The organism is Salimicrobium halophilum (assembly GCF_900100295.1).
Lineage (GTDB): Bacteria > Bacillota > Bacilli > Bacillales > Halobacillaceae > Salimicrobium > Salimicrobium halophilum.
Window position 1 is genome coordinate 1 of sequence record NZ_FNEV01000003.1, and the last position, 82,628, is coordinate 82,628.

78 protein-coding genes and 1 pseudogene are annotated in these 82,628 nt (G+C 45.2%); 21 read left to right on the forward strand and 58 right to left on the reverse strand.

Translation table 11 applies throughout. From position 1 onward, the window contains the following. The 16 genes from BLQ44_RS05740 to BLQ44_RS05815 all read right to left on the reverse strand — a co-directional run. A partial coding sequence (locus BLQ44_RS05740) for a flagellin N-terminal helical domain-containing protein (RefSeq protein WP_456113474.1) occupies positions 1 to 362 on the reverse strand: 362 nt, incomplete at its 3' end. A gap of 120 nt (positions 363 to 482) precedes the next feature. Beyond that, positions 483 to 710 (reverse strand): carbon storage regulator CsrA, encoded by a 228-nt coding sequence (gene csrA / locus BLQ44_RS05745; protein ID WP_093192933.1) that lies wholly within the window; start codon positions 708 to 710, stop codon positions 483 to 485. Next, a complete protein-coding gene (gene fliW / locus BLQ44_RS05750; protein ID WP_093192934.1) occupies positions 694 to 1,146 on the reverse strand; it encodes a flagellar assembly protein FliW in 453 nt (150 codons plus the stop codon). Before fliW ends, csrA begins: the two co-directional genes overlap by 17 nt. Before the next feature lie 2 nt (positions 1,147 to 1,148). Continuing rightward, positions 1,149 to 1,700, reverse strand: a complete 552-nt coding sequence (locus BLQ44_RS05755; RefSeq protein WP_093192935.1) for a DUF6470 family protein — start codon at positions 1,698 to 1,700, stop codon at positions 1,149 to 1,151. A 58-nt stretch (positions 1,701 to 1,758) separates the two neighbouring features. Further along, positions 1,759 to 2,634: a flagellar hook-associated protein FlgL gene (gene flgL / locus BLQ44_RS05760; RefSeq protein WP_093192936.1), complete on the reverse strand. Its 876-nt coding sequence runs from the start codon at positions 2,632 to 2,634 to the stop codon at positions 1,759 to 1,761. 9 nt (positions 2,635 to 2,643) lie between these two features. Continuing rightward, positions 2,644 to 4,632, reverse strand: coding sequence for a flagellar hook-associated protein FlgK (gene flgK, locus BLQ44_RS05765; protein ID WP_093192937.1), 1,989 nt, complete (start codon positions 4,630 to 4,632; stop codon positions 2,644 to 2,646). Between the two features lie 17 nt (positions 4,633 to 4,649). Beyond that, positions 4,650 to 5,132 carry a flagellar protein FlgN gene (locus tag BLQ44_RS05770; RefSeq protein ID WP_093192938.1) on the reverse strand — a complete coding sequence of 161 codons (483 nt, stop codon included), beginning with the start codon at positions 5,130 to 5,132 and terminating at the stop codon, positions 4,650 to 4,652. A 6-nt stretch (positions 5,133 to 5,138) separates the two neighbouring features. After that, positions 5,139 to 5,411: a flagellar biosynthesis anti-sigma factor FlgM gene (gene flgM, locus BLQ44_RS05775; protein WP_093192939.1), complete on the reverse strand. Its 273-nt coding sequence runs from the start codon at positions 5,409 to 5,411 to the stop codon at positions 5,139 to 5,141. A 78-nt stretch (positions 5,412 to 5,489) separates the two neighbouring features. After that, a complete protein-coding gene (locus tag BLQ44_RS05780) occupies positions 5,490 to 5,924 on the reverse strand; it encodes a TIGR03826 family flagellar region protein (RefSeq protein WP_093192940.1) in 435 nt (144 codons plus the stop codon). A gap of 42 nt (positions 5,925 to 5,966) precedes the next feature. Continuing rightward, the gene (locus tag BLQ44_RS05785; protein ID WP_093192941.1) at positions 5,967 to 6,599 is read right to left on the reverse strand and encodes a ComF family protein; all 633 of its coding nucleotides are present in this window, start codon (positions 6,597 to 6,599) and stop codon (positions 5,967 to 5,969) included. Continuing rightward, positions 6,596 to 7,633 (reverse strand): DEAD/DEAH box helicase, encoded by a 1,038-nt coding sequence (locus BLQ44_RS05790; protein WP_245688109.1) that lies wholly within the window; start codon positions 7,631 to 7,633, stop codon positions 6,596 to 6,598. Before BLQ44_RS05790 ends, BLQ44_RS05785 begins: the two co-directional genes overlap by 4 nt. Before the next feature lie 330 nt (positions 7,634 to 7,963). Further along, the gene (locus BLQ44_RS05795) at positions 7,964 to 8,482 is read right to left on the reverse strand and encodes a hypothetical protein (RefSeq protein WP_143004698.1); all 519 of its coding nucleotides are present in this window, start codon (positions 8,480 to 8,482) and stop codon (positions 7,964 to 7,966) included. A gap of 72 nt (positions 8,483 to 8,554) precedes the next feature. Further along, the gene (locus BLQ44_RS05800; RefSeq protein WP_176757435.1) at positions 8,555 to 8,863 is read right to left on the reverse strand and encodes a nuclease-related domain-containing protein; all 309 of its coding nucleotides are present in this window, start codon (positions 8,861 to 8,863) and stop codon (positions 8,555 to 8,557) included. After that, positions 8,860 to 9,702, reverse strand: coding sequence for a DegV family protein (locus BLQ44_RS05805; RefSeq protein ID WP_093192945.1), 843 nt, complete (start codon positions 9,700 to 9,702; stop codon positions 8,860 to 8,862). Before BLQ44_RS05805 ends, BLQ44_RS05800 begins: the two co-directional genes overlap by 4 nt. 248 nt (positions 9,703 to 9,950) lie before the next feature. Beyond that, positions 9,951 to 10,628, reverse strand: coding sequence for a response regulator (locus tag BLQ44_RS05810; RefSeq protein WP_093192946.1), 678 nt, complete (start codon positions 10,626 to 10,628; stop codon positions 9,951 to 9,953). Positions 10,629 to 10,693: 65 nt separating this feature from the next. Beyond that, positions 10,694 to 11,839, reverse strand: a complete 1,146-nt coding sequence (locus BLQ44_RS05815; RefSeq protein WP_093192947.1) for a sensor histidine kinase — start codon at positions 11,837 to 11,839, stop codon at positions 10,694 to 10,696. 150 nt (positions 11,840 to 11,989) lie between these two features. Between BLQ44_RS05815 and BLQ44_RS05820 the strand changes: the two genes are divergently transcribed. The 3 genes from BLQ44_RS05820 (at position 11,990) to BLQ44_RS05830 (ending at position 16,185) form a co-directional block, all read left to right on the forward strand. Then, positions 11,990 to 12,643, forward strand: a complete 654-nt coding sequence (locus BLQ44_RS05820) for a YigZ family protein (protein ID WP_093192948.1) — start codon at positions 11,990 to 11,992, stop codon at positions 12,641 to 12,643. Positions 12,644 to 12,650: 7 nt separating this feature from the next. Further along, positions 12,651 to 13,703 (forward strand): LCP family protein, encoded by a 1,053-nt coding sequence (locus BLQ44_RS05825; RefSeq protein WP_093192949.1) that lies wholly within the window; start codon positions 12,651 to 12,653, stop codon positions 13,701 to 13,703. 85 nt (positions 13,704 to 13,788) lie between these two features. Beyond that, a complete protein-coding gene (locus BLQ44_RS05830) occupies positions 13,789 to 16,185 on the forward strand; it encodes a DEAD/DEAH box helicase (protein WP_176757436.1) in 2,397 nt (798 codons plus the stop codon). A gap of 42 nt (positions 16,186 to 16,227) precedes the next feature. Here BLQ44_RS05830 and BLQ44_RS05835 read toward each other — a convergent pair whose 3' ends face one another. The 3 genes from BLQ44_RS05835 to BLQ44_RS05845 all read right to left on the reverse strand — a co-directional run bounded on the left by BLQ44_RS05835 (position 16,228) and on the right by BLQ44_RS05845 (position 20,386). Then, positions 16,228 to 17,685 (reverse strand): N-acetylglucosaminidase, encoded by a 1,458-nt coding sequence (locus tag BLQ44_RS05835; protein WP_245688119.1) that lies wholly within the window; start codon positions 17,683 to 17,685, stop codon positions 16,228 to 16,230. 158 nt (positions 17,686 to 17,843) lie between these two features. Then, on the reverse strand, positions 17,844 to 18,899 hold the full coding sequence (locus BLQ44_RS05840; protein ID WP_093192952.1) for a glycosyltransferase family 4 protein: 1,056 nt from the start codon (positions 18,897 to 18,899) through the stop codon (positions 17,844 to 17,846). A gap of 293 nt (positions 18,900 to 19,192) precedes the next feature. Continuing rightward, positions 19,193 to 20,386: an N-acetylmuramoyl-L-alanine amidase gene (locus tag BLQ44_RS05845; protein ID WP_093192953.1), complete on the reverse strand. Its 1,194-nt coding sequence runs from the start codon at positions 20,384 to 20,386 to the stop codon at positions 19,193 to 19,195. Between the two features lie 244 nt (positions 20,387 to 20,630). On the opposite strand from BLQ44_RS05845, the gene secA2 reads away from it, so the two are divergent. Continuing rightward, the gene (gene secA2 / locus BLQ44_RS05850) at positions 20,631 to 23,018 is read left to right on the forward strand and encodes an accessory Sec system translocase SecA2 (RefSeq protein WP_093192954.1); all 2,388 of its coding nucleotides are present in this window, start codon (positions 20,631 to 20,633) and stop codon (positions 23,016 to 23,018) included. Next, positions 23,018 to 23,929, forward strand: a complete 912-nt coding sequence (locus BLQ44_RS05855) for an accessory Sec system S-layer assembly protein (RefSeq protein WP_093192955.1) — start codon at positions 23,018 to 23,020, stop codon at positions 23,927 to 23,929. The genes secA2 and BLQ44_RS05855 overlap by 1 nt, the downstream gene beginning before the upstream one ends. Before the next feature lie 23 nt (positions 23,930 to 23,952). Here the strand turns inward: BLQ44_RS05855 and BLQ44_RS05860 are convergent, their stop codons facing one another. Further along, entirely contained in the window at positions 23,953 to 24,168 is a 216-nt protein-coding gene (locus tag BLQ44_RS05860) for a ribbon-helix-helix domain-containing protein (protein WP_093192956.1), read from the reverse strand. Positions 24,169 to 24,245: 77 nt separating this feature from the next. Here BLQ44_RS05860 and BLQ44_RS05865 point away from each other — a divergent pair, with 77 nt between their 5' ends. The 3 genes from BLQ44_RS05865 (at position 24,246) to BLQ44_RS05875 (ending at position 30,500) form a co-directional block, all read left to right on the forward strand. Continuing rightward, positions 24,246 to 25,583, forward strand: coding sequence for a S41 family peptidase (locus BLQ44_RS05865; RefSeq protein ID WP_176757437.1), 1,338 nt, complete (start codon positions 24,246 to 24,248; stop codon positions 25,581 to 25,583). Positions 25,584 to 25,663: 80 nt separating this feature from the next. Further along, a complete protein-coding gene (locus BLQ44_RS05870; RefSeq protein WP_176757438.1) occupies positions 25,664 to 28,000 on the forward strand; it encodes a leucine-rich repeat domain-containing protein in 2,337 nt (778 codons plus the stop codon). Then, on the forward strand, positions 27,993 to 30,500 hold the full coding sequence (locus BLQ44_RS05875; RefSeq protein ID WP_093192959.1) for an RCC1 domain-containing protein: 2,508 nt from the start codon (positions 27,993 to 27,995) through the stop codon (positions 30,498 to 30,500). Before BLQ44_RS05870 ends, BLQ44_RS05875 begins: the two co-directional genes overlap by 8 nt. A gap of 85 nt (positions 30,501 to 30,585) precedes the next feature. On the opposite strand, the gene BLQ44_RS05880 is transcribed toward BLQ44_RS05875, so the two are convergent. The 3 genes from BLQ44_RS05880 to BLQ44_RS05890 are packed head-to-tail and all read right to left on the reverse strand — an operon-like array spanning position 30,586 to position 34,984. After that, positions 30,586 to 32,736 (reverse strand): hypothetical protein, encoded by a 2,151-nt coding sequence (locus tag BLQ44_RS05880; protein ID WP_093192960.1) that lies wholly within the window; start codon positions 32,734 to 32,736, stop codon positions 30,586 to 30,588. 12 nt (positions 32,737 to 32,748) lie between these two features. Then, the gene (locus tag BLQ44_RS05885; RefSeq protein WP_093192961.1) at positions 32,749 to 34,200 is read right to left on the reverse strand and encodes an Ig-like domain-containing protein; all 1,452 of its coding nucleotides are present in this window, start codon (positions 34,198 to 34,200) and stop codon (positions 32,749 to 32,751) included. Positions 34,201 to 34,225: 25 nt separating this feature from the next. Then, positions 34,226 to 34,984, reverse strand: coding sequence for a hypothetical protein (locus BLQ44_RS05890; RefSeq protein WP_143004699.1), 759 nt, complete (start codon positions 34,982 to 34,984; stop codon positions 34,226 to 34,228). A gap of 257 nt (positions 34,985 to 35,241) precedes the next feature. Here BLQ44_RS05890 and BLQ44_RS05895 point away from each other — a divergent pair, with 257 nt between their 5' ends. Next, positions 35,242 to 36,702: an APC family permease gene (locus tag BLQ44_RS05895; protein ID WP_093192963.1), complete on the forward strand. Its 1,461-nt coding sequence runs from the start codon at positions 35,242 to 35,244 to the stop codon at positions 36,700 to 36,702. Between the two features lie 124 nt (positions 36,703 to 36,826). On the opposite strand, the gene BLQ44_RS05900 is transcribed toward BLQ44_RS05895, so the two are convergent. The 10 genes from BLQ44_RS05900 to BLQ44_RS05945 form a co-directional block, all read right to left on the reverse strand. Next, positions 36,827 to 37,078 carry a hypothetical protein gene (locus tag BLQ44_RS05900; RefSeq protein WP_093192964.1) on the reverse strand — a complete coding sequence of 84 codons (252 nt, stop codon included), beginning with the start codon at positions 37,076 to 37,078 and terminating at the stop codon, positions 36,827 to 36,829. 12 nt (positions 37,079 to 37,090) lie between these two features. Beyond that, on the reverse strand, positions 37,091 to 37,813 hold the full coding sequence (locus BLQ44_RS05905; RefSeq protein WP_093192965.1) for a hypothetical protein: 723 nt from the start codon (positions 37,811 to 37,813) through the stop codon (positions 37,091 to 37,093). 169 nt (positions 37,814 to 37,982) lie between these two features. Beyond that, positions 37,983 to 38,573: a hypothetical protein gene (locus BLQ44_RS05910; RefSeq protein ID WP_093192966.1), complete on the reverse strand. Its 591-nt coding sequence runs from the start codon at positions 38,571 to 38,573 to the stop codon at positions 37,983 to 37,985. Between the two features lie 12 nt (positions 38,574 to 38,585). Continuing rightward, positions 38,586 to 38,687: an anti-repressor SinI family protein gene (locus tag BLQ44_RS05915; protein ID WP_407690367.1), complete on the reverse strand. Its 102-nt coding sequence runs from the start codon at positions 38,685 to 38,687 to the stop codon at positions 38,586 to 38,588. 17 nt (positions 38,688 to 38,704) lie between these two features. Then, positions 38,705 to 38,929: a helix-turn-helix domain-containing protein gene (locus tag BLQ44_RS05920; protein ID WP_245688120.1), complete on the reverse strand. Its 225-nt coding sequence runs from the start codon at positions 38,927 to 38,929 to the stop codon at positions 38,705 to 38,707. 252 nt (positions 38,930 to 39,181) lie between these two features. After that, positions 39,182 to 40,669: a M14 family zinc carboxypeptidase gene (locus BLQ44_RS05925; RefSeq protein ID WP_093192969.1), complete on the reverse strand. Its 1,488-nt coding sequence runs from the start codon at positions 40,667 to 40,669 to the stop codon at positions 39,182 to 39,184. Then, positions 40,666 to 41,127, reverse strand: coding sequence for an IDEAL domain-containing protein (locus BLQ44_RS05930; RefSeq protein ID WP_176757439.1), 462 nt, complete (start codon positions 41,125 to 41,127; stop codon positions 40,666 to 40,668). The genes BLQ44_RS05925 and BLQ44_RS05930 overlap by 4 nt, the downstream gene beginning before the upstream one ends. A gap of 77 nt (positions 41,128 to 41,204) precedes the next feature. Then, on the reverse strand, positions 41,205 to 42,905 hold the full coding sequence (locus tag BLQ44_RS05935; RefSeq protein ID WP_093192971.1) for a phospho-sugar mutase: 1,701 nt from the start codon (positions 42,903 to 42,905) through the stop codon (positions 41,205 to 41,207). A 15-nt stretch (positions 42,906 to 42,920) separates the two neighbouring features. Next, a complete protein-coding gene (gene manA, locus BLQ44_RS05940; RefSeq protein WP_093192972.1) occupies positions 42,921 to 43,880 on the reverse strand; it encodes a mannose-6-phosphate isomerase, class I in 960 nt (319 codons plus the stop codon). A 65-nt stretch (positions 43,881 to 43,945) separates the two neighbouring features. Continuing rightward, a complete protein-coding gene (locus BLQ44_RS05945) occupies positions 43,946 to 44,161 on the reverse strand; it encodes a hypothetical protein (protein ID WP_143004700.1) in 216 nt (71 codons plus the stop codon). A 271-nt stretch (positions 44,162 to 44,432) separates the two neighbouring features. Between BLQ44_RS05945 and BLQ44_RS05950 the strand changes: the two genes are divergently transcribed. The 4 genes from BLQ44_RS05950 to BLQ44_RS05965 all read left to right on the forward strand — a co-directional run bounded on the left by BLQ44_RS05950 (position 44,433) and on the right by BLQ44_RS05965 (position 48,196). Beyond that, entirely contained in the window at positions 44,433 to 45,731 is a 1,299-nt protein-coding gene (locus tag BLQ44_RS05950; RefSeq protein WP_093192974.1) for a homoserine dehydrogenase, read from the forward strand. Continuing rightward, positions 45,731 to 46,789: a threonine synthase gene (gene thrC / locus BLQ44_RS05955; RefSeq protein WP_176757440.1), complete on the forward strand. Its 1,059-nt coding sequence runs from the start codon at positions 45,731 to 45,733 to the stop codon at positions 46,787 to 46,789. Before BLQ44_RS05950 ends, thrC begins: the two co-directional genes overlap by 1 nt. Next, positions 46,782 to 47,705, forward strand: a complete 924-nt coding sequence (gene thrB, locus BLQ44_RS05960) for a homoserine kinase (RefSeq protein ID WP_093192976.1) — start codon at positions 46,782 to 46,784, stop codon at positions 47,703 to 47,705. Before thrC ends, thrB begins: the two co-directional genes overlap by 8 nt. A gap of 143 nt (positions 47,706 to 47,848) precedes the next feature. After that, positions 47,849 to 48,196: a hypothetical protein gene (locus BLQ44_RS05965; protein ID WP_093192977.1), complete on the forward strand. Its 348-nt coding sequence runs from the start codon at positions 47,849 to 47,851 to the stop codon at positions 48,194 to 48,196. Position 48,197: 1 nt separating this feature from the next. Here BLQ44_RS05965 and BLQ44_RS05970 read toward each other — a convergent pair whose 3' ends face one another. Next, entirely contained in the window at positions 48,198 to 48,698 is a 501-nt protein-coding gene (locus BLQ44_RS05970; protein ID WP_093192978.1) for a sigma-70 family RNA polymerase sigma factor, read from the reverse strand. Between the two features lie 162 nt (positions 48,699 to 48,860). Here BLQ44_RS05970 and BLQ44_RS05975 point away from each other — a divergent pair, with 162 nt between their 5' ends. The 3 genes from BLQ44_RS05975 to BLQ44_RS16505 are packed head-to-tail and all read left to right on the forward strand — an operon-like array spanning position 48,861 to position 49,810. Continuing rightward, positions 48,861 to 49,310 carry an RNA polymerase sigma factor gene (locus BLQ44_RS05975; protein WP_176757441.1) on the forward strand — a complete coding sequence of 150 codons (450 nt, stop codon included), beginning with the start codon at positions 48,861 to 48,863 and terminating at the stop codon, positions 49,308 to 49,310. A gap of 38 nt (positions 49,311 to 49,348) precedes the next feature. After that, entirely contained in the window at positions 49,349 to 49,627 is a 279-nt protein-coding gene (locus BLQ44_RS05985; RefSeq protein WP_093192979.1) for a hypothetical protein, read from the forward strand. A 15-nt stretch (positions 49,628 to 49,642) separates the two neighbouring features. Beyond that, entirely contained in the window at positions 49,643 to 49,810 is a 168-nt protein-coding gene (locus tag BLQ44_RS16505) for a hypothetical protein (protein WP_176757442.1), read from the forward strand. A 26-nt stretch (positions 49,811 to 49,836) separates the two neighbouring features. Here BLQ44_RS16505 and BLQ44_RS05990 read toward each other — a convergent pair whose 3' ends face one another. From BLQ44_RS05990 to BLQ44_RS06015, 6 genes are all read right to left on the reverse strand, one after another. Further along, a complete protein-coding gene (locus tag BLQ44_RS05990) occupies positions 49,837 to 51,498 on the reverse strand; it encodes a sodium:solute symporter family protein (RefSeq protein ID WP_093192980.1) in 1,662 nt (553 codons plus the stop codon). A 12-nt stretch (positions 51,499 to 51,510) separates the two neighbouring features. Then, positions 51,511 to 51,810: a DUF4212 domain-containing protein gene (locus tag BLQ44_RS05995; protein ID WP_093192981.1), complete on the reverse strand. Its 300-nt coding sequence runs from the start codon at positions 51,808 to 51,810 to the stop codon at positions 51,511 to 51,513. Positions 51,811 to 51,827: 17 nt separating this feature from the next. Next, the gene (locus tag BLQ44_RS06000) at positions 51,828 to 52,013 is read right to left on the reverse strand and encodes a hypothetical protein (RefSeq protein ID WP_093192982.1); all 186 of its coding nucleotides are present in this window, start codon (positions 52,011 to 52,013) and stop codon (positions 51,828 to 51,830) included. Between the two features lie 218 nt (positions 52,014 to 52,231). Next, positions 52,232 to 54,370 carry a 5'-nucleotidase C-terminal domain-containing protein gene (locus BLQ44_RS06005; RefSeq protein ID WP_093192983.1) on the reverse strand — a complete coding sequence of 713 codons (2,139 nt, stop codon included), beginning with the start codon at positions 54,368 to 54,370 and terminating at the stop codon, positions 52,232 to 52,234. Between the two features lie 205 nt (positions 54,371 to 54,575). Further along, positions 54,576 to 57,788, reverse strand: coding sequence for a chitobiase/beta-hexosaminidase C-terminal domain-containing protein (locus BLQ44_RS06010; RefSeq protein WP_245688121.1), 3,213 nt, complete (start codon positions 57,786 to 57,788; stop codon positions 54,576 to 54,578). Positions 57,789 to 57,923: 135 nt separating this feature from the next. Then, positions 57,924 to 58,595 (reverse strand): M15 family metallopeptidase, encoded by a 672-nt coding sequence (locus BLQ44_RS06015; RefSeq protein ID WP_176757443.1) that lies wholly within the window; start codon positions 58,593 to 58,595, stop codon positions 57,924 to 57,926. 125 nt (positions 58,596 to 58,720) lie between these two features. Here BLQ44_RS06015 and BLQ44_RS06020 point away from each other — a divergent pair, with 125 nt between their 5' ends. Further along, the gene (locus BLQ44_RS06020) at positions 58,721 to 59,428 is read left to right on the forward strand and encodes a DsbA family oxidoreductase (protein ID WP_093192985.1); all 708 of its coding nucleotides are present in this window, start codon (positions 58,721 to 58,723) and stop codon (positions 59,426 to 59,428) included. Between the two features lie 97 nt (positions 59,429 to 59,525). Here BLQ44_RS06020 and BLQ44_RS16380 read toward each other — a convergent pair whose 3' ends face one another. From BLQ44_RS16380 to BLQ44_RS06065, 10 genes are all read right to left on the reverse strand, one after another. Then, positions 59,526 to 59,705, reverse strand: a complete 180-nt coding sequence (locus BLQ44_RS16380; RefSeq protein WP_143004702.1) for a hypothetical protein — start codon at positions 59,703 to 59,705, stop codon at positions 59,526 to 59,528. Between the two features lie 379 nt (positions 59,706 to 60,084). Beyond that, positions 60,085 to 61,539 carry a sodium/pantothenate symporter gene (gene panF, locus BLQ44_RS06025; RefSeq protein ID WP_093192986.1) on the reverse strand — a complete coding sequence of 485 codons (1,455 nt, stop codon included), beginning with the start codon at positions 61,537 to 61,539 and terminating at the stop codon, positions 60,085 to 60,087. Further along, positions 61,536 to 61,808, reverse strand: a complete 273-nt coding sequence (locus tag BLQ44_RS06030) for a YhdT family protein (RefSeq protein WP_093192987.1) — start codon at positions 61,806 to 61,808, stop codon at positions 61,536 to 61,538. Before BLQ44_RS06030 ends, panF begins: the two co-directional genes overlap by 4 nt. Before the next feature lie 126 nt (positions 61,809 to 61,934). Continuing rightward, positions 61,935 to 62,801, reverse strand: a complete 867-nt coding sequence (locus BLQ44_RS06035) for an ROK family protein (protein ID WP_093192988.1) — start codon at positions 62,799 to 62,801, stop codon at positions 61,935 to 61,937. 1 nt (position 62,802) lies between these two features. After that, positions 62,803 to 64,191: a glycoside hydrolase family 32 protein gene (locus tag BLQ44_RS06040; RefSeq protein WP_407690368.1), complete on the reverse strand. Its 1,389-nt coding sequence runs from the start codon at positions 64,189 to 64,191 to the stop codon at positions 62,803 to 62,805. A 99-nt stretch (positions 64,192 to 64,290) separates the two neighbouring features. Further along, positions 64,291 to 65,691 (reverse strand): sucrose-specific PTS transporter subunit IIBC, encoded by a 1,401-nt coding sequence (locus BLQ44_RS06045; protein ID WP_093192990.1) that lies wholly within the window; start codon positions 65,689 to 65,691, stop codon positions 64,291 to 64,293. A gap of 115 nt (positions 65,692 to 65,806) precedes the next feature. Beyond that, complete coding sequence (locus BLQ44_RS06050; RefSeq protein ID WP_093192991.1) at positions 65,807 to 66,796, reverse strand: LacI family DNA-binding transcriptional regulator; 990 nt, start codon at positions 66,794 to 66,796, stop codon at positions 65,807 to 65,809. Positions 66,797 to 66,873: 77 nt separating this feature from the next. Continuing rightward, positions 66,874 to 67,878, reverse strand: a complete 1,005-nt coding sequence (locus BLQ44_RS06055; RefSeq protein ID WP_093192992.1) for a Gfo/Idh/MocA family protein — start codon at positions 67,876 to 67,878, stop codon at positions 66,874 to 66,876. Positions 67,879 to 67,916: 38 nt separating this feature from the next. Then, positions 67,917 to 68,756, reverse strand: coding sequence for a Cof-type HAD-IIB family hydrolase (locus BLQ44_RS06060; protein WP_093192993.1), 840 nt, complete (start codon positions 68,754 to 68,756; stop codon positions 67,917 to 67,919). Between the two features lie 120 nt (positions 68,757 to 68,876). Then, a complete protein-coding gene (locus BLQ44_RS06065; RefSeq protein WP_093192994.1) occupies positions 68,877 to 69,161 on the reverse strand; it encodes a hypothetical protein in 285 nt (94 codons plus the stop codon). Positions 69,162 to 69,319: 158 nt separating this feature from the next. Between BLQ44_RS06065 and BLQ44_RS06070 the strand changes: the two genes are divergently transcribed. Further along, the gene (locus BLQ44_RS06070; protein WP_093192995.1) at positions 69,320 to 70,888 is read left to right on the forward strand and encodes a long-chain-fatty-acid--CoA ligase; all 1,569 of its coding nucleotides are present in this window, start codon (positions 69,320 to 69,322) and stop codon (positions 70,886 to 70,888) included. After that, positions 70,885 to 72,096: an iron-containing alcohol dehydrogenase gene (locus tag BLQ44_RS06075; RefSeq protein WP_093192996.1), complete on the forward strand. Its 1,212-nt coding sequence runs from the start codon at positions 70,885 to 70,887 to the stop codon at positions 72,094 to 72,096. Before BLQ44_RS06070 ends, BLQ44_RS06075 begins: the two co-directional genes overlap by 4 nt. 31 nt (positions 72,097 to 72,127) lie before the next feature. Here the strand turns inward: BLQ44_RS06075 and BLQ44_RS06080 are convergent, their stop codons facing one another. The 6 genes from BLQ44_RS06080 to BLQ44_RS06105 all read right to left on the reverse strand — a co-directional run bounded on the left by BLQ44_RS06080 (position 72,128) and on the right by BLQ44_RS06105 (position 79,092). Next, positions 72,128 to 73,243 carry a mannitol-1-phosphate 5-dehydrogenase gene (locus BLQ44_RS06080; RefSeq protein ID WP_093192997.1) on the reverse strand — a complete coding sequence of 372 codons (1,116 nt, stop codon included), beginning with the start codon at positions 73,241 to 73,243 and terminating at the stop codon, positions 72,128 to 72,130. Next, on the reverse strand, positions 73,244 to 73,678 hold the full coding sequence (locus BLQ44_RS06085) for a PTS sugar transporter subunit IIA (RefSeq protein ID WP_093192998.1): 435 nt from the start codon (positions 73,676 to 73,678) through the stop codon (positions 73,244 to 73,246). After that, entirely contained in the window at positions 73,671 to 75,779 is a 2,109-nt protein-coding gene (locus BLQ44_RS06090; protein ID WP_093192999.1) for a BglG family transcription antiterminator, read from the reverse strand. Before BLQ44_RS06090 ends, BLQ44_RS06085 begins: the two co-directional genes overlap by 8 nt. 28 nt (positions 75,780 to 75,807) lie before the next feature. After that, positions 75,808 to 77,298 carry a PTS mannitol transporter subunit IICB gene (locus BLQ44_RS06095; protein WP_093193000.1) on the reverse strand — a complete coding sequence of 497 codons (1,491 nt, stop codon included), beginning with the start codon at positions 77,296 to 77,298 and terminating at the stop codon, positions 75,808 to 75,810. A 122-nt stretch (positions 77,299 to 77,420) separates the two neighbouring features. Beyond that, positions 77,421 to 78,593 (reverse strand): MFS transporter, encoded by a 1,173-nt coding sequence (locus tag BLQ44_RS06100; RefSeq protein ID WP_093193001.1) that lies wholly within the window; start codon positions 78,591 to 78,593, stop codon positions 77,421 to 77,423. Positions 78,594 to 78,657: 64 nt separating this feature from the next. Beyond that, positions 78,658 to 79,092 carry a YkvA family protein gene (locus BLQ44_RS06105; RefSeq protein ID WP_176757444.1) on the reverse strand — a complete coding sequence of 145 codons (435 nt, stop codon included), beginning with the start codon at positions 79,090 to 79,092 and terminating at the stop codon, positions 78,658 to 78,660. Positions 79,093 to 79,240: 148 nt separating this feature from the next. Here BLQ44_RS06105 and BLQ44_RS06110 point away from each other — a divergent pair, with 148 nt between their 5' ends. Beyond that, positions 79,241 to 80,164 (forward strand): prenyltransferase, encoded by a 924-nt coding sequence (locus BLQ44_RS06110; RefSeq protein ID WP_245688111.1) that lies wholly within the window; start codon positions 79,241 to 79,243, stop codon positions 80,162 to 80,164. 32 nt (positions 80,165 to 80,196) lie between these two features. Here BLQ44_RS06110 and BLQ44_RS06115 read toward each other — a convergent pair whose 3' ends face one another. Together BLQ44_RS06115 and BLQ44_RS06120 are read right to left on the reverse strand one after the other, a co-directional pair. Continuing rightward, entirely contained in the window at positions 80,197 to 80,655 is a 459-nt protein-coding gene (locus BLQ44_RS06115) for a hypothetical protein (RefSeq protein WP_093193003.1), read from the reverse strand. A gap of 12 nt (positions 80,656 to 80,667) precedes the next feature. Next, a complete protein-coding gene (locus BLQ44_RS06120) occupies positions 80,668 to 82,164 on the reverse strand; it encodes an Ig-like domain-containing protein (protein ID WP_093193004.1) in 1,497 nt (498 codons plus the stop codon). 129 nt (positions 82,165 to 82,293) lie between these two features. On the opposite strand from BLQ44_RS06120, the pseudogene BLQ44_RS16510 reads away from it, so the two are divergent. Further along, positions 82,294 to 82,628 (forward strand): annotated as a pseudogene (locus BLQ44_RS16510) (hypothetical protein); the annotation flags it as partial.

The following is an 82,628-nucleotide window of genomic DNA, read 5'->3' on the forward strand; positions in this document are numbered from 1 at the left end:
ATTTCTTCAACGAGTTCATCGACTTCTTTTTGGAGTTCTCCGCGATCTGTATCAGTATTGGTATCGTTTGCTGACTGCACAGAAAGTTCACGCATACGTTGAAGAATCGAGTGTGTTTCATTAAGAGCCCCTTCAGCTGTCTGAATCATAGAAATGCCATCTTGAGCATTCTTTTGTGCCATATCCAACCCACGAATTTGTCCGCGCATTTTCTCTGATATGGCAAGACCTGCTGCGTCATCTCCAGCCTTATTAATGCGTAGTCCCGAAGAAAGTTTCTCCATGGAGTCTTGTTGCGCCTGGTTAGCCTGTCCCATTTGACGATGCGTGTTTAGCGCCGCTATGTTGTGATTAATTCTCATTTCAGTAATTCCTCCTTGAATTTTCGTTCCACGTCCTTGTGGAATGCTTTAGAGTAAATAAAAAGTCGGCCGACTTTTTTGTTGGTTACACTTATCATATCGGACGACTTCTCCAAACTTTTATTCATTTTTAGGGTTTTTTATTAAATCAATCATGCTTTTATTAAGAATACTAGCCTCCGCATTCTCCCTTTGAATTGCTTCATACACTTCCTGACGATGAATATCCACGTCTCTCGGCGCTTCAATCCCAAGCTTAATCTGCCCGCCTTCAATTGCCACTACTTTTACTTCAATATCATTTGCGATTTTCACGGATTCACCGACCTTTCTATTCAGAACGAGCATCGGCTTCACTGCCTTTCTGGAATAATGGATGGCGAATACTGTATTTCTCATCATTCAGGATAACCTGTCTTGCCTTCCTTTTATCTTTATGTATAACTATCGGTGCCTGAAGATTAACTGTTGAATTCACAAAAGGTTCTCGTAACGTCAGAATATTGTAAACAACCACGTCTTCCGGCTTTTCTATCTCTACTTCTTTCTGGACACCTTCACTTATATAAAAATCATAATTTTCATGAATCACATAAGGGCTTGTAACTACAAGAGCTATCTCTTTATCTGTGACGGACTGGAGCGCAAAATACATTCCCTCTTCGTCCACGGGAAAAAGGGCAAATTTTTTATGACTCTCCAGTCCAGGAAGACCGTCTTTGAACGTGATCATTTTATCTTCATCAATTGTCACTTCACCAAAATAGGCGGTTTCTATTTGCATTGTTACACCTTCCAATCAATCGTGATGCTCGGTTCCTGCAGGAGCGAGATATTCACTCCCCCAGGCTGATACGAGTATTGCGGGTATCGCGGAGTGATGTTTATTTGCGGATCGTTCTTCTGTATATTAATTTCTGCTTCACGTGCGGTGTAGTCGATGTTTACGAGTTCATGGACGGGTGTGTTCCCCATCTGATAATCGATCTCATAGCCGTAGTTACGCTTCGCTTGACTTGCAATGAGGTTCCCACCATTTTCAATTCGCATCAACTCATCACCTTCACGAGCTCGACGCGCTGATCCCTCCATCGCTTTTTGTTCTCCAAACTGTTCCGTTTGACGGGAGCGTTCTGCAGAGGATTTCAGATGCAGGTTGCTGCGGGCTTTGCTTTGATCAATACGAAGCTCTCCATCAGGCTGCCTAATGGATACATCCGCTTTCGGCTGGCGAATAGAAACTTCAGCCTTAGGTTGCTGATACGTCAGCTCAGCGTTTCTCGTCTGTATGCCAACACGAGCATCTGTCGTTGATATTTGAAGCCGCGGCATTTGCATAACCCTTGCACCTCCTCATCTTTATATAGAAAAAGCTACCTGTCTAAAGGCAGATAGCTTATCGTAAAAAGTCCATGAGCGTTGGCTGGATGATACGCGCTCCGGCACTAAGTGCAGCACGATGAATGCTTTCCTGTGTTTTCAGGTTGGTGATGACTTCTTCCATCTCTGCATCTTCGTTATCAGAGAGCATTTTTGTAGTGATTTCTTTTTGAACAGCCAGGCGGTCCTCTACCATGTCACGACGATTCATCCGGGCACCGAGGTCGGCTCGTTCATCAATAACACCTTCAATATGACCATCAAGAACACTTAGATTCCCATCAAGGTCATCACCACTCGCACCGCTTTCAAGTTGTGTTTTCAGAGTATCTAAATCATCGAAAAACTCATCTGAGAAAATATTTTCCCCATCGACATTCGCTTTCACCGTAATTCCCTTTGAGATTTCAATATTAACATCGTCCCCGAAATTATTGTTCAACGTTCCATCCTCTGCGACTAGAGGTTCTGTCGTATTCGTACCGTTGAACAAATATTTGCCATTCACTTCTGTGTTCGCGAGATCTTTTAAGTGATCTCTGATTTGACCAACTTCTTTCGCAATACTTTGACGCTCCTGTTCTCCCATAGAATCGGAAGAAGCCTGGACAGTAAGTTCACGAATACGCTGAAGGGCCTTCGTCGATTCATCCAAAGCTACATCAGAAGTATCCATCCAGTTGTACACTTCGCCGATGTTTCGCTCGAACTGCTCGACTTTCGTAAGCTCCGACCGATAATCGATCCCCTTCATCGCAACCACTGGATCGTCGGACGGGCGGCTGATTTTTTTACCAGTAGAGAATTGCTCCTGGTACTTATTCATATTCTGATAGCTTTTGCTCATGTTCTGAAGCATGTTGTTGTTAAGCATTCCCTGTGTTACTCGCATTCATCTCACCTACCTTCCGACGCGGCCCATCTGATTGATGACGCGGTCAAGAATTTCATCGATTGCCGTTATATTCCTGGAGGATGCGTTGTACGCGTGCTGGAATTTGATCATGTTCGTCATTTCTTCGTCGAGAGAAACCTGACTGACGGAGTTACGCTGGTTTTCCACGGAGTTACGAAGCGTTTCCGAGTTCTCACTCATGCGTCTCGCTTCCTGCGTCTCTACAGCCATGCCACCGATCATTCCTTCGTAGAAACTGTTGATGTTCGCACCTTCGCCTAATGCATCATCCACTTGCGTCTGGATATCAGCGAGCTCTCTCGCGTTCTCTCCGTCACCAGCGTTATCAGATAGAGAGGCTGCAATGTTCGCCACATCTTCTGTAATCGAGTCAATGACTCCCATATCAGATGCCATACCACGATAGATTCTAGTTTCCGGGTCTCCTTCTTCAGGTGGAGCGCCGACTGGAAAAGAAGAGCCATAGTCGAAGAAACCAAGGCTACCATTCGCATCTTCACCCATATCTTCGAGGCTCGTACCATCTTTGTGAGCCGAGTTGAACTGGTTGGCAAACGAAGAAGCAAGTGTATCCAAGTCATTCAACATTGATACGTAACTCCCTTCCTGCTCGTTCGTCCCCTGATGTTCCCCAGCAATACCGAGCAGTTCTGCACCATTTCCTGCTACTGTAAATGTTGAACCTTCACCTTGTGAAGTTGTGCTTATAGCAAGTCGTCTTTCTCCATCCTGGTCGAGTACTTCGGCCTGGATTCCTTCGTTTCCATTGATTTGAGCTGCGATTTCCGAAAGCGTCGAATCTCCATTTAATCCATCAAGAGGAACATCTATATCCTGTGGATTACCTTCTCCATCTATATAGGTACCGGTGATAGTCATTCCCAATTCTTCTTCCCCATTACTGATTGATGACAGCGTCGCAGCTTGCGTATCGTTATCGACAGGGACAGCTCCAGTCACTGTATAAGCCGGATCTCTCGGTGTTTCCGTTACCATACCGGCAAGATCTGCGAGTCCTTTCAGTTTCCCTGGTGCAGGAAAGTCGTTCATGGAAAGAGCGTATGCCTCTTCTCCTTCTCCGTCTTCCCCTTCAGGAGCCTGACCTAGTTGCAGAGAATCGAAAACAACCCGATCGTCTGACTCTTGATAATTGATGGATAGCTGATTAACCGTTTCTTCAGGTCCATTCACAAGTGCCGGTGCATCTTCCAGTGCTCGTCCCTGCTCATCTGCTAATCGTACAGTCGCGATCCCATCTGCCATCTCTTTCGAAGAAGATGCACTCTTATCGTAAGACACGTCTATGCTTACGATTTTCGAAAGGTCATCCAGAAGACGGTCACGTTTATCGTATAAATCATTCGGCAATTGGCCGTGTGGCTCAATGTTTCCGATTTGCTGATTGAGCTGGTTGATTTGGTTAAGCATGGAGTTGGCATTCTGAACCGTAACTTCAGCTTCCTGTTTCGCATCCTGTTGAAGCGTCTGCACAGATTCCGATAAATAATTGAACGTTTCTGCTACAGCTTTCCCTCGCTCCATCACGACAGAACGCGCTCCGGCATCTTCCGGGTTCACGGCAAGGTCCTGAAGTGACTGCCAGAAACGGTCCATCGTTTTCGCGAGTCCCTGGTCCGTTGGTTCATTCATGATCTCTTCCATTTTCCCGAGACCATTTTCAAGCGCATCGTAATAGCCGGTTTTTTTCGCCTCGGCGCGGAACTGATCATCAAGAAAAGCATCTCGTACGCGTTCGACACTTCCAGCCTGAACACCGCTACCGATTTGGCCTGCCATCTCCGGGCGGTTCCGAGATGCCGGAGGAAATGGAGAAGTTTGTTCCATGTTGACGCGCTGACGGGTGTAGCCTTCCGTATTGGCGTTCGAGATATTGTGACCGGTTGTATAAAGCGCGGATTGCTGGGTGAACAATCCGCGTTTCGCTACTTCTAATCCATGAAATGTGGAAACCATAATTATTCCTCTTTTCCTTACGCTTTCGAATCGAAGACGGAGCGTTTGGGTTTATCCGAAGACTCTTCGCCTCCGTAGTTCATATTGGACAAACTCGGCTGCAGGAGGTCGAGCGAAAGATTGATGAACTGCAGCGACTGCTGCGTGAGTTCCGCATTCAGTCGCTCCTGGTTCTTCAGATCAGCAAGAACAAGTATCATCGCTTCATATTCAGCGTTAAGCTTTTGATGTTCTTCCCCTTCGAGACGTTCCAGTACATCACTGATTGTCGGTTCCGGATTGCGTATACCTTCCTGTTCATACCAGGCGGCAACATTATTCTGTCGAGACTTCTCTACCTTTTCAATAGCCTGGATATGCTTCCGTTCCTCTTGTCCGAGCTGCTGGATTTTCGTGGTGTCATTACTTTTCAGTGCTTCCGTCTTCTCCTTAGATACATTAAGGAGACTCTTATGCAGCTTTACAAGACGCTTCATATCGCTGATGATCGGTTCAATCATGACCTTCTACTCCTTTGTTTCTACCTGCTGGAAGAAATTCACCATTTTTTTGGCGGTTGCAGACGGGTCCGGTTTGTATGTCCCGTTATCCACTTGCGCTTTCAATTCTTCGATACGTTTTTCCCGTGCCGGACTTACCTTTTCCGCTTCCTGCATAGACTTTGCCTGCTGGGAAATTTCAAGTTTATCCTGGTTCGGGTTCTGTTTTATTTGTTTCTGTTGATTAATCTGTTTCTGATACGGATTCCAATTCGTCTGATTTGGTCCATTGATCTTCATCCGTCTCACCTCTTTTCTATACATTCCGTGTTCCTATACTTATTATATCGAACTTGTACAGGTTAGGTTAAATAGTAACTATTTCTTATATTTATCAACAGAATAATACGTCATGCTTTTCTTATTCATATCTTTCTCATGTTGTTGTTTGCGGCTATCCAATGCCTTGTCACGGTCGTGTTGCTGGATGCCTTGGTTCAGTTCAGCGTTGCAGCTCTCACACATCCGTCCTTCCTGAATAAGAGCTCCGCATCGTTCGCACTCATACGAAAGGCTCGGGAAGTTGGCGGGGTGCAAACGCTTCTCTTTTACGAATCTGCGTATCTGCCACTCTTCCACTTCCGTCGCTACTGATATTTCTTCAACCGTCGCCGTTCTGTTCTCTCTTTGGCGAATGAACTTATATACGGTCTGGAAGTCATCTTCTTCCTTTCTTCGGCAGGCTTCACATACAGTCTGCGGTCCTTTCATGAATAGCTTGCCACAGCGCGGGCAATTAGCCGGTTCTGCCATCGTCGTCACTCCTCGGGAAGTATCTCTTTTGTTCTACTATCGTCAGGAACGGAACAGCGTTAAGCCTTTCACGGAAGTCGCTCCGTTTTCTTTCAGAATTTGCGCCGCTTTCTTCATCGTCGTCCCTGTCGTATAGATATCGTCGATCAGCAGAACATTGCCTTTCACCGGTCTTTTTACGTAAAAAGGATTCGGCTCCTGTTCCCGTTCGCGCTTCGTTTTCTTTGACTGTTTCTCTGCATGGGTCCGTCCAAGCAGATTGTGTGGTTTCTTCCCGAGTATGTGAAGGATCGCTTCCGCCTGATTAAAGCCGCGTTCTTCAAGGCGCTCCTCACTTAGAGGAACCGGCACAGCTTTTCCTTTGATAAAAAAAGGAAGATAAGCATGCATGGATTTGATCAGTTCATAATCCCCGCGATATTTCCACCGGGCTACCCAGTCTTTGGCGAAATCATTGTAGTGAAGAAAAGAAATGTTCGATTCTAATGAAGAATCTTTTCGGCAGTCGGGACAGGTGGTTGTGTATCGTGGATTGCAGCACTTCGGGCACCCTTGCTCGATTTTCCGGAATCCTTGCTGGCAGTCTACGCATAAGTGGCTGTCTCTCTCGGCCATCAGTACGTTCGTCCAGTCGGTTTTCGGCTGGATGATGTCAAAACAATACAGACATCTCATAGCTTGTATCCCCGTTTGTTCATCCTTTTAATCGCATCACGTGCTTCCACCATTGCATCCGTCTTCCCTTCCATGTAAAAACGCACGTCTCCCATAGAATCATCCGCGCTTCTTCCTGCCCGCCCCGCGATCTGCACAAGCGCCGCTTCATCGAACACCTCATGCCCGGCATCAATGACATACACGTCCACAGATGGAAACGTGACACCTCGTTCGAGGATGGTAGTCGTAACGAGCATCTGGATTTCTTTTTTCCGAAATTTATCGATGATTTCTTCTCTGTTGGGGGATTCCGAATGAACGACAGGGATGTTCATTTCTTCCGCTATGTCTTTTGCCCGTGTGATGGTCGGTGCGAATATAAGGAGTTGCCTTTCTGGTTGAGTGAACTTTGGAAGTTTGGTTTTGATTCTGAGTGACAGGTGGAAGGTTGGCACAGGCAGGGGATGTCCATGGTAGCGTACGGGTACGAATATTTTCGGAAGGTGCTTCTGTTGTTTTCTCGGGGTGGCTGTTAAGTAGATAATGGAGGCGGCTGTTCGCGCAGCTTGCTTTGTCGCCCACTGTAGAGATTCGTCATTGTGGTAAGGAAAGGCATCCACCTCGTCTACGATCAGGACGTCGAATGCATTTTTGTATCTGTATAGCTGGTGAGTAGTGCTTATAACTATAGGCGAGTAGGATGTTTGCTTGGAATGTCCTCCATAGAGTGAGGCTAATGGAATTCTCGGAAAAGCTTTTTGCAGACGTGGGTGAAGCTCTCTTACTACGTCTGCACGTGGTGTGGCAATGCAAACTCTTTTTCCCTCGCTCAGCGCCTGTTCGATGCCGGGGAAGATCATTTCTGTTTTCCCTGCACCGCATACTGCATGGACGAGCAAGGTTTGGTTTTGTGTAATCGTCTCTTTGATTTTGTCCGCGGCGTGCTCTTGGTGTGGGGTAAGGGTGCCGCTCCAGGTGAGAGTTTCCTGTTGTGGAAGTTGATAAGAGGTCGGCATTTCATATAGAGACTCGCATTCAGTGACGCGCCCCATTTGGATGCAGTTCCTGCAGTAGAGACATTTCTTTTTACATTTAGCGTGAGGAAAACGAGCAAGTTTGTACCATTTTTTGTTTCCGCACCGCTGGCATTGTCTTTTGATGATACCGGGGTGTTGAGTTAAGGATGATTTATCTATAAATTTTGGAAGTTCTTCTTTCGTAAGCCATTGACCACTGTACATGGACGTCCTCCTCGTGGGTTTATCTCAACTTTTTATGCATTTATCTCAAATAATTTTGATTTATCTCAAATTTTTTCATTTTATCTCAAATTTTTTCATTTTATCTCAAGTTTTTTCATTTTATCTCAAAAAATGAGCAGTTTATCTCAAAAAGTAGATTTTCTTCTTGTTCGGCCCTTCTGACTTCAAGCTATTCGTCTTCAAAATGTGGTGCACAGCTCGGTAATCATCCATCTGAAGAAACCAGCGCGCCTGCCGATTGGTGATCTGCTCGCCGAACAACAACTTATAATCACGCAACGTAGCCAAATGAGCTTTTTTATCAAAAGCACCGCAGCTGCAGTGCCACACCGTGCGTCTCCGTTTCATCTTCAAACTGCCGCACTCCAGACAGCGCACGCCAGGAATAATGTCTCTTGGCTGAAGCTTCATTCGTTTCATCACATCAACTTCACGCGGCTGATGTGATTCCAATAGTCGCTTACGTAATGCAATTTTATCAATACAAACATCTCCCTCCTTTTTCCTTACATGAAACGGCAAAGAATTAGGACGCAGCACATTAGTAGGCACGTCACCATCGATGCGAGCCTTGCGATTCGACACGACAACAAACGTGTCGCACGGTACAGAACTCCCGAACCACTCCAAAAATTGCATGCGATGCCTACGCACCTGCAAAAGAGGATCATCGAAGACATCCAACTCACCCTCCCATTCACGCAAGAGCTGTTAGTGCTCGGTATCAAACGTCAACACACCTCTGTGATTTTTCACCTCAAGAATTAGAAAACAATACTCAGAAACTAAAAGACAATCGATTTGGAAAAAGGAATCTCCATGGGGGAGGCGGAGATCGTAGTAAATATCGTAATCAGGGGATATCAATGAAAGGGGGTATTCAAGGGATTGCTCTCCATGAAAGCCGGAGGCGGTGCGGGCAATAGTGTAATCCACCTCATCCGAAAGCGGAGGCGCTACGCGGGGTAATAGCGCGCGCCAGGCTTCCAAGTCAGGAGCAATAGATGGCTTCACAATCACTCTTTGTACCACCCCAGACCAAGTGCTCCTTCACCGAGGTGTGCGCCAATGACTGGGCCGAAATAGCTGACGGTCACCGTCACGTTTTCATAGCGGTTTTCGATTTCCTGTTTCCACGCTTCCGCCTCTTCCGGACGATTCGCATGGATGACAGCCGCCTGGATTTTTTCTCCACCAGAAGCATCTTTATCAAATAATTCAAGCGTCCGTTTGCGAGCCTTTTTATAAGTACGGATCTTTTCAAATGGAACAATTTTCGTGTCGACGAAATGAAGAATCGGCTTCACCTGCAAAAGACTTCCGATAAACGCCTGGGAGCCGTGCAACCGACCACCTCGTGCCAGGTGCCTCAAATCATCCACGATGAAATAGGCGCTCATCGTTTCTTTCATTTCTTCCAAGCGCTCCATAATTTCACCAGCGTCTCTTCCTTCTCCAGCAAGTCGAGCAGCTTCAAGTGCGTAAAATCCTTGCATCATGCAACTGATTTCTGAATCAAATAAATGAAGCCCCGCTCCTTCCACCATATCGCCGGCGGAGCGCATCGCCTGGTAGGTCCCGCTGATGCCACTGGAGAGCGTAATCGCGATTACTGCATCATAATCCTTTTTCAATTCCTCGAGTTTCTCCATGACCGAGCCTACAGAGGGCTGGGACGTTTTCGGTAAGTTCTCTGCCTGTTTTACTTTTGTATAAAATTCATCTGTAGTTAAATCGATTTCTTCCTGATACGTTTCTTCGCCGAAGATGACATTCAGCGGTACCATATGTATATCGAATTCTTTTCGTTTTTCTTCCGTTATATAAGCCGTACTGTCGGTCAACACCGCTGTTTTCATTGAATCTTCCTTTCCTCAGGCCTTTCTTCTATTTTATCTTACTTGCTATGTTTTTTCAGCAAAATCCCGGAAACTGCACATATAAAAAACTCAGGAGACGGGCTGACCGTTCCTGAGTTACTCATCGCCCTAATGCGGACCTTCTTGGCGCATTTGCGGACCTGCACGCCGATTTTGCGGACATTCGACAATATTCGACATCGGTTTGCGGACCTTCCCCAAGTTTCTGAGGACCTCGCCCACTTTTCTTACAGTACCTCGACCCATCCATTCTTAATAGCCGTAACAACAGCCTGGGTGCGGTCGTTGACGTTCATCTTCGTCAAAATGTTACTTACGTGGTTCTTGACGGTCTTCTCACTGATGTAAAGAGACTCCGCCACACCTTTGTTCGAGTTCCCGTCGGCAAGTAGCTGCAACACTTCACACTCACGGCGCGTGAGCAGGTGCAACGGCTTACGGTACTCCACCGCTTTATAGGCATAGCCGTCCGTGCCATCAGATAGGCGGCGGTATTCTTTTACCAGATTATGCGTCACTTTCGGGTGAAGGTACGATCCTCCTTCAGAAACGACGCGGATCGCTTCGATCAGGGATTCGGAATCCATTTCTTTCAAGAGGTACCCTTGAGCTCCTGTCTTGAGTGCGTGCGTTACATAGTTCTCATCATCGTGGATCGAAAGGATGATCACTTTCAGGTCCGGAAAACGCTGGGTGACTTCGGCGGTCGCTTCCACCCCGTTCTTTCCAGGCATGTTGATATCCATCAGCACAACGTCCGGGTTATACTGGTCGATCAGTTCGACAGCCACTTCCCCGTCGTCGCCTTCTGCCACTACTTCGAAGCTCTCCTCAAATTCGAGGATTCTACGTACACCTTCGCGAAATAATTTATGGTCATCGATTAATACAATTTTCGTCGTCATCGTATTCTCCTCCTGTGCTCGTAGTCTTTTTGAAAGACATTTTCCCTGTTTTCACAATTGTTAAGCTACTTTTCTTCTGTTATCGGTAATTTTATCGTGACGCCTGTCCCTTTTCCGACAGCTGACTCGATTTCGAGCTCGCCGCTCAACATATCGACCCGTTCGTGCATACCGATCAGACCGAAAGACCCTTTCTTTTTATCTTCTACGTCAAAACCTTTCCCATCATCCTTGATGACAATCACGATGGATTTCCAGGTCAGTTCCACTTTGACGTCGATCCGATCTGCTTCCGCATGTTTGACGGCATTCTGCACGGCTTCCTGCACGAGGCGGAAAACAGCCACTTCGTATTGGGAGTCCAGCCGGCGTTCTTGTCCAAACGACTGGAACCGGATATCAAGCTCGTGATAGTCGGAAACAGTAGCTAAATACTTCCTTAGTGTCGGAACAATTCCAAGATCATCAAGTGCCATCGGACGAAGATCATAAATGATCCGGCGTACTTCATATAACGACGAGCGCACCATCTTACGTACGCTTTTCATTTCCGTGACAGCTTCCTTCACGCTCCGTTCTTTGAACGTGCGTTCCACCAGATCGGATCTCAATAAGACATTCGCAAGCATCTGCGCCGGCCCGTCATGGATTTCTCTCGATAGGCGGCGGCGTTCTTCTTCCTGGGCTTCAATGATCTGCAGACCGAATTCCTGCTTCTGCCTTGCATCCTGAAGCGCTTCACTTACGGCAAGGAAGTCCTCGTTCAGATAGTTCAGCACAACGGATATCTTTCCACCCAGGTTCTCCGCCTTTTCGATCGTTTCATCAAGATCCCGCAGACGCCGGTCGATATCATCTCTTCGTTCTCTGAGCTGCTTTTCTTTTTCTCTGGCCATGGAGAGGTTCATCTGCAACTGATGCGTCTCTTCGTACATATCACGGATTTCCTTCTCTGAATACTCGTTGAACTGTTTACTCATATGAGAAAGGCGTTGCCTGGAGCGTTTGGCTTTCTTCTCCAGTTCATCCCCTTCTTCGATATACGCATTGATCTGCGTTTTGAGATTCTCCAGTTCTTCCGTAAGGTTTTCGTATTCTTTCCGTGATTTCTCACTGATGGTGAAGACCTCATCTTTACTATTCGATACGTGGTCCACCATCTCCTGTATAATTGCGTCGAGAGACTTTTCGATCAGTGAATTATCCGCCATGGAAACCTCTCCATCCTTTCCTTATAGTATCATTCGTTCTACCTAAGCCCATCTATGGGGGTGAAAAGTCATTTATTTTAAAAATGATGAAAGTCGTTTGCCGTCAAGCGCCTCACCGTATATAATAAAAGCTTGGGAGGCAAAACGTTTATGCTGAATTCTTATTATACGGTAAAACCCGAGGGAGCAAAAGAAATAGTTATACAGAAGTCCCGTTTCATCGGCTACATACGCCGCTGCGAAACGGAAGAAGAAGCTCAAGCCTTCGTCAATGAAATCAAGAAGAAACACAAAGATGCCACACATAACTGCTCTGCTTATATGATCGGCGAGCATGACCTGATCCAAAAGGCGAATGATGACGGAGAACCGAGCGGAACAGCCGGTGTACCGATGCTTGAGGTATTGAAAAAACGCGGCCTCAAAGATACGGCAGTCGTAGTCACCCGTTATTTCGGAGGAATCAAACTCGGAGCCGGTGGACTCATCCGTGCTTACGGTGGTGCCGTTTCTGAAGCTATTGAAGAGACAGGGATCGTCGAGCGCAAACTTATGAAACAGATGAGTGTTTCCATCGATTATTCCCTGCTCGGCAAAGTCGAAAATGAAGCGAGACAGTCTAAATATATCCTCGACACGATTAATTACCTTGAAAAGGTGGAACTACTACTATATACAGAGAATGAAGACCAAGACGAATTCCGCGACTGGATAACGAATATCACGAGCGGACAGGCCGAGATTCGTGAAGGAGATCTCTCCTACATGGAAATCGATGTCCCGAGTGATAAACAAAAGGAGTAACCACAACATGAATAAATGGGTAAAACGCACACTGTGGATGGCCGGCCTATTAGTGCTTTTGTTTGTCGGAACAGCTGCGGGATATGGAGCGTACCTTACGGATAAAGTCAGGGATTCGGCTAATGAATCCCATGAAGCGCTCGACCGTGGAGGGAAATCGGACAAGCGTCAAACAGAGATCACACCAGGAGAAGACCATCTTTCCGTTCTTTTTGTAGGAATCGACGCCAGCGAATCCAGGACCGAAGACAATGAAGATCGTAATAACCTTTCCGACGCTCTCGTACTGGCTACTTTTAACGACGATGATAAATCCGTACAGCTTCTGAGCATTCCGAGAGATACGTATACGTACATTCCGGAAGTAGATCGTAAAGAGAAAATCACGCACGCACATGCCTACGGAGGCATCGATTCCACTGTAGAAACGGTCGAAGGACTGCTTGATGTGCCTGTAGACTACTATGTAAGACTCAACTTCAACTCGTTCATTGAAGTCGTAAATGCGGTCGGAGGTGTCAAGTATGACGTCCCTTTCGACTTGAAAGAAAAGAACTCGAATGACAAATTCCAAGCGATACAGCTCGAAGAAGGCAGACAACTTTTGAATGGGGAAGAAGCCCTCGCCCTTGCGCGTACCCGGACAGATAGTGATATCGAGCGTGGCCAACGTCAAATGGAGCTTATCAAGGCAATCGCCAGAGAAGTCTCCTCGTTCAGTTCTTTCCGCAACTATGATGACATCATAGATGCTGTCGGCGACGATATGACCACGAATATGGATTTCGATCAGATGATCACATTCAAAGATTATTTCCTTCAGGAAGGCGGATTTTCTTTTGATACGATGCAGCTAGAAGGAGAAGGCGGATTCTTCAGAGAAGGAGAAGATCGGGTCTGGCGTTACATGGTCAACGAAGAAAATTTGTATGAGATACAAACCGATCTTCGCGCCCACCTCGACCTTCCGGAAACAGAGAAAGATTCAGAAAACTCGTGGAACGAAGATGAAAATGATTTTGCTCAGGAAGATGAAGAAAATGAAGAATCCTCCTGGTAACCGGAACCCTGCTTAGGCAGGGTTCTTTTTTTGCGAGGAATAGCGTGGAGTAAGAAAGGGTAAAGGGATAGGAGGAGGAATGCACATGGATTTCACGAATTACTTCCGAAACAGTCTGATCGACGCAGAACGATTCGCCACCAGATACAGCGATATAAAAGACCGCGCAGTACCTCTTTCCCTAGATGAACTCAGGGAAGGAAAAGTAACGGAACAAACTGCAAAACAACTTTTCAACGAAGAGCATTCTTCTCTTGAAATACTTATCAATCCGCTTCTATTATATAAAGAATCCACCGGAACGATCGCCCCTTTATGGATTCCGGCAAAACTTCTATCTTCAGGGCGGCTGGCTCCGCATCCAAGAGACATTCCCTGGATGTCCATGTACTACTTATCACCGTCCCGTACCGGAGAACGATCCATCGGACATATGGAGGATTACGAACGTTTCTTCCAGAATCACGGGTTCACTTTCCATAACTGGCCGGAGGTGTTCACCTTCGCCTCCGAATTGTTCTCTTATGTCACCGGTTATAAGCTTGATACCTTCACTCATGAATCATACAAGCTCCTGGGAAAAGCTTCCGTTTCTATAAAGAGTGATTCTCTCGGAGACAAGGCTCCACTCATACACATCCTCGACGATCTGAAAAAGAAAGATCAGCACAACCTTCCTTCTCTTTACCGTTCCTTCATTTCCCTGGAGGAACAGGAGAAAGAAAAAATCGACATCATGGACACCTATACATCATCTAATTCGCGGCATCTCGGTCATATTCCCGGTAACGATGCTTTATCGGATTCTCAGCGACAGGGGCTGGATCTTTTCTTATCTGAAAACGAAAGGAATTTCTTCGCTATGAATGGACCACCCGGAACCGGAAAATCCATGCTGTTGACGTGCGTTTTCGCTTCGCGTCTAGTGGAGAGTACTATTGAAGAAAAGCAGGCTCCTCCTCTGCTCGTGGCTACAGCCCATGACCAATTCACAGCCATGGACCTTGCCGGCGATTATCTCTCCATTGACGAGCAGCTGCACAAGCGATGGCTTCCAAATGTGAACAGCTATTCTTTGTATGCAAGCCGGGAACCGATATCCTCTGAATGGGAAGTCTCCCGTTATCATTTAGACGGCCCCTCGTCCTTCCGAGAGCATATGGAAGATACCGAATATGTGAATCAAGCGACACAAGCCTACTTGAAGGAAGCCGGAAGTTATTTCAAGAATCAATGGGAGGACATCCGGGAAGTGACCGATTTGCTTCATGGAGAATTGATGAACACCGTTTCTGATTTGAAAGGCGCGTTTCGGATCCTGGAAGATGGCAGCGAAAGAGAAGTGGAAAAGTGGCTCAAAAATCATGGCTATGAAGGAAGCACAAAAGAGGATATGGCTTCTTGCCTGGATCTCGACTATCGAACGAAAGCTTTTTCGTTAGCCGCCCGCTACTGGGAAGGTCGTTTTCTTCTGGAACATGAGCCGGATCCGCAGGCTCCTTTTCTCCTCCGGTTCCAATCATTCAGGAAAATTGCACCGCTTCTTGTCATACCGATCGCTGATTTGCCTCTTTTCCTGACAGAAGAGGAAACCGAAGCACCCGCCTATGAAGCGATCGATCTACTCATGATCGAAGAGTCCGGTCAACTTCTGCCGGAAATGGCTGCCGCGGCTGTTTCTTTGACAAAAAACATCCTCGCTATCGGTGATGTCCATCAGGTGAAACCACTCTTCAACATCACGAAAACGTTCGACTTCGCCAACATCCTGAATAACGGCTGGACAGATAAAGAACATTTAGAACCAGAGCTGATCAACAGTGGACTTGCGGCTAGCAGCGGGTCGATGCTCAGGGTATGCCAACGACTCAGCCGCTTCCACATGCACCCGGAGGTTAGCGGTGTCTTTCTGACTGAACATCGAAGAAGTGTTCCGGAAGTCATCAATTACTGCAATGAATTGATGTATCATAACTGGCTGAAACCGATACGTCCTCCTATCGAGCAGTATCCTTTTCCTCATCTCGGAATCGAACACGTAAACGGGGAAGTTACCAGACATAAAACCGGCCTTTCTAATAAAGTGGAAGTAAAGCGTATGATTGAATGGATTGAAGCACAAAAAGACACGCTTCAGTCTTTCTATGAATCAGATGACCTGTCTACTCTAATAGCTATTGTCACCCCTTTCGCCGAACAGAAAGAGGAAATAGAGAACCAACTAGAAGCTAGCGGACTCTACGGCTTCACTGTCGGTACCATCCATATGATGCAAGGGGCGTCCAGTCCGGTCGTTCTTTTTTCAAGCGTTTATCAGAAAGATACATCAAGTCATATGAACTTCGATGAAGACTCTACCCTTTTGAACGTTGCTGTGTCCCGTGCCAAAGATGCGTTTCTCGTATTCGGAAACGAAGAGATTTTCTCCAAAGGTGGCGACACCCCTTCTTCTCTTCTTAGTAAGCATCTACAGACTATATAAAAAATCCCTCGACCATTATAAAAAGGTCGGGGGATTCATTATTTACTCAGCCTTGCCTTCGTCTGCCGGCTGGTCTCCGTTGTTTTCATCATCTGATTCTTCTTCGAATTTTTCAGCTACATAATCTTCATCTTCCAGCAGCTTCTGGTCATAACCGCCGAGATGCTGATCAGCCATATACATATGACCGGCAATTTTCTGTCCCCAATAAGGATCCGAGGCATATTTCACATTCATTCCCGTCGACTTATTACCAAGCGTGTAGCCGTTAAAGTACGACCCGTCTTCAACGAGATACTGCTTAGTAAGCTTCTCTTCTACGAGATAACGGATCGAAGCTTCGAACGATTCATACTCCATTGCCGCTTCATATGCATTACCGTCATGGGCATCGATACCGAAGAGGTTATTTTTATCCTGAGCAATCCGGCTCTTCCCCCATGCACTTTCATGAATGGCATGGGCCATCAGATATAGAGCGTTGATACCGTACTCTTCGCCCACTTTGACGAATGCATCACCGTGGCCGATCAATGGGCTGTCGGGTACACGTGAAGAAATATACTCATCGAGCATTTCACCCGTATAGTGGCTTTGTCTGCGAAGGTCCATATGGTTGAAGAATTTTGCTTCTTCCCCGTTGAACGTACGACCATCCCAGCTCGTTACCGTTTCTCCTTCGTCCATCGAAGCAGGAGCTTTCCCGTAGCTGTACGTAGCGTAACTCTCACTTAGCGGACGATAGATGGTGTGCTGCAGGGTTCCACCCGCGTTTTTATAATAAGACTCACCCTTTTGATAAGCTTCAGGAATAAACGTGACGTCTTCAGGTTTCACAAAAACGGTTCTTCCTGCTATTTCAGCTTCAATCGCTTCATTATGAGAGCGTACATAGTCAAGCTCTGTCTGACCACTCACATACGTTGATTGACTTGTGAGAGAAGCGTCGTTATAGAAAACCGTAAACGCATCCGTTGCCAGTTGTGAACCTTCCGGCGCCCATAAAACACTGCCATTTTTGATAATGACCTGTCCGTTTTGCGCGTTCTGAACACCTTCCCTAAGCGTATCGTAAGAGGTGCCGAGTTCCCAATCATCCAGTCCGTTCAACGTCACCGTCTGAAATTCTTTGGAGACATGAAAAGTCAATTCCACTTTTTCCTTCAAAGCCTTGTTACCAAAGCGGGACTCGATATTGTCGAGAATATGTAAGGTGTACTTGGTATCCACCGGATAGTCGACCTTAGAATCGACTTTCACCGTTTTCCCGTCTTCCATGAGAGAGATGTCAAGATCGGGTACCCGCTCTCCGTTTTCATTCTTAATAATAACCGTGGATGGATTCACTGAACTTGCTTTCAGTTCCGTATTGAATTCGATATGCCATACTTTATCTGCCGGCACGTTGATCTCTTCTCCCCACTCTTTCGTTTCTGCCTGCGCACAAGTGGCAAAAGCGAAAATAGCCAAAAGCACCAAAACCGGAGTAAGCCATTTCATCTTCACGTAAAAAACTCCCCTTTTCTATCAATCTAGCACCATTATAACGGCTTTACCACAATATGCCTACAGCTAAATGGGACTATCTTTGATAAGAAAAGCTCATCATAACAAAGAAGAACTGCTCTTCTCCTAAGAGAAAAGCAGTTCTTCTGCATCTACCGCTTCGTACGCTGGCTTCGAATCAGGTTCAGAATCGGACGATATTCCTTCCCGATCAGTCCGGTGAATTCCACTAACAGCTCTAACATCAGTACTAGGAATCCGAGTACGAGAAATGCTCCATACAACGTCGCCTGAGAAAAGATCACAGCAGCCAGACTGAAGAGTGCGCTGATCGTATAAATGACCAGAACCGTTTCCGGGTGGCTGTAACCAAGATTCAGCAGGCAGTGGTGCAAGTGTGATTTATCCGGCGCGGACATAGGTTTCTTCTGAAGTTTCCGGCGGATAATGGCAAAAATGGTATCAGAAATTGGTACACCGAGAATAATAACTGGTATGACGAATGAAAATAACGTCACGTTCTTGAATCCAAGCAAGGAGAGAACACTGATCATGAACCCTAGGAACAAGGCCCCGGTATCTCCCATAAAGATCTTGGCCGGATAAAAGTTGTAGATTAAAAATCCGAGTGTACTACCGAGCATCATCAGTCCGGCAAACACAACGAAGACGTTCCCCATGGTGATAGCCATCCCCGAAATCGTTAAAAGCGCAATGGCAGAAACACCAGCCGCAAGCCCATCGAGTCCATCGATAAGGTTGATGGCATTCGTAATGGCGATGATCCAGATCATTGTTATGATTTCACTGAACATCCCGAATTCTAAAGTGGTTTCTGTAAAGGGTACGTTTATGAAAGATACAACAATCCCTTCTCCACCATATACGACAATTCCTGCAGCCAACACTTGACCGAACAGTTTCCATTTAGGTGAAAGCTCTCGCAGATCATCCCACACCCCTGTAGCGATGATCAATGTCGCACCGATCAATACCGGCCAAAAAATTGGAGTCGCCGGCATGAATAAGAAGTATCCGATAATAAAACTGACGAATATTGCTAACCCGCCTAGACGCGGCATCAAAATTTTGTGGACTTTTCTTGCATCTGGTTTGTCAGTCGCTCCTATATATACAGCCAGTTTTTTCACCAGCGGTGTTATAAAAATAGCTGCAATGAAGCAAAATAGTAAGGCCTTATATTCCATCAAGACCCTCCTCCGTTTATTAGTGTCCCCTCACCCTTGTCGAATACGCTGATGAATATTTTCCAATTTCAATTACACAAACTATTAAGATTATACCACATGTATCCCGGGGGTAGAAAAGATTTCTTTAGTAATAGATAACCTAATCTCAAGACGTTAAACTAGTTCAATCGACACATAATGCAAATAATGACAACATATTCCTTGACCATTCGACATTTATTGCTTCAGTTAATAGAAATAAAAAACTGCCCCTTATGGCCATCCACGATGACCATAGGGACAGTTAACCTTTAATTCACTTCCAGTTTATAATACTCTTCGATTCCTCGTGTAACTGCTTCTGCGAAAAGTTCACGATAACGATCGGACATCAGTTTCGGATAATCCTCGGAGTTCGTGATGAACCCAAGTTCAACAAGTACCGCTGGCAGGAATGTTTCACGGATAACATGGAAGTTTCCGTGTTTTCCTCCTCCGCGATCACTCATATTCGCCATCGCGACCAGTTGTTTCTGAATTTCTTTCGCCAATAGGCAGCTCTGTGAAGCCGTAGATGTCCCGTCCTGATAACAGAACGTTTCAGATCCGTTTGCAGAACGGTAAGCTGCATTTGTGTGAATACTTACGAAAAGGTCGGCAAACCTCTCTTCTGAGAATTCCACACGTTCTGATAGCTCAAGGAATGTATCAGTGCTTCTCGTCATAATCGGGTCGGCACCACGAGCTTTCAGTTTGTCATAGATTCGCTTAGAAACGTCGAGGTTGATTTCTTTCTCCATACCCTGACGATCATTCGCTCCGCCATCATGGGCACCATGTCCAGGGTCAAGAACGATCACCTGATCCTGCAGAACACCGCCGCTTACGGCACGAAGCTTCATGTAGTTCTTGTGCAACCAAGCTTCCTGTCCATTATAATCTACTTTTGCCCAATAACCATCGTATCCGTAGATTTCTACGCGGTCCCCTTTCTTATAGGCACCAAGTCTTTCGGATGAGGAAGTTGCATCTTTACGGACATTCAAAGTATCCGATGTGACAGTTCCGAAAGCGACTACGTCGTCCCCCGGTTCAGGAATCGGGTTTAAGATTTCACGTTCTGTGGTAAACACTCTTTTGTAACGATCTTTCATGTCTTTGCCATTTTTGAATTCGATTGTCTGACCTACGAAAAGTGTATAAGTCGATCCTCCGCGGTAGCCATCTTCAGGAGCTGGCACCACTACGGTACTCCCATTTTCGACGTAAGGTTCAATACCGTCGACTTTTCCTACACCTTTCTCTTTCACTTCTATATTCCACTCATTCAGACTGTCCTCTTCAACTTCCATGTTGAAGTCGATCCTCCAGTCCTTATGTACACTCACATTTTCTGCTTTCTCTCCGACACTGATGAACTTGATTTCTTCCGCATTCACCGTCAGGGGCAGGATCATGAAAACCAGGAAACTAAGCAGCAATCCGACATTTGTTCTCGATGACATCCAGGTTCCTCCTATTAAACATATTTTCTCTATTTTTCACTTTCTAAATAATACCATGAAGCCACTTTTATTTTCTACATTTTTCCCACAATATTATTCTAAATTAGGCAAAAAGATATACTTAGTTTTACAATTCGATTACAAACCGCACGTTTTGAAAGTTTTTCCGAGATAACTAGTCACTCTTTTCCCTTCATGCTAAAATGATGGATAGTGACTTTACTAATCTGGGGAGCGTTTACTTATGATTGAAACGATTAAAAAGAGTCTTTTCGACAAGCACGAACGACAACTTAATAGATACAGGAAGATGGTCCAGGCTATCAATGCTAAAGAGCCGGAGGTGGAGAATCTCTCCGACGAAGAATTACAGCAAAAAACGGAAGAGTTTCGTTCTTCCATTGAAAACGGCGCGTCCATTTATGATATTCAGACAGAAGCATTCGCCGTTGTACGGGAATCAGCACGAAGAGTGCTCGGTCTTCGACATTTCGATGTACAACTGATCGGTGGGCTTTCTATGACAGAAGGAAACATTGCTGAAATGGCGACTGGTGAAGGAAAAACATTAGTAGCTACCTTGCCAAGTTATCTAAGAGCCCTGGAAGGAAAAGGTGTACACGTTATTACAGTCAACGAATATCTGGCAGAACGTGACTTCGAAACGATGAAACCATTATATGAGTTTCTTGGCCTGACCGTAGGGTTGAACATTCCACAAATATCACCGCAGCAGAAACAGGCAGCTTATAAGTCGGATATTACATATGGAATCGGAAATGAGTTCGGTTTCGATTTTCTTCGTGACAATATGGCACAACAGAAACAGCAGCAGGTTCAGCGTCCTTACCATTTTGCCATCGTTGATGAAGCAGATAGTGTATTGATTGATGAAGCGAAAACGCCACTCATTATTGCGGGGAAAACCATGGCCAGTGCGAACCTCCACAAGGTATGTGCCAGTTTGGCCAAATCTTTCAAGGAGGATGAAGATTATACGTTCGATCGTGAAACAAAAGCTGTGAGCCTGACAGAAGATGGCATTACTAAAGTCGAGCGTGCTTTTGGTATCGACAACCTCTTCGACCTGGAACATCAGACGCTCTATCACTACACCATTCAAGCCGTAAGAGCTCATGTCATGTTTGAACGGGATGTGGATTACATTGTACACGAAGGCGAAGTGAAACTTGTAGACATGTTTACAGGTCGTACAATGGAAGGACGAACGCTATCCGATGGTCTTCATCAAGCTATTGAAGCAAAAGAAGGTCTTGAGATTACAGAAGAGAATAAAACACAAGCATCAGTGACTGTGCAAAACTATTTCCGTATGTATCCGGTCCTTTCTGGAATGACCGGCACCGCAAAAACGGAAGAGAAAGAGTTCCAGACCGTCTACGGCATGGATGTCATCCCTATCCCAAGAAATAAACCGTTGCAGAGAATCGATTACGATGATCTCGTGTTCGAAACGAAAGAACAGAAATACCATGCAATGGTCGAAGAAGTAAAGAATCGCCATTACAAAGGTCAGCCGATCCTTATTGGTACTACTTCCATCCTTCAGTCGGAAAAAGTGGCTGAATACCTTGATGAGGAAGAGCTTCCTTATGAACTTCTGAACGCGAAAAGTGTGGAACAGGAAATTCGTCTAATCTCCATGGCGGGACAGAAAAACACGGTCACTATTGCGACAAATATGGCCGGTCGTGGTACAGATATTATGCTTGGAGAAGGAGTAGCCGAAGTCGGTGGTCTCCACGTCTTAGGAACGGAACGGCACGAAGCTCGCCGGATCGACAATCAGTTGAAGGGCCGTTCTGGACGCCAGGGTGACCCTGGTTCCACCCAGTTCATCATTTCCATCGATGACGATATGATGCACCGTTATGCTTCTGATGAAGTGGAACGTAAGAAGAAGTCACTGAAAACGGACGAAGAAGGACTCGTGAAGAACAAAGATATCCATAAGTTCATTGATACTGTGCAGAAAATCAGTGAAGGAAGCAATTATAATATCCGGGAATTCACATTGAAACTTGATGATGTGATCAACGACCAGCGTGAAGTCATTTATGAACTTCGTAACCGCTTGCTTCGCGACGAAGATACTATTTCTCATCTCATCCCGATGCTTGATTCTTATACGGATGAATTAATAGAAAAGCATTGCCCGGATACTATAGCTCCTGATGATTGGCCAATAGCCGATATCGAGAACGAGTTGAATCGAATGATGCCAAGCATTCGTCTTCACATGACAGAGAAGAATTTTGAAGACATCGAAGAGGTGAAAGAGTTTGCCGCCCGTGCTGTAGAGAGCTATAAAGAGCAACTGGAACAGATAAAGAACAACACTATTCTTCAGTCGCGGCTGAGACTTGGAGCCGTTACGATCATGGACCAACTCTGGACACGACACTTGGAGATGATGAACCGTCTGAAAGAGGGTGTTGGTATCAGACAATACCAGCAGGAAGACCCGATTCGTCTATATCAAAATGATGGACTCGACATCTTCCAGCATACGTATTTTGAAATGAAAAAAGGCATGTTAATGCACTTGGCTCAGCTGTTGGAAGGCCTATATAAAAAACAGGCAGCCAAAAAGAAAAAGGAGAATCAGTGATGCTCAACTTTTTTAAAAAAAACAAACAACAGGAGCAAAATCTGAGCAGTAAAAATGGAAACTCTACTATTGATGCTTCTGAACTATTCGATGATACACAGGAAGATCATTCTGAAAGATTAGTAGAAACCCCTCTTTCTTTGCCACCTGAATGGAAAATTAGCGAAGAGGAGATCTACGTATTCAGATTCAAAAACAACGAAAATGAACCGCTAAAACCGAATCAGGTTTCGTTGGCAGGCTATGAGATGGATAAATCAGGTGCCGATGTGAATGTCGGTGGATTCATTCGTCATTCCCTGCCGAAATCGATTTCTTTCAATGAGACGACAGTCGTACTTATGAATGAAGAAGGTCAGCGCCTTGCTCGAGCATCTTTTGATCTCAGCAAAGCTGGTGAACTTCCACCTGAATCTAGCCGTCCTCACCCATTCATTTTCCAGAAGAAAGACCTTCTTGTAGAGAAAGAAGAAATCCCTACCGAGGGATGGAAATTAGCCTTTGAGCTCAAGAAGAAACCGAAACATTCTCTGGATCTTCATGAAAGCTGGGAACAATCTATGGCTGATGAAGATGTTTCGCAGCTCGAGGAGTTCGTAAGTCGCTTGAAAGCACCGAAGCAAGGGGAAGTCAATTTCATGGGAGTCAAAGCCAAGCAGGCAGAAAACAATGACTTACACGTGACGATTCTTATAAGGAACGGAAGCGAAAAAAATATCGAACTGCAACAAGTCCCACTTCAGATTGAAGATAATTCCGGAGAAGTGATTGCTAAAGGAGGTTTCACATTAGAAGACTTTGAAGTGAAATCCAACACTAGCAAACCTTGGACATTCATCTTTCCTGCTTCTCTCTTGCAAAAAGAACATCCAGATTTAAGCTCTTTCAAAGCTTATCCTATACAAAAATGAGAGGCGGGGTGATTCCCCGCCTCTCATTTAGAATTTTGCTGTTCCAGATGAGTTTTTATAAGTTCATACATATTTACACTATAATTTCCTGAAGACTTCTCTGCTACGTCTACCTGATGAGTTAAGAAACTGGCTGCAAAAGATAAGTAAGCACTCTTACTGATCCCCAATTTTTTGGACCTCTCATCTATGGTATTATACAACTCTTCTTCCATACGTACGCTGACCTGTTTTTTCATGAATGGCTCAACCTCCCTTTTGTATCATAAAACTTTTACTTTTGATTGTAAAGATTCCCCGGAGAAAGGAAAATATCATGCTTAAATCCCGAATTCCCCTTATATTGCTGTGCATCTTATTTCTCATTCCGTCCACGTTATCAGCTCAAACTGAGCAAGATGCGAAACAATTCATTTCCGAAAACTATGTCGAAGAAATCTCCCCGGAACTTTTGGATCGACCGTTAGAAGAAATTCTTCAAAACCTGGATCGCTATTCAAGATACCTCACGAAGAAAGAGCTTGAACAAGTCTATAACTCTATCGATCAGGAACTTCAAGGGATTGGAATTACTTTGAAAAACAGAATTATCCAGGAGGTCCTCCCGGAATCTCCGGCATCTGAAAAAGGATTAAAGCCTGGAGACGAAATTATAGAAGTGAATGACATAGAGTTGACAACTGAAACGCCGGAAGAACTAATCACCATGCTTAAAGGGGAAAAAGGTACAACTGTCTCGTTGACCTTGAAGAGAAATGGAGACACCTATTCGACTACCTTAATAAGAAAAACCCTCACTTTGCCTTCTGTCACCTTCCATCGTCTTGCAGGCAACATCGGTCACTTGCGTATTCATACGTTCAGCCGGACCCTTGCCCAAGAAATCTCTTCCATTGTTACTGAAGAAGAGGTCGAACACTGGCTGATCGATATCCGGAACAATGCGGGAGGATATGTCAGAACTGCTCGCCAAATTGCAGGTTTCTTTCCCCAGGTAGAGAATGCTGTTCAAATAAGAAACCATTCAACCACTGAGCTACTATCTTCCCTCCCTCAGAAAGAAACCTTTGAGGAATCGAGTTCACTATTGATAAATGGGGGAAGTGCCAGCGCCTCCGAAATCATGGCAGGTTTCTATAAAGATTATGAAGTCGGACCACTATATGGCTCCACAACTTACGGGAAAGGTCTTATGCAAAGACCTTATTATCTTGATAATGAAGATGGATTTTTACTATCCACTCATTATATAGAAAGCCCTTATGGTAAAAGATTTAATAATACAGGGATTGAACCCGACCATGTTACTTACCTTCCTTTGATCGACTCTCATTATGAAGCACTAGAAACTGTCACTGATTATAGACCTTTTCCTGAGATGAACCAGGTCAGCCCTGATAAGACATTCGAAATTCTACTGAATAAACAGGCGGACGTAATCTCTCTCACTAACCATACAACCCTATTCCAACTGGGAGGGGAAGAAGTTGAGTTCGACCTATCAGCATCCAGTGAAAATGAACACGCCTACGAATTGACTCCCTCCCTGCTCGTTCCAGGGTCAGAATACACTCTAGTCATCGAGGAAGGCTGGACATCTTCTGATGGAGACCAGGCACAACAAGGAGTAATCAAGCGATTCAACGTGAAATGAAACATGGAATTCCCATCGTTTCATTTCATTTTTTTTATGCCGATAATAAAAGAAGGAATTATTGTAGGAGGCGACGATCATTGAGGAAATTTATCACCCTGTTTTTGGCATGTATCATTTCAACATTTCTGTATCATAACTCACACGCAGCAACCGGAATAAATCCGAAACTTGAAGATGAAATCAAAAATGAACTTCAAATAGACCAACTCACACCATCCGAGATAGAGAGCGTAAAAGAACTTGATCTTAGTGAAAAAGAGTTGAGTAACCTTGAAGGACTCGAGAAATTCACCAACCTTGAAGAACTCGACCTTTCTCATAACAACCTTACAGACATCGCAGAATTGGATGAACTTCGTAATTTAGAGAAACTGTTTCTACAGAACAATCAAATTTCAGAAGTATCTCCACTTTCTTCTAAGCCGACTCTACAAGTACTGAGCCTTTCTTCCAATACAATCACTGACATCACTGGGCTGGACAGCCTGCCGGCATTGAAAGAACTGCGCTTAAATAATAATGGAATAGACGACGTGCGTCCCCTTACCTCCTTTGAAGGCTTGCACAGGTTGTTCTTGAACAATAATAATCTTTCTACCTTAGAAGGTGTTGGGGGCCTAACGGAACTAACATACCTGTGGGTAGATCATAATACTCTTACTAACCTTGAACAGGTAACCGAACTTCGTCAGTTGGAGAGCCTTCATTTCCAATGGAATGACATACAGGACACGACTCCCATGGAAGATTTGTCTGAATTGGAGTCCGTATGGGGACAATATAACAAAATCACTGACATCTCTCCTTTGTATGATAAAAAGCAGCTATCTGAAATAAAAATAAACCACAATTTCATCAATGTTTCTGCGGGGTCGGAAGCTCTACAATGGTTAAAATCCATTCCGTCTTCCGCTTATCTCCCCCAGGAACAGGAATCTGGAAAGCGTGCCGTAGAATTTGCGGACGATAAATTGGAAGCATCAATTAAAGAAATGCTCGAGATTAGTAGTGCTACTCCAGTTTTCCACAGTGATGTAAATACGATAAGAACACTTAATTTAACAAAGCAGGAAATCAGTGATTTATCAGGGCTCGAGGAGTTTACATCCCTCAAGGAAATAAATATCTCCCATAATAATATAAAAAGTCTTGTTCCATTGAGTGAATTACCCTTAGAAAAAATATATGCCAGCAACAATGAGATTTCGAATTTATACCCGTTACGTGGCCTGGAAGATTTAACGCATTTGGGCTTGAGTGATAATAAGATTGATAACATCACCTATCTTAATAACCTTAAAAACATCAAATGGCTCAATCTGAACAATAACTCGATCGAAGATCTTTATGCTTTATCTGAATTGCGTGATCTCGAAGAATTACACCTTACTAATAACCTGATTCGTTCCATTAAGCCACTTCAGCGATCCTATGAACTTTCTAATCTCTGGATCAATAATAATCGCATAGATTCTATCAAACCTTTACGCAAATTGAATGAATTGGAGATTCTTCATCTATCAGGAAATAGAGTTAGCAACATCGAATCTCTGAAACAAAAAAATGATCTGACAGACTTATATGTTTCAGAAAACAGCATAGTTGATATCACACCACTGAAAAACCTGAAGGCGTTGAGACACTTGAATCTATCAGACAATAACGTTCAGGACATCGCGCCACTTACAGGCCATGAGAACTTGAGCACAGTATTACTGAATAACAATGATATTTTCAATGCGGAGCCGCTGGAAAACCTGAGATATATCGACAATCTAGATATTACACAGAACGACCTCTTACTTAACTTGTCGAAAAATAAAAATATATTAAATCACTGGGACCAGAGCTCTTATATCCCACAAAAGGAGAACTCGATTTCGACTTTCGAGGAACAAGTTCAAGTTAGTCCATCCAAATCATGGAAGATAGAATTCAATCACCCCCCCGAAGAGCTCGAATTCAACATTGAAGTGATCGACAGTACAGGAGCTCCAGTCCCTGTCACTTTTAGGGTCGATAAGAAAACAGTCGTCGTCTCCCCCAATGACCAAGGGTATGAAGAAGGGAAGAAATACAAATTACTTATCAATAAATCCCTTTCCTTCTCCGGACAACATTTGAGTAATCATACCGTGATGGCGTTCACCGTCGGAGATAAAGAAGACACCCCTCTTCATAAAACGTTGTCGGATGCTGGAGGAGTTGTTCTGCCATATGAGGACCGACCAACAGAAGTTATAATCAAAGCATCAGAGTTGGAAATCCCGAACGGTAAGTACCCCTACTTAAAAATAGGAGACATCGCTTCTTTTGAATTGAATGATGATCAGAACGGATACTTTAGAGCAGAAAATATTCCTGAGTATTACTCGGAAGACCAGTTAATGGAGGCGGAAATCATTTATGAATAAGTTTATTGTCACACTATTACTCACAATTACTGTGATTGCATTGCTTCCTCTTCCTACTTTGGCTAAATCGATGTCGGTCCATTCTAACCATACGCTGCTTTTTTTGTCAGGAGAAGGGGAACGACCTCATAACATGATAAGCTTCGGCCGAAACAACTTTGCACAATTAGGTACGGAGGACACCGACCATCGCTTTTCACCAGAAGGCATCACTTCCCTACCTCCGAATGAAACGATTACAAGCCTTGAGGCAGGAGAGAGACAATCTTTCGCCCTTACTGATAACGGGGAGGTGTATGGATGGGGATCGAATTACTACGGAGAACTGACTAATAAGGAAACTCCTGGAATCATTAAAACCCCCACAAAAATACAAAAAATGGTTAATGCAGAGTACGTTCCTTTATCTAACATCACTGCTATAAAAGCCGGCAGTTCCCATGCATTAGCGATTGATGAGTCGGGAAGCTTGTGGTCCTGGGGAAGCAATGAATTGGATCAGCTCGGTCAGCACATTCTTTCATCAAATGCGAAGTACGCCGCTAAAAAAATCGCTACTAATGATATTGATATAAAAGACATAGCTGTCTATCAAAATCATAACCTGGTGTTGGATTCTTCCGGGAATGTGTACGGTTTCGGTCAAAACATAGGTAACATTTTCATGAAAAACGTGGGACGCACTAGATCCCTTGAAAAAATCGAAAACCTTCCACCTATACAGAAGATTTCCACAGGATATTCTCATGTTCTCGCTTTAGATGAAAGTGGAGACGTATGGTCGTGGGGTCATAATTACTTTGGACAATCCAATTCTTCCGGGAATCCTGAAAGAATCGATTCACTGACAAATATAACGGATATAGCTTCTGGTCACAGTCATAACCTGGCTATTGATGAATCCGGAACTGTATACGGATGGGGAGAAAACAATTACGGAGAATTGACTGGAAGAGAAGAAATCGTTTCTTCTCCAAAACCTATCGCCTTACCTGAAAAGGCTCAAGAAGTAGAGGCAGGATACGGCTACTCTTTAGCAAGAACATCCGCTACGAATGTTTATACGTGGGGGAAAAATGATTTCGGACAGCTCGGGGACGGTACTGGAATGACTCAGACAGAACCCCGGTTATTGAAGTTACATTTTGTAGAAAGCATCGATATCAAAGAAACGAATGTACAATTGGAAAAAGGAGAAACTTATCAGTTGGAAGCTACCGTTTCCCCTGAGAGTGCTATCAATCAAACCATTTACTGGGATAGCAGCAATCCTGACGTGGTGACCGTAGATGAAAATGGAGAGATTACTGCTGTAGGAGACCATTCTGACTCTAACACCGCAATCATTAAAGCTACGAGTGCCGATGGTGGATTCACGGACACCGTGAAAGTCAGCGTTCAAGTACCTGTAACAGACATAGACATCGTTAAGAACTCTCTTACCTTGGAGAGGACTTTAACGGATGATGGATTAAAAGAAGATCGATACACACTTGAATTTAATGTTTATCCCCATCACGCTACTGATAAAAGAGTAATATGGAGTTCTTCAGACCCTTCTGTCGCACGAGTCAATCCTCAGGGCACCGTAACATCTGTTTCAGAAGGAGAAGCCACTATTACAGCCACTTCGATAAATGGTGGTTTCACTGACGCAATCCCGGTTGAAGTAAGGGTACCAGTTAATGAAATACACATAGTACGTTCTGAAGAACTTCTGAAACTTTGGGAGGACGAAGAGTTCCAGTTGGAATACAATATATTCCCCGAATTCGCAACGGACCAGAGAATCCTGCAATGGGAGTCTGATAATAAGCAGATTGCAACAGTTGATAATGAGGGTATCATTACAGCACATTCTCCGGGAACAAGTACAATTCGGGTCACTACTCTCGATAATAGAAGAAAAGGAAGCCTTGAGCTTATAGTAGAAGAAGGCGAACCATCCCGACTTTCGGGATTCACCATTCAGAACAAAGAGATTTCCATGTCCGCGTTGACATTCCAAAAAATAAATACGACGTTTTTCCCTTCTGAAAATACAAACAAAAGAATGGAATGGAAGTCTAAGAATCGAGAGGTAGCCACCGTTTCCTGGGACGGAACCATCTTCGGAAAAGCATCCGGCAGTACAGAGATTATCGGGACTACAGAAAGCGGCGGATATCAACAAACGGTAAAAGTTAATGTCACAGAGTCTGAAGAAGGTTGGAGAATCTTCCCTCAGCAAAAGGAAGTCGATCCAAATAAAGAGTGGACTCTCAGTTGGAACACAAGCCTTGATCCTGCTTCTGTAACTTCCGAGAACGTTTATATTCAGGACATGAACGGAAATATCGTGGATAGTGTAGTTGGATATAACGAGGAGACAGTTACTGTTTCCCCTTCTTCTCCTTTGACCAGCAAGGCTCAGTATTATTTGATCGTCAATGAGAATGTCACATCCTCAAAAGGAATACCTATCGAACATAACGTTCATATGCTGTTTCAAGTTAAGTGACGTGGATACACAACTGAAACTTATTCAACACAAAACCTCTGCTCCTTCATCAGGAGCAGAGGTTTTTCTATTGCTTATTCAGGAATTATAAATCATAGGGATAAAATACACCGATACGGTTCAATTCGCTGACTGGAATCTGTTCGAGAATCTGTTGCATAAGATCAGGGTTCGATAACAACTCGTATAACGAAAGCGTAGTTCCGAATACATTCGTTATCTCAGGAACATAGTTGTTTACAAACTCGGACCCTGGAGCTCCCTGTAATCGGAAAGATCTTCGTTCCAGAACTTTTCCGTGCTGGTCAAAAGCCGTCACTTTGATATCAGAAATGTCAGCATCCAGCCCAGCGTAAATGGTTGAAAACTTCTCATTATTACCTCTTGTAATATTTTCTCTTACCCCTCGGTCGGTCACAATTTCAATCGTTTCTACAGAATTATGAGCATCAATGTCGATGTTCGTGAGGTTCGGTGCAACTTCTTCATTCGGCACCAAACCATCTCTGTAGTGGATGGTTTCCAATTCTTGAATGTAAACATCCGGGACATCAATAGCGATATTGTGACTGCTATTCTGTAAGATTTCTCTATTCAAGTCCTGCGCTGTCTGGTTCAAGAAGACGTTCTCGAATCCATCAGCTGTCTTGAAATCAGCAGTGATTTTACTGTTTTCCGCATAAACACTTCCACCGAACTCATCTTTTACAGCTCCCGGCTCAATAACTACCTCATAAATCGTTCCATATTCAAGCAGTCGATCAGGATGGGAAGTGTCGAAATTGATGAATAGCTGACTGGGATCCTTCTCATTAATGACCGGTTCATAATCAAGGTCCGGCTGAATCGGATTTGTTTTCACAGAAATTTTATCAGGATTCAGTTCAGCTACCGAGTTTTCGAATTGAACGACCAACGCCTGGTTAACTCCTACACCGGCAGCGTTCAATCCATATAGTCCTGGGATTGCATACTCAGTCCCTCTGCGGAAAGGACTTCGTTCGTGATCGAACCTCTGTAGACTAGGGCTGAAATACGTACTCATGACTCTGGCTTTCTGTTCCGTATAAAAAATGATATTGTCCGTATCTACGTTGTAGCTTCCGTTGCCTTGAGCTGCAAGCGTACCATCAGGGATATCCAGAACATATTCCGTCTCAGGTTCCAATGGACCATATTTAACAATAAGTTCATCCCCCTGAACGCTCACACTATCTACATGATTGCTACCGTCCGGGTCTCTCAAAGTAATTGCATCCCGTTGCCCGGCAACGAATTCGATATCACCTTCGAACCTCGCACGAAGTGTTCCATTGATTTGTCCGGAGCGCACGCCACGTATGTACCTCCATGTCGGATCCACATAGCTGTTTCCGGAAATTGTAACCCCCGGGTCATCCCCTGAAATTTGAGTGTTCATCGCAGGGAATCCATCCGTACTGAAATGAAATACACCGTCTTCGGCTGCAATGAAATCGGCTTTAGGTAAATGTTCGATAGATACATCATCATTTTCGATAGTCAACAGCCATTCTTCACCCGTTGCGTTAGTATTATCGAATTCTATCGTTATTTTATTATCCTGACTATCACCTGCACTTGTATTAGTATTCAACACCAATTTTGTATTATCACTTGTTGTGTTTGTATCTTTGAAATATTTATTTCCCATTTCATCGTTTTGCACGATAAATCCACTGCCGGATGAATTAGCAGTAATCAAATATTGGTCGGATTCGTTGTAAGGGATATCTTTTATTATAGCTTCAGTAATCTCGGGACGATCTTCTTGAGGTATAGCCGATTCTTCTCTTTCGACCACGTGAAGCGTATAATCGGTTCCAGCAATCAGACCATCTATCGTACTTCCGATTTCACTCTGACCACTGATCAGATCTTCAGCAAATTTGAGCTCAGAGAAACCTTCTAAATTTAACTTCTCTGCATTTGCTACTACATCTGCCTCATCAAGAAAATCAGGATAGTTTGTACCAGCTGCCGCTGAACCATCGCTCAGATTCTGTCCTTCTCTCAAAATCAAGTAATGGAGAGTACCATCTGTAGGAGGCGTATCAGCTCTCGTTTCGAAAGACACACTATCTTGTTTTATCGTAGTAAATTCGAAATCATCAAAGGCACCCCCAACTGCCGCATTTACGACAGAAGTCTGAAACACCCCTGATATCACCAGTAAACTTAACGTCAACAATACGACGTTTGAATAAAGCTTTTTCATTGATCTTCCCCCTTAGTTAACGAAATGTGTTTCTTCTGTGATCAGGTCATTATATTCGTCGTAGGCACTCACTTTTATTTCAGCCCCACGAGGCAGTTGGGTTATGGCCTGGCTGTACTTGTCGTTTCCTTCATAGTGCATATTCAGAGTTTCCGTACGACTCGAATCGGCACGAGTAAATTCAACTTCGACTCTCGCTACATCACTTCTACCTTCTACGTAAACGGCATGCACACCGAAGGAAGAATATTCACTTTCTACGGATTTCAGTGCTTCTTCTGAAAGTTCAGGTGCTTCCCCTTCAAAAATCAGTACGTTTGCCTGGACCGTAATGCCGCTCTCACCCAGCATCCCTGTTACCGCATACTCTCCAACAACGTTATCTGTATCAAATTCTTCCCAAGTAACGGTTTCTTCCCGTGTCACTCCACTTTTCAGAGTTACTTCCATTTTTTCTGGAAGTTCAAGGGCTTCCCCTTTCTCAACTTTTACTGTTTTAAGGCTCTCGACAGAAGCGACATTCGACTCTTCTACTTTAAAGAGAATTCCTTCTTTAGAAATTTCTTTACCTGTACGATCCGTTACAGAAATCGTTACTTCCGCCTCTTCCGTATCTTCAGCTTCTCCTGTAATCAACCCTGTTTGTTCGTTCAGCTCAAGCCCTCGTGGCAAGCCACTTTCATCCCATTCCAAAGGACCATGTCCATCTTTCACTTTCAGTTGTTTAGAAAAAGCTAACCCTGTGTACACATTGATTTCCTGTTCTATATCGAAGGACAGGAAGTTCATCCGCTTCCCGGAAACCCGGTCCAATATCTTCTGTGCATCCGTCTGCGCTATGTTCGCATCATTATCCACGTCCGCAAATTTCTGTGCTTCTTCGTCTAGTGATTTCTTTCCGTCCGCATGCTGTAAAACACGAAGAGCCTGTGCTGCATTCATTTCGTTCGTGCCCAGCACATCTCCTGTGGCTCTCTCTTTCGTAATGCTTCCATGGTACTTCTCTTCTAGAAGCTCTTCATCATCCTCGTCTGTGAACGAAGGAGTGCTGATTTGAAGTTCCAGTGACTCGCCATTTTGAAAATCATCGGGAAGGCTGTACGTCAATTGAGCAACCACACTGTTTGTAACGCTATGTTCTTCGTCCACCGCTCTGCTCAAGAAGCTTATTTCAGCCTGGTTCCCGTTTTTATTTACTGTGGAACGGAATCTCCCTTCATCAAAATCCGGAGACATTTCTATACTTTTCAGTTCCAATTCTTCATCAGGTGTAATGATTTTGAAACTTCCTGCTGACAAATTGCTGAATTCATAAAGTTTCACATTAACAGTCGCCTCTTCACCTGTGGTGGAAACCTCCTCCACCTCGAGCGTCGGTCCATCAAACCCCAATACGCTAGGTACGGCAACACTCATGATTAAAACTAAACTTAAGAGAATTGTTGTTCCTGCTTTCTTTATCATCTATAACTGCCTCTCCTTTTTTAATCTATTTGATTGCAAACGGCAATTTGACTGCCTGCTTTAATAATTGACCATCCGATGAGAATAGTTGCTCCGATACAATGAGTTCATAGCGATATCTATTATCGTATTCGTTGACCGGTGAAACGACTGCTTTCTTTCCGTTATCACGAAGTTCAACCTCCGTAGGCACTATGTCCCCTCTGTGATTCAAAACGAAAACAGTAGAAGAATTGACAATCTCTCCACTCATTTCGGTATTAAAGGAAACAGTCCATTCTTTATCACTGGTCACTTCCTGATTCGGAAGGCTTTCTCCCTGGAACGGTTTGATGAACCCTTCACTCGAATTATAGGAAATCTCTTCTTCTTCTTCGTTATAAAGTGCTGCTTCCTTTAATGTGAATTCCGTTTTTGTCGAGTCATTGGATTGTTGTACATAAAATTCGAAATCCAACAACGTTCCCGACTCTGGCAATTCCTTAAGGGATGCAAAAGAGAGGCTGATTACTCCTTCTTTTGCCTGCTCCATATTGAGTGAAGTGATACTATCCCCGAGCACACTTCCCAGTTCGGCATCTCTTATGTATCCGAAATCTGAATTATAATGAAGCTCAAACTGACCTGCGTGTAAACCCTCGATATTATTGATGCTTACATCTAACTCTTTCGTGCCACGTCCGTCATCATAAGCGGACTTGATTGTCATACTTCCCTTTGTATCTCCCGAAACCGGCATTACTGTCATCGACAATGTAGCAAAGGCCAATACAATCACTAACATAACCTTTCTACTCAAACTCCATTTATATTCTGACATTTATTTAGACGAACCAAAGTTCGTCCCTTCCCCCCTTTAAACTCGTGTTTCTTTTAATATCGTCTGTAATAAAAAATTGTAAATAAGAAAGTTCATAATGGTACTTTCTCTTCAAATGTGGTGGTTAATGAGTTTAATTTTGTTTACAATGAGGAATGCACAAAAAATAACCCCAATTATGTCGAATTGGGGAAAAAGTATTTTAGGAGGATGTACACCTTATGGCTATAAGGGAAAGAAAGAAATTAGAAAAATCGCTTAAACCACACTGGGTCTGGGCAATCGCCTTCGGTTCCGCCATTGGTTGGGGAGCTTTTGTATTGCCACCGGACTGGATGAGCGATGCGGGACCAATGGGAGTCATCATCGGTATCCTGCTCGGGGCAGCACTTATGATGGTAATCGGGGTCAGTTACGGCTTCCTTATTGAGAAGTTTCCCGTTACAGGTGGAGAATTCGCCTATGCCTACATAGGATTCGGACGTCAATTCGCCTTCGTGGCCGGTTGGTTCCTTACCCTCGGCTATATGTGTATCGTGGCACTGAACGCATCCGCGCTATCTCTATTGGCCAAGTTCCTGTTCCCGGATATTATGGCGATTGGAACGATGTATACCGTCGCCGGCTATGATGTTTCTATTATGCAAATCTTAGTATCAAGTCTTGCTATTATAATCTTTGGTCTGTTGAATATTCGCGGGGCGAAGTTCTCAGGTAATATCCAATTTGTATTTGCAATGATTCTTATTACAGGTATCGTTCTGCTAGGACTTGGGGCTATCTTTACAGAAGGACCAAGCTTATCGAATGCAACTCCTGCATTCAAGCCTGATCAATCGATGATCATTTCAATCTTGACCATCCTGGCACTTGCTCCATTTGCTTATGTCGGGTTCGATAACATTCCGCAAGCTGCGGAAGAATTCAATTTCAAACCACAGAAAGCTTTCGGCCTTATCATCTGGTCTCTGCTCGCTGCTGGACTTGCTTATTCAGCAATGATTCTTATTACTGCAAGTACGATGCCTTGGCAGGACCTTCTGGGCGTCATCGATTCCCAGAATATCGAGTGGGGTGTCGGTTATGCCATTGAGAGTTATATGGGGCGTCTCGGCGTATTCATCATTGCTGCAGCTGTCTCTATGGGTATCTTCACAGGGCTTAACGGCTTCATGATTTCATCAAGCCGTCTTACGTTCGCAATGGGACGGGCCCGCATTTTGCCTAATGCGTTCCGTCAGTTGCATCCGAAATACAATACACCTTACGTAGGCATCATTTTCACCGTTCTCATCTGTCTGATTGCTCCATGGTTCGGACGTGAGGCACTACTTTGGGTGGTGGACATGTCTTCTACAGGTGTAGCAATCGCTTATTTCTTCTGTACAGCTACAGCATTCAAGTATTTCGCGTTTTCGGAAGCAGGCAAAAAGAAAAATCCGAAAGCTGTGGTCTCTCCAGGTCGGAAAGTATTCTCTCTTCTCGGTTTGTTGAGTGCTCTCGGATTTCTCGTGTTGCTACTGTTCCCACCGTTACCATCGTCGCTTGGACAAGAATCTTATATCGCGCTCGGCGTATGGATCTTACTAGGAATCGTTTTCTACTTTGCGAACCAGAAGCGGTACAATGATATCTCAAGAAAAGATATGAATTATCTTATTTTAGAAAAAGAAGAAGTATAATACAAAAAGAAAGCCGACTGTTATGAAGTCGGCTTTCTTCCATTTAATCTTCTATAAAATCCCAAAAAAAGCCAGCAGAGAATTGAGTGATAATCCTCTGCTGGCTTTTAAAATTTGATTGATTTTATGATTCGCCTTCTACACGGCTATCAAGTATCTGCTCTTCGCTCAAGTTTTGAGGCAACTTATGGATGCGATAATCATCTTTACCAGGGTTGTACTGAAAAGAATAGCGCTTTTCCGCCTCTCCCTCATCCACGACTAATTGAAGATCTTCTCTATTTTTGCCGAAATCTTCCCTATCAATTTTTAAAGCTTTTGCAACTCCGAGTACATCTTTTACAATTGGATTCAATTCTTTTACTGTGTAAGCCATGCTATCCCTCCATTAAGCACTCACAAAAACGGTTGCACTTTGCAGAGCCTGTTTAGATACCTGTTTGATTTGACCATTTCGAAACGCTTCTCTTTCCTTATCATAACTTAAATCGATGATTTGTCCATCATCAATCATCATATATACTTCAGCATTCTTGCCGGCTTCAGGAATATCACCTACGTTTATCTCTACTGCTGTGAAGCCCATAAGGACCTCTACAGCCTGACCATTTACTTCTGAGAATGTATATTGAGTAGCTTCATTCAATTCCTCTTCAGAACGTGGTGTACCGTTTACATTGCCATCCTCAGTTGGAGTTTCCTCTGTTTCTCCTTCAGAAGAACCCTCACTTCCTTCATTCGTTTCTCCATCATCCGAAGAATTTTCTGAGCTATTTGTAGAGCTGTCAGCCCCGGAAGCGTCAGAAGATGAATCTCCGGAATTCGTATTGCCGGAATCAGATTCTGATTCTGAACCGGAAGTTTCCCCTTCACCTGAAGATTCTCCAGTGTCCGAAGAGTCTTCTCCACTTGCGCTATCATTATTATTATCAGAGTCAGAAGAAGTCGCTTCTCCTGTTGCATCTGACCCTTCTCCTTCTTGCATTTCTTTCTCTTCAGCTGATTTATCCGAGCCTTCCAGGTTGTCGGCATTCTCCACATCATTTCCGGAGCATGCAGCTACTATAATAGACAACGAAAGAATCATGAACAAATACACAATACGTCTCACTTTGGTGCCTCCTTCTTTCTATCCGTTTGTCATTTCTTCCCTGATTATATCACGTTACCCGGCTATTAATCTATTTCAGATTGGTTACAATTCGCAGAAGAATTACACACTTTTTATCTATCTGTTTTTTCCTGGGACGACAAACAAAAAAGCCGGCTTCTGCCAGCTTTCATTTAATGCGCTTCATAGAAACCTGTTCTTTATTTCTTACAGCCCACGTACGGTATCCATACTTCAACCCATATCCTTCATAATCGAAACGGTGGATATGCTTTACGATCACATCTTTCACTTCCCGGTGATACGTAAAGAAGACGACAACCGGGTGATGAAGGGAGTCATAGAAGAACAAAGGATTCATGCTTCTCGCAATCTCACCGAACGGCCAAAATCCGTAATGGTCGAGCGTTTTTACGTAGGAATCATCGATGACGGCATCTTCATCCCAGGAAATATACTGACAGTCTGTATGAGTATTCAATAAATGATAACAGGAAGCAGCCTGGATATATGATAAAGGTGATTCGTCACCAAGAATGCTCTTCATCATTTCTTCTTTCTTCTGATCCGGAGATATCGCATAAATGTCCCGATTTCTGCATTCAAGCCCCCATCCGGCTTTCACTTTCAATTGAGAAAACCGTTCCACGACCGGTTTTACATCATAAATGACATGCATCAGATTGATGAAAGACGGTTGTCTCCCTCCATCGACATTCGTCTGAACAGCTGTCCGTTTGAAGGTTACCTTCCCCGTCATAAGCCCCCTCCTTTAATCACATGACTCGAGAAATTGTTTCACATCTTCCAGCGACAGTCCTAAATTCTTCGCTTCCTGTAACAGCTCTATCCAATCCCGGTCAAGATGTTCCATCACGGTGTCGCCTCCTATCATTTTGCTTTCTCATCAGAAGGGTTGCTGGTATGGGAAATAAGATCCTCAAGAGGAACATGTAAAGAAGTAGCCAGTTTACTCATTACGATATAGGAAGGATTTTTCTGTACGCCACGTTCAATATTGCTGATGTAGGATTTCGATACTCCTGACCGCTTCGCCAATTCACTGACCGATAAACCTCTGCCAAGCCTAAGTACACGAATTTTCTCTCCAATCATCGCCACATAGTTCAACCTCCCACTATCGTTCTTTATAACGAATTATTTATTATAGTATACATCGTAATTTTTAAAATAGAAAGAACCAAAAACAACCGTATATTCTCAATAAAGAACTAAAGCTTCATTTCTCTCCGTTTTCCTTTTGATTTCCGAAGTTTTCATTATATATTATTATTTTTCTTTTTAAAGAACAATATTTCTTATAAGAAGCGGCACCCTATTTCGTAGGATGCCGCAACCGGTCAATCATTATTCAACATCGAACGTAAATTCAATGCCACCTTCCATCTCATAATTCTCTGTAGATGTCACTTCTTTAATGAACATAGAGTACGTTTCTCCGGACTCGTAGCCGCCATTCGGCGGGTAAAGAAGGACTCTGTCTCCACCGCCTTGTACCGCTGACAATTCCACCTGCTGTCCACTCTCCGTCTGCACGTAGAAAGATTGCTCATTCAGGGAATCAGAAGTTAGGCTTGTATTAAATCGTACAGTAAATACATGGTCTGATGGTACCGTTTTATTCTCTTCCCACTCCTGGAATGCTTTAAGACCTTCCAGTTCTTCATTAAGAGTTTCCGGCGAACAGTTCTCACAGGATTGGTACCAGCTGTAAAGTTGCATCATCTGAATAGGATGCAGCCGGAAACGCTCATCCATTGCAAGTACTTGCGTATAATTTTCAGCGCCTGAATCAGCAAGCAATTGTTCCGTGCGATTATCCAGCCAAATTTCCGCCGGATCTCTGTAGTCACGATCGGCAATGACATACCCTTCTCTCGCAGCGTACAAACCGGCTACTTTATTATTCTCCCAGGCAGTAGGGAATCGCGCAGGATCTACATTCGTCGGTCCCGGATAAACGGCGAGTTCAGGTGTAAGGGCAGGCTGATCCCAATAATCGATGACCCAGTCCGTATAGCCGCTTCCATTGCTTTCGAAGTTGACGAGATCATATCCGCTGAATCTCGAATAGTTACGGGCAATACGGGAATCCCTGTCGTAATTCTCAGGTTCGATTTTATAATTCCAGTACATGATCTGTCCTGCCGTGTGATAAGAAATCGTCAGTTCCGGGTTCAACAGATACTGCAGGTCCCTCATCACTTTCGCTTCAGGGGCCTGGAGGGGATAGTCTCCTTTGAAGTTTTTATAACTTCTTGAAGTCTTCGTTACATTCTCCCATCCGGATGGATATTGACGATTCAAATCGATTCCCTGCGCATTCGCTTTCCAACGTTTAAAGTTGGTACTTCCGTTATTCCACTGAATCAGCTGGCTGTGAACTTCTTCCGGAAAAGCAGATAACCCCTTTTGCTGAAGCGTAACTCCGTCCGGATTCACCATCGGCACAAACCAGATGGTCGTCCCGTCCAGTACTTGTTTTGCATTGTATGTAGGAAAAGACGTTTCTCCCTGATATCCTTTCGCGTATTCCTCGATCATATTCATATTTAAAATCGTCGTCAGCCACTCCCTGGCATGATGAGAACCATTATAAAGAACATGATCTTCCCCGTAACCGAGTTTCACAAGAAAAATGTCACGATCGTAAACGGAGTCCCCGATATCATACACTTCTACAAGATCCCCGTACTCCTGATCCAGCTGTTTTAGATCTCCCTGCATCTGTTCATATGTATATGTCGTATTTGTGTCCACAATTTTATCGGCATGGGCCGATGCTGGAAAGGCCCATGCCAGAATAAAAAAGAACGCTATGCCAAATTTTTTCATTGTTCTTCTACTGTACCTCCATATTCCGTCAAACGATTGGTCAATTCAAGAAATGATGCTTCATCCCCCTTATCGATCGCCTCGTCGATAAGACGGTGAATGTTCTCTTTCTCAAGTTCTTCTATTATCGTAGTTACTTCCGTAGCCGGAATCGTCGTCCGCTTTTCATAAAACGAATGGATGATCTGATGGAGTTCACTGCGAAATTGTTTGATATGCATGAGATCGATTACCGTCATATGCAACACTTCTTCCCCGCTTTCGAAGGTGAACACATCGAATAAGTTATGGACTTTGTTCAAATCTTTGTTGATGAAAATCTCACTCGACTCCGACGGAATGAACTGATACGTCTCTTCATCGACATTCAATCGGACGTAAGAATGATCGAAAATGATTCTTAGAAACGGGCCGTCATCGACAATCGCATATGGCTGAAGATGTTCAAGTTGCATCATTCGCTTCCACCCCATTCAATCTGAATTTTCAGTATATTATACTATTATGACGGAAAATCCGGGAAAAATAAAGCGTTTTATTTAACAAGGTTCAATTCGTTCATCACTTCTTCACTAAGGGTTTCGAGCAATTTTCTACTCTCTTCTCTTGACGAGGACTTCACTCCATAATAGCACTTCAATTTCGGTTCGGTTCCGGAAGGGCGCAGGCAGAACCAGCTATCCTCAGATAGTAGAAATTTCACGACATTCGACTGCGGAAGTTCTATCGCTTCTTCCTGCCCATCCATGTATCTTCTGATCGAAGATTGATAGTCTTCCACCGCTCGTACCGACACCCCGCCAAAAGTCTCAGGACTCATGTTTCTGAATCTGTCTACCATCCGGCCGATTTTCTCCGTACCAGCGCGTCCTTCAAGCTTGAGAGAATCCATTCCTTCCATATAATAGCCGTGCTCTTTGTACAATTCCTCCAAGGCTTCGAGTAACGTATATCCTTTCTTCTTCCAATGAGCAGCTAACTCAGCTGCAAGCAGGGAAGCCTGCACGGCATCTTTATCGCGTACAAAACTTTGGACCAGGTAGCCGTAGCTCTCTTCATAACCGAAGGCAAACGTTCCTTCTCCGGAGCGCTCAAATTCGCGGATTTTCTCTCCGATAAATTTGAACCCAGTCAGCGTATCCAACGTCTTGGCTCCGTATTTCGAAGCGACAGCCCGTCCCATTTCGGAAGTGACGATCGTTTTGATGAGTGTCTTATTCTCAGGAAGAGTCGAATCATTAGCCAGAATGTAGTCGAGCATCAAAGCACCTGTCTGATTCCCTGTCAGAACCTGGTATTCTCCTGATTTGTCCGGCACAGCCAATCCGACACGGTCAGCGTCCGGATCCGTAGCTATCAACAGTTCAGCGCCTGTCTTTTTCCCTTCTTCGATGGCCAATGTAAAAGCCTGTGGTTCTTCAGGGTTAGGAGAGGCGACGGTAGAAAACTCCGGGTCCGGTTGTGCCTGTTCTTCGACGATACGAACATTGGAGAAACCTGCTCTCGTCAAGCTGTCGGTTACTAAAGGATGTGCTGTACCGTGCAGCGGGGTAAAAATGATCGACATGCCCTTATCAATGTCATCCGACAAGCGGATTCCCTGCACCGCTTCCATATAAGCACGATCCACTTCTTCATCAATCCACTCAAAAAGCCCCTTTTCTTCAAGGGCTGACACTTCTTCTGTGTGCACATAGAGCTCATTCTCTACTTCCTTGACCAGGGTGATCATCTCTTCGGCCTGAGCCAATGGAAGCTGTCCCCCATCTTCGTTATAAGCTTTGAATCCATTATACTCAGGCGGATTATGGCTCGCGGTGATAACAACTCCTGCCGTTGCTTTCAAATGGCGTACTGCAAAAGATAGTTCCGGCGTCGGTCTAAGGGAAGAGAAGACATAAGCCTTGACACCGTTCGCACCAGCTACACGTGCTGTTTCTTCAGCGAAGGTCTTGGATAAGTAACGGGAATCATAAGCGATGACGATACTGCCGTTTTCGGCCTTTTGATTTTTCACATATGCCGCAAGCCCCTGTGCCGCTTTCCGCACTGTATAGACATTCATGCGATTCGTACCCGGACCGAGTTTGCCGCGCATTCCTCCTGTACCGAACTCAAGTTCTTTATAAAAAGCATCTTCCAGTTCAGCTTCATCAAGGACTGCAAGTTGACTTCTCAAATCTTCATCCAGGTCCTTTTCTTCATCCCAACGCTTCCAATGTTCCTGCCAATCCATAGTAATCCCCTCCTATTATTGTTTATTGGAACGCGACACGATAAGTGTCCCGGTACCTTCAAGCGTAAACTTCTCCACTGTTGCCGGAATGATAAAATGAGTCCCTTTTTCGACAGGGTGAGCTTCTCCTTCGATCCATACATTCACATCCCCTTCGAGAACACTGAATAATAGATAGGAAGGATTATGGACCGGATACGTCATTCCGTGTATATCCCAATGCTCTACGGAGAAGTAAGATTCGCTGACGAGAAGTTCCTGTTTCATTCCTTTATGGATATTCGTTTTCCTTTCCAGATCCGGATCCTTATGAGGGACGGTAGTCACTTCAACTGATTGCTCCAGATGAAGTTCACGCTTCTCGCCGTCCTGACCTATCCGGTCGTAATCATACACGCGGTACGTAATATCAGAATTCTGCTGCGTTTCAAGAATCCGGACCCCGGCACCGATTGCGTGAATCGTCCCGCTCGGTACATAGAAAAAGTCCCCGCTCTTCACTTTCACCCGGCGTAGCAAATCATTCCACTGGCCGTTTTCGATATAACTGTTTAGCTCTTCTTTCGTTTCGGCGTGATGACCAAGTACAACTTCTGCATCTTCATCCGCATCTATCACATACCAGCATTCCGTTTTCCCATATGTCTTGTCTTCTTTCTCACGTGCGTAAGTATCACCTGGATGGACTTGAACAGATAAATCCTTGTTTGCATCCAGAATCTTCGTCAAAAGCGGAAACTCTTCTCCTTCTTCATCAGCGAACAGTTCCCGGTGATTATCCCATGCCTCTCTGATGGTAGACCCGGCGAGCGGTCCATTCGCAATCTCATTCGTCCCGCTTTCATGACCGGAAATCGCCCAGCATTCTCCCGTCTGTGGTGAAGGAATGGCGTACCCATACATGTCTCTCAAATTCGTTCCACCCCAGATTCTTTCTTTGAATAAAGGCTTCAGCATCATCGGTTGTTGATACACACTCAGTCCCCCTTGTCTTTCTATTATTGTATCAAAAAAGACCGGGGTATGCCGGTCTTCTTTTCTTATACGAGTTCTGTATTGATAAACTTTCTGAAATGTGTTCGCATCGCTTCCCTAAGCTTATTCATTTCAGGTTTCGGATTACATATGTAGACCTTTTCAGCAAACAGAATCCCTTCTTTGAAAAAGAAGTTATAATGCCCGGCTACCCCCATTTCCGTAATCAGCATACGGATCATGATGGTGCATTGATCAACGAAGTCTTTCAGATTCATCACATAACATCCCCTTTTATTTGAACTACCAGCATAAACGGAACAGAGGAGTTATACGTCAAATGAATCACCATTCACACTAGTTCAATTACAATTATATAGGTATTTCTACCTTTTACAATCTTTTTTTACATTATTATCATATTTTTCTCTCAAAAGTAAGCGGTTACTTCAAAATATTTAGACGACTCATCTTGTAGCCTCCCTCCTCTTCCTGTACAATGTCCATTATATAAACAATAATGTACTTTAGAAGTGGACAAGGAGTGATCGTATGAAAGACACCATTCACGTGGGACTATTAGGACTCGGCACTGTCGGAACCGGTGTTATCGAGATTTTGCACAATAACAAAGAAAGCATCAAACATAAAACCGGATGCGAAGTGAAAGTTACCAAGGCTCTTGTCCATGATCTCAATAAATCAAGAGACCTTCCAGGGGATAAAGTGGAGCTTACGGACAGTTATGAAGATATCACGAATGATGAAGATATTGATGTCATCGTCGAAGTGATGGGGGGCATCGATCACACACTGGATGTCCTGCTCGGAGCTATCGAAAACAAAAAGCATATCGTCTCTGCCAATAAGGACCTCGTAGCCGAGCACGGAGAAGAGCTCTTCGATGCAGCCGTACGTAACCAGACAGACCTTTATTATGAAGCGAGTGTCGCCGGTGGTATTCCGATCATCCGCTCCATCGTAGACGGTCTTTCTTCGGATAACATCCGTAAGATGATGGGAATCGTCAACGGGACGACAAATTATATTCTGACGAAGATGAGTCAGGACGGTTCGGACTTCGATGATGTTCTGAAAGAAGCTCAGGATCTCGGATTTGCAGAGGCAGATCCTACGGCGGATGTGGACGGACTGGACGCAGCAAGAAAGATGACGATCCTTTCTATCCTCGGGTTCTCCATGCCGACACGGCTCGATGACGTGAAGCTGAAAGGAATCCGCGGAATGTCCACAGCTGATATCGCCTATGCCGACAAACTGGGCTATACTATCAAACTGATCGGTATTGCTGAACACGACGAAGAAGGAATCGCGCTAAGTGTCGAACCTTCTCTATTGCCTAAATCCCATCCGCTTTCTTCGGTCAACGATGAATACAATGCGGTATATGTCTATGGAGATGCTGTAGGGGAAACGATGTTCTACGGTCCGGGAGCCGGAAAAGGTCCTACAGCGACTGCCGTCGTCTCTGACTTGATCGCCGTCGTGAAAAACATCCAGCTCGGAACGAACGGGAACAATTACGTGCACCCGCAGCACGAACGCAAACTGAAAACGCAAGCGGACACGTATACGAAGAAATATATCCGCCTGCGCGTTCTTGATCAACCGGGGATCCTGATGGAACTGACTCGCGTGTTCGCAGAGAAGGAGATTTCTTTTGACCAGATCATCCAACAACCTGCCGATTCTCACGAAGAGCGTGAACTGATGATGATCACCCACTCGGTTAATGAAGAAGCGTTCGAAGAAGCGATGGAAGCACTCCGAAGCCTGCCTTCCGTGCGATCCGTCGATAGTGTCTTCCGTGTAGAAGGAGGAGATGAATAATGTGGAAAGGTCTGATCCATCATTATAAAGAATGGCTTCCGGTGACAGAAGGAACGCCAGCTCTCACACTGAACGAGGGAAATACTCCTTTCATTCATCTGGAGAATCTGTCAAAAGAATTCGGCATTGAAGCTTACGTAAAAGTCGAGGGCGCCAACCCGACAGGCTCCTTCAAGGACCGCGGGATGGTCATGGCTATGGCGAAAGCGATCGAAGACGGTTCGGAAGCGGTCATCTGTGCTTCTACAGGGAACACATCTGCAGCTGCAGCCGCTTTTGCAGCTCGCGCAAACATGCGCTGCATTGTCGTCATTCCGGATGGAAAAATCGCAGAAGGAAAGCTTGCACAAGCTGTTATGTATGGTGCTGAGATTTTCTCCATTAAAGGGAACTTCGACCAGGCCCTTGAAATCGTCAAAGAAGTTGCGAAAGAAGACGGCGTTACTCTGGTAAACTCATTGAACCCGAATCGTATCGAAGGACAGAAAACGGCAGCTTTCGAAGTATGTGATGCTCTCGGAAAAGCACCGGACTATTTATGTATCCCGGTCGGAAATGCCGGAAACATCACTGCTTACTGGCGCGGCTTCAAACAATATAATGAAAAGCACGCAACAGGACTTCCGAAAATGCAAGGATTCGAAGCAAGCGGAGCAGCGGCCATCGTGGAGGACCGCGTCTTCGAAAACCCTGAAACCGTAGCAACAGCGATCCGTATCGGAAACCCGGCAAGCTGGGGACCTGCGAAAGAAGTCGTACAGGAATCGGGCGGAGAAATCGATAAGGTGACGGACGAGGAGATTCTCGAAGCTTATCACATGTTGGCACAAAAAGAAGGGGTTTTCGCAGAACCGGCTTCCTGCGCCTCTCTCGCCGGAACGATGAAAAAACTGAAAGAAGGAAAGATCGAGAAAGGTTCGACCGTCGTTCACGTCCTTACCGGTAATGGCTTGAAGGATCCGAACACAGCGATCGACACAAGTGAACTGAAACCGAAAGTGATCGAGAACGACCTTCATGCCTTCCGGGAAGCTTTGAAAGGAGAACATCATGAGTAATTTCACAATCACTGTACCTGCAACATCTGCGAACCTCGGTCCCGGCTTTGATTCTGTAGGTATCGCTCTATCGAAGTACGCAACGTTCCACTGTGAACCGAGCGAAGAGTGGCACTTCGTTGTGCCGGAAGCAGATCGTCCATTTATCCCAAGCGGAAAAGAAAACCTTATCTACCAGGCGGCCATTTTCACAGCGAAAGAATTCGGTCACGAGGAATTGCCTGCCTATAAGGTGACGACATCAAATGATGTACCTGTTTCCAGAGGGCTCGGCAGCTCATCGACAGCCGTTGTCGCAGGGATTGAACTTGCGAATCAACTGCTTGGCCTCGAGCTTTCTGAACAGGAAAAAGTGATTGTAGCCTGCAAAATCGAAGGTCATCCCGACAACGTCGCTCCCGCTATTTGCGGAGGGATTGTCATCGCTCATTACGACCACGATGTCCCGAAATATGTGAAACTCACGAACGGAGTAGAATCCTTACGATGGCTTGCAGTCGTGCCGGACTTTCACCTGAAAACGGAAGAAGCCCGCGACCTTTTGCCGAAGAAATTCTCTTACAAAGAAGCGGTCTATGCAAGCAGTACGGGGAACGTCCTCGTAGCTGCCCTCGCGCTTCATGACTGGAAGCTGGCCGGAGAGATGATGGAGAAAGACCGCTTCCACCAGGTCTACAGAAGTCCTCTCCTGCCAGACTTCGCCCCGGTATCCAAAGCTTTGAAAACAGCCGGAAGCGTAGGGACCTACGTCAGTGGGGCCGGCCCGACAATGATTGGCCTGTTTGAACAATTGTCTGAAGATAAAATCGAAGAACTGAAAGCTGTTTTTCCTCACCTTTACTTCGAATCCCTTCGAACGGATACGGAAGGGGTACAAGTGGAAAAATGCTTACAAAAAGAAGTTTCCGAAGCATAATTCGGAAGCTTCTTTTTCTATAAGCGATACTTTTTTTGTTTTTCCCTTTCTGTGGTAAAATTATATTATTCAGCAGACAAGTGCCTATTGGCCCAATTTTAAAGAATTATTTAGCTGAAACAACGTAAATAAGGAGTACTTTTATGAGTAAAGGCGCAAAACAATATAACTATGACACCGAAAAAGTAAAAAACTTGATCAAAAACACGAATCTTACTTACCGGGATATTTCAAAACAGACCGGTTGTCCCTATGCAAGCGTCGTTTATCACGGACGACGGATAAGAGGGAGAACAAATGGAAAAAATACGAAGGGTCCCGTAAATCAGCCTGCTCCCGTACTTGTCAAAAGACAGGAGGAGGAAAACCTTTCTTTTTCTATAACGAAGGAAAAAGTCTCGGTGCACCAGTATGATAAGGAAATGGAGCAGCTTATCCACGCGGCTAAACAAATGGGGGCTACTACCATCGATATTACCGTCAAAAAGTGAGTCATCGTTCGTCCACCAGTGGGGCGAACGTTTTCAATTTTCGTTTGGCATGCCTTCCCCAGTTCTTCACCGTATCCTGACTTACTCTTTCTTTTGCAGCAATTTGTGCTACGGACTTGTCCTCAATGATGAACTGTACGACCCATTTCCACTGATTATTCGTCAATTGATGCCTTATCCCCTCCCATAGTTTCTCATCTACCATTTCATGTGGCTGTTCCCATCCATCCTTATATGTATTCATCTGCTTATAATACGCTTCTTTTTCTGAATGACGATTCGCCTTACGAATACGATCGATCATGGCATTCTTGATTTTCCAGTTCGCATAAGTGTCGAATCCCCCTTTAGCGGCATCAAACGTTTTATATGCTTCCCACAGGGCCACAAGCCCTTCCTGGTAATACTCATCTCCCTGGTCCCTGATACCAAGATGGTGAATAAAGTAGTAGATTCTTCTTTCGTGTTCCTTAAGGATTTCCTCAAATACTTTCTCTTCCATGCTTTCACATCCCTATCATCTTGTTACTTTATAATCGTGATAAGGATGCATTTTGGTGTCATCTTTTTTAAAAATTCCATTTTTTCTAACGGAATTTTCAGAAATCTATATCTTTTTGACGATAAAAAAGGGATAATAAAAAAGTACAGAAAGGAGTTACTGATGATACATCCACCATTCTCCACTTTTCGTCCCCTTATTTACAGAGCACTTCACAATCTCCACCTCCCTCCTCCTTACGAAGATGACCTTCAGGAAGCTTATCTCATTTATCACGAGGCTCTCGAATCCTACGACCCGCATAAATCAAAATTCTCCACTTACTTCTATAGGAAACTGAACTACCATTACCTCTCGGAAATCAGAAAAAATAGAGAGCGACAAGCGATGCTGTCTCGCATTCTCGTCCTTCACCCCTCTTCTCATGTCGACCACTACTTCATTCATCCCTCATTAAGTGATAGAGAACAACGTATTCTCCAATTAAGTATAGAAGGCTATACGACAGACGACATCGCCTTGATGTTATCCCTCTCGAAGTCCACCATTTTAAGAGAACGCAAAAAACTTCAGCGAAAACTTTCTTTCTACGTTTCACCCACACAGGAATAAGGGAAACCTATACTACTACTTCAGAAGGAGAAACGCTTATGGATGCTAATCGACATCTGACACCGATCAGTAAACTGTGGCTCGACGATGTGCCGACAGACTTCACCCATGCATTCGTCGAGAGATTCGCCTACGAATGGGTCGTGGAAATAGTCAATCCCTTTCCGATCCCTCTGATTGAAAATAGAGAATATGTACTCACTTTATCGTTTGAGCAGAAAGACGGCGTTCTGTTCCCTTCGATAAATATCGAATCGTATGATATTATGCAGGGGGATGAATTTACGGTCTATCGCTTTTATATGTATCCTTTATAGGAGGGAAAAGAACACGTGTATTACTTAGGATTCGCTTTGTTTTTCTTGCTTTATTTTCTCGTCGGTTCATTCACGGACTGGCTCGAGTTGACGACGGTAGGCGGCCTGATCGCCATCGCCTTCATCTGTTTGAACATCTACATGTATATCAGAGACAAAAAGCAAAACACGGACGCTGACTAAAGGCATCCGTGTTTTTGTATGAGTGATTATTCCGCTTTTTTATTGACCCAGACTTCTCCGTTTTCGTACTTCAACTGTTCCGGATAACGGAGGTCCGTGACTTCGTCGATCGTTTGCTGTGTCGGCTTCTTGGTCATGAGGGAGACGATGATGTTAGCAAGGAACCCGGCTGCTGCGCCGAATACCCCTGCCCCCGTATCTATGATACCAAGAAGCGTTATTCCTCCGAATTTGGCAAGGAAAATGTAGCTGAGCGTCACTGTAAGCCCGACTAGCATTCCCGCCACGACCCCTGGTCCATTTGCTCTTCTCCACCATACACCAAGTACCAGTGCAGGGAAAAAGGACCCGGATGCGAGTGCGAACGCCCATGCTACGATCTGTGTAATCGCACCTGGAGGATTCAGGGCAATCAGACCGGCAATGACTGTTGCAATGACGATAGACCAGCGACCGACAGCCAGACGCTTTCTTTCCGTAGCCTTAGGATTGATGGAACGATAGTAGATGTCATGAGACAGGGCTGCGGAGATCGTGATCATCAGACCACCTGCCGTTGATAAGGCGGCAGCCATGGCACCAGCAGCCATCAGACCGATGACGAAGATACCAAGATTCGCAATCTCAGGAGTCGCCATGACGACGATATCTCCGCTGATGACAAGTTCCGACCACTGAAGCGTGCCGTCTCCATTGGAATCAGCTACAGATAACTGTCCCGTATCCACCCAGGACTGAGTCCAGGCAGGTAGATTATTGATGGAAGACCCCGCTACCTGCGTCATAAGAATGAAGCGGGAGAAAGCTGCATAAGCAGGCGCGGACAAATAAAGAAGTCCGATGAATACAAGTGCCCATGCTCCACTCCACCTGGCCGCTTTCATCGTCGCCACCGTAAAGAACCTGGTGATTACGTGCGGCAGCCCTGCGGTACCAGCCATAAGTGTAAACATCAAAGCGATGAACTGCCATTTCGTTCCTTCTGTGAATGGAACAAGGTATTCGCTTATGCCTAGCTGTTGATCCAGCGTTGAGAACTCAGATACGACTTCCCCGTAAGAAACCCATGGGAGTGGATTGTTCGTCAACTGCATAGCCATGAAAACGACGGGAATCACGTATGCTGTGATAAGAACAACGTACTGAGCGACCTGTGTCCAGGTGATTCCTTTCATTCCCCCGAGCGCAGAGTAGAAAGCGATCAGGACGACACCGATCAGTGTACCGATGGCTGTGTTCACTTCAAGTAGTCGACCGATGACGACCCCTGATCCCGCCAGCTGTCCGACTGAATAAGTGAAACTGATGATGATCGTGGCTGCAGCGGCTATGAGACGGGCCAAGTCGTTTTTATACCGGTCTCCGATGAATTCAGGCACCGTATATCTCCCATATTTCCTCAACTGAGGAGCAAGTAGAAATGTCAGGAGGAGATACCCTCCGGTCCAGCCCATGATATAAGCCAGCCCATCGTATCCGAGAAGCATGATCGTTCCCGCCATTCCTATGAATGAAGCTGCACTCATCCAATCGGCACCGATAGCCATGCCGTTGAATACAGGGGGGACCCCGCGGTCCGCTACATAAAAATCAGATGTCTTCTTTGCAGTGTTAAAGATGGCGATACCTATGTATAGCGCAAACGTCGCTACGATTAATGCGAGTGAGACTAGAAATTGTGTATCCATACCTTCCCCCTACTATTTATTGACCGCCTGATCTTCATCCTCTTCCTGATCAAGATCCAGCAGGCCGAATTTTTTGTCTACGATATCACTTATAATAGCGTTGGCGAATAACAGAAAAATAAATGTCAGTACAGCACCTTGTGCTCCCATATAATAATGAAGCGGCATGTTTAAGAACGTAATAGATGATAGTGGCTCTGCAAAAAGCACTACCCCATAAGAAACACAAAATCCGATGGCAAGATAAATGACGATGAGCATGGTGCGAGTACGGAAATAAGCATCCGCTGTCTTCTTATCGATCTTCTGCAAATGATCCACCTCCTGATTTAATCCCTTAAGTCAAAAATGAAAGATACCGTCTCCCAGAATGGAAGCGGAACCATCGCCACTTTGACGATGACGAAACCGAATAGTGCCAAAAATGGAGCAAAGAGAAAGAAAGGTTTCGATTTTTTAAGTCCTAAAAACACACTGACGACCGTCAGTATCACAAATCCTATGACAAGTTCCATGAGTCACCCCTTTCTGTAATCGCTTACAATTATGACGATTAATTTTTCGAAAATATTAAATTTTCTATATATTATTAAACTAGATGTTCACAAATATGTCAATAATATGGATGCACTTTCGAAAAATCGGACCCATGTCCCTAAGTAGATCGATGCTCCTGATTAAAAACAAATAAAAAAATGACCTCCGGATGATCCGGAAGTCACTCTCTTCACTATTACTGGTTCACATCGACAATACGGCCTTCTACTTCAGGAGATACAGAATCCCCCTGAGTCTGAAGATATTCTGTGAATACGTCGTAGTCTACGAATCCAGGCTCACTTACCCGGTTATCTTCATAAACTTCTGCAAACATGTCGTAATCGTCCCCGCCTTGAATGGTGAACAGGTTACTAGCTACATAATACATTTCATCTTCCATCAATGGTTCATACGTACCATCGTCCTGTAGTACTTCTGCACTTACGATACGCTCACCGGCAGGCTGGCTGCTGTCGTATTCGAACTTCATACCAGCGACGTGGAGGAACTGTCCACCTGCAGTAGGAGCTGTAGATACGCTATGCTCCAGAGCTTCCATGAACTCGGAACCCTGGATTTCCATGATGCCAAGTTCGTTTCCGAATGGCATAACCTCCAGAATCTCTCCTAGAGTAATCGGTCCTTCATCGATAGAAGTACGGATGCCTCCTCCATTGGATACAGCGATTTGTGTTTCAGGGTTGATCTGTTGAGCTTTCCAGAGCATACCGTCTGTGATCAGGTTCCCGAGATTCGTTTCCCCTGTACGTACGTCTTCACGCACACCATTTAATGGAACTTCAGCAGATACTCCGATTTCTTCTTCTTGCAGTTCTTGTACTTGCTCCGTGTAAGGTTCAAGCTGTTCAGCAAAAGATTCGTCTTTAGGAAGCCCATCAAGTTCAACGAGTTCCCCTTCGTAATCAGTGATTACACCGTTACTATCAAATTCGACTTCCAGTGTGCCAAGATTGTCGTTATTTCCACCTGCCTGTACGATTACAGTAGGTTCATCTTTGTCTACGAAACGAGGCTCAGGAATCTCCGTGTGCGTATGACCGCCGACAATAATATCAATGCCGTCTACTTCTTCGGCCAGAACTTCATCGTTATCGTATTCAGGATTATCGTTCAGTCCGAGGTGCGTAAGGGCGATGACTTTATCCACCCCACGGTCTTCAAAAGCTTGAACCATCGCTTCCGCTTCTTCAATGTAGTCGGAGAAAGTAATATTCTCAGGACTGGAAATATCGGCTGTTTCTTCAGTCGTCAACCCGAAGATTCCGACTTCCTCTCCCTTGACCTTTTTCGTGAAGCCACTGTAAATCTGTCCATCCTTCGCATCTGCCGTCACGATATCCGTTTTATCCATATCGTCAAAAAGTGGATCCTCGGAAAAATCGACGTTGGAAGCGACAAATGGAAACTCCGCGTTATTAACGAATTCTGCAAGGGCTTCGTGACCATTTTCACCAGCTCCGAGGTCAAATTCATGGTTACCGAAAGACATGGCGTCATAACCGAGCTGATTCATAAAATCGAGGTCGGCCTGTCCCAGGAACTCCTGGAAGTAAAGAGTACCGGAGAAGACATCTCCACCACTAAGAAGGAGTGATGCAGGATTTTTACCGCGGAAATTGTCTACCGCTGTTTTCGTCTCGGCTATGTTGCCGATGTTTCCGTGTGTATCATTCGTGTGCATCAACGCAAGCTCATAATCGTCGTCGGTCGCTTCAGCAGCTCTATGAAGGAACACGGCGTAATCTCCACGTTTCGCTTCCATATCGACACCGAACTCCGTCTCAGACACACCATTAGTGATGCCATGATCGACTAATGCCTGGACCGCTTTATAATAGCGGTTGCTGACGTCATCAAAATCGATGGTATCCGTAGTCGGTTCCAATCCGAACCCTTCCTGGATCCAGATAGCCAATTCACCACGAGTGATCAGATCATTGGCCCCGAATGTGTCAGAAGTCTTACCTTCTGTGATACCAGCCTCTTTAAGAGCCGCTACTTCAGCTTCTGCACGAGCCGGAACATCATTGAAGCCTGTATCAGCATCAGCGTCAATATCAAGACCAAGAACATTGGCGAGTTGTACTGCCGCATCCACACGTTTGATCGGCATATATGTACCGAAGGTCGTTTCTGTGTACCCCTGGGTCGCTCCCTGTTCAACCAGGAAATCAACCGCTTCCGTATATCGGTCGTTGACGTCTTCGAACTGATGCGAATCCGCCATTACAGCAGGTGCTGATACCGTCACCGCAGCTGTTGCAGCTATTGCGGAAGCCGTCAGCATTTTCTTGTTTTTACTCACATCCATCTCTCCTTTTAGTAAAATATGAAAGCCCATTCATTTTTCATTTTACATGAAATATTCTGAAAAATAAACGAGTTTTACAATTTATTATAAGAACTTTTACCTACGCTCAAAAAATGAACGCCTTCTTCTCCCTGAAAATCAAGTATTAATGGGGTTTCAGGGAGATAGGCGCCAAAACTACTTACACTGATAACTGTTCAGATGATTATTTGTTCCTACCCTTTCCGTTTCCAGGGTGCTCGTCATGAACAGGATGATCTTCCCATTTGTCTCCGTTTTTCTTGTTTCCTTTTCCAGGATGTTCGTCATGGACCGGGTGATCTTCCCACTTGTCATGGCCCTTCATTTTTCCTGGATGTGTACTCTCTTCTTCAAAGTCGAATAATGCAAGCACTGGGTCATGATCACTTGCCCTTCCGTTCTCTACACTGAAATTGGAATTCACGTTGATCGTTTCGATTTCTGCGTTCTCATACAAGCTGTCTGTCGCAAGAATGTGATCCAATACTTGGGCATTTCCCTGATAGTTGTACGTATACCTGTCTTGCTGGTCCACGTCTTCAATCAAATTGTTCAACACATCCCCTTCTAATTCTTCCAGAGGATTCGAGAATTCGAAATCGTTCAAGTCACCCATTACGACTACATTCGCATTCTCCATTTCCGCTTCCACTTTCTCGGTGAACTCGCGGATCAAAGCAGCTTGTTTCATACGTTGGTCTTCACTTCCGAGTTCGTAAGGATGCTCTGCTCCAAACGGTGCTCCATCTCCGCCTTTGGAGTTGAAGTGATTCGTTATGACAATCACTTTCTCTCCGTTGAATTCAAACTCGGCTGCCAATGGTTTCCGGGAGTCATCCCAAGCCTCATTTTGCGGAGCGATTCGTGCAGGGTTGTGGGAAAGTCCGTCTTCTGTCACTTCCACCGCTGTTGTCGCATCTCCCGCTGGTTTGTCCGTCATCGTCACGCGCTCCGGATTATAGATGACACCGACTCGGATATTCCCGCCTGGAATACCCCCATCCTGACCATCTTGAGGAGCTACCTCCGCGTATTCATACGTCGGACCGCCTGCTTCTTCAATGGCCGTGATTAACGTCTCATAACTCTCACTTCCGTCGACAGTACCGTCATCTTCGTTTCCGCTATTATCCTGCACTTCCACCAATCCGACGATGTCAGGAGCGTTCATATTCTCCACCATCTGTTCAGCGATCCGAGCAGTTTTTTCAGGGCTCGTCTCCGGCGAGAAGTTTTCCATGTTATACGTTGCTACAGACAGCTCTGTCTCGGAACCTTCAAGCGTACCGAACTCTTCCTCGGCTCCTCCATCTTTCAATTCAGGAAGGTCTCCGGTCGGACGGATTTTGTAATTGCTGTAGTCGTAGTTCACGACACCGGTAATCGAGCCTTCAAAGTAGTCTCCCGTTTTCGCAACGATGTCCTCGCCATCTACATCAATCAACATCCGCTCCGGGTTCAGATCCTCTTCCGTCAGTCGCAGACCATCGACATCCGTAAATGCCTGATCTTCACTAGTTTCTACGTAAACCGGAAGTTCTTCGTATTTGACAGGACCGGTTACCGTTGCATCCGGTAGTTCCACAAGCATTCCCTCGAGACTTTCATAGAAATCAAGACCGTCCGTCTTAGGATCGAACGAGGTCATGCCGTCATCTTCGACCGTTTCTGTAGGCTGAATACGATCTTCACCAATGACGGTGGTATCCGGCAGCTCCGACCCGGAAGAGATTTCTGTGATACCTGAAGCCGAAATCTGAGTAGTAAGGAGGTCATCAACATCGCTATAGCCGTCTTCTCTCCATTCGGTTACCTCACCATCTACCGCTACTTCGTCTCCGACTTCCACCTCATGACCAGAGCTATAAACATAGATACCTTCTGATGTACGAATGTCATCATCCGGATTCACCGATTGCATATAGAAACCACTGGATCCGTCCAGCTTCGTCACCACACCTATCACTCCGGTCACGGCTTGTCCTTCATACGGAGAGGTGTGGCCGACTCCCTGGATGTCGTGGATCTCCGCATCATCTACAGAAGGCAGAACACTGTACGTAAAGGTCTTCCCTTCACTTACTGTTCCATCTTCTTTCACGACAACTGCACTCAGCGTCGTGTCTTCCGTGATAGGAATCGGTCCGGTATAGAGAGTACTGTCCATATCAGCTTCAGATCCATCTGTCGTGTAGCGGATTTCTGCATTTTTCTGAGCAGTATATAGTTCTACTTCTGTGCCTTCGACGATACTGCCTGATTCTTCAGAAGACTGGACAGCGAATACTTCCGTTACAACATCTCTGTCGTTTCTCGGAACAATCCGGTATTCGTTATAGCTGTAGTTCACCACACCCGTCAGCTGTTCGTATGTATCCCCTACATCAAGCAGCCCTTCTTCTTTCGGAGTGGAATATAAAGTACCCTCTTCATCCTGAAGTGTATAATCGCCGAATTCATTGACACTTTCCACTGTTACGTTTTCTGCCTGTACAAGCTCCCCTTCCACATCTTCAGTCATACCAGAACTGGTCACTGTTTCAGGTTGTGGAACACCAGGGGATCCCGTTTCTTCGATAGCAGAGTCCAGGGTTTCTATTTGAGCCATCCCGAAATAGTCACCAAGTGTACCTTGGGCTTCCACTCTTGTTCCAAGATCTACGTCAAGAGAAGGACCGCGCAGAATGACTCCAGCAGTGTCGTCCTGAACGTACAGGTTTGTTTGACCTCCGGTGACAAAAGATGCAGTTACAACACCTTCCACTCTCACGGTATCCCCTTCGGAAGCATTTCTGGCTTCTGCAATCGTGACTTTTTCAACCGCTTCCTCTTCTTCTACTTCGTAACTTCCAAGATTTTCGAACGTATCTTTCGGATAAGGATTCCATTCAGCGGATGTTTCAAAAGCATCATCTATAACCGTATCACCGGACGTAATACTTTCATCTCTGACAAGCGTTACGTCTTGCCCGAAGGAGTCCTCGCTTCCGGTCTGGCCTATGGAATCGACCACAGTGTCTGCTTTCTTAAGAACAACCGGGTCATTCCCGTTAAAATTCGTCACTCCACCGTTTTCCGTATCCGCTTTTGCGAGTACTTCTTCACCGGCACTCGTGTGAGCGATCACATGAACATCACCGGCTTCAAGCGTTCCTTCGAGCGTTAAATCGGTCGAAGCCGTGGTGCTTCCATTGGAATACAGCTCCACGGTATACCCGGACAGATCCACCGCTTCCCCGGTGCCGTTATAAATCTCAAGTGCTTTGTTATAGCCGCTTCCCTCTACATATTCAGAAAATAATAAATCCGTCGTCTCCTCTGCACTTACCCTGTCCACATTCGCATATGGTGCAAGCACCATTGCTGCCGTACCGATACCTAGCGCCAACCTTTTCACATAGTTCAAACGCGTCTCCTCCTTTTAATAAATGTAAGCGCATTCTTATTATAAATGGACAAGGTTAATGCTGTGTATATATATTCTGGAGATTTTGTAAATTGATTCAAAAGGTTCGAACAACTTTCTGATCCGTCACCTGTAAAAATTCACCCATGTCTCAGGACCTACAATTCCATCGACCTGCAGACAATGTTTCCTCTGGAAATGACGTATGACTTCTTCTGTTTTCGGACCGAAAATTCCATCCGTTCTTATTTGCACGGCAACTTGAACCTGTTTGACCCGCTTACCTCTGCTACCTCTTCTTAGTAGAAACCCGGGATAATCGAAAGGACTCTTCCCTGTTTTCAATTCTTCCCAAGACATACCATGGGTCCATTCTAGGTGAGGGTAATCCTGGAAAGAATTCCAGTTTCCACCCCACGTAAATCCTAAGCCTTTAGCCACAGAAGCAACCCTTCTCCAGTCCTCATTCACTTTCCATACGGCTTGTTGTCCGTTATCCGTAACAAGGCAAAAATCGATAGCAAATCCGTAATTATGGATACTCTGTCCGGGCTTTGCGTTCGTTACCACCTTCCCCCGTCTCCCATATTTGGTACCATTGAACTGATACCCTGGCCGACCTTGCCCATAAAGGTATGCTTGTTGTTCATGAGAACGGTATCCCCCGGTGACCTGGGCGAAGATCCCTTCATCATAAACTTGACTGATGATTCTCTGCCCCCATTCAGCAATACGGTTCTCCACGCCCTGCATATTTCTCGTGCTGCGCCGCAATAGTTCTTCCCTGGTGATTTTCATTTGACCACCCTCCTTCAGAGCTATAATCGAAACGGATTTCATTCGGGTGTAATCAGATTAATGGATTTTTTGGAAACAGACATCTAAAATAAGTACATGAAACGGATGAAGTTGAGGTGAAAATGATGAAAATAGAAATATGGTCCGATTTTGTATGCCCCTTCTGCTATATTGGGAAGCGGCGCCTGGAGCAGGCAGTGAATGCTCTCCCTGAACATGCGGAAGTGGAATGGGAATACAAAAGTTTTGAACTGGACCCTGACGCAGAAACACAAACGAAACCGAACATGCATGAGAAACTGGCTAAAAAATATAATAAAACCTTAGAACAGGCGAAAGAAATGACTTCTCATATGGAAGAAGAAGCGAAACAAAGTGGACTCACCTTCCGCTTCGATCAGGTGATTCCGGCGAATACGTTCGATGCTCATCGCGTCGCTAAATTTGCGGAAGAACAAGGAAAGAATGACGAAGTGACGGAGAAGTTCATGCAGGCTGTGTTGACAGACGGAAAAAATATCGGAGACGCTGAAACGATCTATGAGCTCGCTGTAGAGGCAGGGCTTGATTCTGATGCCGTAGCTCAGGTATTGAGAAGCGAAGATTATACAGAGGCCGTACGAAATGAGGAGAGAGAAGCCTATCAGCTCGGCGTACAGGGCGTTCCTTTCTTCGTCATAAACCGTAAGTATGCCATATCCGGGGCACAGCCCAAAGAAACGTTCGACCAGGCACTCGAACAGGTATGGCAGGAAGAGAATAGTACTCCATCCTTCACCAGTCTGAATGGCGCTACAGGAAGTACATGCACGGAAGAAGGCTGTGACGAATAATACAGAAAACAGGCGAGCGTCTCCCCCAAGACGCTCGCCTGTTTGTATCTTCTTTCCTTCTCTGTTCCATGACATATGCGCTTTCTCCTGGCATGGATTAATCCCTCTCTTCTATCACTTCTAAGTAAAAATCGTAACAGTCCCCACACAGGACCGTTCCATCATGTACCCCATCCTGTACGTAATACATATGGTCTTCAAGTTCTTCGGTATTGCAGTGATGACATGGTCTCGTAAGTGTGAACCATTGCTCCTGCTCAAGCTGCAATTGTTTCATCCCTCCTCTCACTATGTATCTTACCGGGCTTTCCTGTTTCGCTCAAAAGCGGATTATTGAAAGAAGCTGCTCTTCGGTCTATAGGAATAATAGAATTCCAGGTCACCTTTTTGAATTTCTCAACCTGCGGTAAGTCAGAAATCGATGAATGATAGTTTTTTAAATTTTTTCTTCTGTCCCCTAATTCTATTCGATGAATTTTTCATAAGAAACATAGAAAACACAGCATATCATGAAGTATGGAACACTTTTTTCACTCCTCAAAGGCTAACATGCATCATTCCGATTGTTATGCGATAGTTTCCTCCCAATCGTATGCAAAATCATCTCATAACCCTCCTTCAACAAGAAAACCCGACCATAAGAAGGTCGGGTTCCATCACCTGGATTGTTCAACTGTATGACTTACGTATTCCTGGGAAGTTCCCAGACTAACAAGAATATAAATGATAAAGGAAAACACAACAGGTAGCACGACGCTGTGCATACCGAGAGGCTGGGAGAAGAACTGATCGATCACTATATACGAAACGATTCCTGTCAGCATAGAAGAAATCGCTCCATATTTGTTCCCTTTCTCCCAGTACAGTCCGAGCACCACCGGCCAAATGAAGGTAGCTTCCAGTCCGCCGAATGCGAACAGGTTCAGCCAGATGAGAAGATCCGGAGGCTGCAGAGCCATCAGGAAGACGAGAATACCAAGTACAGCCGTCACTCCGAAACTCATCGTTTTCACCCGCTTTTCGGAAGCGTCCGGTTTCATATAAGTGACATAGATATCTTTGACGAAAGCAGAACTCACGAGGAGCAGAAGGGAATCGACGGTCGACATGATTGCGGCCATCGGTGCAGCCAGTACGAGCCCCGCTACCCAGGCGGGCAGTACTTCAAGGGCTATCATCGGCATCACACGGTCCCCCACCTCGATACCAGGCAGGATCGGTCTCGCGAAGACACCGATCAGGTGCATATTAAGCATGACGAAGCCGACGACTACCGTTCCGATGATGATTGCACGGTGCATCGCCTGAGAACTTTTGTAAGACATCGCCCTCAGCGTAACCTGAGGAAGTCCGACTACAGCTACACCTACAAGAATCCAGAACGAGGAGACGTAGGCAGGAGAAAGTGTCAACTCTGCACCGAACGGAGTAATCAAATTAGGGTTTTCAGCAGATAAATCATTTATGATCGTATCGATTCCTCCACCGGCTATGATGGTAGCGATAAGTAGAACGAGCGTACCTATGAACATCACGCTTCCCTGTACCGCGTCCGTCAAAGCTACAGCACGGAATCCTCCTATTACGACATACACCAAAACGGAGGCAGCGAATATGAACAGCGCGGATGTATAAGGGATGCCCGCGACTGTTTCTATCAGCCTTGCTCCCCCGACCCACTGTGCGGCCATCGCAGAGAACAGAAATACAATGATACTTACCGCCGCAATCAGCGCTACCGTATGACTTTGATACCGCGAACGTAAATAATCCGTTAATGTAACAGCTTTATACTGACGAGCTTTGATTGCGAATTTCTTTCCGAGGATCATCAGCACGAAGTAACCGGTGACCACCTGCGTCATAGCAAGCAGCACCCATGCCAACCCTTGAGTGTAAGCCACTCCAGGCCCCCCGATAAAACTACTGGCACTCCCGTATGTAGCCATCATAGTCATGGCAAGGATAAACCCGCCTAACTGCCGTCCTCCTAAAAAATATTCCTGCATGAAATCCTTTTTAGACAGACGGATCGACCGGTTAGCCCAAAATCCGATAAAGAAAATAAGTAGAATAAATAAAAACAAGGGTAATACAACTGCAATATTCATTTGAACTCTTCATCCTCTACATCCAGAGATACGTCTGTAAAGAAAATCTTCACGACAAAAATCACCAATACCGACATTAATAGAAAACCACCGACACAACTCATGAAAAACCAGGCCGGCAACCCTAGTATGTAACTGTATTCTTCAGGCGGTTTGCTTCCGAGACCATAAGCAAAGCCGAACCACCAGAGAAAGTTGATAACAGCAAGTCCTATGCCAATCAAAGCTTCACGATTGGCTATCCTGAACCTGTGATCCTGTTTTTCCACTTCTCTTCCCTCCTCCATTTCAAGTATTTTCATTATGCAACATTTTTCTTTCCATGAGAAGGAAAAGGTGTATATTCACTTCTAAACATAAAGAGCCGCTCCTTCAGAGCGACCCCAAGTTATTCACTATTCCATTGCGAGATATAAAGCACCTTTCACCCCGGCTTCATCTGTGAGCCCCGGCGGAACAATATAGCTGTCAATCGTTTCTTCTGTCAGGAACGGAGAACTTACGTAGCCGTTCAACATCTCCAGAACATACTTCCTGATCAGCGGAAACAGCTGCTCCTGTTTCATCACACCGCCTCCCATGACAATCCTCTCAGGAGAAACGATATAAATGTAATTAACCAGTGCCTGCGCCAGGTAATACGCTTCCATTTCCCACACCTTTTCGTCTTCCGTCAGCTCTATCGCTGGTTTCCCCCAGCGCTTTTCGATATGCGGCCCGGCCGCCATCCCTTCAAGGCAATCTCCGTGGTATGGGCATCCGCCTTCATACTCATCATTTTTGTGACGACGAACGAGAATATGTCCCATCTCCGGGTGAGACAGGCCTTTAAGCGTCTGTCCGCCGATGTAGGCTCCCGCTCCGATTCCGGTTCCAACCGTAATATACAGACAGGAATCTACATCCGCAGCGTTCCCCCATTTGGCTTCTGACATCGCAGCCACATTGACGTCGGTATCTATGATGACAGGCACTCCAAGCTCATTTTTCAATTCTTTACCGAGAGGGTAATCTATCCATTCGGTCTTTGGGGTTTTCTGCAGACTTCCGTAGGAATTACTTTCCTTATTGATATCAATAGGCCCGAAGCTGCCTACCCCCAGTCGCTCTATTCCTTTCCCTTCAAAAAAGGAAATCACTTTCGGCATCGTTACATCCGGGTGCTCCGTAGGGATCACTTCTTTTTCGAAGAGTTCTCCCTGGTCATCCCCGATGGCAAGTACGAATTTCGTTCCTCCCGCTTCAATAGCTCCAAGTTTCATATCACTCTGCTCCTTTTTCGGCACGAAGATTCCATGCAGTTATTGAACTTCTTCCTTTCACGCGACATTCATGGGTATCCACATCCGGAAACATGCGTGAAGAAAACACGATCTCTCCGTCATTCACGAAAATCTCAAGAGAGGATTGATCGATGAACATACGCATTTCTGTCAACGGAGAAACGAGATCAGCCGCTCTCCATTCCTTTCCTGATCCATCCATGGCCGGACGTTCGATGGTAATTCTTCGTCCTTCCAAGCGAATGGAGAAATAGTCATACAAGTCAATATAGATGTCTTCCTCTATCTCTCTCATTATCAGTTCGATATTTCTAGGGAGGTTTCCTGCAAAACTCCCGGAGTTCTCTTCCACCAGTTTGTCAGTGCGAAGCTTCTCGAGCTCTTCCACCGGTTTCTGGATTACCCTGTCTCCCTGCTGTAGCAGTTCACGCGGAAGGGTCATCTGATGGATCCAATGGTTGTCGTGGGTAGGGAAGTATTCTTCTCCTCCATCCGGCATCCCCATCCAGCCGACAAGAAGACGACGGCCCTGGTCATCTTCAGTCGTTTGCGGCGCATAGAACTCAAAACCATGATCAAGCTCCCGGAATTTTTCTTCTGGAAACCCTTTGTCGAAATCTCCAATGATATAACCGGACTGGTACATATTTCTGTAATCGATGCCTTTTTCCTCGAGTCCCTGAGGGGAAAAAAGCAGAACATCATCCTTCAAGCGAAAGAAGTCCGGGCACTCCCACATATATCCCATGCCTGAAGCGAGGATGCCTTCGTAGGTCCAGGAATCGAGATCCTCCGAACGATATAGAACGATGCACCCTTCTTTTTCTTCCGTCTGTGCTCCTATAACCATGTACCACTCGTTCCTCATCTTCCATACTTTCGGATCCCGGAAATGAGGAGTGAAGCCATCAGGTAATTCTATCTGCACTCCGACTTTCTCAAAAGAGACCCCGTCCTCAGAACGGGCTTTACATTGATAGGTCTCACGATTTCCGTCATCATCCTTCACATTCCCTGTGTAAAAAAGAAGTAGCTCGTCGTCCTTCTCTACCGCACTTCCCGAATAGCATCCGGTCCGGTCATACCATTCATCCGGAGCAAGAGCCGGTTCCTGCCATGCCCAGTCAACCAGATCGCGAGACGTGAGATGTGCCCAGAACTTCGCACCGTGTCCTGTGTGGAAAGGCATCCACTGATAGAACAGGTGATAAGTCCCTTTCCACTGGATGAAACCATTCGGATCATTCAGCAATCCTACAGGAGGCGCGATATGATAGGACGGATAGTAAGGGTCCGACAAAGCAATCCCACTATATTCTTCAACCATTTCCATGGCTTTATTTCTTAAATTTACATCGATCATTTGAATCTTCCTCTCCACATACAAATGCTAAAAAGCACTGAAAATCAACTCGACATGCTAAAACCTGCAAATATCGTGAAAAAGAAGCCGGAAACCCGGCTTCTTTTATGCTGCTTCTTCATCCATCTTTTCATCAAAACCGAACAGGTATGTCAGGCCGAACGCTACCCCGATCCCTACAAGGTTGACGAGGATGTACCATAGAATCTGTTCATTCAGATATAATAGAGTTCCCGGTAGCACAGTGATCGCCATCCCTGTCGCCTTGAGATTAACAAGGGAAGCAAGGAAACCACCGGCACCGCCACCAATGAGACCCATGATGAACGGTTTTCCATAACGAAGATTGACACCGAAAATCGCTGGCTCAGTGATGCCAAGAAAAGCTGACAGACTTGAAGGATAAGCAAGTGCCTTCATCTTGTTCTTCTTCGTTTTCACACCTACGGCAAGTGCTGCGCCACCCTGAGCAGCAATCGCTGCTGTAATAATCGGGTTGAACGGATTATAACCGAGGTTTTCGAGCAACTGAATCTCCATGAAATTGAAGATATGGTGCACCCCTGTGATAACGATAATCTGGTTGAAGAAACCGATGATGAGTCCACTTAGTCCAAACGGCAATTCAAGTAAAGCTCTCGTCCCTTCAAAAATCCAGCCTTCCACGACGTGCAGAATCGGACCGAGAACGAAGAGAGACAGTGTAATCATGATTAATAGTACAAGGAAAGGAGTGACAATCAAGTCAAGTGCTTCCGGAACACGTTTACGGAAGAACTTCTCTATTTTCGCTCCTACAATCCCTGCGAAGAAAGCCGGAAGTACAGACCCCTGATAACCGATGACAGGAATGAACCCTAAGAATTGCAGCGGTTCAGCCGCTCCCTCAGCAACTGCCCATGCGTTCGGCAGCGAAGGTGATACGAGCATCAATCCTAGCACCAGACCGATGACCGGCGTACCTCCGAACACACGGAAGGTCGACCAGGCGACAAGTGCCGGTAAGAATACGAACGCCGTATCCGTAAGTACCTGCGTAAACAGAAGGAAGTTCTCCGAAATATCTTCCGGTGCCATTCCGAAAATGGCAAGAATCTGTTCCTGAGTAACGAGTCCGCGTACACCCATAAACAAACCGGTGGCTACAAGAACGGGAATGATCGGAACAAAGACGTCACCGAACGTACGAATCGCTCTCTGGAATCGATTCCCTTGCTGCTTCGTCTCTTCTTTCATTTCCGATTTCGATGTACCGGTAACCCCTTCATTCGTGATCGCTTCATAAATCCTGTTAACGGTACCTGTACCGAATATGATCTGATACTGACCTGAATTATAAAAGGCACCTTTGACCTTTTCAATGTTCTCGACGCCATCTACATCTACCTGTTCATGATCATGTACCATGACTCTGAGTCTGGTCGCACAGTGTGCGATGGATTGTATATTCTCTTCTCCACCGACAGCTTCAATGACCTGCTTTGCGATTTCCTGATTACTCGCCATGTGTTTTCCCTCCTCAAAAATTGTGTGAACGATTCCACATCCGGTTAAAATAACGCTTTCATTTCTTTATAAAAAAGATGATGTGTAATCGATTACACACCGTTTATAGTTGTTACTATACACTATCTCTTTTTATAAGTCTATACTTGTGCATATTTTTTTTGTTGTAATTTTTTCCTTCCATTGTCGCCAGCAGCATCTCTGCCGTCGCTTCTCCCGCTTCTTCATTAAAATAATCTACCGTCGTCAGGGAAGGTGTGATGTAACGGGACATGACCGCATCTCCGATTCCAGCTACAGCGATATCCTCTGGAATACGGAAACCCTGTTCCTTCAAATATTCCATCGCTCCTGTAGCCATGCGGTCCGTTACGCAGAAGATGGCAGTCGGAACTTCCGTGCGATCACTCGTAATGATCTGTTTCATCGCTTCGTATCCGGATTCGATAGAAAAATCACCCTCTGCGATCCAGCCTTCTCTCACTTCGAATCCATGCTTCTGCATCATTTCTTTATAAGCTTTCTGTCTGATACCGCCTACGGCCGGATCGGTATTGGACACACCGATAAAGCCTATTCTTTCATGACCTTTCCCGATGAGCAACTGCATCATATCAGAGGAAGCATCATAATCAGCATAGGTCAGAGAAGGGATGCCCGGCACATCCTGCCCCAGGGCAACGACAGGAATAGGGATAGCATCTATTTCTTTTTGCAGGCGCTCACTGATATTGGTTGCAAGAAGAATGATTCCATCGGCCTGCCTGCTCTTCAAAAGTCGCAGATATTCTATCTCTTTATCAGGATCGAGTTCTGTGTCCGTCAGGAGGATTTGCATTCCCTTTTTCTTCATCACGTCATTGATTCCTGACACGACTCTACTGGACGTTTCCGTACTTATTTTCGGCAAAATGATCCCGATGACACCTGTCTTCTTCGTACGCAATGATTTCGCAGATTGGCTCGGCATATAACCGGTTTCCTGGATCACTTGTTCTATTCTTTCCCTGGCTTCCTGACCGACATATCCATTACTGTTAAGAAATCTGGATACCGTCGTCCGGGATACGCCAGCGAGTTTGGCAATGTCATTGATTGTCGTCATCTTGCTCTCTCCTGTATATATCAAATGGATATGTCTCAGAAGGAAGGTTTTTCTAAAAAAACAGGTACCCTTCCCCTTTAACAGTCTACTGTTCTGTTTTCAGCAATGGAACGATAACAGGCATCAATGACGCGCATGTTATCCATCGTATTCTCGAGCGTATGCACCACGGTCTCGTCTTTGTTGAAAATAGCCTCTGACAGATGCTCTACTTCAAATCGATACTGGTCCCCCTGTACGGATTCAGTTCGTACAGTATCACCGATCGTTACATGAATCAATCCTTCTCCGCCTTGAACATCCGGCCTGAAAGCACGGGGGACAAGTATTTTCCCTTTCGTACCGATGATTTCATATTCATTCTTGTTCGTCATATCAAAACTGCTTTCCATCACAGCTTTCTTGCCGTCCGTAAATGTGAAGTACCCGATGGAGGTCGATTCGATTCCATGGTTCTCATCTTTTGTACCGTGGACGAACACCGACTCCGGCTCGTCTTCTAAAACGTTCCGGATCGCATGAATACCGTAACAGCCGACGTCATAAATGCTGCCCCCGCCTTTATCCTTATCAGCCCGAATATTCGTTTTCCTTTTATCTTCCGGCATCAAAAAGGAATGGGACGCACGCATATACTTCACTTCTCCGATTTCTCCGGAAGTAATGATTTCCTTTACACGTTCATGTTGAGGATGGAAATAATACATGAACGCTTCCATCAGTAGTACATTGTTCATATCGGCCGCTTTTTTCATTTGTTCAGCTTCATCCATCGTGAGCCCAAGCGGTTTTTCGCAAAGGATATGCTTCCCTTTTTCAGCTGCTTTGATGGTCCATTCTTTGTGGAGATGGTTCGGAAGAGGAATGTATACGGCATCGATATCGGGATCATCAAGCAACTTCTCATAGCTATCATACGCTTTCTCCATTTCGAATTGTTCCGCTACCTGCTCCGCCTTCTCTATATCACTTCCTGTTGCGACGGCTGTAACTTCAGCATTTCTTGCTCTCGTAATCGCAGGAATCAGCTGTTTCTTGGCTATATTCGCTGTACCTATGACGCCCCAACGAATTTTTTCCATATGTGACACCCTTCCTGTCAAGATATTGGCTTTATTTACTAGTCTTCTTGGGTAAAGTCTTTGAGAAACATATACACTCCGTTTTCCGAATTAGGGTAATCCGTCACTTCAGGAAACTGATCCTTCAACTCTTCCGGAGCGTTCTGCATCACTACCGGACGGCCGGCGAGCTCCAGCATCGGAATATCATTGCCCCCGTCTCCGATAGCCATAAGATCCTCTGGCTGTAGATCATAATGATCAAGGAGAAGTTCTAGAGCGGAAGCTTTACTGATGCCTTCTTTCATGACTTCTACGTTATGCTCCGAAGAGGAGGAAGTCGCGAATGGCGCTTTCTTAGAGCCAAGGGCAGCCTTCCAGTTCTCCAATTTCTCCTGGTCCTTCGTAAAATAATACACTTTCAATACCTGACTCAGGTCGATGTCTTCAGTAACCGTCAACTCACTCTCCCAAACCTTCTGTCTCGAGTTCCACTCATGCTCTTTGACGGTCTCAGGCATCGGTCCTTCAAGTTCTTCCATCAGAAATACTTCATCTTCCTTGAAGCCGAAGCGTTCGCCGTCTTTTGTATGGATTTCATAGTAAAGACGGTGTTTACGGTTCTCTTCAATCAAATCGTTAAGTATTTCCTCATCAACGACCTCATCTGCAAGGACTTCCCCTTTTGCTATTGCGGTCATGCCATTCGCTGCTGCAATACCGTCCGGTTCAAGTTCTGTAGCAAGAACGCCCTCCACATCCGCAATAGTCCGTCCTGTGGCGACAAATATGTAATACCCTTTTTTCTGCAAATCATCAATACAGGTAATAAGTTCTTTGGAAATGACGTGATCATCATCCAGAATAGTGCCGTCCATATCAAGTGCGATTGCTTTCATCACCACTCCCCCTTTTGCTTCATTTTAACATAATTCAAGTCAAAAAAGCGCCGAAACACTATTGTAAGCAGGAATCATGGCCTGACTCCTGCTTAAAAACATTTCTTGGTGTTCCTTCTCTCACTGTTCTTCATCCCCCGAATTTCTGTCACTTGTGACGCTTTTCTTTACCGTGTTCATCTTTTTCGAATCCTTAAATGATTCTCGGACTATCGTTGAGCTCTCTCCACTTTCCCTCTTGATGTCTGTCGTATCATTCCCCGTACTATTTTCTTTTCGCCCTTTCACCTTTTCTTTGATCCCTTCTTTATTCACATCAGGCTTTAACATCAAACCTGCAACAGCTCCAGTTACCCCACCGATTGCCACTCTGATCCATTTGCTGGATCGCTTCCTTTCAGTCATCACATTTCCTCCTCCAGCTACTTTTCGTTTTCAATAATTTGTTTCCTTTTCCCATTATTGGTCTATCGTAAACGCTTAGTTACTGTATAACAACAGACTATTAAAACGCTTACATTTCTATGGTATACTTTTCCTAACAGATGAAGGAGGGGTAATCAATGGAACTAGTACTGACAGATTTTCTCGATCGTGCAGTTGCGCTTTATGGCAAGAAGCAGGCAATCATCGACCAGGACGGCATCGCCCATACATATGAAGAGGTGAATACAAGGGTCCAGCGATTGTCGCATGGTCTTGAAAGTTTAGGAGTAACACACGGAGACCGTGTCGCTTACCTTGCACCGAACACCCTGGAAATGTTCGAAGGGTTCTACGGAGTGTTCCAAACTGGGGCGACCATGGTATCTCTGAATACAAGACTGAAACCTGAGGATTACCGTTACATCCTTGACCACAGTGGAAGCAAGGTTCTGTTTGTCGATTACGAACTCGTTCCGCTGATCGAACCTATTATAGAACAGCTTGAAACCGTCGAACATATCATCGTACACGGACGTACCGAAGAAGAAAATGGCATGTCCGGTTACGAAACGTGGTTAAAGAGATTTCCTGAATCGCCTTTTCCGAGAGCCGACGTGAAAGAAAACGATACAGCGACTCTTCTATATACAAGTGGCACAACCGGAAATCCGAAAGGGGTAATGCTTACCCATAGAAACAACTATTTGCACGCTCTATCCATCCAGCATCATTTGAGGGTGTCAGACCGGGACACGTTGATTCATATTCTTCCGATGTTCCACGTCAATGGCTGGGGATCTCCGTTCTACTACACGGCCAACGGAGCAACGCAAGTCATGCAGAAGAAAGTGATTCCGGAAGAAATTCTGGAGAAAGCAGAAAAGTATAATGCGACGGTTATGCATATGGCTCCCACTGTGCTGAACGGGGTGATCAGCAAGTACCATGAAACAAAACCCAAGGTTCCCGAAAACATGCGTCTCGTCATCGCAGGTTCCGCTCCACCTAAAGCGTTCGTCAAAGAAATCGAAGAAGAAATAGGATGGGAGTTCTATCAAGTCTACGGCATGACGGAATCTTCCCCCCTCAGCACAGCTTCCTATATTTCAACGGAAGAAGATGACCTTCAAGGGGATGAGTATTACGAAGCGAAAGCAAAAGCCGGACTTGAAGTCATAGGTACCAAAGTACGTGTGGTGGATGAGACAGGCGAAGAAGTGAAAAAAGACGGAACCGAGGTCGGTGAAATCATTGTAAAAGGTCCCGGTGTCATGAAAGGATACTGGCGTAACGAAGAAGAGACGAACAGAACCATCCAGAATGGCTGGCTGTATACCGGAGATATGGGAACTATCGATCGTCACGGGAGAGTTGCCATTACGGACCGTAAAAAAGATATCATTATCAGTGGCGGAGAGAATATTTCTTCCATTGAAGTGGAGAGTGTCTTCTACGATCACCCGGATATACAGGAAGCAGCTGTCATCGCTCTGCCGCATGAAAAATGGGGTGAAACGCCGCACGCCATCATCGTCTTGAAAGAAGGAACCTCCCTCTCTGAAGACGACGTCATCCATTTCTCCCGGGAGAAACTGGCTCATTTCAAATGCCCGACCTCTGTCACGTTTGTGGAAGAACTACCGAAGACGGCCAGTGGCAAAATCCAGAAAGTGAAACTTCGTAACCTGGTAGGTGACAAACAATGATCAGCCCCTGGAAAGCAATTCGTTATCGCTCTTTCCAAAGAACAATGCATGTATCCAGTCGCTTCCTTCCCTGGCGGCGCCCTGATTTAATAGAAGGGGAACACAGTACAGGGAGACTTGTGGATGAATTGAAAAAGGAAGGGTACGAGCGGGTATTGATCGTCACAGATAAAGGCATTAAAGCAGCAGGTCTCCTCGCCCCATTCGAAGAGGAATTGAACGGTGCAGGAATCGAATACATCCGTTACGAGGATACTGTCCCGAACCCGACGGTGATCAATATCCAGGACGCGCTTCATGCATATCGCTACCATCATTGTCAGGCCATCATCGGATTCGGAGGTGGTTCGGCGATCGACTGTGCCAAAGGAGTAGCTGCCAAAGTGGCTCGACCTGACAAGACGATCGAAGAAATGAAAGGACTATTCCGCGTGAGAAGGGCGACCCCTATGCTGATTGCGATTCCTACGACGTCAGGAACCGGTAGCGAGGGGACCGCAGCAACGGTCATATCAAATCCGGAAACGTCCGAAAAATATCCGTTGATCGACCTTTCGCTTATTCCTGACAAAGCCGTACTCGATGTGTCTCTTGTGCTCGATCTTCCCCAACACATCACAGCGATGACCGGTATGGACGCTCTCACTCACGCCATCGAAGCTTATATCGGTAAAAGTAACACAAAAGAGACAGAGTTGTTGAGCAGGAAAGCGGTTCGGCTCATTTTCGGAAATCTGCTTACAACGTATCATCATCCACATGATAAGCAGGCACGTGCGGAGATGCAGAAAGCCGCATATTATGCAGGTCTCGCTTTCACGAAAGCATACGTCGGTTATGTACATTCAATCGCTCATACATTAGGAGGCTTCTACCGGACTCCACATGGTCTTGCGAATGCTGTGCTATTGCCTCATATCCTAGACTATTACGGCGAATCAATTCATGTACGGCTCGCAAATCTTGCGGATAGTGCCGGAATCACCACTTCTGGTATGAATACGACCGAAAAAGCGGAGATATTCATCGAAGCGATCCGAAAGCTGAACCGGGAAATGGAAATCCCGACTCATATCCCGGATATAAAACAGAAAGATATCCCTGACATGGTCCGTCGCTCCATGAAGGAAGCGCATCCGCTTTATCCTGTACCTGTGTTCATGAATGAGAAAGACATGACCGCCATTTATACCACGGTATCGACATAAGAAAAGCCAGGGCTCAGTCCCTGGCTTTCTTTCATATTCTCTTCGCCACTGCTTGAATAAGAGGCTCAGAATCATCGAGACCAGTTATTTCTTTCAATGCCCCGACCGGCCCTCTTTCTTCACGTAAAGCTTTCAACTTTACTGCTTCCTCATCTTCCGGATTTTCATAAGAAAGGGCTGCGATAATCGTATCCACAAGATACTCAGGTTCTCTACCTACTATTTCAAGGTGGGCGCGTGCCGGCCTTACGAGGCGATCTTCTATTCCCAGTTTCCGGATCGGACCTCGCCCGACTCTCGTTACGAAATCGGACAAGTCCGGGTTTTTGAAACGCTCTATGATTTTATCGATATACTTCTCATGGTCATATCGATCGAAGCCATAACGCTCCACCAGTACGTCTCCTGTCTCTTTCAGCGTACTGCGCACATGCCGGACGATCGTTTCATCGTCCATCGCTTCCCGGATCGTTTCATATCCCTTCCTCGCTCCTTTATAGGCAGTCGCAGCGTGCCCCGTATTCACACTGAAGAGTTTCCTCTCTATATAAGGTTCGAGATGATCGACGTACGTGATACCTTCTACTGGCGGTTTTCCCCCTCTTATATCGCCTTCTTCGACAATCCACTCAAAATAAGGCTCTACACTTACATCCAATAATTTTTCGTTGTGCTGAATCGGTACGATGCGATCGACGGCAGAGTCCGGAAAGTCAGCTTTTTCAAGGACTTCCTCTTCTGTAAGCTTACTGACTTCTTCTTTTAAAAGGGTGCTTCCGCCGATCATATTTTCACAGGCGATGATCGTCAGCGGTTCTTGTCCTGTACGACCTTTCAGACCTTCGGCAATTGCAGTAGCGATGAGCGGCAGTACATTGGGACCGACAGCTGTTGTGACGAGATCAGCTTCCTGGACCGCTTCTGTGACTGCAGCCGAATCCTTAGAACTATCAATCCCTCTTACTCTCGTTACCTTAAGCTTCTCGTCGCTTCCCGCGTAGTGCACCGTATATTCCTTCTCGTCATTCAGAGCTTCAATGATTTCGGCGTTCACATCCACGAATGTCGTGCTGTACCCCGATTTATAGAGAAGTTCTCCGATAAAGCCTCTACCTATATTGCCCGCTCCAAAGTGAACAGCCTTCATCTACTCCACCTCGTTGAAAATGTCGATGATTTCATCTTTAGAGGAAGCGTTCAAAATACGGTCTATATTCTCTTCCTCAGAGCAGACGATTGCAATTTTCGAAAGAATATCAAGGTGCTCATTGCCTTTCCCGGCGATTCCGATAATGAGTTTAACGATATTACCATCTCCGAAATCCACGCCATCGGGAGCTGTGATAATAGAGATCCCTGTTTCTTTCACCGCCTTCTTCGCGTCTTCGGTGCCATGAGGGATAGCTACGTAGTTCCCCATATATGTGGAAGTGATTTCTTCCCGCTCCATCATCGTATCGATATAGGCTTCCTCGATGTATCCCTGCTCAAGGAGAATTCCTCCTACCTCGCGAATGGCTTCTTCTTTTGATGCAATACTTTCGTTCAAACGGATATTCTCTGGTGTCAGTACGTTACTCATGATCATCGTCTCCTTTTATTTTTGTTTTGAAAAATTGGTGCAGACGCCTGGAAAAATAGCGTTCCATTGTTTCTTCATCTTTCGATTGGAGCGCCTCGGTACACGCTTCTTCCTCCACTAGCAGAGAGCTGAGAAAGCTCAATGTCTCCAGGGACTCTTCCGGAGGTTCAAGCGGTGTCAGCATTAATAGGATCGTATCCACCTCCATCATCCCTCCATCCATACCGCCAAGATTCACCGGGGTTTCTAGCAGATGGACCGTGAACGAAATGTGTTCGACACGCTCGATTCTCGTGTGGAACAGAGCGACGGAAGACCCGGGGATCCCGAGCCCCCCTATCTTTTCCCTTTCAAGCAATCGATGGACAATCCGGGGTTCATACGGAACGATATCGTTTGCCGCCAGTTCTCCGATGATCTGATGAAGGAACTCATTGGAATCTTGTCCACTCGCCTTCGTAACGATGAATCCGTCCAGAATTTCGGCTATGGCATCGACATAATTACGTGTGTTTTCCACAGATTTCCGTAGAGCATTCCATGTGAGTTCTTCCTGAATTTCTTCTTTGTTTTCCTGTTTTTTCTCCAATTGAGAGGATACCTGCACTTTGCGGATGGCCGATGCTATTTTCTGTGAATCTTTCTCTTGAAGTATAGGGTTGACCAGCACATAATCTTCGGAATCAGTGAGCGGAACTGTGGAAATCACCAGATCATATTCTTTCAAATTTTTTTGTTTCAGATCGAAGAGCGACCCATGATCAATCGATTCGATGGCGGAAAATTGCTGGGACAGTTTTGCTGATAGAATCTTCGCAGTCCCTACCCCGCTGGAGCAGACGACTAGTGTTTTCACCGGCTTCCTGTCCTCCATGTTGATAATCGCCGAAGCGAAGTGCATGACGAGATAAGCCACTTCATCTTTCGGAAACCTCACGTCCGGAAACACATGTTTGATTCCGTCTTCTAGTAATCGGAATAACTCAGGGTAGTCACTCTCCAGCTGGTCGGTGAACGGGTTAACAATCTCCATGTTCTGCTGCAACCGGTAGATACTCGGCTTCAAATGTACAACCAGATCGTTCAACAAACGGTTTGACCGATGAAAATCATAACTCATCCGCTTCGTCATGAACTCGATCAGCTGTTTCGCTTTGAATGCTGTACTGAGACTCGATTCTTCGAGCCAGTAGTCTTTGTCGAATCTGGCCTTGGCTCCCATCAGATGCCCCGTAATATAAGCTACTTCCGCTTCAGGAATTACAAGATCAAGGTTTCTTTCCAACTTTTCTCTGAGAGAAACAGCTGAAGTGAATTCTTTCATCCTCTTCATCTGATTCAGATACTCTTCATCGATTTGGATCGTTTCTTTCTGGCGTATTCTTTCGACGGCAAGAGCCAGATGGATGACGAGACCGATATATGCGTCATCCGAAAAATCATAGGAAAGTGTTGTTCTCACTTCACGCACAGCTTCTTCGATCTTAGCCAAACCTTCAATATTGACCAGCCCGAGGAGTTGCTGAGCTATTTCGTTGATGACGACTCCGGCAGAAGCCTGATTACCGAGAAGGGTCAGAAAATCGATTTCATCCATATGACTCATGATCAAGTGACTCATCGCTTCTCTTATACGTTTTTCGTCTCCGATGATTTCTACTCCGTAGCCACGCTTACGGACCAGCTCGAGATCGAAATTCTTCACGTGTTCTTCGACCTTATCCAGATCATTACTTATCGTCACTACCGTCACGTTCAACTCCGAAGCGAGACCCACAAGCTTGAGAGGCTCTCTTGTCTCAAGCAACTTCGAAAGCAACAGGAGCTGCCTTTCATCAGAAGTATAATCCACAAACGATTGACCCAGGATTTCTCTTTTCATCTCTTCTTTCTGTCCGACTTCTCCTTCAAGAAAAAGAAGAGAGTGATCCGTACGTTCAATACGCAGCTCAGAGGCCTGAAGAACACTGTCGAGTCCTTTCAAATCACGGTGGATCGTACGAGTACTGACGTCAAGGTGTTCGGCCAGATCTTTGATGGTCATTTCTTCTCCCTCAAGCAGAAGTTCGAGAATCTTCCTTTCACGACCTGTAACGTACAACGGATCACCTCCCTCTCACTTGTTTCTCTTATTTACCCGAATGCTTCAGTTCTTCCACAAGTTCGTCGTATTTCGGACTGTTCAGGAAGTTATCCACAGAAATGTGATGAGCCGAAGGTACCTTTTGCATCGCCCGCTCTGTCAAATCCTTATGAGTAATGACGATGTCCACATCATCCGGCAAATCGTTGATAGCCTTGTTCGTGACATCAATCGTGATATCTTCTTTCTTGAATTTATTCTTGAGTAAGGATGCCCCCATAGCACTCGAGCCCATACCTGCGTCACAGGCGAAAATGATCTTATTGATATCTTTCTGATCTACATCCGGAACGTCCCCGGCATTTTCAGCTGAAGGCTGCTCTTCCTCAGTTCCTTCTTCAGCCTCCGATTCCTCTGAGGTAATAGCAGAAGATAAACTGCTCTTCTTCCCTTTCATATCTTCCATTTTAGCTGTCGCTTCATTCAAATCACTCTCACCTTTATCTTTGCTGAGTTTAAGAATGATCGAAGCAACAATCAGGGAAGCAATAGTCGAAAGTGTGATCCCGAGAAGTACACCGAGGTGGTCTCCGCGGGCTGTAAGACCCAGTACGGCAATGACACTACCCGGAGAAGGTGTAGATGTCGCTCCGACACCCATAGCTACGTAAGTCGCCGTACCAGTCACACCACCAGCCATCGCTGCCAGGATAAGGCTTGGCTTTGCGAGAATGTAAGGGAAATAAATTTCATGAATACCACCTACAAAGTGGATAATAGCCGCGCCAGGCGCTGTCTGACGGGATGTGCCACGACCGAAAAATGTATAAGCAAGTAGTACGCCAAGTCCTGGGCCAGGATTCGTTTCAAGCAGGAACAGAATCGATTTCCCTGTTTCCTGCGCCTGGTCGACTGCCAACGGACTCAAGATTCCGTGGTTTATGGCGTTGTTCAGGAATAGTACTTTCGCCGGTTCAATGAATAAGTTTACTAACGGCAATAGACCCCAATTGATCATCAGTTCCACTGCAGCTCCGAGAACGGTCGTCAGTCCTGCGATGACCGGACCGACCAGGTACAGTCCGACACCTGCGAGAATGGCACCTGCAATACCAGCCGAGAAGTTATTGACCAGCATTTCAAAACCGGACCGTATCTTCCCTTCAAGTGCCTTATCAATCCATTTGATCGTAACTCCGGCAAGCGGACCGATCAGCATCGCTCCCATAAACATCGGTGTGTCCGGTGCCCCTACAATAACCCCCATCGTAGCGATAGCACCAAGCACTCCTCCACGAAGCCCATGAACGAGCCGTCCACCGGTAAAACCGATAAGCAGCGGCAGTAAGTAGGTGATCATCGGACCTACCAGAGCAGCCAGATCTTCGTTCGGTAGAAACCCGTCCTCAATAAATAATGCAGTTATGATACCCCAGGCAATGAAAGCCCCGATGTTCGGCATGATCATTCCACTCAGGAAGCTGCCGAACCGCTGGACCTTCGCACGGATTCCAGATTTATTCGCTGTTTGTTCCATCGTCCATTCCTCCTTGTTGTTGTTACTTTCATAATAAAGCGATTACAGAGGAGGAAACAATATAATCTAAATGCGTGTTTGTCATAAGGGTCATGACAAAAATTTAAAAGGAGGAAGAACGTTTATGCTGAAACGATCTTCCTCTTCATTCCCATGGTGATCCATACACCGATAAGAGCGAGAATAGCCGCGAAATAAAACGTAGCATCAAGGTTCCATATATTCGCGATTTCTCCTGAAAAATAAGGACCGATGAAAATACCTATAGCATACAGCGACTGGAACATCCCCATTACTGCCATTCCGTTCCCCTTTTTTCCGAAAAGCGCTGCTCTTCCAAGAAGCATCGGCAGTACCATCCCCAGCGTAAACCCTACCCCCGCGTGTAACAGCAGTACGAAAATAAGTGAGGAGAAAGGAATGAACACCAGAAACACAGCTGCTCCCAGGAAACTTGCCCATACAATATGAAAAATGTGTGCTTCTTTTACATGAACATAAGCGAGGCCTAGAGACGTCAACATATGCGGGATAAAAAAAGCGAAAACGAGCCAGGGGATCATGGACTCGGAATATCCGAGTTCGACGATATATAGCGGAGAAAAACCGAAAATCGTCACAAATAGTATAGCGTGTCCAATCAAGGAGAGACTTGCTATTCCCCACACTTCTTTCAGTTTCGCAGTTTCTTTGAAGAATTGGACCCACGATTTGGATTCTTCTCTAGGTACAGAGATCTCAGGAATCCCTATCAGCAGAGCAGCTCCAACCAAACTGAACAGTGCCGCCATCCAGAAAGGAAATTCCCACCCGAACCAGCTGATCAAGATAGAACAGAGGACCATACTTGCAAACTGGGTGAATACGGTCATGAACTGCATCGTACTCATGGCCTGCGTACTTTTGAAAGGCGGAAAGTACTGGCCGTACATAATCGTGGCCATAACCCACATCGATGCAGTCACCCCAGCCAGAAGCCTACCGATCAACACAACGGTGAACACTTCGGATAAGGCAAGCATTACGCCACTGATCGTTGCAGCGATAAACCCAATGACGAGCCATTTTTTCTTCGTTCCGCCAAGCCATTCCAGAAACACGCCGAGTGGCCACCTCAGCAGTATTTGGGTAATCCCATATGCTCCTAAAATGATACCGATTTGTGAATAAACAAGACCGATCCGTTCTAGGTAAACACTGAAGGTCGGAACATATATGTATGTGGCAAACCAGAAACAGAAAATAGCAGCCAGAAAAGCTGTATGCTGCACACGTGTTAAGTAATTATTCTTCATATTTTACCTCCATCAAAAAATAGCCTCTCCTGAAAGAGAGACTATCCCCACTATATCACAAGGTTCACTGAATAATCTCAGGATCTTCAGCGTCCCCCTCGTTCTTTTCTTTCCAATCTCTGAAAGCCATCAGATCATCATTGATCGTCCTCATTGTATACCCGAGAAGAGCCAGGTCGTCCACGTAACCGAGAGGCAGAAAGTCAGGCCATGCATCGACAGGGGTTACGAAATAGAGAAGTGTAACGACGACCATAATTATCGTTTTATTGGAAACGTCTCTATATTCCCCGCGTTTATAAGCTCTCAGTAGAGAAGCCAGCAACTTCACTTTTCCGACAGCTCCCTGCAGGTATCCTTCATTCTTTTCCGCTTTCTCGTCCGCCAGTTGAAACAATTCTTTCATTTTCTTCGGATTGGACATATATTCTTTCACCGTACTTCTGTTCTTTTCCATGAAATCTGTGTACAGCTTTTTCGGATCGAATTTTCGCTTCATCTCATCCACTCCTTCTACTGCAGGTATTTCCCCACCCATGATCAGCTAAACGTGACGACATATTTCCCGGGAAATATACAGAAATAGAAATTGCTATTCCTATCTGAGAATTATAAAATTATATCAACTGATAGAAAGGAGTGTTTTCATGATGAATGCCATTTCTATGTTCCGGACAGGCTTCACTCTACTAAGGCTGATTGCCGTTCTGTTTTCAAGCTTCGCAGCTATCATCACCACGATGCTACCCCTTTACTTGTACTACTCTTTTCCTCTTTCCGACTTGCTGCGCATACTGAGTCTGCTCCTCTTAGGTACTATTTTGATCCACGGGTTCCTGACCCACGTACTTAATGACTATATGGACAGCATATCGGGTACCGATACGCATAGTCCCGGCATTCTATCCGGCGGAAGCGGTGTTGTTCGAAGCGGTCAAATGACGACGGACACGCTCAGGAGTATCGGAAGAGTTTCCATTGCAGCCGTTCTTATCTCTATTCTGGCCTTCCTGATTCTCGGATATGTGAAAATAGCTGTTCTGCTTGCTATCGGCTTATACTCGGCAGTAGCCTATTCGCTTCCTTCTCTTCGCTTCAGTTACTACCCCTTGCTCGGAGAATGGGTCGCCACGTTCCCCGCCGTGTACTTCATCGGTCTTGGAGGTGTTTGGCTTTTAATGGACCAGCCGCCAGTGTGGGCCGTGCAGAATGCTATGATCGTTTCCATCTTTTGTCTGGCATGGATCATGGTCCATCATATCCCTGATCGCTACGCCGACGAACAAGCCACTCCTGCCAAAGTGACGAGCGTCGTTTGGATGAAGAGGACTTTCGGAGATACATACAGTCGATTCCCGGCTATCCTGTATTTCGCTATGGCCGCTTCTTTAGCGTTGTGGCTCGGCACCGAACGGATGACGGCTGCTCTCGGGATTCTTATCCTCTCCATCGTTTCCATCCTGATCGTCATCAATCTGAAAATCGAAGATCCTGAGCAAGTATCCAATGGCGAAAAGCAATTGCTGATTCTAACGATGGTTGCCGCCATCTGGCTCGGTATTTTCATATAAGAAGGTTCCGGTGAATCATCACCGGAACCTTCTTACATTCTATCTTTCACTTCTTCCACGATGGATTGTCTCCACTCTTCTTTCTGTGATTCATACTGCTGTTTCAAAACGGCTGCTTCATCCGTTTTCCCTTCCTCCTGCAGCTGCTGGTGCAACGTTTCAAAAGTTTGATCCGTATTCTCCTCAAGCTCTTTCGCTGCTGATCTGTATTTCTGATAAAGTTCCATGTAAGAGGTATCGCCGTTCAAATCCTCCATCGCCTGCTTCTCCAGACTACTGATTCTGGATTCCGCTTCGGACATCAGAGCCTCATAGTCTTCTTTGACGTTCTTAGATTCTTCTCCTTCTTCAAGCTGGTAAGGGGACGCAGTGATTTCCTCGACCTTATCATCTTTTATTTCGGATTCCGCGGTGAACCAGGAGTAGGTCATCACCCCTCCACCAATGAGAAGCGTCAGTAAAAATCCGATAATCATGTATTTAGCGTTCATATCATCTTCCTATCATTCAAATACTTGGTCCACTTTTCCTGTGGCCGCTTTGACTTTATATTCTGTTCCATTATACATGAAATGATAGACGGTTGTCTCGTAGTTCTCTCCATCATACACATTGACTGTTTCCTTGGAGCTCCCCACATACCTCATACCTTGCACATTCACATAATGCCCTGCGACTGTCTTCGCTTCTGAAGCGGAAAGATCGAGGTTGCGATCTCCATCAAACCCTTGATGGTCCAAGGCATCCAGTTTCCATGCTCCATTCTCTTTAATAATTGTAATCGTATCGAAACCACCTGAAGTAAGATTTCCCGTCGTCTCTGCTGTTTCGACTATCACTCTTCCTGGAGTGTTCTCCAACACGTTTTTATGAATATCCCACGACCAGTCCGAAGAAAGTATCAAAGAATCACAGGCTACACAAATAGAATAATAAGGATCCTCCAAATTCGTTATCATAGAATCAGTCAAAAAGGGCTGCAACTCTTCTTTTATCCGCGAATAATCCCTATTTTCATATAAACCGTTATGAACGGCCAGTAGATCATCATAAATGATTCGATGAGCATTCTTATACCCACGTTCTGCTTTAGCTTCTATTTCGTCATCTGTTAAAGCAGAAACCTCTCTGAATGTCAGCGTCTCTTCATCCAGTTCATAGACCGTCCTCAACGTTTTCGCGACTGCATTATTATAGGTCGATTGAAGATACTTATTCCCTTCTAAAGATTCAAAAGCCCCGAGTGTATTCAAAATATAAGAGGAAGTGTTGCCATCTTCAAAAGAGAAGTTTAGTGGCTTTATGTCTTCTGCCGTTACATAGAAAGCATAGTCCTCAGTCAAAGAAGAATCCGCACGTTCTGAATAGATAAAGACCTGATCGTCTATTTTCCGGAAGAGCGACTCTATATTCTCTCTATCGTTATGGAGAAAGGAAATGTTCTTGTTCTCTTCAAAAGGAAAATCCATAACTTTCTTACCAGATGAACTCTCAAGTCCCAGCTTAAAAGTGGCATCGTATTCATCAAATCGATTTTCTGTATCCTCCGTTACTTCAGGTGCAGGTTCATCGGCAAGCAGATGGACCACTGTCTCGTTTTTCATATCCAATGTACGCACCGAGTGCCAGGATGCAAAAGTATCTTTTTCCACTACAAAATCTTTCGAGAACGTATTCTCAGCCTTCACACCCCCGGTGCTTCTGATCTCATCTGAAACTTGTATGCTGTATGTCGTATCGTATGTATACCCTTGGTCTGGCGGATTGATCACTACAATAGATTTCTTATTTCCGTAACTCATGGTTACTGAGACTTCCTGCTGAGTCTCCGTATTTCTCAAAGAAATGGCTTCTTCTGCTGATTCAAGGGTAACAGGTGTATTGAATTCCACCTTCCATTCTTTCTCAGCCGATACGGTCTCCATTGATTCTTCCGCATTCACTACAGAAAAACTACCTAATAAAAGTACGATAAAAATGGTGACATAGGTTTTATACATCGTATCCCTCCTACCAATTATTTTACAATTTATTCAGACTTTTTTCAAAACTAGTTAGTACTTCCGACGACTTGTGAAGCTTCCTTCTCTTACCGATAATAGAAACAGAACCCAAAAAGGAGGATTATAATGAACACTAACTGGAAAAAGGTATTCGCAACAGTATCCACTGCCGCATTTTTGACAGCGGCTCCTATGACCGTAATGGCAGAGAAACCGGAACACGCAGGGAAGGACAAAAATCCTGTAATGGAAATGCAGCCGGTGGATGTGAAAACAGAACGTTTCACGGAAATAGCTGAGAAACGGGCAGAAACTATTATGAAACGTCTTGAAAGAATCGAGGAAGAAAACGAGCGTCTCGAGGATCGGATGGAAGACTACTTCGACATTGAAGACGATGATTCCGAAGATGAAGAATCTGATGCTGACGATGAAGACGATTCCGAAGATGAAGAATCTGA

What these genes read in the sequence shown, in the direction of transcription:
- thrC (WP_176757440.1), top strand. Translation starts at nt 45,731, where the DNA reads ATGTGGAAAGGTCTGATCCATCATTATAAAGAATGGCTTCCGGTGACA.
- BLQ44_RS06000 (WP_093192982.1), bottom strand. Translation starts at nt 52,013, where the DNA reads ATGGAACTTGTCATAGGATTTGTGATACTGACGGTCGTCAGTGTGTTT.
- BLQ44_RS06120 (WP_093193004.1), bottom strand. Translation starts at nt 82,164, where the DNA reads ATGTATAAAACCTATGTCACCATTTTTATCGTACTTTTATTAGGTAGT.
- BLQ44_RS05830 (WP_176757436.1), top strand. Translation starts at nt 13,789, where the DNA reads ATGGATTTCACGAATTACTTCCGAAACAGTCTGATCGACGCAGAACGA.
- BLQ44_RS05815 (WP_093192947.1), bottom strand. Translation starts at nt 11,839, where the DNA reads ATGGCGGATAATTCACTGATCGAAAAGTCTCTCGACGCAATTATACAG.
- BLQ44_RS06045 (WP_093192990.1), bottom strand. Translation starts at nt 65,691, where the DNA reads ATGGCGAGTAATCAGGAAATCGCAAAGCAGGTCATTGAAGCTGTCGGT.
- secA2 (WP_093192954.1), top strand. Translation starts at nt 20,631, where the DNA reads ATGATTGAAACGATTAAAAAGAGTCTTTTCGACAAGCACGAACGACAA.
- flgL (WP_093192936.1), bottom strand. Translation starts at nt 2,634, where the DNA reads ATGCGAGTAACACAGGGAATGCTTAACAACAACATGCTTCAGAACATG.
- BLQ44_RS06065 (WP_093192994.1), bottom strand. Translation starts at nt 69,161, where the DNA reads ATGACTGAAAGGAAGCGATCCAGCAAATGGATCAGAGTGGCAATCGGT.
- BLQ44_RS05880 (WP_093192960.1), bottom strand. Translation starts at nt 32,736, where the DNA reads ATGAAAAAGCTTTATTCAAACGTCGTATTGTTGACGTTAAGTTTACTG.
- BLQ44_RS06005 (WP_093192983.1), bottom strand. Translation starts at nt 54,370, where the DNA reads ATGGATGTGAGTAAAAACAAGAAAATGCTGACGGCTTCCGCAATAGCT.
- BLQ44_RS05790 (WP_245688109.1), bottom strand. Translation starts at nt 7,633, where the DNA reads ATGGGGCGCGTCACTGAATGCGAGTCTCTATATGAAATGCCGACCTCT.
- BLQ44_RS05895 (WP_093192963.1), top strand. Translation starts at nt 35,242, where the DNA reads ATGGCTATAAGGGAAAGAAAGAAATTAGAAAAATCGCTTAAACCACAC.
- BLQ44_RS06080 (WP_093192997.1), bottom strand. Translation starts at nt 73,243, where the DNA reads ATGAAGGCTGTTCACTTTGGAGCGGGCAATATAGGTAGAGGCTTTATC.
- BLQ44_RS05910 (WP_093192966.1), bottom strand. Translation starts at nt 38,573, where the DNA reads ATGACGGGGAAGGTAACCTTCAAACGGACAGCTGTTCAGACGAATGTC.
- BLQ44_RS05770 (WP_093192938.1), bottom strand. Translation starts at nt 5,132, where the DNA reads ATGATTGAACCGATCATCAGCGATATGAAGCGTCTTGTAAAGCTGCAT.
- BLQ44_RS05840 (WP_093192952.1), bottom strand. Translation starts at nt 18,899, where the DNA reads ATGGAATATAAGGCCTTACTATTTTGCTTCATTGCAGCTATTTTTATA.
- BLQ44_RS05820 (WP_093192948.1), top strand. Translation starts at nt 11,990, where the DNA reads ATGCTGAATTCTTATTATACGGTAAAACCCGAGGGAGCAAAAGAAATA.
- BLQ44_RS05930 (WP_176757439.1), bottom strand. Translation starts at nt 41,127, where the DNA reads ATGATGCAACTTGAACATCTTCAGCCATATGCGATTGTCGATGACGGC.
- BLQ44_RS05950 (WP_093192974.1), top strand. Translation starts at nt 44,433, where the DNA reads ATGAAAGACACCATTCACGTGGGACTATTAGGACTCGGCACTGTCGGA.
- BLQ44_RS06015 (WP_176757443.1), bottom strand. Translation starts at nt 58,595, where the DNA reads ATGAAAATCACCAGGGAAGAACTATTGCGGCGCAGCACGAGAAATATG.
- BLQ44_RS05810 (WP_093192946.1), bottom strand. Translation starts at nt 10,628, where the DNA reads ATGACGACGAAAATTGTATTAATCGATGACCATAAATTATTTCGCGAA.
- BLQ44_RS05865 (WP_176757437.1), top strand. Translation starts at nt 24,246, where the DNA reads ATGCTTAAATCCCGAATTCCCCTTATATTGCTGTGCATCTTATTTCTC.
- BLQ44_RS06035 (WP_093192988.1), bottom strand. Translation starts at nt 62,801, where the DNA reads ATGAAACTTGGAGCTATTGAAGCGGGAGGAACGAAATTCGTACTTGCC.
- BLQ44_RS06020 (WP_093192985.1), top strand. Translation starts at nt 58,721, where the DNA reads ATGAAAATAGAAATATGGTCCGATTTTGTATGCCCCTTCTGCTATATT.
- fliW (WP_093192934.1), bottom strand. Translation starts at nt 1,146, where the DNA reads ATGCAAATAGAAACCGCCTATTTTGGTGAAGTGACAATTGATGAAGAT.
- BLQ44_RS05900 (WP_093192964.1), bottom strand. Translation starts at nt 37,078, where the DNA reads ATGGCTTACACAGTAAAAGAATTGAATCCAATTGTAAAAGATGTACTC.
- flgM (WP_093192939.1), bottom strand. Translation starts at nt 5,411, where the DNA reads ATGAAGATCAATGGACCAAATCAGACGAATTGGAATCCGTATCAGAAA.
- panF (WP_093192986.1), bottom strand. Translation starts at nt 61,539, where the DNA reads ATGAATATTGCAGTTGTATTACCCTTGTTTTTATTTATTCTACTTATT.
- BLQ44_RS05925 (WP_093192969.1), bottom strand. Translation starts at nt 40,669, where the DNA reads ATGAAAAAATTTGGCATAGCGTTCTTTTTTATTCTGGCATGGGCCTTT.
- BLQ44_RS05845 (WP_093192953.1), bottom strand. Translation starts at nt 20,386, where the DNA reads ATGTCATCGAGAACAAATGTCGGATTGCTGCTTAGTTTCCTGGTTTTC.
- BLQ44_RS06070 (WP_093192995.1), top strand. Translation starts at nt 69,320, where the DNA reads ATGGAACTAGTACTGACAGATTTTCTCGATCGTGCAGTTGCGCTTTAT.
- BLQ44_RS06050 (WP_093192991.1), bottom strand. Translation starts at nt 66,796, where the DNA reads ATGACGACAATCAATGACATTGCCAAACTCGCTGGCGTATCCCGGACG.
- BLQ44_RS05935 (WP_093192971.1), bottom strand. Translation starts at nt 42,905, where the DNA reads ATGGATTGGCAGGAACATTGGAAGCGTTGGGATGAAGAAAAGGACCTG.
- BLQ44_RS05785 (WP_093192941.1), bottom strand. Translation starts at nt 6,599, where the DNA reads ATGAGATGTCTGTATTGTTTTGACATCATCCAGCCGAAAACCGACTGG.
- BLQ44_RS05920 (WP_245688120.1), bottom strand. Translation starts at nt 38,929, where the DNA reads ATGATTGGAGAGAAAATTCGTGTACTTAGGCTTGGCAGAGGTTTATCG.
- BLQ44_RS06060 (WP_093192993.1), bottom strand. Translation starts at nt 68,756, where the DNA reads ATGAAAGCAATCGCACTTGATATGGACGGCACTATTCTGGATGATGAT.
- BLQ44_RS05990 (WP_093192980.1), bottom strand. Translation starts at nt 51,498, where the DNA reads ATGGATACACAATTTCTAGTCTCACTCGCATTAATCGTAGCGACGTTT.
- BLQ44_RS05780 (WP_093192940.1), bottom strand. Translation starts at nt 5,924, where the DNA reads ATGGCAGAACCGGCTAATTGCCCGCGCTGTGGCAAGCTATTCATGAAA.
- BLQ44_RS05835 (WP_245688119.1), bottom strand. Translation starts at nt 17,685, where the DNA reads ATGAAATGGCTTACTCCGGTTTTGGTGCTTTTGGCTATTTTCGCTTTT.
- thrB (WP_093192976.1), top strand. Translation starts at nt 46,782, where the DNA reads ATGAGTAATTTCACAATCACTGTACCTGCAACATCTGCGAACCTCGGT.
- BLQ44_RS05975 (WP_176757441.1), top strand. Translation starts at nt 48,861, where the DNA reads ATGATACATCCACCATTCTCCACTTTTCGTCCCCTTATTTACAGAGCA.
- BLQ44_RS05915 (WP_407690367.1), bottom strand. Translation starts at nt 38,687, where the DNA reads ATGGAACATCTTGACCGGGATTGGATAGAGCTGTTACAGGAAGCGAAG.
- BLQ44_RS06100 (WP_093193001.1), bottom strand. Translation starts at nt 78,593, where the DNA reads ATGAAGAATAATTACTTAACACGTGTGCAGCATACAGCTTTTCTGGCT.
- BLQ44_RS05985 (WP_093192979.1), top strand. Translation starts at nt 49,349, where the DNA reads ATGGATGCTAATCGACATCTGACACCGATCAGTAAACTGTGGCTCGAC.
- BLQ44_RS05965 (WP_093192977.1), top strand. Translation starts at nt 47,849, where the DNA reads ATGAGTAAAGGCGCAAAACAATATAACTATGACACCGAAAAAGTAAAA.
- BLQ44_RS06105 (WP_176757444.1), bottom strand. Translation starts at nt 79,092, where the DNA reads ATGAAGCGAAAATTCGATCCGAAAAAGCTGTACACAGATTTCATGGAA.
- BLQ44_RS05855 (WP_093192955.1), top strand. Translation starts at nt 23,018, where the DNA reads ATGCTCAACTTTTTTAAAAAAAACAAACAACAGGAGCAAAATCTGAGC.
- BLQ44_RS06055 (WP_093192992.1), bottom strand. Translation starts at nt 67,878, where the DNA reads ATGGAAAAAATTCGTTGGGGCGTCATAGGTACAGCGAATATAGCCAAG.
- BLQ44_RS05755 (WP_093192935.1), bottom strand. Translation starts at nt 1,700, where the DNA reads ATGCAAATGCCGCGGCTTCAAATATCAACGACAGATGCTCGTGTTGGC.
- BLQ44_RS06110 (WP_245688111.1), top strand. Translation starts at nt 79,241, where the DNA reads ATGATGAATGCCATTTCTATGTTCCGGACAGGCTTCACTCTACTAAGG.
- BLQ44_RS05825 (WP_093192949.1), top strand. Translation starts at nt 12,651, where the DNA reads ATGAATAAATGGGTAAAACGCACACTGTGGATGGCCGGCCTATTAGTG.
- BLQ44_RS05970 (WP_093192978.1), bottom strand. Translation starts at nt 48,698, where the DNA reads ATGGAAGAGAAAGTATTTGAGGAAATCCTTAAGGAACACGAAAGAAGA.
- csrA (WP_093192933.1), bottom strand. Translation starts at nt 710, where the DNA reads ATGCTCGTTCTGAATAGAAAGGTCGGTGAATCCGTGAAAATCGCAAAT.
- BLQ44_RS16380 (WP_143004702.1), bottom strand. Translation starts at nt 59,705, where the DNA reads ATGAAACAATTGCAGCTTGAGCAGGAGCAATGGTTCACACTTACGAGA.
- BLQ44_RS05805 (WP_093192945.1), bottom strand. Translation starts at nt 9,702, where the DNA reads ATGAAAACAGCGGTGTTGACCGACAGTACGGCTTATATAACGGAAGAA.
- BLQ44_RS05860 (WP_093192956.1), bottom strand. Translation starts at nt 24,168, where the DNA reads ATGAAAAAACAGGTCAGCGTACGTATGGAAGAAGAGTTGTATAATACC.
- BLQ44_RS06085 (WP_093192998.1), bottom strand. Translation starts at nt 73,678, where the DNA reads ATGAGTAACGTACTGACACCAGAGAATATCCGTTTGAACGAAAGTATT.
- BLQ44_RS05795 (WP_143004698.1), bottom strand. Translation starts at nt 8,482, where the DNA reads ATGCAATTTTTGGAGTGGTTCGGGAGTTCTGTACCGTGCGACACGTTT.
- BLQ44_RS06075 (WP_093192996.1), top strand. Translation starts at nt 70,885, where the DNA reads ATGATCAGCCCCTGGAAAGCAATTCGTTATCGCTCTTTCCAAAGAACA.
- BLQ44_RS06115 (WP_093193003.1), bottom strand. Translation starts at nt 80,655, where the DNA reads ATGAACGCTAAATACATGATTATCGGATTTTTACTGACGCTTCTCATT.
- BLQ44_RS06095 (WP_093193000.1), bottom strand. Translation starts at nt 77,298, where the DNA reads ATGGAACAAACAGCGAATAAATCTGGAATCCGTGCGAAGGTCCAGCGG.
- flgK (WP_093192937.1), bottom strand. Translation starts at nt 4,632, where the DNA reads ATGGTTTCCACATTTCATGGATTAGAAGTAGCGAAACGCGGATTGTTC.
- BLQ44_RS05890 (WP_143004699.1), bottom strand. Translation starts at nt 34,984, where the DNA reads ATGTTAGTGATTGTATTGGCCTTTGCTACATTGTCGATGACAGTAATG.
- BLQ44_RS05875 (WP_093192959.1), top strand. Translation starts at nt 27,993, where the DNA reads ATGAATAAGTTTATTGTCACACTATTACTCACAATTACTGTGATTGCA.
- BLQ44_RS05885 (WP_093192961.1), bottom strand. Translation starts at nt 34,200, where the DNA reads ATGATAAAGAAAGCAGGAACAACAATTCTCTTAAGTTTAGTTTTAATC.